A 108,039-nucleotide genomic window follows, 5' to 3' on the forward strand; every position below is an offset into this window, starting at 1 on the left:
GTCGAGCTTCGATTCGTACGCTTCTCTCGTGTTCTCAATGTCCGTTTGGGTGATCTGGGGGCCGCTCGCCACAGACCAGGCTTGGTACCCCAACTCTTGAATAAAATAGGGATATCCCTCAGTCATCTCGAAGGCAAGCTCCAAAGCATCAGGCGTGTATGTGACGTCCTCATTTGCAGCCGGTCCAGCCAGCGCCTGCTTGGCATCCTCCTTATTCAAGGAGGATATTTCCGGGAACTTGAACAGGCGTTCAGCATATGATTTTGCGTCGCCTGCGAGTTCAGCTATTTGAGGCAGGCCGGCCCCAACAAAGGTGACAGGCAGCTTGCGCTGAACTGTTTTGTGGATGGCCTGAATTATAGCTTCGAGCTGGGGCCGATTCAGGAACTGGACCTCATCAAAAAGCAGAACCAAGCCAGTTCCGTGGCCCTTGGCAGCTTCGCCTATCGCCGTAAGGACATCGGTAAGATCCAAACCGAGGTCACCATGGTCCGCGGCCCCTTCAGCTGGCTCCACGTCCAGAGCGAACGTAGGAGCTCCGGTTGAGGGATCGATGGTCAGGCTGAAGGACTAGGACCTGGGCGGCCCGTTTGGCTGCATCCCCCCACTTCTTGGTCGGCGCGATCTGGAACAACGCTGTTCGCAGCTGGGAGTAGATCAGCTGCCGAAACCGAGAGTCGTCATGCTTGCTGGCCTCAAACTCGAGTACTTTCCACCTGAAGTCCTCTGCCATCTGCCGGAACTCCCCCAGAAGGACGGTTTTTCCCACCCCTCGCAGGCCGGTGATGATCATGGACTGATCGGTCCGCCCTCGATCGAGGCGGCGCAGGAGAGTATGGAAGTCGTCCTTCAACGCGTCACGGCCGATGACGATCTCTGGGGTAGCTCCAGCGTTCGGGGTGTAGGGATTCGAGATAGGATCCATGACCCTACCTTATAACCTTTAGGGCACTTTATAAGGTCCAGATAAAGCTTTCTAACTTACCTAAGACCGGCACTCATACGTCTGCCGCCCCAAGCCCGGTTGCAAGAGCCACAACCGCGGTTCGGCGCCGCCCCGTCCGGGTTGCCGGCCCGGTGTTCGGCAGCCCGAAACCGCGTGCTAGCTTGGCTGCCATGCCGCGCCGAGCCGGGTTGCCGCCGTCGCCCGCCTCTGCGGGCCATGCCCGGACGCTGCGGCTGCCCTGGCTGCTGGGCCCCGCCCTCGTGGCCGGTGTGGCCTACCTCGACCCCGGAAACGTAGCGAGCAACATGACCGCCGGTGCCCGCTACGGGTACCTGCTGGCCTGGGTGGTGGTGGCAGCCAACGCGATGGCCTGGCTGGTGCAGTACCTGTCCGCGAAACTCGGGCTGGTGACCGGCCGGTCGCTGCCGGAGCTGCTGGGACAGCGGACCGGGCAGCGGGCCGCCCGCCGGCTGTACTGGCTGCAGGCGGAGCTCGTCGCGATGGCCACGGACGTGGCGGAGGTGATCGGCGGCGCCGTCACCCTCTGGCTGCTGTTCGACCTGCCGCTGCTGCTCGGCGGGCTGATCACCGGCGCCGTGTCCATGGCCGTGTTGGCCCTGCAGAAACACGGGCACCGCGGCTTCGAATACGTGATTGTGTCGATGATGGTGATCATTGCCGTGGGCTTCTCGGCCGGCGTGGTGATGTCTCCGCCCGACGCCGGTGCCCTCGCCGGCGGGCTGGTGCCCCGGTTCGACGGCGCCGACTCGGTGCTGCTCGCCGCGTCGATCCTCGGGGCCACGGTGATGCCGCACGCCATCTATGCCCATTCCGCGCTGGCGCGGGACCGGTTTCCGGTGCGCACCGAAGGGCTGAACACCGGCACCCTGCTGCGGGCCACCCGCTGGGACGTGACCGTGGCGCTGACCGTCGCCGGTTCCGTGAACCTGGCGATCCTGCTGCTGGCCGCGGCCTCGCTGCAGGGCACGGCCGGCACCGACTCCCTCGAAGGGGCCTATGCGGCGATCGAGGGGACGCTGGGAGCCGTCGTCGCGACGCTGTTCGCGGTGGGGTTGCTGGCCTCCGGGCTGGCGTCCACGTCGGTGGGCGCCTATGCGGGGGCCGAGATCATGGCCGGGCTGCTGAAAATCCGGGTGCCGCTGCCCGCCCGGCGCCTGGTGACGCTGCTGCCGGCCCTGGCGATCCTTGCGCTGGGCCTGGATCCGACCCGGTCACTGATCCTGAGCCAGGTGGTGCTCAGCTTCGGGATTCCGTTCGCCCTGGTGCCGCTGGTCTGGCTGACCGCCCGCTCCGGCCCGATGGGCGCCTACCGCAACCGCTGGTGGACCACGGCGCTCGGAATCCTGGTGGCGGCGCTGCTGATCGGGCTGAACACCCTGCTGCTGGTGCTCACGTTCACGGGCGCGGGATGAGGCCCGGCAACGGGTGCGGACCTCGTCCCGCGCCTGCGGTCAGCTAGCAGCCGACACCGGCGTCGTCCCCTGACCGGCCGTGCTTCAGGCCGGTGGGCAGCCCCAGCTGCGCGGGTCCGGGCGCGCAGCAGCCGCCCTCCGCCACAGAGGCCGGTGCGGGGTCCGTGGAGCACACCCCGGTCTCCGGCAGGTCCAGATGCACCTCGTCCGCGGCGGCCGAATCCCCGGCCAGCTCCGCGGCGATCGAGCGGACCTGCTCATATCCGGTGGCCAGCAGGAAGGTGGGGGCCCGGCCGTAGGACTTGGCCCCGGCAATGTAGAAATCCCGTTCCAGGTGGGACAGCACCCGGGCCCCGTGCGGCGGCACGGTGCCGCAGCTGTGGAACTCGGGATCGATCATCGGTCCGAGCCGGCTGGGCGCCTCCACCACCGGGTCCAGGTCCAGCCGGATCTCGCTCAGCCAGGAATGGTCCGGCCGGAACCCGGTGGCGGGCACCAGCACGTCCACCTCCAGTTGTTCCTCGCCGCCTGCGGTGCGCCCGGTGACCAGCAGCGTGTCGGCGGCTTTGAAACCGGTCACGGTGAATCCGGTGTGCAGCTCGATGCGCCCGGCTTCCACCAGGGCCTTTAGCCGCTGTCCGAGGGCGCCGCGGGCCGGCAGGCCGTCCTGATCGCCGCCGCCGAAGAGCCTGGCCGTGCCGGTACCGCGCACCGCCCAGCTGATCCGGCCGCCGGCCGTGTCGGCCAGTTCGGCCAGCGCAAGCAGGGTGTTCGCAGCCGAGTGGCCGGAGCCGGTGACCAGCACCCGGCGGCCGGCGAACCGGTCGCGCTCCGCACCCAGGACATCCGGCAGCGGCCCGGACACCAGGCCCATCGCGCGGGCTTCGGCTTCGCCCGGGGCGGGCAGGCCGGAGCCGCCGGCCGGATTCGGCGTGTTCCAGGTGCCGCTGGCGTCGATCACCGCGCCGGCCGGATATTCGGCGTCGATGCCGCGGCCGTCCATCGTGCTGATGAGGAACGGACGCTGCTCACGCTCCGCGGATTGCGTGCGGTCCAGGCCCATCCGGGTCACGGCGGTAACCCGGGTATTCAGCTTCAGGGCCGTCGCGAGCGGTGCCAGCCGGGCCAGCGGCGCCAGGTAGCGGTCCACCAGTTCGGCGCCCGTGGGCGTCATCTCCGGATCCGGCGCCTGCCAGCCCGCGCTCTCGAGCAGCCGGCGGGCGGCGGCGTCGATGTTGTATCGCCAAGGCGAGAACAGCCGGATGTGCCGCCAGGACTGCACCGCCGCGGCGGGTTCCGGGCCTGCCTCAAAGATCAGCGGGCGCAGGCCGCGTTCGATCAGCTGCGCTGCCGCGGCCAGGCCCACCGGCCCGGCTCCGATCACGGCCACGGGCAGTTCCTGCAGCATTGTGGGGGGTGCCGCTACTTCCATCGGTTCTCCATTTGTTCACGTGGGGTGGGTATTTCGGGTCGGTGGTGGCGGCGTCGCTGCCGTGCCACGGCCGGCGGAAAGCTATGCGGGGTCCTCCTCCCGCGCGGGTGTTCCGGCGGGCACCAGCTCCGCCAGCAGTGCCTCCACCCGCCGCCGGATCTCGTCGCGGATGGGACGGACCGCGTCCAGCCCCCGGCCGGCGGGGTCCGCCAGCTGCCAGTCCTCGTAGCGCTTGCCGGGAAACACCGGGCAGGTATCGCCGCAGCCCATGGTGACGACGACGTCGGCCGCCTGCACCGCGGCGGTGGTGAGCACCTTGGGCAGCTCGGCCGAGATGTCGATGCCTTCCTCGGCCATGGCCTGCACGGCGGCCGGGTTGACGGCATCTGCGGGGGCGGACCCGGCGGAACGTACCTCCACCCGTCCCCCGCTCAGGGCCGAGAGGTAGGCGGCGGCCATCTGGGAGCGGCCGGCGTTGTGGATGCAGACGAACAGGACACTGGGCCGGACAGTCACGGGGTCTCCTTTGCAGAGGCGGCGGCTGTGGCCGGATGCGACACGGACGGGCACCGCCGACGACGCTGGGGGAATCTGACGGCGGTGCTGCCACCCCCGGTTCCAGCCATCGATGACGGTCTATGCCCGATCTTTGTTCAACGCATCGACAACTGTCAATGTGTGCCCATAATGGATGCCATGACCGCTATCAGCCCGGCCCCGGCATCCGGACAGCCTGTATCGGCGCCTCCAGCTCCCGAAATACCCCTGGGCCCGCCGCTGGGCGAGGAGGAGGCCGTCCGCCTCGCCCACCTGCTCAAGGCGGTGGCGGATCCGACCCGGCTGCGGCTGCTGTCCCTCATCCTGGGGCACCCCGACGGTGAGGCCTGCGTCTGCGACCTGACGGGCCCGGTGGGGCTCAGCCAGCCCACGGTGTCGCACCACCTCAAGATCCTGGTGGAGTCCGGGCTCCTCACCCGTGAGAAGCGCGGCATCTGGGCCTACTATTCAGTGGCACCCGGGGCCCTTAAAGAGTTCGCCGACACCTTCCAGCAGGGCCGGTAGCCGCAGCGCATTGCCCGCATCCGGACCGCCCGGTAATGCGGACGCCCGGTGGAGCGGCGGCGCGTAGGATGCCTGGGGTGATCACACAGACCTCGTTCACCGCCGTCGCCGTCCTGACCACCCCGCGGCTGCGGCTGGAACCGCTGGGCCCGGCCCACTTCGACGGCGCCTGGGCCGCGCTCCAGGACGACGAGGCCCGGCGTCTCACCGGAACCCACACCGACTTCACACAGGAGCAGATCCGCGCCTGGCTGGCCGGACTGGCAGCTGAGACGGACCGCGCGGACTGGGCCATCATCAGCCGGGAGGACGAGAGCTACCTCGGCGAAGTGGTGCTCAACGACCTGGACCCGGACAACGCATCCGCCGGCCTGCGCATTGCCCTGGCCGGCCCGCACGCGTACGGCCGCGGGTACGGCACCGAAGCGGTCGGGGCCGTGCTCGAGCATGCCTTCACCAACGTGGGGCTGCACCGGGTGGGCCTGGAGGTCTTCGCGTTCAATCCGCGCGCACAGCGATGCTACGAAAAGTGCGGATTTCGGATGGAAGGACGCCGCCGCGAGGTGCTTCACTGGGGCGACGAGTGGGTGGACGCCATCGACATGGGCATCCTGTCCACAGATCCGCGGCCGGCCGGGCCCTGACCCGGCGCGGGCCGCCCGGAGGGAGGAGCGCACATGGAGCAGGCACAGGAGCGGCAGACGATCAGCCAGCCCGCCGGACGGCGGCTGGCCGATCTGCAGGAAGGAACCGACACCGCCACGGCCAAGGCGTTCTTCGACGCGCTGCCGCCGGCCGACGTCGCCGATCTGACGGGATCATGGCGGGGATCGGAGCTGCCTACCGGCCACCGGCTCGACGGCGCCTTGTCCGCCCTGGGCTGGCACGGCAAGCGGTTCGACGGCGCTGAGGCGTGTTTCCCGCTGATCTTCGCCGCCCCGAACGGCGGGACGTTTGCGGTGAATCCGGCCCTGGTGCCGCTGGGCGCCGTGCTGCGGCTGCGCCGGCCCGCCACCCTCCGGTTTCTGCGGCGGCTGATGCCCCTGCTGCGCACCCGACGCCCGGGAGCCCGGCTGCGGATGACCGAGCCGCCGGCAGCCAAGGGCCCCACGGCGACGGCGGAGGCTGAGGCGGAGACTGCGCCAGCGGCCACGGCGGCGCCGACCGCCACCATGATCTACGACGCGTTGCCGATCAACGACCTCTTCAAACGGATCGACGCCCACACCCTGCTGGGCCTGATGGATGCCCGGGGCATGCGCCGGCCCTTCTTCTTCGTCCTCCGGCGCGAGTCGACGCCCTAGCGGAACCCGCTGCCGGCGTCGTTCAGTCCCGGCGCTCAGTGCCGGCGCCGTTCAGTTCCGGTGCAGCGGCGGCGTTATTCAGTGCCCGGCGGTGTACGGCTGCGGCTCCGGCAGTCCCGCCTCGCGACGCACCCGCCGGGAGAAGCCCTCGACGGACTTCAGCGCCTGCACCACCTCGGCCGGGCCGACGTCGAACGGCATGGCCTTCATGGTCTCCCCGGGCACCGTCGCCGCCACGCCGACCAGCTCCAGCTCCTTCGTGTCGTCCACGGACAGGCCGATCTCGGTCAGCGTGGTCGGCAGCCCCACCCTGGTGGTGAACCTGATGAATTCGGCGACCTCCGCCTCCGGAACGCCCTCCAGGACCAGCTGGGTCAGGGACCCGATGTTGACCTTCTGCCCGTGCGCCAGCCCGTGCGTCTGCGGCGCGGCGGTGAGTCCGTTGTGGATGGCATGGGCGGCCGCCAGCCCGCCGGATTCGAAGCCGAGTCCGGAGAGCAGGGTGTTGGCCTCGATCACCTTCTCCACCGCCGCCGTCGTCACCCCGGCCCGCACCGCATCCAATGCCGGCAGCGCGTGGTCCCACAGCGTGTCCCAGCACAGCTTGGCCAGGGCGGTGCCGGCCAGCGTGGGAATCCCGCCCGCCATCGTCGTCGAGTACGACGCCGCCGTCGCCCGGGCCTCCAGCCAGGTGGCGAGCGCGTCCCCCACCCCGTGTGCGAGGAACGACGCCGGAGCGGAGGCAACGATCTGCGAATCCACCAGCACCAGGTCCGGGTTGCGGGGAAAGAACCGGTACTCCTCGAAGGTTCCCTCAGCGGTGTAGATGACCGCGAGCGCCGAGGTCGGCGCGTCGGTGGAGGCCACGGTGGGCACCGAGGCCCACCGGATGCCCGCCTGATGCCCGGCGGACTTCACCGCGTCGATGGTGCTGCCGCCGCCGACGCCCACGATCACGTCCGCCGGGTCTTCGCCCGGAGCACGGATGGCGTCGGTGAGCCGGTCCACCTCGACGGCGGTCGGGATGCCGCCGAAGCCCACGCGGCGCAGCGGCAGCCCGCCGGTGCGGAAGGCGGTTTCGACGGCGCCGCCGACCAGGTTCCAGACGACGTCGTCGGGCCACCACCAGCGGGCGGGAGCCGACGTCACGCAGGTACTCCCCGAGCCGGACAATGGCGCCGGGGCCCTGCACGTAGCGGCCGGGACTGATCAGGGTGCGCAGCGGCAGTTCAAGCATGGAAGCGGGCCTTTCCCGGAGACGGTGGCCTCCACGGTAGGCCCGCGTGCAGCGGCAGGCCAGAGCGGCCGGCCAAAACTCCGATGCCCCGGCCGCCGCGGCGGGTGGCTAGGCTTTGCACACACGACACAGGCAAGGAGCAGGCCCCATGCGCGAGTACACGATCGACCTCATTCCCGGTGACGGCATCGGCCAGGAAGTGGCCCCGGCCGCGGCCCGGGCCATCGACGCCGTGGCGCGGAGTGAAGGATTCACGGTGCAGTGGCGGGAACGCGACTGGGGGTCGGAGCGCTACCTGAAGGACGGGGCGATGCTGCCCGCCGACGGGCTGGAGCAGATGGCGGACGGCGACGGGATCTTCCTCGGCGCCGTCGGGCATCCCGATATCCCCGACCACGTGACCCTGTGGGGGCTGCTGATTCCGATCCGCCGCGAGTTCATGCAGTACATCAACCTGCGGCCCATGCGCCTGCTGCCCGGCATTTCGCCGCGCGTGATCGGCGCCGAGGACCTGGACCTGGTGGTGGTGCGCGAGAACGTGGAGGGCGAGTATTCGGAGATCGGCGGCCGCGCGTACAGCGGCCGCCCCGAGGCCCTGGCCATCCAGCAGGCCGTGTTCACCCGGGAGGGTATCGCCCGCGTCACCCGGTTTGCCTGCGAGCTGGCCGGAACCCGCACCGGCCGGATCGTCTCGGCCACCAAGTCCAACGGCATCATCCACTCCATGCCGTTCTGGGACGAGATCGTGGCCGAGGTCGCGGCGGACTACGCCGGCGTCGAGGTCGAGTCGGTGCTCATCGACGCCCTGGCGGCGCGGGCCGTGCTGAAGCCCGGGTCGCTCGACGTGGTCCTCGCGTCCAACCTGTTCGGGGACATCCTCTCCGACCTGACGGCGGCGGTCGCCGGATCGATCGGCGTCGCGCCGTCGGCCAACCTCAACCCGACCCGCGAGTTCCCCTCCATGTTCGAGCCCGTCCACGGCACCGCTCCGGATATCGCCGGAAAGGGGCTGGCCAACCCGGTGGGCCAGATGTGGTCCGGCGCCATGATGCTGGAGCATCTGGGCGAGGAGAGCGCGGCGCGGAAGCTCACGGACGCCTTCGAGGGCGCCCTGCGCGACGGCATCCGCACCGGCGACCTGGGCGGGACGGCGTCGACGGCGGACTTCACCGACGCGGTGATCGATCGGCTCTGAGCCGCCGGGCCCCGAGTTGGCGGCGGGCTCCGGCCCGGCCCTGCCGGTGCTTACGGGACCCGGTGCCCGGCCGTCTGGATCAGGCCGTACCACTCGGCACGGGTGAGCGGCAGGTCGGAGCCGGCCGCGGCGTCGGCGACCCGCTGCGGGGTGGTGGTGCCGAGCACCACCTGCATCCCGGCCGGGTGCCGGGTGATCCACGCTGTCGCGATCGCAATGGGCTCGACGTCGTACTTGCCCGCCAGCCGGTCCAGCTCGGCGTTCAGTTCCGGATACTTCTCCGAGCCGAAGATCACCTCGCCCCGGAAGGTGGTCTGGAACGGGGACCAGGCCTGCACGGTGATGCGGTTGATCCGGCAGTAGTCCAGGATGCCGCCGCCGTCGTGGGTCACCGCGTCCTGCTCGCCGGCCATGTTGGCGGCCAGCCCCTGCGCGATGATCGGCGAGTGGGTGATGGACAGCTGCAGCTGGTTCGCGACGAGGGGCTGGCTGACGGCGGTCTTCAGCAGGTCGATCTGCCGCGGGGTGTGGTTGGAGACGCCGAAGGCACGCACCTTGCCGGCGCTGTGCAGCTCGTCGAAGGCGCGGGCCACCTCCTCCGGTTCGACCAGGGCATCGGGGCGGTGGATGAGCAGGACGTCGAGGTAGTCGGTGCCCAGCGCGCGCAGCGAGCCGTCCACCGAGGCGACGATGTGCTCATAGGAGGAGTCGTAGTGCCACTCCCCCGGCACGATCCCGGCCTTGGTCTGCAGGATGATCTGTTCCCGTTCGGAGGGGCTCAGGTTCAGGGCGGAGGCGAACCGCTGCTCGCACCGGTGGGCTTCGCCGCCGTAGATGTCCGCGTGGTCGAAGAAATCGATGCCGGCGTCGCGGGCCGCAGTGTAGAGCGCCCGGATCTCCTCATCGGACTTGTCGGCGATGCGCATCATTCCTGCCGCGACGGCGGGCACCTGGGTGCTGGTCGGGCCGAAAGGCACAGTCTTCATGGGGGATCTCCTCGCTGTGGGCCGATCGCACCAGTATGCCCGACGCCGGGACCCGCGGCCCGGCTGTCGGTGCGGTACCGCCGAACCATGAACACCAGCCACGCCGTCGCGGCGGCGGGCAGCACCGGGATGGCGGCCCAATCGACCGAATCGGCGGCTACGAGGATCGGGACCAGACACCAGAGCCCGCCGCTGAGGACCGACATGCCGATGAGGGACGCGCGGGTCACCGCATACCGGGGCAGCTGGATGCCCTCGGCCTGCAGCTGCCGCGTTTCCCGCACGGCAGCGCTGATCAGTGCGGTGAACAGCGCGGCCAAGCCGGCGAAGATCAGCAGCGTGCGCCACGGCTGCGGCAGTCCGCTCGCTTCCACGAGGCCCGATACCAGCGGCAGCAGGAGAAAGGTCCCCAGCCCCCAGCCGACGAGCCGCCTGCGCCTGGGCGGCATCCCCTGCAACGACTCGGCCGGCCGTTTCTGCCACTCGTAGCGGACGTCCTTGCCCGCGCCGTCGCCATTCCTGTCCCCCACTGCCACGCGGGACAGCCTAACCGGGCCCGACGGCGGCGCAAGCGCAGCCGGGCTCCCGGCCCGCCGGCGTCGGCACCCGGCACAGGCCGGTCTCCGCTGCGGGCAGATCTGCCGCAGGCAGCGAACGCTTCCCTCCGGTCCGCAGCCCGGCGCAGGGTGGGGCCATGAGCGAATCACCGAAAATCCCACTCTTCACCGAAGCCGTCCGGCAGGAGTTCTTTGAGCGGCGCGTGCTGGTCCTGGACGGGCCGCTCGACGACGACAACGGCACCCTGCTCGCCACCCAGCTGATCTCCCTGGCCGCCGAAGACCCGGTCACCGACATTGCCCTGTGGATCCACTCCCCCGGCGGATCCGTCCCGGCCATGCTCGCCATCCGCGACATCATCCGCACCATTCCCAACGACGTGTCCACCCTGGTCCTCGGCATCGCCTACAGCGCCGGGCAGTTCCTGCTCTCCGCCGGCACCCGCGGCAAACGCCTGGCCCTGCCGCACGCCCGGGTGCTGATGCATCAGGGGTCGGCGGGAATCGGCGGCACCGCCGTCGACATCGAACTGCAGGCGGACGACCTGCGGCACACCCGCGACACCGTGCTGCGGCTGATCGCCGAGGACACCGGCCAGCCGGTGGAGCGGGTCTTCGAGGACTCGCTGCACGACCACTGGTACACCGCCGAAGAGGCCCGCGCCTACGGGTTCGTGGACCGGATCGTCAGCTCCTTCGACGAGTTCCGGCCGCGCGGCCGCACCCCCGCCGGCTTCGGCCTGACCGGGGCCGGCGCCCCCTCCGGTGCCGGGTCCGGGGCCGGTGCATCCACCATGGCAGGAGCCGACGCCGGCTCGGAAAGGCGGATCCGATGAGCACCTACACCGTTCCCAACGTCATCGCGCAGCACCCGCGCGGCGAGCGGATCATGGACATCTACTCGCATCTGCTCACCGAGCGGATCGTCTACCTGGGCACCGCGATCGACGCCGGCGTCGCCAACACCCTGATCGCGCAGCTGCTGTATCTGCACGCGGACAAGCCCGACGCCGACATCGAGCTGTACATCAACTGCGAGGGCGGAGATCCCAGCGCGATGCTGGCCATCTACGACACCATGCGCTTCATCCGCCCCCAGGTGGCGACCACCTGCGTGGGCCAGGCCGTCGCCGTCGGGGCCGTGCTGCTGGCCGCCGGGGCGCCAGGCAAGCGGGCCGCCCTGCCGCATGCTCGGGTCATCCTGCACCAGCCCGCCGTGCAGGGCCGCGGCGCCATTCCGGACCTGATCCTGCAGGCTGACGAGCTGGTCCGGGTGCGCTCCGACATGGAGGAGGTCCTGGCCCGGCACACCGGGCAGAGCGTGCAGACGCTCCGGGCCGACACCGACCGGGACCGGCTCTTCACGGCCACGGCGGCCCGCGACTACGGGCTGCTCGACCACGTCATCGAGCAGGGCTGAGCGCCCGACGGCGGGCGGCGCGTCCGGCCGTCGGGCTCGGTGCTCCGCTTGGGCGCCGCGACGGCGGGCGGCGCGTCCGGGCGTCGGGCTCATTCGTCCGTTTGGGCGCCGCGCCCCTCCGGTTCGACGTTGCCCCCTCCAGTTCGGCGCCGTTCCCTCCGGTTCCGCGCCATTCCCTCCACTTCGACCGGCTCCTCCGGTTAGAAGCGGAGGACCTGGCCAAAGCGGAGGGAAGTGGAGCAAACCGGAGGAAAACCCGGGTCTCGGCCGGCGCACCCGAAAGGAAGCCCGCTCCCGGAACGGCTCAGGCCGCGAGGGCGAAGGCCCCGCGGACCGCCGCCCGCTGCGGCACGCCGCCCCGGCTGAGGAGCAGGACCTCCGCCGCGGCGGCGGTGAGGTCCAGGAGCGTAATGCCCAGGGCACCGGCGACGGCGGCGATCATCTCGCTGGACGGCTCCTTGCGCCCGCGCTCGATCTCCGAAAGGTACTGCGGTGAAATGCCGGCGCGCTCCGCGACTTCGCCAAGCGTCCGGCCGCGCTCATGCCGCAGCCGGCGCAGCAGCTCTCCCAGCACCTCCCGCCACAGCGGTTCGCGGGAGCCGGGAGCGGAACGGGGAAACACCTCGATGTCGGCCATGCTCGACTGTAAAACGCCCGGCGGCGCCGCCGGGAGAGGCGGCGGAGCAGTTCTGCTCTGGGCAGAGGGACGGCGGGCGGGGCCATGGCGCCGGCGGCCGGCGGACACGTAGCCTTTTCACAGTGCGCTCCGGCGCCCGGCACGTTGCCCTCGTTTTCCTGCCCGCAGCCCGGACGGTGCCGGTTCCGCCCGGTGTTCCACGAGGAGCCCGCATGGACCCCAACGCCGCCTCACCGCATCCGCAGGGTTCCACGCCCGCGGCCCGGGCCTCCGCGGCCGGGGCCTCCGGAGCGGCGCTGCGCAGGTCCTTCAGCCTCAGTTCGCTCACCCTGTTCGGGCTGGCGTATCTGGCGCCGCTGGTGGTGCTGGGCACCTTCGGCGTGATCGCCGTCCGCAGCGGGGGCGCGGCGGCCGGGTCCTATCTGCTCGCCCTGGTGGCGATGCTCTTCACCGCCCTCAGCTACGGCCGGATGGCGGCCGCCTTTCCGCAGGCCGGCGCGTCGTACAACTTCGTGCGCCGCAACATCGATCCGCGGCTGGGGTTCCTGGTCGGCTGGGCCTCCATCCTGGACTACTTCTTCCTGCCGATGGTCATCTGGCTGATCGGCGCCTCCTTCCTGTCGGCCGGTTCTCCGGCGGTTCCGTTCTGGATCTGGATCGCCGGGTTCATCCTGCTGACGACGGCGCTGAACGTCGTCGGGGTTGCCGTCGCGAAAGGCGCCAACATCCTGCTGATGGCCTTCCAGCTGCTGGTGATCGTGCTGTTCATCGGGTTCGCGGTGGCGGCGGTGACCGTCGAAGACGGGCTGCGCGGACTGTTCTCCCTCGATCCGTTCTTCAATCCCGGCACCGACTTCGAAAACATTTCCGCCGGCGCCGCCGTCGCGGCCTATTCCTTCCTGGGCTTTGACGCGGTGGCGGCCATGGCGGACGACACCCGCAATCCGGCGCGGGTGCTGCCCCGCGCCATCGTGCTGGTGGCTCTGGTCGGCGGGGTGATCTTCATCGTCCTCAGCTATGTCACCGAGCTGGCGCATCCGGGCACCGACTTCACGGACGAGGGCTCCGCGGCCTTCGAGATTGCCGAGCAGATCGGCGGTGCGCTGTTCAGCGCGGTCTTCCTGGCCGGGCTGGTGGTGACGCAGTTCGCGTCCGGGCTCGCCGCGCAGTCCAGCGCCTCCCGGCTGCTCTATGCGATGGGCCGCAGCGACTCGCTGCCGCGGCGGATCTTCGGCTACGTCAGCCCCCGGTTCCGCACGCCCGTCCTGAACGTGCTGCTGTGCGGGCTGGTGGGCTGCGTGGCGTTTTTCCTGGATGAAAGCACCTCCACCTCCTTCATCAACTTCGGGGCGTTCATCGCCTTCACCCTGGTCAATGCCTGCTGCGTTTTTTACTGGGCGCATCAGCGCCGCGCAGGCGTGCACCTGAACCCGCTGGCCTACATCGCCGCCCCAGCGGTCGGGGCCCTGGTCTCCATCTACCTCTGGCTGAACCTGGACCTGCCGGCCAAAACCTCGGCAGCATCTGGCTGACGCTGGGCATCATCTACCTGACCTGGCTCACCCGCGGGTTCCGGCGCGACCCGCCGGGCATGCAGGTGGACTGATGCGGCGGAGGGCGCGACCGGGCGGTGACCCCGTCGACACGGCTTCGCCAGGGCCACGACGGCGGGCGGGCGCCCCGGCCGCGTCGCCGCCGCGCCGGGGCTAGGGCCGGACGGCGGCGTAGAGAAGCATGTCCCGGCGTCGGCCGCCGATCTCCTGGTAGCTGCGCAGCAGCCCTTCGCGCGAGTAGCCGGCCCGCTCGGCGGTCCGGACGGAACCGGTATTCCACGGCTCGATGTACAGCGCGATCCGGTGCAGCTCCGGCAGGGTCCAGGCAAACGCGGTCAGCGCGGACAGCGCATCGGCGGCCAAGCCGCGGCCGCGGGCGGAGGGGACCAGCGAATAGCCCGCCGTCGCCCGGCCCTGCTCCAGTTCCCGCAACCACAGCCCGCACTGCCCCACCGCCCGGCCCGTTCCGGTCTCGGCGACGGTGAACGAGAACCCGGCCCCCTCGGCGTGCCGGCCCTGCTGCCGGCGGACCCACTCGCGCGCCTGCTCTTCGGTTGCCCGGTGTGGCAATGTCCCGATCAGCGGCACGTAGGGGTCGGCGGACAGTTCGCGGGCCATCGCGGCGTCGTCCTCGGTTGCCGCGCGCAGCACCACGCCACCGTGGGCGGGCGGGATCTGCGGCCAGGGCGGGAGCGTCAGGGTCATGCGCACCAGTATGGTGCAGCCGTTCAACCCCACGGGCGCCCGCCCGGGTGCCGGACGGAGCGGCAGTTCAGCACCGGCGGCTCGGCCGGTGCGCGCGGCGGCGCCGGTAGTGTGGCCAGCGGCAACGCCGACAGTGGGGGGGAAGAGTGTCCGGGCGGAAAACGGAAACCAGGCGGAGAAACCAGTCCCGGCGCAATGCGAAGACCAGGCGCAAGGCCAAAGCCGGGCGCACGGCGAGGGCCGGGAGCACCCGCGGACCCGAGAAGGCCGCCGGGCCGAAGACACGCTGGGTCTTTCCGCCGTTCATGGCGGGCCTCGTCACCGTGCTCGTCGGCGTCGCGCTGGGCTGGGGGATGGTCCACCTGGTGGAAGCGGACAAGAACCTCCTCGAGCATGGAACCGAAACGACAGGCACCGTAATACGCGTCTTCGAAGAGCGGCAGGGCCGGTCGCTCGCCACGGTGGCGGTGGTGCGATTCACCCGTGCGGACGGCAGCACCGCGACGTTCGAGGATACGGTCTACGAGGGCGGAACCACCTCGTCCGGGGCGCCGGCCCCCAAGGGCGTGAGCGGCGAAGTGGTACGCGTTTTCCACGTTCCATCTGAACCATGGCAGGGCTACGTGGTGGACGGCTGGCAGAAGACCTACCGGTGGGGCCCGTGGCTGGTGGCCCTCCTCCTCATATCGGGGGGCTGGGTCATGTGGAAGACGAGCGTGGACTGGTTTCGAGCCCGCCGTCAGGGCCGCGAAGGCTGACGCCGCCTGCTGCCTGCCGGGAGCGCGGCAGTGCCGCACCGGCGCCAGTGCCTGCACCGCGCAGCGTCCCGGGCAAAGCAAAAACCCCCGGTTTCCCGGGGGTTTTCCTTTGTGTGGAGCTTAGGGGAATCGAACCCCTGACCTTTTCATTGCGAACGAAACGCTCTACCAACTGAGCTAAAGCCCCGCACCGGAACCGAAGCTCCGCTGCCGGCCCCGGAGGGCCGACTCCCATTGTAAGCACTCATGCCACCGGCACCAAAACGCCCGACGGCGGGCCGCAGGCACCTGTTGCTCCCCGGGCTAGGACCAGGAGTCACCGTCATCGGCGCCGGCCAGCAGCGCCCCGCGCAGATACGCCGCCTGCCCCACATGCTTGGCGACGTCGTCGAGGATGCTCACCAGCCGAACGCCCAGCGTCACCGGCGGATCCCAGGCCTCATCCACTACCTGGTCCAGCTGCGCGGCATCCAGCCCGGAGACAAAGGCGGCGGTGCGGGCGTGCACGTCCCGGTAGTACCCGGTGAGCTCCTCCCCGGACCGTACCCGGACCATCCCCACCTGTTCGGATGTGTGCCCGTACCCGGTGTCCTCCACATGCAGCGGCAGCCCGAGCCGCTCGAACCAGCCGTCCTCGGTCCATGCCTGCGGCCGACCGGCGACGTCGGCGATCTGCGCGTCCTCCACCCGGGCCAGGTGCCACAGCAGCCAGGCGACGGAGTTGCCCGCGGCGTACGGGCGGTGGTTCAGCTGCGACGCGTCCAGGCCTTTCACCGCTCCGCGCACCGAGTCCGGCATCCGTCCGAAGGCATCCAGCAGCAGGTCGCTCGCATCCATGTGCACACTCCAGGGCAGGTCGGGGGCAGTCGGTGCCTGCCATCCTGCCAGCTGGCCGACCGGTACGGAAGGTGCCCGACGGCGTCGCGCCGGCACCGCGGGCGGGAGCAGAAAAAGCAGGGGATGCCGGTTACATGCAGCCCGGACGGTCCTACACTGGCCCGATGGAATGGACCGATGAGCGTCCGCCCTGGCTGCCGCCGATCCCGCCGCCGAACCGCGGCAGGTTGCGCATTGTGCTGGGCATGCTGCTGCTCTTCGCGGGACTGATCACCCTGTTCGGCATCGCCATTGTGGGCGGTACCGCGCCGCTGCTGCTCTGGTGGCCGCCGGTGGCGGGCGGGCTGTTCCTCATGATGTCCGGGCTGCTCAGCCGGCGCCGCATCACCTGACGACCGCAGCGGCCCCCGCTTCCCCCACCACCTTGGAGGGATCCAACCCAAGGTGGAGGAGGATGAGCCTGCCTGCGCGCAGACCCTTGTCCGCCGGTGACCCTGTTGCTACGCTCCTGGGCATGCTGATTTTCGAGTAGCGCCGCTCTGTGCGCACGCAGACCATCAACAAAATCGCCGGCTGAGGCACTGCCTCGCGGTCGTTCCGTCTGCAGCTCGAAACCCAGGTCCCGCCCACCCGCGCATCGTGCGCGGCACCGCGCGGCCCCCGGAACGGCCCGGCCGTCCTCACGGCTCGGAACCGAGGGAGCATCCCATGACCCGCCCCAAGAAGAAACCCGTCTCCAAGACCAGTCCCATGCCTGGCGATCAGGCGCCCGCCGCTGCCCCGGACCTGCAGGTCCACCTCAGCGACGACGCCGCGTCCCGGCTCGCGGACGGCAGCCAGCGCACCGGCGCCGGCGCCTCGTCGTCGGCCCTGCCCGGCTGGCAGAGCCTGGGCGGCAGCCGCAAGCCGCAGCACTCCAGCGGCAGGCAGGGCCCGCGGGAGCGCAAGGTCCGCTGGTAAACCGTTCGGCCGCCGTCGCGCTTCCATGCGGCGGCGGCCGGACGCCCGCTCAGCTACGCTTGGCGAACCGGAATGCAAGGGTGCTGATCATAGTTAGGCGTGCCGAACTTGTTTTACAGGGGCGCCTAATATTAGTGTCCTGCTATGTTCCTCAAAGCTCCTGCCACACGTTTCCGCACCGCCGCCGCTGCGGCCCTGGCGTTGCTCGCCCTGACCGCGTGCGGCGGTTCCGCCGACGCCCGCCCGGACGAGGATGGCAAGCCCACGGTGCTGACCACGTTCACCGTCCTGGCCGATATGGCGCAGAACGTCGCCGGGGACCACCTCACCGTCGCCTCCATCACCAAGGCCGGCGCCGAAATCCACGGCTACGAACCCACGCCGGGTGACCTCCGCACCGCCACCGAGGCGGACCTGATCCTGGACAACGGCATGAACCTGGAAGCCTGGTTCGGCCAGTTCGTGGAGGACGTCGACGTGCCGCACGTGGTGGTCAGTGAAGGCGTGGACACCCTGGACATCAGCGAAGACGCCTACGCGGGCAAGCCCAATCCGCATGCCTGGATGTCGCCGGTCAACGGACAGATCTACGTGGACAACATGGTTGCCGCGTTCAGCGACCTGGATCCGGACAACGCCGAGGCCTACGCGGCCAACGGCGAGGCCTACAAGGCCGAGCTGCAGGAGGTGCAGGATCAGCTCACCGGCGAGCTGGCCACCCTGCCGGAGAGCCAGCGGGCCCTGGTCACCTGCGAAGGGGCCTTCTCCTACCTGGCGCGCGACGCCGGACTCACCGAGCGCTACATTTGGCCGGTGAACTCCGAGCAGCAGGCCACGCCGCAGCAGATCAAGGACACCATCGAATTCGTCCGCGACAACGAGGTGCCTGCGGTGTTCTGCGAGTCCACCGTCTCCGACGAGCCCATGCAGCGCGTGGTGGAGGCCACCGACGCGGAGTTCGGCGGTGTGCTCTACGTGGACTCGCTCTCCGAGGACGGCGGCCCCGTGCCCACGTATCTCGACCTGCTGCGCCATGACGCCGAGACCATCCTCGCGGGCCTGACCGGGGACCGGCCGTGACCGGTGCCACCGCGCCCGCGGTCGCCGTGGACGCCGTCACCGTCCGCTACGGGGAGGTGACCGCGCTCGACGGCGCCTCGCTCACCCTGGATCCGGGCTGTGTGTGCGGGCTGGTCGGCATGAACGGCTCCGGCAAGTCCACGCTGTTCAAGACCATCATGGGCCTGGTGAAGCCCGACGCCGGCTCGGTGCGCATCCACGGCGGCTCCCCCGCCGCCGCCCGCCGCCGCGGGTCCGTGGCGTACGTGCCCCAGGCCGAGGAGGTGGACTGGTCCTTTCCGGTCTCGGTGCGCGACGTCGTGATGATGGGCCGGTACGGGCACATGGGCTTCACCCGCCGTCCCAAGCAGGCCGACCACGACGCCGTGGACCGGGCGCTGGAGCGCGTGGAGCTCACCGAGTACGCGGACCGGCAGATCGGCCGGCTCTCCGGCGGGCAGAAGAAGCGGGCCTTCGTGGCCCGCGGCATCGCCCAGGAAGCCTCCGTGCTGCTGCTGGACGAGCCGTTCGCCGGCGTCGACAAGCGCTCCGAAGCGACCATCACCGCGCAGCTGCGCGCCCTGGCCGACGACGGACGCTCCATCCTGATTTCCACCCATGATCTGCAGGCCCTGCCCGAGCTGGCCGACCAGGCCGTGCTGCTGATGCGTCGGGTGCTGGTGCACGGGCACCCCTCCGAGGTGCTGCGTCCGGAGCACCTGGCCCGCGCGTTCGGCCTCGATGTGCTGGGCGGCACCCGGTCCGGGGCCGCCGACGCTCCGTCCGGGGCCGTCGACCAGCCGTCCGCATCCGCCTCACCGGCACCGCCCGCCCCCGCGGCCGCGGGCACCGTCGCGAAGGGAACCTCCGATGTTTGAGCTGCTGCTGGATCCGCTGAACTACGACTTCATGATCCGCGCCATCTCCGTGGCCGTGATCGCCGCCGCCGTGTGCGGGGTGCTCTCCTGCTGGCTGGTACTGATCGGCTGGTCGCTGATGGGCGACGCCGTCTCCCACGCGGTGCTGCCCGGCGTCGTGCTCGCCTACATCGTCGGCGCCCCGTTCGCCGTCGGCGCGGTGGTCTTCGGCTTCCTGGCCGTCGCCCTGATCGGGCTGGTCAACGGGACCAGCCGGGTTAAGGAGGACGCCGCGATGGGCATTGTCTTCACCACCCTGTTTGCGCTGGGCCTGGTGCTGATCTCGGTCACGCCCAGCCAGACGGACCTGAACCACATCATCTTCGGCAACATCCTGGGCGTCAGCGCCGCGGACCTGACCCAGATCGGGCTGCTCGGCGGTGTCGCGCTCCTGGCGCTGCTGCTCAAGCGCCGCGATTTCACCCTGTACGCCTTCGACCGCACGCATGCGCACGCCGTCGGGCTCAGCCCCAAGGTCCTGGGCGCGGCGCTGCTCGGGCTGCTGGCGCTGACCGCCGTCGTCGCGCTGCAGGCGGTGGGCGTGATCCTGGTGGTCGCGATGCTGATCATCCCCGGCGCCACCGCGTATCTGCTCACCGACCGGTTCGGCCGGATGCTGCTGATCGCCCCCGCCGTGTCGGTGGCCTGCTCGGTGACCGGGCTGTACCTGAGCTGGTACCTGGACACCTCCCCCGGCGGAATGATGGTGCTCTGCCAGGGCGTGGTGTTCACCCTGGTGTACCTGTTCGCGCCGCGGCAGGGCATCATCGGCAGGCGGCTGGCGGCCCGACGCCGGCGGGTACCGACGGCGGATGCGGCCCCGCACGCGACGGCGAACGTGACGACGGCGGCCTGACCTGCGGTTTCAGCGTCAGGGCCGGTGCGGCCGGGCGTTGCGGGGAACAGCCGCAACACCGTACGGACTACTCGCGAAAGACTTACAATGATCGGCATGCCTGCCGCCGACACCGCCACCGGTTCCCTGTCCCAGACCCTGTCCCGGGGGCTGCGGGCCCTGGAGCTGCTGGCGGAGTCGGAGTCCCCGCTGACCATTGCCGAGCTCTCCGCCGGGCTGGGCGTGCACCGCTCGATCGCCTACCGGATCCTGCGCACGCTGGAGGCGCATTCGCTGGTGCGGCGCGACGACGCCGGGCGGGTCTCCCCCGCGCCGGGGCTTGCGGCGCTGGCCCGTGGGGTCTCCCGGGACCTGCAGTCCGCGGCGCTGCCGGAGCTCACCGCCCTGGCCAATGAGCTGACCATGACGGCCTTCGTCGCCGTGCTGGACCGCACCGACTGCGTGACCCTGGTCAGCGTCGAGCCGCGGCACGGGCGCACCGCCGTCATCCAGCGCCCGGGCAGCCGGCACTCCGTCACCTACGGCGCTCCCGGCATCGCCGTCCAGGCCTCCCTCGGCGCGGAGGGGTGGGCGCGGATGGGCACCGGCGTTCCGTTCCGGGACGCGGCCCGGCTGGTCGCCCGCGACGGATACGCCACCAGCCATGACGAAGTGATCGACGGCGTCTCCTCGGTGGCCGCGCCGATCCGCGCGGCGGGGCAGCTACCGGCCGCGGTGTCCGTGGTGTACTTCGGCGGCGGCAAAGACGAGCACGCCATCGGCGAACGCCTGGCCGCCAGCGCCCGCATCATCGAAGCCGAACTGCTCTAGGATCCGCACCCCGGGCGGCTCCCGCCGGGCACCGCCCGGACCGGTCCCGGGCCACTTAGGCTAGCTTTCGCTTGCTGGAAACCGCGCGCAAACCGGCTTACAACAGCTGTATGAGCGTGATCCGATTCATCCGCCGTTATCCTCTGGTGGCCGCCGTCGTGGCCGTCGGGCTGACCGTGCTGGGCCTGCTCGGCGCCGGTCTGGAGCCGGCCGCCGCGTGGACCGCGTCGCTGTTCGTGCTCGGCGTCGTCCTCTGGACCGCCGTCGGAATGGTCCGCGACATCCGCGCCGGCCACTACGGGCTGGACATTCTCGCCGTGGTGGCGATGGTGGCCACCGTCGCGGTGGGCGAGTACCTGGCGGCGCTGATCATTGTGCTGATGCTCTCCGGCGGCGAGGCGCTGGAGGACTACGCCGCCGGCCGGGCCCGCCGCGAACTCGATTCCCTGCTGGCCCGCGCCCCGCAGCGCGCGCACCGGCTGCCCGGCGGAGACCCGGAGATGACCCCCGAGGAGGTGCCGGCCACCGCCGTCGCCCCCGGGGACGTGCTGCTGCTGCGCCCGGCCGAGGTGGTGCCGGTGGACGGCGAGCTGCTCTCCGACGAGGCTGACTTCGACGAATCCTCGCTTACCGGGGAATCCCTGCCGGTGACCCGGCGGGCGGGCGAACCGGTGATGAGCGGCTCGGTGAACGGCACCCGGGCGGTGCTGCTGCGGGCCACGGCGACGACGGCGGACAGCCAGTACCAGCGCATCGTGGCGCTGGTGGCGGAGGCCGCCGAGTCGAAGGCGCCGGTGGTGCGCCTGGCGGACCGGTATGCGGTGCCCTTCACCGCGGTGTCGCTGCTGATCGCCGGCCTGGCGTGGGCGCTGAGCGGGGATCCGGTGCGGTTCGCCGAGGTGCTGGTGCTGGCCACCCCGTGCCCGCTGCTGATCGCCGCGCCGGTGGCGTTCCTGGGCGGCATGAGCCGCTCGGCGCGGGCCGGCATCATCGTCAAGGGCGGGGCCGTGCTGGAGCAGCTGGCCAAGGCGCGCAGCGCCGCGTTCGACAAGACCGGCACCCTGACGCACGGGCATCCGGAGCTCGTGGAGGTCCGGCCGCAGCCGGGCTTTACCGGGGATGAGGTGCTGGGCCTGGCCGCGTCGGCCGAGCAGTACTCCTCACACGTGCTCGCGGCCGCCGTGCAGCAGGCCGCCAGGGCCCAGGGGCTTGAGCTGCAGCCGTCCGCGGACGCGCAGGAGGTGGCGACCAACGGCGTCGAGGCCGTGCTGGAGGGCCGCGCGGTGCGGGTCGGCAAGGAACGGTTCGTCGCCGAAACCGCGCCGGACACCGTCCGCGCCCGGCTCGAACCGGGGCAGATGGTGGTCTACGTGGGGGTGGACGGGCGGTTCGCCGGCACCCTGATCATGAGCGACTCGGTGCGGGAGAACGCGGCCGCCACCCTGCAGCGGCTGGCCGGGCTGGGCATCCGCCGCACCGTGATGCTCACGGGTGACGGGCAGGCCACCGCCGACGCCGTGGCCGGGCCGCTGGGCATCAACGAGGTCCGCGCGCAGCTGCTGCCCGAGGACAAGGTCCGCGCGGTCGCCGCGATGGAACCTCGTCCGGTGATCATGGTGGGCGACGGCGTCAACGACGCGCCCGTGCTGGCGGCGGCCGACGTCGGCATCGCCATGGGCGCGCGCGGCTCCACCGCGGCAAGCGAGTCGGCCGACGTCGTGCTGGTGGCCGACGACATCAGCAGGGTGGCCGGTGCGGTGGAGATCGGCCGACGGACCATGCGGGTGGCGCTGAGCAGCATCTGGCTGGGCATTGCGCTGAGCCTGGGCCTGATGCTGATCGCCGCGTTCGGGTACATTCCGGCCGTGGCCGGGGCGCTGACCCAGGAGCTGGTGGACCTGGCCGCGATCCTCAACGCGCTGCGGGCGCTGAGCGGCGGACGGAAGGCACGGGCGCGCTCCCGGGCGGCCGGTTCGGTCCCGAGCGACCGCGCGGCGGCGCAGCCGAAACCGGTGCCGCGGGCGGGCTGACGCTGCAGGGCAGTGCAGCCGCAGTACCGCGGCTGCACGTTCCGCGGCCAGCGAACCGCAGCTCCGCAGCGGAACTGCGGTTCCTCACGGAAAGCTGCTGAAGACATCCGGCAGGCTTCCTACCTCGGCTGACGTCTCGCCTCTCGAAGGGCTCCCGCGGTCTGCGCATTGTTGGCCGCCGTTGCCGAGTGCGGGGAACCGAGTTCGGACCGCAGGACGCCGTCTTCCAGCAGATGGTTGAGCGCATGGGCCGTAGCATGCGGCTCCGTGCACCAAATGTCGGTGACTTTCACCGCGTCGGTGGTGACGGACACGAGCGGGTTCCAGCCGGCGCGGCCGCCCTTCGGCTTCGGCTCCGCATCGGAGCGCGGGCGGGCCAGGTTCGCGATCAGCAGATGCTTCCGGCGCTGCCTCCACTGCCCCTTCTCCACCCGGAACCCGCGAATGGTTTCCCACGGCAGGAAGTACCGCGCATACTGGTCCGTTTTGCCGAGGACGTCCAGGCCTGAAGAGGTGGCCGTAATGATGGCTGACAGGCGGGTGTTTTCCTTCCGCAGCTGCGGCAGATGCCAGAACGGGAAGCCGAGGAGAAAAAGCCCCACGGCCAGCGCAAACCACGCCGGCACCTGCTGGTTGAAGCGGCCACCGACCGGCTCTCCGGCGTTCCACGCGTTGACGCTGATCCAGACGGTCAGACCGCCCAGCGCCCAGATGAAGAGCCAGAGGGCGCCCCATCCGAGCCCCGGCCGGAAGGGCGGGGGCGGCTGCGCCGGATCCCGGTCCAACAGCTCGATCTTCTCCCCTGCGGAGCGCCAGTATCCGGGCCCGGTCTTCTTCCCCATCGCCCCAGCATAAAGGTGCCCGCGTGCCTGAAGCCGGTCCGCTTAGGCCGCGGGGCGGCGTTGGAGGTCCAGGCAACAGGGCAGCGCAAGACCTGGATGGACAGCCACAGGCTATCCATCCAGGTCTTGGCCGGAACGGGGGCGGCATCCGTCGGTCATACGCCGACAACGTATGTCAGGGTGGCCCAGACCGAGCCCGTCAACAATGCCGTCCACAGGACGATCGACACGGCCTGCCAGAGCAGGATCCACCTTTTCGAGGTACCGCCGGCAACGAGGATCACGGAGGTGAACTGTCCCGGGATCGCCAGCGGTCCCAGGATGCTGGCTCCCGGCACGCCGAACCGGATCAGCCACCTCTTGAACCGCTGTTGGCCCTTCGACTCAGGCTTGGCGGAGACGGCATCGAGGGTCACCACGGATCCGCCCGCACCGCCGCCTCCCACAGCTGCTGCATTGGCAGCCGCCTCCCGCGTTCGATGGTTCACCACGGCACCGCGTGCGCCTGAACTCAGGAGGACGACGACAAGCACGGAGAGGAAGTTGCCGATTGCGGCTGCCACCCCCGCGACGACCGGATGGATCCCGCCGACGATACCGATCACCGCAGCCCCCTCACCGTCAATGAAAGGAACGGCGCCGGCCAGCATCACGACAAACGGCTGAATGAACTCGGGGACCTGGTTCACCAGCTCCTGGAAATTTCGGACTAGCTCCTCAATGGGGTTCATGGCTGTGGTTCCTTTCTTGATTCACGTCGAGTTCCTCGACGTGTCGTCAGTAGAAACTGTGTTCCCGGAACAAGGTCAACCCCCTTGCCGGGACGGTACAGCGGGAGCAGTTGCGGCCTCTCAACCGCAGAGGCCCCCCGAATGTGGGCCGCGCCCAGCCCTGCCTCCGACCGGGTCAGGCGTGCAGCAGCAGGAGCGGCTGCACAGCGCCGCCGGGGACGCCGTCGGCCTGCAGCTGCTCCCGGGCGAGGACGCCCGCACGCGAGATCACATCGAGCTGCGCAGGGTTGTACAACTCGGCCAGCGCCTCGACGAACGTCACCTGCGTGACGCGTGCCCCCTTCGTGAGGTGCCGGGCGGGGTCCATCAGCCACGGGTAATCGGCCAGGTTGCGGACGAGGATCGGCGCGAGGCGGGCCGCCAGCCGTTCCCGGGTGGCCGCGTCCGCGGACGCCGGAAGCGTGTCGATCGCTCTTCCGAGCTCGCCGGCGTCGCCATTCAGTTCTACCATCCGCCGAACATCGGCCATCGCGTCCCGGTCATAGAGCTGACTCGAAACGTGGAGCATCGCCCGGTCCGCCTCCGAGAGCCGTGCGGCGACCGAGACAAACCCGGGGGGAGCATCGGGAGGAGCCTCGGCACGCAGAATCGCCGCAATATCGGCGCGGGCCTGCTGCAGCCGCTCGATGCCCGAGGCCAGCTTGGCGTCCAGCTCCTGCAGCATGGTCCAGGTGCTGTTGTCCCGCCCCGCCCCGCCGACATCGGGAATCTGCGCCAACGGGACGCCGAGGTCGACCAGCCGCAGGATCCGCAGCAGGCGCACCAGCTCCCGAACACCGTACTGTTTGTAGCCGTTGTATCTCCGCTCCGGCTCGTCCAGCAGGCCGATCCGGTGATAGTGCCGGATCGTGTTTACCGTCGTCCCGGCCAGGTCGGCGAGCTCCCGCGTACTCCAGGCCATGGCCTCAGCCTCCTGCCGGACGTTTCCGGGTGTGCGCCGCGTCCAGGCTCAGCATCATCGAGGCAAGCGCGGCGGCAAGGCTGATAGAGCCCTCCTGTTGTATCTCCCCCTCGCCCGGCCGGGCCGCTTCGCGCTGACCGGGTCTGCCGGGGGCGGACGGTTGCCTCGTGCCGCCGGTCGGCGACAGAGCGGTGACGGTTCCCATGTTGTCTCCCTCGTTTGAGCCGGCTGTCGGCGTGTGCAATGCCTAACGGAGCCCTGTGCAGGTCTTCAGTGTCGTTCCGCTGCCGGGTGCCTCGCGTCGGTGGAAGGTACTGAGTCTCCGGGGGGAGCACTACGTAGGAGCCTCATAGGATCCGCCCGGCGGTAGGGGCCGGTCCTCGGATCCGCCTTTTTCCCGCATCGGTGATACTGGCGTGAGAACACACTTTCGGGTGTGCACGACCTGTCTGACGCCGAGCGGGGGACGAACGTGGCCAAGTTGCTGGGACGGCTCCGGGAACGGCACGAAGTGGAGCAGCTGCTGGTCGAGGCCGGCGCCGGGCGCAGCGCGGTGCTCGTGGTGCATGGCGATGCGGGAATGGGCAAGACTGCCCTGTTGGAGCATCTGCGCGATGTGGCGGCCGCTTCCGGATTCCGGGTGGAGGCCTCGACGGGTGTCGAGGCGGAGGCACAGTTCGCGTTCGCGGGGCTGCACCAGTTCTGTGCCCCGTTCCTGGCGCATCTCGACGCGCTGCCGGAGCCCCAGCAGACGGCCCTCGGAGTGGCCCTGGGCAGGCAAAGCGGCCCGACGCCGGATAAGTTCCTCATCGGGCTCGCCACGCTGAACCTTGTTGCCGAGGCCGCTGAGCGCGGGCCGTTGCTCTGCCTGGTCGATGACGTGCAGTGGTTGGACCAGACTTCCGCCGAAGTGCTGGCCTTCGTGGCCCGCCGTGTGGAGGCCGAGCGGCTGGCGATGGCGTTCGGCGAGCGCGACGTTCCCGGCCGGCCGAGTGTCTTCTCCGGCCTGCCGCGGCTGGCCTTGCCGGAGCTCGATCCCGCGACGGCGCGCGCCCTGTTGGACAGCGCGGTACGGGCCCCGCTGGCTGACGAGGTACGTGAGCGGATCATCGCGGAAGCGAGCGGAAACCCGCTGGCGCTCCTGGAGCTGCCCGGAAGTGTTCCGGCGGCCCGCCTGGGCGGTGGGTACCAGCTGCCCGCCCTGTCCGATGTTCCGGGCCGTGTGGAGCGCGGCTTCCAGCGCCGGCTGGGGGACCTGCCCGAGGCAACGCGGCTGCTGCTGCTCGCCGCCGCGGCTGAACCGACCGGAGACCCCGGCCTGCTGTTCCGGACGACCAGCGAGCTGGGCCTGACGCCGGAAACCGCCGCACCCGCGGAAGCCGCCGGACTGATTGAGATCGGTTCCCGGGTCCGGTTTCGCCATCCCCTGGTACGCTCGGCGGTCTATCGGGCGGCCGACCCGGCAGGGCGCCGCCGTGTGCACGGCGCATTGGCGGTGGCCACCGACGGCGCCCTCGACCCCGACCGACGCGCCTGGCACTGCGCCCAGGCCGTGCTGGGGGTCGACGAAGAGGTCGCCTCGGAGCTGGAACGTTCAGCCGGCAGGGCGCGCGCCCGCGGCGGCGAGGCTGCGGCCGGGGCGTTCCTGCGGCGGTCGGCCGAGCTTACGCCGACCGCGGACGGCCGCATTCGACGCGCCTTGGAAGCGGCACAGGCCCTGGCCAACGCCGGAGCACCCGACGCGGCGTTGGACCTGCTCAGCATCGCGGACCGATCGCCGGACCCGCAGCAACGTGCCCGGGCCCAGCTGCTTCGCGCCCAGATCATGTTCAATCTGACCCGCGGAGCCGAAGTGCCGGAAATGCTGCTGGATGCCGCAGCCACACTGGCCCCCTTCGATCCGCCCCTCGCCAGGGAGACCTATCTGCATGCCCTGGATGCGGCGATCATCAGCGGCAGCCCCGCCGTGTTCCGCATCGCCAGGACCGCACTTGCCGCTCCACCGTGTGAGCCTGCACGGCCGCTGGATAAGCTGCTGGACGCACTCGCCGTGACACTGGTTCACGGATTCCCGCAGGGTGCGCCGAGCCTGCGGCTCGCCCTTGGGATGTTCAGGGACACCGCAGGCCCGGACGCGCCGCATCCGACGGAGGAACGCGGACAGCCATGGCTGTGGCTGGCAGGCCGCATAGCGGTCGGCACCCTCGATGATGAGTGCGCCCATCAGCTTGCCGCATGCAGCGTCGCTGAAGCGCGCAGCACCGGGGCACTGGCCCAGCTCTCCCACGCGCTGAATCTCCAGGCGAACATCCTGGTCATCAGCGGCCAGCTCGCCCGCGCGGAGGAACTGGCCACCGAGGCACAGTCGATCACGGAATCAACCGGCGGAGTTCAGCTGCTTCATACCCGTGCCATCCTGGCCGCGTGGCGCGGCGATCTCACAGCCTTGTCGACGCTGAACACCTCCGCCTTTGGGCAGCCCGCGGGTGCCGAGTCCGACGAAGCGGCGCACTATGCGGGCGCCGTGCTCCACAACGGACTTGGCGACTACTCGACGGCACAGGAGGCCGCCGAAAAGGCAGCCGGGGCCTTCGAACTCTCCTTTAGCACGATGGCCCTGCCCGAATTGGTTGAGGCGTCCGTCCGCGCAGGCGACACGGCAGGCGCCGCTCGGGCCCTCGAACGGTTCACGCTGCGTGCCCGGGCCTGCGGCACGGCGTGGGCCCTCGGGCTCGAGGCGCGTTCCCGGGCCCTGGTGCTGTCCGGTCCAGCCGCCGAGGAGGCGTACCTTGAGGCGATCGCGCGCCTGAGCGAGTCGAGGATGGCCGGCGAGGCGTCGCGCGCCCACCTGGTTTACGGCGAATGGCTGCGCCGGGAAGGCCGCCGCCAGGAGGCCCGCACCCAGCTGCGGACCGCTCACCACCTCTTCTCGGACATGGGTGCCCACGCCTTCGCCGCGCGGGCAGCACGCGAGCTGCACGCCACCGGCGAGCATCCGCGGACGCGTACGGCCCACCGCACCGCGGCGCTCACCTCCCAGGAACTGCACATTGCCCGGCTGGTTGCCGCCGGCGCGACCTCGCGGGAAGTCGGCACCCGGCTGTTCCTGAGCCCGCGGACGATTGAATCCCACCTGCGCAACATCTTCCGGAAACTCGAGATCACGTCCCGCCGGCAGCTCAAGGAGCTGCACCTCGCCTCCTGAGCGGGGCGGGGCCGCCGTCACCGTCGGCCATCACGCCACAGGGTCAAAGGTCGAAGCGGTCGACGACGGTGACCCGGCCGCCGTCGCCGGGATTGGGGTCGGGGAGGATCGACTCCGGGTCAACAAGGTAGACATCGTGCCCGTCCAGGGTCAGCCGGCGGATGGCTTCGAGAAGCATGCGCCGTGCCACGCCGTCGATCGAATACACCCGCGACAGGTCCAGCGCCACCCTGGCCTCGACGGGCGGGGTCTCCGCGAACTCGCGCACGATCTTCTCGGCTCCGGCGAAGCGGATCCCGCCCTGCAGCTTCAGGACCCGGGCTGCGGCCGGTCCATGCCCGTAGACACGGTTGGAGCGCACCACCGCGCGTGCCGCGGGCGGAACCTCCATCACATGCAGCCCCATATCGGTGGTGAACCGCTCGAACAGTGACACGCCGCGGACGCTGTTGCCGTGCCGGTCCAGGCGGGGGGAGAAAGTGGCAATGCCCAGCTGGCCGGGAAGGGCGCCGATCAACCCTCCCGCCACGCCGCTCTTGGCCGGGATGCCGACCTGGGTGGCCCAGTCGCCGGCGGCGTCGTACATGCCGCAGGTGGCCATCACGCTCAGCACCTGCCGCACCACCGCGCCGTCCACCACCTGCTCGTTGGTGTGGGGGTTCACGCCGCGGTTGGCCAGCGTGGCCGCCATCAGAGCCAGGTCCACCGCCGTAACCAGCACGGAGCACTGGCGGACGTACCCCTCGACGACGGCCCGCGGGTCCTCCGTGAGGATGCCGTGGCTGCGCAGCATATGGGCGATAGCCAGGTTCCGGTGCGCGCTCTCCATCTCGGACTCGCACACCGCCTCATCCACCTTCAGCGGACGGCCCGCGAACGCCGACAGCCCCCGGACCACGTGCTCGACCCGTTCGGCGGCCGACAGGTGCCCGGCGCCGACGAGCGAGTGCGTGGTGATCGCGCCGGCGTTGATCATTGGATTGCGGGGGCGCCCATCCGCTTCGAGGGAGATTTCGTTGAACGCCTCGCCGGAGGGCTCGACGCCGACCTTGGCGAGGACGGCATCGAAGCCCCGGTCGGAGAGCGCCATGGCGTAGGCGAACGGCTTCGAGATGGATTGGATCGTGAATTCGGCGTCGACGTCGCCGGCGCCATGGACCTCGCCATCGACCGTGGCGAAGACTGCAGCCAGGCGGTCAGGGTCCGCACCGGCGAGCTCCGGAATGTACGCCGCCCGTTCCCCTGAGGCATCCGGTTCGACCTCCCGGAGCGCGTCGACCAGGTAGTCAGGAACTATGGGCCGCATCCACTCTCCCCGCTCTGCCTAAATCGTCGGGCCGTCCTTTCGGCCCATGTCCGGATTATTCCATGTGCGGCGGAAGGTGATCCGGCGGGGGCGTCCGAGCCGGCGCCTCGGCCCGGACCACGGCAAAGCCGGCCGCCGACAGGACACCGGCCGCGCCGCTATGGCTTGCCCGCGTTCGGTGGGGCACGCTGGTGAGGCGGGGGCGTCGCGGACACGGGGATCAGCGGATCGGAGCCGGAGGTGAGACGTGGACAGAGCTGAAAGCCCAGCCGGATGATTCCGCCGATCGCCGCCACCTTTGCCGTCCTGGCCCTGGCCGTCGCGGGCTTCATGATCAGCCGGGTGCCGATCATCGTCGTTGCGCTCTTCGTTCCGGTGGCGCTGTGGGCCACCGGCGTGCTTCCGCTCACCGAGGCCCTGGCGGGTTTCAGCGACCCGATCGTGCTGTTCATCGCGTCCCTGTTCGTGCTGAGCGAGGCGCTGGACGCCACGGGGATCACCGCATGGATCGGTCAGCAGCTGGAACGGCGCTCGTCCCTCAGCCGCACCGGACTGCTGGTCACGATCATGGCCGTCGCGGCCGCGCTGTCGGCGGTGATCAGCATCAACGGCGCCGTTGCTGCGCTGCTGCCGGTCGTCGTCGTCGCCACGGCCCGGGCCGGGATTGTCCCCTCGCACATGCTCATCCCGCTGGCTTTCGCCGCCAGCGCCGGGTCGCTGCTGACGCTGACCGGGACCCCGGTGAACATCATCGTCTCCGAGCTCGCAGCCAGCTCGGGCGGGCGTGAGTTCGGGTACTTCGAATTCGCGCTGGTGGGGCTGCCGCTCGTCGTCGTGACCACGCTGCTCGTCGTGCTGCTGGGGCGGCGGCTGCTGCCGAAACGGGCTCCCGAGCGGCTGGCCGAGGTCGGGGCCGACCCGCGCGAACGGGTGCGGTCCTGGCGCGAAAGCTACACGGCCGACCTTGACACGGAACGGCTGTTCACCGGGCGGATCGGTGTCGTCGAAGTCCTCGTCGCGCCGCGCTCGACGCTGATCGGGCGCATGGTCAGCCCGGGCATGACCACCCGGGAAGAGGACCTGGTCATCATCGCGCTGCACCGCGGCGGCACCACCGCTCCCGGCCCCGACACCCCGGCGCCGCCCGGGGCCCTGACCCTGCGGGCCGGAGACTCCGTGCTGGTCCAGGGGCCCTGGGACGCGCTGCACCGCTACGCACAGTCCCCCGACGTCATCGCCGTCGAGCCCCCGCACGCCCTCCAGCGCGGGGTGCCGCTGGGACGCGGATGGCGCCGCTGCCTCGCGGTGCTGGCCGGCACGATCGTGCTGCTGGCCACCGGGCTCCTCCCGCCGGTGATCGTGGGGCTCCTCGCCGCGGCGGCCCTGGTGGTCCTGGGCGTGGTGACCGCGCCCCAGGGGTTTGCCGCGATTTCGTGGAACACGGTGGTCCTGATCGCGGCGCTGATTCCGCTCTCCTCCGCCTTTGTCTCCTCGGGCGCCGCGGACGCGATCGCCGCGCTGGTCCTGGACTCCACCGGCAGCGGTTCCCCGTACCTCGCCCTGCTGGTGATCTGCGTGCTCGCCCTGGTCCTCGGCCAGTTCATCTCCAACGTGGCCACCGTGCTGGTGATGGGGCCCGTCGCGGTGACGTTCGCCCAGACGCTGGAGGTCAGTGTCCAGCCGTTCATGATGGCGCTCTGCGTCGTCGGCGCCGCTGCCTTCCTGACGCCCATCGCCACGCCGGCGAACCTCATGGTGATGCAGCCCGGCGGCTACCGCTTCGGTGACTACTGGCGGCTCGGCCTGCCGGTCGCCGTCGTGTTCCTCGCCGCCGCGGTGCTGTACGTGCCGCTCATCTGGCCGTTCTGAGCCCGGGACGGCGCGGGTGCCGCACCCGGGCCGCGCCGCCCCGCTGCCGATCCCGCCCCCTATCCGTCCAGCGGATGCCGCCGTTCCACCGCCGGCATCCGCCCGGCGATCAGCGCCAGGACCGCGAGCGCCGTCGGCAGCACGCCCGCCCCGATGAAGATCGCCTCCGCCGGCACCACCAGTGACAGGGGACCGGCCGCGGCGACGGACACCGGCATGAACGCGATGGAGACGAAGAAATCCAGGCTGGCCACCCGGCCGATCATCTCCACGGGCACCAGGCGCTGCAGCAGGGTGCCCCAGACGACGACGCCGGCGCCGGTGGCCGTGCCGACCAGGAACAGGGCGGCGAGCATCAGGGGCAGGCCGGCGCCCAGCCCGACGACGACCAGCGGCAGCGTGCCGCCGCCCCAGCACAGGATCATGAAGGTGAGGTAGCGCCGCGGCAGTTTCACGCTGGACACCGCCAGGGACCCCAGGGCTCCGCCCACGCCGTAGGCGGCGAGCAGGAGGCCGAAGGTGGCTTCGGCGTCGGCGAAGCGTTCCCGGGTGAGCAGGGGCAGCAGCACCTCGATCGGACCCTGGATGATCAGCGCCAGCGACGAGCCGAAGATCAGGGTCCACAGCAGCCACCGGGTGCCGGCCACGTATCGGACACCGGCGCGGAGGTCGGCCCAGAGGCTACGGGCTCCTGGGGAGTCGCTCCCGCCGGGGGCGTCCGCTTCGGTGACCGGCCCGGCGTCGGGCGCCCCGGCGTCGGACATTCCGGCGCCGGCCGCACCGCCGTTGCCCGCACCGCCGTCGTCCCGGCTGAGGAAGAGCAGCAGGACAAAGGCCAGGGCGAAGGAAGCGGCGACGACGACCGCGCCGGCGGCCGGGAGGAACGCCCCCACGATGAGTCCGCCGAGTGCCGGTCCGAGCCCCTGGCCCATGGTCGGGCGCAGCGCTCCTTCGAGCCCGTTGGCGGCCAGCAGCTGCTCCGGCGGCAGGATCCGGGGCAGGTAGGCGCTGTATGCGGGGAAGAAGAACGCGCTGCCGGCGCCCAGGGCGAAGGACGCGGCGGCGAGCTGCCAGAGCTGGATGCCACCGGTGAGCGCAAGCACGGCGACGGCGGTCATCACCGCAGCCGTGGATGCCTGCACCGTGATCAGGATCCGGCGCTGGGAATACCGATCCGCAATGACGCCGCCGGCGATCGCGAAGGCGAGCAGGCCCAGGCTCAGCCCGGTCGCGACCGCGGAGAGGGCCAGCGGGCTGTCGTCCAGGGCCAGAACCTGGAAGACCATGACGATGGTCCACATGCCGGTGCCGAACACCTCCACGCCGACGGCGGCGAACAGCAGCCGGTAGTCGCGGCTGGCCAGCGGGCGCAGGGCGCGAAGCCGGGTCGATTCGGTGGCGCTCATGCCCGGACCCCGCTTTCGGCGGCTGCGGTCAGGCAGCTGTTCAGGTGCGGGTGCGGCTGTGGCTGCGGATGGCCGGCGTCGGCTTCAGGTGCCGGCGCGGCGGCTGGGATGGGGGCGCAAGGGCGCGCGGGACAAGGCTGGGTGAGGGCAGGCATGTGCTGTCTTTCCTTCAGGGAGGTGCACCGAGGCCGGGGGCCGGTGCGGGGTGACGGCGACCCGTTGGGTCCGGACGGGCGGCAGCGGCGCTCGGAGCAAGCTCAACGAGCGCTGGCCGGCTCAGCCGTCACAGGAAGAAGTACACAGGCACGAATTCACTCTAGGACACGGGCTCGGCTGGCGGCCAGCCTTCCACGTCAGGGCGCAGGATGGGCAGATGGAACTGCATACGGCCCGGCTCGGGCAGCCGGCGGGCCCGGAGCACCGCCTGCCGACAGGAACCGACCCATGAGCAGTCCTGACCCGCTGCCCCCGCGCCGCGTCCTGCGGGTGTTCCCCGACTGGGGTCACCCGTGGCCGCTGTGGGAGAACTGCACGGAGAAGTACGCCATGGAGCCGGCCGACTATGGGCTCTCGACGGAGCTGACCGAGATGATGCAGCGCTGGTACCGCTTCTGGGAGGAGCACTTCGACCCCTTTGGCGGCTGGGATGCACCGGAAAACGAGCAGATCTCCCAACACCGCGGCGATGAGATGGTGGCCCGGCTGAGATCCGAGACGGCGTCCTTCGCGGAGGTGCGGGACGAGCGGGAGCTCTGACCCGTTTCCGCAGCGGGTGGGCTACGGACCTTGAGCCGGCGCTCCTCAGCCGTCCACGCTGTGCAGGAAACCGAGCAGCGCGCCCGCCAGCGCGTCGGGTGCCTCCAGCGCCACATGGTGTCCGACGCCGTCGAGCAGCACCGAAGTGACCTCGCCGTCCGCCACGTTTCCCAGCGTCGCGGCGGTGAAGGTTCCGCCGGATCCGCCGACGGCGAGCACCGGGACCCGGAGCTTCGCCTCGGCCGCCAGGGCGCGCAGCTCCTCGCCTTCGCTGAGGATGGACCGGTAGATCCCGGCCGCACCCTGCCAGCCGCCGGGCCGGGCATAGCCGCGGGCGAACTCCGCGACGTCGGCCGCGCTGACCGCCCCGGGTACGGCGGTCATGGCAGGGAACGCCCAGCTGCCCAGCAGGTCCTGTTCCCGGCCGGTGAACAGCAGCTCCGGAATGCCCGGCGCGGCCAGCGCGCCCAGGTGCCAGGACCCGCCGCGGGTCACGTCGGCGAAGGCTTCGAGCCCGAAGCCGGGCAGCCCCATTTCGATGCCGGTGAAGCTGGCAAGGTCCTCCGGGTGGGCGGCGGCCAGCCGGAACAGCGCCCCGCCGGCGATGTCCTGGCCGACCAGGTGCACCGGTCCGGCGTCGAGCCGGCGGATCAGCTGGTGCAGGTCCTCCGCGGCGACGGCGCTGCTGAAGTCCTCCTCCGCCGGTGCCGAGTCACCGAAGCCGCGCAGATCGACTGCGTATACGCGGTGCGTGGGAGCGAGCAGCGGGATGAGCCTGGAGAAGGCCCACCAGGATTCCGGAAAGCCGTGCACCAGCAGGATCGGCGTGCCGCCGTCGCCCGCGGAGACGTAGTGCAGGTCCGTGCCGTTAACGGACGCGGTGCGGTGTTCGACGGCGTCGAGCGTGAGGGTCGATGGGTTCAGGGTCATGGTCGGCTCCTTGGTCCGGGTGGACGCCCCGGGATTGACAACCTTGTTGTCAGAATGCGCCTCGACAACCGGGTTGTCAATGGGCCTGGGAAGCGGCTTAGGATCGGCGCATGGAACAGTCCCCCGGCACACAGCTGGCCCGCCTGCTTCTCGCCGGCTTCGAGGCCATGGTCAGCGAGGCCATGGCCGAACTGGCCCGCCGCGGGCACCCCGGCGTCACCGCGCCGCTGGAGTTCGCCATGCAGGCCGTCGACGAGGGCGCCGATTCGGCCGCCGAGCTGGGCCGCCGTCTCGGCATCTCCCGGCAGGGCGCGGCCAAGGACATCGCCGCGCTGAGCCAGCTCGGCTACCTGGACTCCACCCCGGATCCGGCGGACGCCCGCCGCAAACGGCTGCGCGTGACGGCGCGCGGATACGAGATGACCGCGATCGGCCGGGACGCGTTCGACGCCGCCCGCCGGCGCTGGGCGGAGAGCCTGGAACCCGGCCGGGCGGAACTGGTGGAGGACGCCCTGCGGCGGCTGGCATCCGGCGGCACCGGAGTGTAGGCAGGCATGCCGGCCGGCGGGCCCCCTGCGACCCACCCCCTGGGCGCAGTTCCGACCGCCCCTCTGTCAGCCCGGCTGCGCAGCGGCCTCCAGTAGATTGGGGGCCATGACTGCTCCGGGGGCCGTACTGCAGATGACCGACTTGTCCGTGGGCTACGGCGGCGCCGCCGTCTGCGGGCCGATCACCGCCACCGCCGGGGCCGGTGAGGTTCTGGGCGTGGTGGGCTTCAACGGAGCCGGCAAGTCCACCGCCGCCCGCACCATTGCCGGCAAGCAGGCGCCGCTGGCCGGCGACGTCCTGGTGCACGGCCTGCCGGTGGACGAGGACGGCGTTCCGTTCCGCCGCCAGGTCGCCGCGCTCTTCGACGAGGACGCCTTCTTTCCCTCGCTGTCGATCCGCGAGCACCTGCAGCTGATCGCCCGCGGCCACTCCGTCCCGGAGCCGGACGCCGCCGTCGACGCCGAACTGGACTTCTTCGCCCTGCAGGACCGGGCCGACGCCGTGCCGGCCGCCGCGTCCTCCGGCCAGCGGCGCCGGCTGCTGCTCGCCTCGGCCCTGATCCGTCCCAGCTCGCTGCTGATCCTGGACGAACCCGAACAGCGCCTGGACCCGGTGATGCGCGGGCGGCTGGGCACCCGGATCCGCAGCTATGCCGACGGCGGCGGAACCGTCCTGCTGGTCACGCACGATCCGGCGCTGCTGACCGCCACCGCGGAACGCTGCCTGCTTATCAGCGACGAGGTGCAGGAGATTCCCGCCGCCCGCGCCGCCGCCGAAATCACCGGACGGTAACCGATGGCTCCCAGCGGCACGGCCCTGCAGACGGACCCAGGCGCGTTCAACCCGCTCCAATACACCCGCGCGGCCTCCCGGACCCGCACCCGCGGGCGCGCCCGCCTGCGTGACGCCGCCCTGGATGCGTACACCGCGCTGCTGACCGCCGGCACGATCGGCGCATACGCCGCCGGCCTGGTCCTGGCCCTGCGGGAACAGGTGGCCCGGGCCGTGGACACGGGAGCGGCCGCGCGCACACTCGTGGACGCGCCATGGCTGAGCGTGCCCGCGGGCACCGCGCCCACGGTGCTGCTCTTCGCCGCCCTGCTGGCGGTGCAGCCCCTGGCGCGCCGGCTCGGCCCGGCAGCCGTCACCGCCGCGGAGGGATACTGGTGGCTGAGCCTGCCCCTGAGCCGGCGGCCGCTGCTGACCGGCCGGCTGGTCCGCCGCCTGGCCCTGAGCTTCGCCGCGGCGTCAGTGCTGTACCTGCCGTTCGGATTCATTACCGATCTGGGCGCGACGGCGGGCGGGCAGCTCCGCGGAGCCGTGACCTTCGGCCTGGCGGCTACGGGCGCAGTCCTGCTCGCAGCCCTGCGCCAGACGGGCCTGCAGCCGGCCGGGGCAGCCGGCCCCCCGGGCCGGCTCGCGGCGACGGCGTCGCTGGTGCTGCTTGCCGGGTTGAGCATCCTGCCTCGGCTGTCCGCGGATGGGCAGCTCTGGCCGCCCGTCGCGGCGGCAGCGGTCGTCGTTGCACTCGGAGCGCTGCTGTGGCCGCGGCTGGGCCGGATCCCCGGCCGGGAGCTGATCCGCGGCGGCGCGGTGTCCGGGCATGCCGGCGGAGCGCTGTTCCTCATGGACGCCAATGAGCTGGGGCGGGCGCTGGCCGGCGGAGGCCCCGCCGGCGTGTCTGCCCGGGGGCGCCGCTGGTACGCGAAGCGGCCCCGGACCCCGTTCGGTGCGCTGCTGCGCGCCGACCTGGTGGCGTTCCTGCGCACCGCCGGCCTGTGGACCCGCCCGGTGCTGCTGCTGATGCTGGGCCTGGCGCTGCTGGTCACCGGCGGCCTGCAGTCGATGCCGCTGCAGCTGGCCCTGATTGCGGTGACGGCCTGCGCCGTCGTTCCGGCCTTTGGCGCTTTGGCGCGGCAGACCGCCATCACCCCCGGCCTGGACAGGCTGCTGCCGCTCTCCCCCGCCGCGGTGCGGCTGAGCCGGCTGGCGGCGCCCGCGGCCGCGCTGGCGCTGTGGGCCGCGGTGTTCTGCGCCGCGTTGGTGCTGCTGGGAGCCGGCAGCCCGGCATTGATCGGCCTGGGCGCGCTGGCCGGCATCGGGCTGGGGGCCTCGGCGGTGCGCGGGGCGTACCGGCCGCAGCCGGACTGGTCGGCTCCTCCGGTCGAGACCGCGTTCGGGCCGGTGCCGACGGCGCAGACCGGGGCGATGTTCCAGGGCCCGGACACCACGCTGGCCGCGCTGGTGCCGCTGCTGCTGGGCCTGTTCCTGGGATTCGTCCCCGTCGTGCTGCTGCTGGTCCAGGCGGCGGTTTCCGCTGCCTGCGTGCTCATGGCGATGTACGCCAAGAAATAATCGGCATCCCGGGGTCCGGCCACCCCACCGGGACCTCCCCTCCCCTACGACTGGGCGGCGATGACCAGGGCGCGGATGCCGCCGTCGGCCACGGTGAAGCTGTAGCGCAGCGTGACGGTGCCGCCCGGGAAGTTGCCGACCAGACGCACCTGAACGTCGATCTGCCCGTCCTGGATCTGCTGGCCGACGCGGGTGGAGGTGTACTCGAACGCACTGGACGAGTTCCGGATCCACCTGCTGATGTCTTCACGTCCGGTGTAGGTGGCGTTGTCGTCGACCACCACGGCATCCTCGGCGAAGAGAGCTGCGGCGTCGGCGCGCCGGGACGGGTCCTGCCGGGCGGCGTCGTGGGCGTCCATGTAGTCGGTGATGACGGCAGGCAGCGCGGCGGGATCGTAGGCGGTGAAGGTCTGGCTCATGGATGCATCCTCGCGGTCGAATACGGTTGGTTCTAAGATAGAAGTAACTAGCTGGTGCTAAGTTAGCAGCAACCGGCCATGATGGAAATGGCCATGACGCTGGGAGGCTCCTATGCCGGCACGGGTGCGCCTGGAGGACCGTGAGTGTCCGTTGTCGACGGCGATGGCGTACGTGGGCGAGTGGTGGACCATCCTGATCCTGCATGACTGCTTTGACGGCTACACCCGGTTCGACCAGTTCCAGGCGAACATCGGACTGTCCTCCAGCATGCTCACCGCACGGCTGAAGACCCTCGTGGAGCAGGGCATCCTGGAAAAGCGGCCCTATCAGGACAAGCCGGTGCGCTACGAGTACCTGCTGACGGACTTCGGCCGGTCGCTGCGCCCGGTGCTGGTGGCCATGGCCGCCTGGCGCAACGCGCAGCTTCCGCCCGAGCAGCGGACCATGGTGCTGGTGGATGCGGAAACCGGGCGGGAGGTGGAGCCGGCGGTCATCGATCCGGTCACCGGCCTGCGGGTGGAGGATCCGCGGTTCGTGTTCACTTCCGGGCCAGCTGCGGGCCCGGAGATGCGAACCCGATACGACGCCGGCGAGCGGCGGGACCCTGAGGACCCGCCGCCCTCTGATCACAAGGCGACGATCGCCTAGGCCGGATACGCAGCCTTCCGACCCTCGGCGCGCTCCGGGCGCGGCCGAGTCACGGGAGCCAGGAATGCGGCCAGGAGAACGACGACCATCGGGGCCAGCAAGGCGTTGCGGAGCCCGACGGCGTCGCCCAGCAGTCCCAGCGCGGGAGGACCGACCAGGAAGGCCAGGTAGCCGATGGTGGACACCAGCGAGACCCGGGCCGCGGCGTTCGGGCCGGAGTCCCCGGCGGCCGAGAGCGCCAGCGGAAAGCCGAGCGAGGCACCGAGTCCCCAGAACACGACGGCCAGGCCGGCGACCAGCTGGTTGTCCACCACGGACACGAGCAGCAGACCGACAGCTGCGCACACCGCACTGACGGCCAGCACGGGGCTGCGGCCGAAGGCCTGGACGACCCGGCCGCCGCAGAACCGCCCGAGCACCATTGACGCGGCGAAGACGGCGTAGATGACCGACCCGAGTGCCTCGTCGAAGCCGTGCCCGTCCACCATGATGAGCGGCAGCCAATCGTTCGCGGTTCCCTCCGCCAGCGCCAGCGCCAGCACGAGGGCGCCGATGAGCAGCAGGCGGGAGTCCTTCCAGAGCGACCGCCCCGCGGAGGCGCCCTCGGCGGGGCGGGCTGCCCCGCCGTCCTGTTCAGCCCGGTCCGCGCCACGCTCCGCCTGACCGGTCCGGGGCGGCAGTTCGCGGATGCTCCCCGCGAAGGCCAGCAGGGCCACGGCGCCGATGATGAGCAGGTGCACGACCACGGAGAAGTCCAGGGCGGTGAACGCGATCCCGGCGACGGCGCCCACCAGGGTGCCGAGGCTGAAGAAGCCGTGGAACAGCGGCAGGAAGGGCCGCCCGACGATCCGCTCGACCTCGGCGCCTTCCACGTTCAGCGCCACCTCGCTGGACCCCATGCCCAGCCCGAAGAAACCGAGCCCGACCGCCACCAGAGCCGGGGAGCCGGCCAGGGCGCCCAGGCCGATCAGCGGCATGCTCACCACCACGCCGGCCATGCCGGCGGCAATGACCCGCCGGGCGCCGAGACGCAGCACCAGCGGACCGCTGGCGAGGATACCGATCATCGACCCCGCCGACAGACCGAACAGCACCAGGCCCATCTCCGCGGTCGAAGCACCGATCAGGTCCCGGATGGCAGGGGTGCGGGTCACCCAGGAAGCAATTCCCAGCCCGGGGATGAAAAACAGAGCGTAGAGCGCAAGCCTGCGCCGACGGATGCTGGACATGACAACCCTTCAAAAGCGTACAAACGTACAAGTAAAGAATATGTACGATAGTACAGGATCGACGGTGTGGGCATGATCGGAGAGGCAGGGCGGGCGGATGGCGGCACAACAGCGGGCGGTCGAGCGCAGGGAGCAGATCATTGAGGCCACCCTCAAGACGCTGATCGAGCGCGGCGTCCATGCGACGACGCATCGGAACATCGCCGAAGCGGCCGGTGTGCCGCTCGGGTCCCTGACCTATTACTTCGACGGGCTCTCCGACCTGTTCGTGCAGGCCTTCGAGCTGCTCTACACACGGATGGCGGCCGCGCACCGTGACGCCCTGCGGGAAGCAAGCACCACCGAGGAGGCTGTCGATGCCTTCACCGAGATGATCTGCGGAAGCCGCCGCCCTTCGAACGAGATGCTGCGGGGGCTGGTGGAGCTGTACTCCTACGCCTCCCACGAACCGAAAGTGCTGGAGATCTGCCGGCGCTGGACCCAGACCACCCACGATGCGCTGCGGGCGCACTTCCCGGAGCACTCCATCCGGGCCCTGGACGCGCTGATGGAGGGGTGGCATCTCCACCAGATGGCGGCCGAGGAACCCGCACCCCGGGAACAGGTCCGCAGCGCGGTTAGGGCCCTGGCCGGGCAGTAGGGCGGCGACGCCGGCAGAACCCGCTCAGCCAACGCCAAATCCAGCCGCCGGTACGTATCGTGGACAGTGCCGCAGTCTGCCGCAGCACGCGGGCACGGCTGACGGACAAGGCGGACGCAGGAAACCCGGAAGGCGGCGCAGCATGGAGGATCCGGACCGGGCCCGCGACACCGGCCGCCGCCCCTGGCCGGGGACCATCGAGGTGCGCGGCGCGCGGGTGCACAACCTTCGCAATGTGGACGTGTCCGTGCCGCTCGGGCAGTTGGTCGCCGTCGCCGGAGTGTCCGGGTCGGGCAAGTCATCCCTGGCCCTCGGAGTGCTCTATGCGGAGGGCTCGCGCCGGTATCTGGAGGCCCTCTCCACCTACACCCGGCGCCGCCTGACTCAGGCGGCCCGCCCGCAGGTGGACAGCGTGCAGCACGTTCCGGCCGCCCTGGCCCTGCGGCAGCGGCCCCCGGTGCCGGGGGTGCGCAGCACCTTCGGCACCTCCACCGAACTGCTGAACAGCCTGCGGCTGATGTTCTCCCGCCTGGCCAGCCATCAGTGTCCGAACGGGCACCGCCTGGAGCCGACGATCGACGTCGCGCTGGGGCTGGACCTGACCTGCCCCGTCTGCGGTGCGGTGTTCCCGCCGCCCGGCGCCGAGTCGTTTGCCTTCAACAGTGAAGGTGCCTGCCCCACCTGTACCGGCACCGGTACGATCCGCGACGTGGAGGAATCCGCCCTCGTTCCCGATGACTCGCTGACCATTGACGACGGCGCGGTCGCACCCTGGTCGTTGTTCGGACTGGCCGGCAACGCCCAGGCGGCCGGGGAAATGGGCGTGCGCACGGATGTTCCGTTCCGGGACCTGACCGCCACGGAGCGGGAGATCGTCTTCCACGGCCCGCCGGAGAAACGGCGCATCCTGTATCCGGCGAAGAACGGCAAGCTGTTCGAGCTGAACATGACCTACCGCAACGCCCGCGACGCCGTCGAGGAGGCGCTGCACAAAGCCTCCACCGAGAAGGGGCTGCGCCGGATCGACCGGTTCCTGAGTGTCCAGGTCTGCCCCGACTGCCACGGCACCCGCCTGAGCGAACGCGCCCGCGCCTCGCTGCTGGACGGCCTCAGCCTCGCCCAGGCCACGGCGCTGAGCCTGGCCGACGTCACCGCCTGGGCGCGGACCATCCCGGCCGCCATGCCGCCGACGCTGACGGCGATGGCGGAAAGCATCGTGTCCCAGATGCTCGACGCCGCGGAGCAGCTGATCCGGCTCGGCCTCGGCTACCTCACCCTCGACCGGGCCTCCTCCACCCTGTCCACCGGCGAGCGCCAGCGCGTGCAGCTCTCCCGGGCGGTACGCAACCGCACCACCGGGGTGCTCTACGTGCTCGACGAGCCGTCCATCGGCATGCACCCGTCGAACATTGACGGGCTCCTGTCCGTCGTCGGCGCCCTGCTCGAGGACGACAACTCCGTGGTCATCGTCGACCACGACGTCCAGCTGCTCCGCGCCGCGGACTGGCTGATCGAAATCGGCCCGGGGTCGGGCGTGCAGGGCGGCGACATTGTCGTCTCCGCTCCGCTCGCGGAGGCGCTGCAGGCACCCGGTTCGCGGATCGCCGGGTTCATCTCCGGTGCCGAGAAAGTACTGGTCCGCACCCCGCCGGAGCCTGACAGAGTGTTCGACGACGGCCGCATCCGGCTCGTCACCCGCCCGCTGCACACCGTCCAGGCCCTGGACGTGGAGATTCCGCGGGGCCAGCTCGTCGTCGTCACCGGAGTCTCGGGCTCGGGCAAGACCACGATGGTCCTGGAGAGCCTGGTGCCGGCGCTGGCCGCGGCCATCGGCGGGACGCCGCTGCCCGGGCACGTCAGCGGGCTGAACGCCGACGGCGTGCACCGGGTCAGCGTGGTCGATGCCTCCCCCGTCGGGGCGAACGTGCGCTCAACCGTGGCCACCTACAGCGGAGCCTTCGACGATCTGCGCCGGGCCTACGCCGCCACCCCGGAGGCCCGGCGGCGCGGGCTGAAGGCCGGGGACTTCTCCTACAACACCGGCTCGCTGCGCTGCCCCACCTGCGACGGGACCGGGCAGATCTCGCTGGACGTGCAGTTCCTGCCCGATGTCGACATCGTCTGCCCGGACTGCAACGGCAGCCGGTATGCGCCCGCGGCGGACGAAATCCGCCGGCTGCCCAAGCCCGGGAGCGGCAAGCGGGGGAAGCGCACGACGGCGGGCGCCGAGGCCGCCGTCGACCGCGCCGGTGAGAACGGTGGCACCGGCACCGGCGCGGACGTCACTGAATCCGAGGGGCAGGGTGCGGGTTTCACCCTGCCGGAGCTGCTGGCCCTCACGGTGGAGGATGCGGCCGAGGCCACCGCGGACCTGAAGAAGGTCTCCTCCCGGCTGCGGATGCTGGCCCAGCTGGGCCTGGGTTACCTCACCCTGGGCGAGGCGACCACGGCGCTTTCCGGCGGCGAGGCGCAGCGGCTGAAGCTGGCCTCGGATCTGGACCGCGACCAGCGCGGCACCGTGTTCGTCCTGGATGAGCCCTCGATCGGCCTGCATCCCCTGGACGTGCAGGTCCTGCTGAACGTGCTGCAGGGGCTGATTGACCGCGGCGGCACCGTGATCGCCATCGACCACGACCTGGACCTGATCACCAACGCGGACTACCTGATCGATTTCGGCCCCGGAGGCGGCGCGGACGGCGGGCGGATCGTGGCCGCCGGCACTCCCGCCGAGGTCGCGCACAACCCGGAGAGCGTTACGGGCCGCTACCTCCGGCCGCTGATCGATACGGTCTCCCCGTCAGGCTGAGGGCCCGCCGGGCGCGCCGGCGTCGGCCGCTCGGCGCGCTGCAGGTTGCGCAGCAGTTCCCTGCGGCTCTGCCCGTCGACCGAGTGCATCCACATCAGGGTGCCGGGAGCGCTGCGCCAGGATTCGCGCAGCGGGCTGTTGTCCACCGTGTCGAAGCCGAGCTCGTCGTAGAACCGGGTGACCAGTTCGACGGCGTCCGGAAAGTCGCTCGACACGGCCAGCGCCCTGCGGTCCGACGCTCCGGCGGGCCGGGCGAGCCGGAACAGGCCGGGAAGCGCGTCGCTGGGCACTCGGATCGGAGACCGCGCGTGATGCTGGATGTGGGTGAAGGCCTTCGCCACCTTGGAGGCGGGCAGCTGCTCCTGCCGCAGTTCGTGCACGGTCTTCAGGCCGGATTCCACCTCGGGATAGCTGCCGTCGCGCCAGGGCATGTAGTTGTTGGTGTCGAGCACGATCTTCCCGGCAAGCTCCTCGGCCGGCAGCCGGTCATTGGGCCGGTACGGAAACGCGAGGACGGCGAAGTCGGCTGCTGCGGCGGCCTCCGCGGCCCAGGCGGCCCGCACCTGGGGGCCCAGGCCGCCGTCGTGTGCGGCGAGCGTCTTCGGGCTCCGCGAGTTCGCGATGAGGACGTCGTAGCCGGCTGCGGCGGCGGCGCGGGCGATCGTGCTGCCGGCCTGCCCGGAGCCCAGAATGCCGATGGTGGTCATGAGCGGTCTCTCCCTGTTCAGCGTGTGCGGATTTGCGGGCAAGCGCGGGTCCGGGATCGGCGCCGTGGCGGGCCCCTGCCTTGCCGCTGTTCAAACGCTATGGTCGCGGGCCAAGTCCAGCCAGACTCCTGCCGAGCCCGGGTACCGGCAGGGCCCCTCACGCGCCGTCGGCTCCCCTAGAACCGCCGCTCGGCGACGTTCACCCGGGTCGCGGCGTCGAGTGCCGCCCTGATGTCCGCCGCCGGAGTGGGCCCCGGATCGGATTCGGCCACCTTTTCGTCCGGCACATTCGGGTCCTCGAAGTAGATCCGCCCGTACACGGGCGTCTCGGGTTCGAACCGCCAGCTTTCAGCGAGCGGGCCGGCGTCGACAGTGTCGAAGCCGAGCCGGCCGACGATCTCCGCCGCCTCGGTCTTGGCCTGGGCGTCGTCGCCGGCGATGGGCAGCGCGGTGCGGTCCGCGGCGCCGTCGGGCCGGGCGAGGGCGGGGATGTGCGCGGCGATGATGTTGTTGAAGACCTTCACGTAGCGCGGGCTGCCCAGCTGGCGCTGCACCAGTTCGCTGGAGGTGACGGTGCTGTCCACCAGCTCGTCGATCCGGCCGTCGCGGAACGGGTAGTAGTTGCTGGTGTCCAGCACGAGCTTGTCGGCCAGCAGGCCCTCCGGCAGGTCCGGAACCGCCTTCAGCGGGATGGAGAGCACGACGGCGTCGCCGCGCTCCGCTGCCTCCTGCACCGTGCCGGCCTGGGCCAGCGGGCCGAGCTCGGCCACCAGACCCTGCAGGGTTTCCGGGCCGCGGGAGTTGGCGATGACCACGTTCATATCCGCGGCGACCGCCAGCCGGGCGACCGCCGAGCCGATGTTTCCACTTCCGATGATTCCCAGGGTTGGCATGCTGCGTCCTCTCGGTCGGTGCTTCGATGACTGCCGACGGCGGGTCTTGCGGCCGCCTGTCTCGGTCCCAACCGAGCGGCCCCGCGAGGAATTCCCCGAGCCGGACGGCGGCCTCCCAGCGGGAAGTAGCATGGCGCTGGGGGTGAGGGCACGATGCGCATGTGGTGGCGGAAGCGGAAACCACGGCCGGAACGGCCGCTGCTGGTAGCTGTGCTGACGATCCTGGCGGGTGTCGCGATCGGCGGCTGGGCGGTTTACGGCGCGCACACGGACGGGCGGCTGATCAGTCGAGGGGACGCCGTCGACGGCGCCGTGCTCACCGTCCGCGAAGAGTCCGTCGGACGGCCGCGGGACGGGATCCGGGAGACGATCGCCGAGGTGTCGTTCGACGTGCCCGGCCGTTACGGGCCTTCCCCGCAGCAGCTGGAGCAGCTGGTGCGGGCCGGCTGGCCGGTTCCACGCGATAACGCTCCCGTGGCCGAACCGGGCCAGACCGTGACCGTTTACTACGATCCCCACGACCCCTCGCAGGCCGTGGTGGACGGCTGGGAACGCCGGTATGCCAGCTGGTGGCTTGCCCTGGCGCTGCTCTGTGGCCTCAGCGGAGTGCTGGGCGTCCGCAAGGCGCGGCAGGACGCCGCCGTCCGCCGTCGGGCCCGCCGCATTCAGGCGTCCTGGTAGCGGACGGGGTGCCTCGGGCCCATGCGCACCGCGGTCCGTCATGGCTAGTCTCACCCCATGACCGGATTCCCTGAACTGCTGCATCCTGTTCTGGACACCACGGACGTCCGCGGGCTGGCCGAGTTTTATCGCCGGCTCCTGGGGCTGCAGTACCGGCCCGGTGACGAGCCGGAGGCGGCGGACCCCGACGTCGATTGGCTGGTCCTGATCGACGCGCAGGGCGGGCGCAGGCTGGCCTTCCAGCTGGTGGAACGGCTGGAACGGACCACCTGGCCCTCCCCCAAGGTGCCGATGCAGCTGCACCTCGACTTCACCGTCCCGGACCGGGCCGCGCTGGAGCACCATCACGCGCGGGCGCTGGAGCTGGGCGCGGAGCTCCGCCTGGACCGGTCGGACGATCCGGACGAGCCGCTGTACGTCTACGCCGACCCGGCCGGCCATCCGTTCTGCATCTTCGTGGGCTGACCTACTGCGCGGGCCCGCATGCCGGGCTGTGGGCCTGACGCGCGACGGCGGCCGCCGGGCCCGCGCCGTCGGCTAGGCTGGCCCGATCCTGCACCGCTATGAGATTTCCCCGGAGGTCGGAGAAGTACATGACGCCAGCGATTCGAACTGCTGCACCGCTGCTGGGCATCGGGCTCGTCGCATTTGTCCTTGCCCGGATGGCAGACCTGACGACGACGGAGACCGAGGGCATCTTCCTGCCGGCGGCCGTCCTCTGCGCGGTGATCGCCGGCCTGGTCGCCGCGGTCCGCCGGTGGCGGTTCCTGCCCTGGCCGGCGTGGACGGCGACGGGCGCCGCAGCTGCCGCGTACCTGCTGAACAACCGGTCCTGGCTGATCGCGGGGTTCTTTGCCTTCACCGTGTTGCTCGTGTGGCACGAGCAGCAGCGGGAACGTCCGCGCCGGGATGCTGCGGCTCGAGGTTAGCGGGTTTCGTGAGTCGTGGCCGGGATTACCGGCATCGCTGCCCGCTTCACAACAATCAGCAAGGTGGCGATGGGGCCCAGCAGCAGTGACACCAGGAACCAGATCCAGCGGGAGCGGTTCTTCTGTTCAGCGAGACCGGCGTTGATCAGCGCGACCGTGAACCAAAATGTGCCCGTTGTTACATACTCATCCATCGCCCCACCCAACCACAGCCAGCGCGAAACCCACGATCACGGCGTCAGCACCACACGCTCATCGTCCTTGATCCCGGCGCCCCGGACGTCTCCCGCCATGCACTAGGCTCTGACCTGATCCGACGGACCTCCGTCGGACGTGCCTGGCCATTGGGGGATGCTGTGGTGCATTTGCAGGATGTTGTCGAAACGCGCCCGGCGGCCGGCAGGCGACCCGGGCCGTGGGCCGCACGGTGGGCCGCTGCGGCATGCGCGGCCCTGCTCGCGCTGGGAGCGGCAGGCTGCACTTCCGCCGATCCGCCCGCTCCCGCGCCGACGGCTGCCGCCGCGGAGCCGACGGCATCGGCACCCGTCCCGTCCCCCACCGCGACCGCCGCGCCCGCGCTGGCCGGAGCGACCGTCGTCGACTCCTTCGGCAACGCGGACTACTACATCGCCGTCGACGGGGACACGCTGGCGGCGGTGGCGGCGGCCTTCGGCTTCTCCGAAACCAAACTCGCCGAGTTCAACGCCCTGACACCGGGCGCCCCGCTGAATCCGGACACCCGGCTCCGGCTGCTGCCGGACGGCCCGGTGATCGGCGCGTCCGGCCCCGCCGTCGTCAACGCCGACGGCATCCCGACGAGCTACACGGTCCAGCTGGATGACACCCTCACGGGGGTCACCTACCGCTTCAACGTCAGCCAGGATCAGCTGGCGGAGGCCAACAAGGTCCACTTCGTGCACGAGCAGGGCAACGTGCACTTCCTCGTCGAGGGGCGGACCATCCAGCTGCAGAAGAATCCGGTGGACAGCCGCGCCGGCGGCGGGACGGCCGTGATGAATTCCTGGAACCGGGGCGTCTTCTACACCACGGTCGACGGCGACTCCATCGACAGCGTCGGCTACCAGTTCCGGGTCGGCACCGCCGAGCTGCTGCAGTACAACCCCACCCTTGCCGAGGGCCGGCCGATCCCGGCGGGCACCCGGCTGCGCCTGATTCCAGGCGAGACGCCGATTGACGGCGCCCGGGGCACCTTCACCGCCGACGACGACGGCGTGGCCCTCACCTACACCACCGCCCCCGGGGACACGGAGGCCGGGATCGCGGAACGTTTCGGCGTCACCACCCTCGCCGAGGCGAACCGGCCCTCCAGCGGCCCCCGCGGAGTCTGGTACCGGTACGCGGGCGAGCAGACCGACGCGGTGGCACCGGGCCAGACCATCAGCGTGGCGCTGGATCAGCCGATCAACAATCCCGGCACCTGGTAGCAGCAGGGCCCAAGCGGCCGCCCGCCGTGCGATGGGTTCCGTGGCGCGTGAAGCCGCCGGCCCGGAGGTGGGCGTAGGCTGCTGCGATGCAGCAGGAACCGGCCGCCATCGACTACCGCCGCACCTCCCGGCGGCTGCCCTGGGACCGGCTGCCCGCAGCGGTTCAGGAGAACATCGCCGCGCACCTGGGGGGCCGGGTGGCGGCGGTGCAGCCGGCCGGCGGCGGGTTCACGCCCGGTTTCGCGGCCGTGCTGAGCGACGACGCCGGCGAACGCGTGTTCGCGAAGGCCGCTCCGGCGTCGGAGGCATCCGTCTACCGCTCCTACCGGCGCGAGGCCGAAGTGACGGCTCTGATGCCGGCGGGGATGCCGGTGCCGGCGCTGCGGACGGCCGGGCGTGTGCCCGTCGACGGCGTGGAGTGGCAGGTGCTGGTCTACGACGCGGTGCCGGGGCGGATGCCCGGGCTGCCGTGGACGGACGCCGACGTGGCCGCCGTCGAAACCGCCTGCGTCGCGTCGGCCGCGCTGCTGATGGACTTTCCCCACAGCGCACGGGGATCCGCGCTGGGTGAGGACATGGCCCTGATCCCGTCGCAGTTCCAGCCGGTGCTCGACGGCGGCGCCCCGCCCTGGTTCCTTCCCGGCCTGGGCCGGGATGAGGCGCACGAACTGCAGCGGGCGCTGGAGCTGAGCGCCGAGGCGCTGGCCGGCGACGGCGTGATCCACGGCGACCTGCGCGGCGACAACATCCTCATCGACTCCGGGAACGCGCTGTTCTGCGACTGGAACTTCCTGGGCACCGGGGCGGCCTGGATCGACTGGGTCGGCCTGCTGCCGTACACCCGTCCGGACGGAATCGACGCCGACGCCTGGCTGCACCGCTCCGCGCTCACCCGGGACGTGCCGGCGGCCCACATCGACGCCTGGCTCGCCGCGCTGCTGAACTTCATGACCTATTGGGGCGGCCAGCCGGAGGACGAGGCCAGCCCGCAGCTGCGCAGCCACGGCCGGTACACGGCCCGGCTCCTCTACGACTGGCTCGCCGACCGTCGGGCCGCGGGGACGGACGGGAGAGGCCGGCCGGCCTGACGGAGGCGAAGGCCTGCGCGTCCCCCTGGCTTTATCCTTAGGGGGCATCGCGTGCCCCCACAAGGACCTGCCATGCTGCCAACCCGGCGGATCAGGACGCCAAACGCCCGGCGGCCCGCCCCGGCCGCCACCACACAGCACCTGCCAGCCCAGCCGGGCCGGCCTAAAGGAGACTCAGCCATGCCGTCCGCCGCCCGCCCCGGCCCGCGCCCGCCCCTGCCCGCGGAGCAAGCCGCGTCGGCACCGGGCTCCGGGGACGGCGCCCTCTCCCCCGCCCACCCGGACGGAGCCGGCCAGTGATCGACACCGCCACCACCCTGCTGGTCCTCGACCTGCTCGGCATCTTCTTCTTCGCCGTCTCCGGGTGCCTGCTGGCCGCCCGCCGCAACTTCGACATCGTGGGCTCGCTGCTGCTCGGCTCCCTCGTCGGCCTGGGCGGCGGGGTGATGCGGGACCTGATCATCGACCAGGGCGTGCCGCTGGCCTTCACCAAACCGATCTATCTGCTGCCGCCGGTGCTCGCCGCCCTGCTGGTCTTCCTGCACGCCCTGGGCGTGCAGCGCTACCGGCGCACGCTGCTGGTGTTCGATGCCGCCGGGCTGTCCCTGTTCTGCGTCACCGGCACCCTGACGGCGCACGCCGCCGGCCTCAACCCGGTCTCCGCCGCGCTGCTGGGGCTGACGACGGCGGTCGGCGGCGGGCTGCTGCGCGACGTCGTGGCCAACGAGGTTCCCCAGGTGTTCAACCCGCGCGGCGTCTACGCCATCCCCGCGCTGCTGGGCGCGGGACTGGTCTCGCTGTTCCTGTCCCTGGACATCTTCAACCCGGTCCTGGGATGCGCGGTGGCGCTGCTGGTCTTTGCGCTGCGGGTCCTGTCGCTGCGCTACGGCTGGCGGATTCCACTGGCCGGGCGCACGGTGTCCAAGGCGGAGGACCTCTAGAAAGGTCCACCGGCCCTGTCCCCGCGCATCCACCGAATGGTGGAGGCGTGAATCAACCGGTATCCAGCCGCCATGGTCGATGCGGCGGGATGCGGCGCGCCCGTAACTTCGCAGTATGACCGCTTTGGAAGTACGACACCTGCACAAACGCTACGGGCGGCACGTCGCCGTCGACGACGTGTCCTTCAGCGTCGATGAAGGCGAGATCTTCGGGATCATCGGGCCCAACGGCGCCGGCAAGACGACAACCGTGGAGATGATCGCGGGCCTGCGGCGGCCCGATTCAGGCTCGGTCTCGGTTCTGGGTTTCGACCCGGTCAAGGACCGCACGGAGGTGTGTGAGCGGCTCGGCGTGCAGCTGCAGGAGAGCAGCTTCCCGGACGCCATCAAGGTCGCCGAAGCCCTTGAGCTCTACAGCTCCTTCTACCGACAGCCCGCCGATTGGCGCGAGCTGATGGACCTCCTTGGCCTCACCGAGAAGCGCAACGCGAAATACGGGGCCCTCTCCGGCGGGCAGAAACAGCGGCTGTCCATCGCGCTCGCCCTGGTCGGCAATCCGAAGATCGCGATTCTCGATGAGCTGACCACCGGACTGGATCCGCAGGCGAGGCGCGCCACCTGGAGCCTCATTGAGCGGGTCCGCGACATGGGCGTCACGATCCTCCTCGTCACGCACTTCATGGATGAAGCGGAGCGTCTGTGCGACCGGATCGCCGTCATCGACCGCGGCCGGGTGGCCGCGCTGGATACGGCGGCCGGGCTCATCGCGCAGTCCAACGGGGGCGTGCAGGTCCGGTTCCGCGTGAACCAACCGCTGGACAGAACGGTCCTGACGGACCTGGCCGACGTCGTCGAGGTCGAGGAGACGGAGGGCTCCTGGCTGGTCCGGGGCAGAGGCCAGCTTCTGAGCAGCATCGCCGGGGCGCTGGCCCAGGCGCACGTCACGGCAGAGTACCTCCGCGTTGACCAAGGCAACCTCGACGACGCGTTCGTGGCCTTCACGGGACGCCCCCCGGAGTCCGCGGGCGCTTCCGAGAGGAGGATCGGCTGATGGCTGCGCTTCTGAAGATCGTCAAGGTCGAGACGAAACTCTTCCTTCGGGACTCCGCCAGCGTCGTCTTCGGTGTGCTGTTCCCGGCGGGTCTCCTGCTCGGACTGGGGGCCATCCCGGCGCTCCGGGAGGTGACGCCGGAAACCGGCGGGCTCCGCGCCATCGACGTCTGGGCACCAACCGCACTGGTGTTCGGGATGGTGATGATCGCCGTTCAACACGTCCCGGCGGTGGTCGCGACCTACCGTGAACGAGGCATCCTCCGCAGGCTGTCGACCACTCCCGTCCATCCGCGGACCGTCCTGCTCGCACAGATGATCGTCGCGTTCGCCGCCGTCGTCGCCTCCGCGGCGCTCATGATCTTCCTTGCCTGGGCGGTGCTGGATATCGCGCCGCCCGCGCGGCCGCTGGAGTTCGGCGTCGCCTTCGTCGTCGGCTACGCGGCTCTGCTCGGGCTCGGCTTGATCTCCGCAGCCCTGGTCCGTACGAGCAGTGCCGCCAACCAGGTCGGCACCCTCCTCTTCGTCGTGCTGATGTTCATCGGCGGGGCGTTCCTGCCCCGGGTGGTCATGCCCGATATGCTTCGCGAAATCGGCGAGTTCACTCCGCCAGGTCTGCAGGCGCTCACCGCGGCGTGGTCCGCCGAAGCCGGAGACGTCACGGCCACCGCCGGTGGACAACCCTTCTGGCTGCAGATTGCCGTCATGGCGGCCATCGCGCTCGGCGCCGGCGCGGTAGCCGCCAAGTTCTTCCGCTGGGAGTAGATGCCGATGACGTGGGACGCCGGGGCCAGCGACTACCCGAGCCTTGAACCGCGGGAATCCACTGTCGCGGACGAAGCGGAGCTCGCGCACCGCTCCCGCTTGGCGTGGAAAGAGGAGCAGCTGCGGGTCTGGGACCTCCTGCAGCTGATCACGCCGTGGCTGCTGCTGACGATTACGGCGTTGATCTATTTCCTGTGGGTCCTGCCGACCTCCGGCGAACGGTTCCAGCCCGAGGGCGCCACCGTCCTCGGGCTGGTCACGGTCTCGGCGCTGTGGATCTTCTTCGGTCACACACGACCCCTCATGAGCAGGACGCTCCGGCCCGTGCCGGCGGCTGTCTTCTTCGTCGGGCTGTTGGCGCTGTGCGTGCTGCTCATGATGTGTTCGCACATCTTCCTGCTCTTCACCATCGCAGGCTTTTTCCACGCCTATCTGCTGAAGCCATGGCCGGTGGGGGTGCTGGGAGTCCTGGTCACCTCCATGGTCCTCAACGGCTCGGCGATGGGCATCTCCGCCGACCCACCGCCGGAAATGCTCGCGGAGTACATCCTGGTCGTCGCTGTGCAGACCGCGGCGATCGGCGTGGGGATCCTGCTGACGACGCGCAGCGAACCGGAGGAGCGGAAGCGGGAGGAGCTCGTCGGGCGGCTCGAGGCGGCGCTGCACGAGAACGCCGGGCTGCATGCTCAGCTGGTCGCCCAGGCGCGTGAATCCGGCGTGCAGGAGGAGCGGCAGCGCCTGGCCCGGGAGATCCACGATACGTTGGCCCAGGGCCTCGCCGGGATCATCACGCAGCTCCAGGCCGCGGACCGCTCCGCGAGGGTGCAGGGCGGGACGGAAGAGCACGTTGCCCGCGCACTTCAACTCGCCCGCGACAGCCTGACAGAGGCCAGACGGTCCGTGCAGGCGCTCGCTCCCCAGATCCTGGAGCGGGCGCATCTGCCCGATGCGCTGCGCACCTTGGCCCAACGATGGTCGGAGGAGCAGGGGATCCGCGCGAAGGTGGAGGTTACCGGCGTGCCGGAGCCGCTGAGCCCGGCGATCGAGGTGTCGCTCTTCCGGGTGGCGCAGGAGGCCCTGACCAACGTGGCCAAGCATGCCGACGCGTCGCGTGTCGGCGTCACGCTGTCGTACACGGGTGCGGAGGTGCTGCTGGACGTGCGGGATGATGGACGCGGGTTCGCGGAAGCGGTCGGCGCGGGCTTCGGCCTGACCAGCATGCGCCAGCGCATCAGAGGGGTCGGCGGTCATGTGGAGGTGCAGAGCGCTCCGGGCGACGGGACATCCATCAGTGCGCGCGTCCCGGCGATTGCCCCCGCGGGCAGGAGAGCTAAGGGGGAGATCCACCAATGATCCGCCTGGTAATTGTTGACGACCATCCCATCGTGAGGGGCGGGCTGCGCGACACTTTCGCGCACGCCGAGGACATCGTCGTCGTCGGTGAGGCCGGGGACGGGGCGGACGGCGTCGAGCGGGCGAAGGCGCTTGCAGCAGACGTCGTGCTCATGGACGTCCGCATGCCGGGGATGGACGGCGTCGCCGCGACCGCGGCGCTGCGGGAGGTGGCCCCCAATGTCCGGACGCTGATCCTGACCACCTTCGACAGCGAAAGCGACGTGCTGCCGGCAATCGAGGCCGGCGCCATCGGATATCTCCTGAAGGATGCCCTGCCCGAAGAGCTGATGCGGGCCGTCCGGGCAGCCGCCCGCGGAGAGTCGGTGCTCGCGCCGTCAGTTACCCAGCACCTCATGGGGCAGGTGCGGAGGCCCGGGGCGGGCACGCTGACGGATCGGGAGAAGGAGGTGCTGCAGTTGGTGGCGAACGGCAGCTCGAACCGGGAAGCCGCAGCAGCGTTGTTCATCGGGGAAGCGAGCATCAAGACCCATCTGCAGCACATCTACGACAAACTCGGTGTCCGCGATCGGGCTTCGGCGGTAGCCGAGGGCTACCGCCGCCGCCTGCTCACCTGAAGCCCCGCAGCTGGCAGCCGCAGGGCTACAGGCGGTTCAGGCAGTGCGGGCCGCCGCCGACGCAATGACCTCGGCGAGGTCACCCGGACGGCTCCACATCGGCCAGTGCCCGGTGGGGAGGTCGACGACGTCGGCGTGCGCCAGGTGCGCGACCTCGGCGAACATGGGGTGACCGCTACCGGCCAGCTCCAGGACCTGCGCGCCCGGAATCGAGCAGCACACCAGGGTGGTGGGAACCGCGCGGCGGGCCTCGTTCGTCAGGTCTGCGGGCTGGCGGAGCACGGGGCCGGGCACGGGGACCGCCCGGGCCATGAACCGCTCGCGGACCTCTGGGCTCAGGCCGTCCAGGCTCGCCTGCCGGCCAAGGACCTCCAGCGGCGGCAGCGGAAGCTCCTCCGTTTCCTCCGGCAGATCCGGCGCGAAGACGCTGCCCGGTGCCACCGGCCCGGAGTCGACCCACACCACCCGCTGCACGAGCTCGGGGTGCCGGTCCAGGACCAGGCTGACGGGGAAGTTCGCGCCGCTGTGCGTGACCAGGACCGCGGGCGACTCCGCGGAGATCCCGGACCGGGCGAACCCGTTCAGCACCGCGTTGGCCTGGTCGTCGAGCGTCTTGGCGGCCCGCTCCGGATCGTCGCCGTCGAGGCCGGGCAGCGTCAGCGCGACGGCACGCGAGGGGCCGGAGTTCAGGTGGTCGAGGACCTCGTCCCAGGCCCAGGCGCCCAGCCAGTGGCCGGCAATGAGAACGATGGTGGGGCTGCTCGTAGTAGCTGTCATATCTCTACTCTCGGGGGTGCCGCGGCCAGCTGTATGTCACTATTTGTGTCATGAATTTGCGGCGGGCCGAAGAGTGAAACGGACGGAACGGCTCCATGCCCTGTCCGAGATGCTGCGCCGCAGCGGAACACGGGGGTGCTCCGCCGAGCGGCTGGCCAGCGAGTTCGGCGTCTCGGTGCGCACGGTCAAGCGGGACCTCACGGCTCTGGAGAACAGCGGAGCCCCGGTCTGGTCGCGCCCGGGGCCGGGCGGCGGCTACGGGTTGGCCGCCCGCGCGTCGCTGCCGCCGGTCAGCCTGTCCCCGGCGCAGGCGGTGGCGCTCATGGCGGCCGTGTCCGCCGCCTCTGATGCCCCGTATGCCGATCTGGCGTCCGCCGGGATGCAGAAGATCCTGGACGTCCTCGATCCGCGCACCCGCGCCCGGGCGGACGAGCTGGCCGGCCGCGTCTGGGTCAATGCGGCACCCTCCTCGCCGCGCACCGTTCGGTCGGCGTTGGAGGAGGCGATGGCGGAGCAGCGGGTCGTCCGCATCCGCTACACCGCGGCGGACGGGGCGTCGTCCACGCGCGACGTCGAACCGGTGCTGTTCGCCTCCACCAACGGCCGGTGGTACCTGGTGGGCTGGTGCCGGCTGCGGGACGCGATGCGCTGGTTCACCGTGGCGCGCATCGAGCGGGCCAGCGTCACCAAGGCGGCCTGCAGCGGCCACACCGTCGAGGAGGTCGGTGAGCCGCCGGTGAACGCCCGGCCGGTGCACGGCCGGGGCGCGTGAGCCGCTCAGGTCGCTCCCACTCGGCCAGCGGAGCCCGACGCCGGCTCAGCGGCTAAGGCTCGATGGTCACGGTCTCGGTGCCGCAGGTCAGCAGGAGCGTGCCCCGGCCGGCCTCGAGTGCACAGTCGCGGTCTTTGACCCGGGGAAAGCCGCTTAGCTCGTCGGCCCCTCGGCTCCACACGTAGTGGAACGGTCCGTGCTCGGTGTAGATGCCCACCCGGTCGCCGTCGAAACCGTCCTGGGTGACCACCACGGAGCGTCCGTCGTCGGCTTCGAACCTGATCTGGTCGCCGGCGAGGCCCAATGCCAGCACGACTACATACCCGATCACTGCCGGCATCAAAGCTGCCAGGAGGCCCACGGCGACACTGACCCACCCCACGGTCTCCCGGACCCAGGTTTTCCTGATGCGCCCGATCAGCCCCTTCGCCAGCAGCACCATTCCCAGGGCGCCGCCGGCCAGGCTGAGCAGCAGAATCCCGCTGCAGATGAGGTCGCGGGACAGGCCGAAGAAGTGGAACACCACACCCCGGCCGGACGCGTCGGTGTGCGTGGCGGTCAGCACCGTGTAGGCAGCCCAGCAGGCCAGCGCGGACGCGGCCACCAGAGCGAGGCCTGTTGCCTCCCCGCGTTTGATGCCCGCTTTCCGCCGCGGCTCCGTCCTCTCCATGAGGTAGAGGCTAGCGGTCGGGCGCCCGCACCGGGTTGGTGACGCCACGGCACGGGGCGCGGGAGGAACCTTTACACCCACCGTCGCCGGGGTGATCATGGCCGCATGGGCCCCGAAACCGAGACGGTCGCCGGGGCTGCGGAACACGATGGCGGTACCTCACGGTGAAGCGCATCTTCGCTGGCCCCTCCGGCAGCTCCACCGTCCCCGTTCGGGGCCCGCACGCCCGGTGCCGCCCGGGAGCACAGAAAAGGCAGCCCCATGAGACTTCTTTCCTTTCTGCCGCGGATGATCTCCACAGTTCTTGCCGCCGCCCTTCTGGTCCTGGCCGCTGCGACGGGCGCGTTCGCCTCGTCGTCCGCCGCACCGCCCCGGGTGGGGCCCGCCGGGCCCGCCGCACCCGCCATGGTGGACGGCGATGACGACGGAGGCGACGACGGCGACGACGGCACGGGCCCGCAGTTCTACAGCGGGGTGACGGTCGACGTGTCGGACAATGTGTCCGGGGACGTGTACGCGTCCGGCCAGACCATCACCATCGACGGAGACGTCACGGGTGACATCATCGCCGCCGGCCAGACCATCACCATCAACGGCAACATCGACGGCAACGTCCGCCTGGCCGGGCAGGACATCACCATCAACGGGGCGGTCACGCGCAGCGGCACGATCTTCGGCTCGGACATCGAGGTGAGCGGGAGCGGTTCCTTCGGCGAGGACCTGGTGGGCGCCGGACAGGACATCGACATCGCCGGGGCCGTCGGGCGCGACGTCGAGGTCGGCGTCGGCTCCCTCACCATCGACGGCACGGTGGGCGGCAACCTCTCGTACAGCTCGAACGAGGAGGCGGACATCGCCGACGGCGCGGTCGCCGGCACGGTGGACCGCAGCGTTCCGCAGACCGCCCCGGAGCCCACGGCGGGTGAGCGGTTTGTGGGCTGGCTGCTGGGGCTGCTGTATGCGCTGGTGGCGCTGAGCATCATCACGGTGCTCAGCGCATGGCTCTTCCCGCGGCTGCTGCACCGGGTGACGGACCAGCTGATCCCCCGCCCTTGGAAGGCGCTGCTCGTCGGGTTCGTGGCCGCCGTCGCCGTTCCCGTGGGGGTGCTGCTGGCCCTGATCACGGTCATCGGGATACCCCTGGCGCTGTCCTGGCTGCTGGTCTGGACCGTGCTCACCCTGGCCACGTTCGTGTTCGGCGCCTACTACGTCGGCCGGCTCGTGTTCCGGGGCCGCCAGCACCCGGTAGTCAAGGCGCTCGTGGGCGGGGTGATCCTGATCGTCGCGTTGCACATCCCGTGGCTCAACATCGTGGTGTGGCTGGCGATGGTGTTCTTCGGCCTGGGCGCCCAGCTGCTGGCGATCTACGAGCGGCGGCCGTGGCGGCGGGTGCCTGCGGCCGGTGCGCCGAATCCAGCACCTGCGCCCGGTTCGGCAACCCGCCCGGCAGCTGGCTCGACCTCCGGCGCCTCGGCGGCTGACACCGGCCCGCTGCCGCCGTCCGGCCCGCCACCGGGGCCGACGGCGCCCGCGCGGCCTCCCGCGGACCCGCAGTAGCTGCGGAGCGGCACTCCGGGCCGAGCTGGTGCGAAGACCGGTCATCTATCGGTGGGTTGATGCTGGAAGCCGGTCATCTGTCGGTGGGATAACGCTGGAATAGGGCCGCCTGAGCGGCGTTAACCCGCCGATAGTGGAGACGCCCGGCGGGCGCGTGTCAGCAGCCTAGCCGTGTCAGCTGTGTGAGCCGAGTTTGGCTTCCAGCCGCAGCCGCCGCCGGTTCAGCCTGGCCAGGGACGGCAGGCCGACCAGCAGCATCCTCGTCTGCCGGCCGAAGCCGGGCAGCCCCTGCGCTTGAAGAGCCGTTTCCACAGAGGTGCGGTCGGCATCGGGCATCTCCTTGATCAGTGCCCGTGCCCGGGTGAACTCGTCCGAGTTCAGCGGATGCTCGGCGAGCCGTCGGTGCACCGTGTCCAGCTGACGGCGGACGGCGGCGGGGTCTGCGGTCTTCTTTGCCATCGGCCCACCGTAGCAACCGGCCTGAGGCACCCGGCAGGGAGACCGACGTCGGCGGTTCCGCGGCCTCGTGGACAACTTCATATGAGTTCTCCAGCTAAAGGTATGGTGGGGACTCCAAGTCAGGCACGGTCATTGTTGCGTCCTGCTTCCATCGCCCATCGCCCATCGCCCATCGCCCATCGCCCATCGCCCATCGCCCATCGAGGAGGCACCCACGCTGCTCGAGGTCAAGCAAATGGCTTGCGTAGCCATCTCGTCGATTGCTCTGGCCGCGAGCGTGAGCGCATGTGAGCAGGCACCATACAACTATCCGGTTAGCCGCACGTTTAGCCCCCCGGTCCGCCCTCCGGTCGAATCCCTGGGGGACGCCGAGCGGTTCGTGAACGAGATGCTTCAGAAGGATCCGGGGCCTGGTTCCCCCTTAACGGTGCATAATGCCCGGGAATCCACCTGCCTCGATCCGCCCATCAAGGACGACGGCACGAATGAGGTGACCAGTGTCATCGTCAACGGAAGCTGGATTTTCCCTGACGCTGCATCATCCGAGCAAGCCATGGACATCATGGACAGCTACGCCAAATCCCAGGGGTGGAACCCGGCTCCAGCGGACGATGCCTACCGGATATTAGAGCAGGCCATCGCCTATGAGATGGGCGATCTGAGATTCTACGCCTCCAATTCGCGCCAACTGGGAAACGGTGCCAGCTACGAGACGGCAGAACCCTCTGATTGGTACTACGAGGTGGAGTTCAGAGTGAGGACCGACTGCTTCGAACACCCAGAGGATCACGTCATGGTGCGGTCCAAGTACGACCCACTGTATGGCACCAGCGCCACACACTATGACGCTGATGCGGAGCGGGAAGACCCGGCAGACTGGACCCGGTAACAGCTGTCAACGATGACGCATGCCGGGGACGCGGGACGCCGGCATCAGGCCGATCTATTTGGCGGGCGGTGCGCGTTCCACACGCGGACTCATCGGCGCAAGGAATCAGGTCCAGTGGGAAGAGACTGCCGCTGGGAGTCGCGGGACCCCTTTCCCTTCCAACGCTCCCGACACTAGGATAAGTCGTAGGAAACGTAGGACCCCGCCGCGAAAGAGAGTCAGATGACGCTCCATCCCCTGCCCGCCCGGCACCAGTCCTCGCGCCGTCCTGACGGTCGTCAGCACGCACTGGAGGAGGCCCTCCAGCTGCTGGAAGCGGACGACGCCGGCGTCGACCTTCTGGTCGAAGTACTCGCACGCCGCTCCCACGTCTCGGCGCCGGCCTTGGCCGCCGTCGTCAATGCACAGCGCAGCCTCGATGCCCTCCGCCCGGCGCTGGCCGCCCTGCCTGCCGCAGCGACGCCGGAGCTGGTCCAGGGCGCCATGGCTACGGAGAACGCCTGGCGCACGATGGAGCAGGAGTTCGGACTGCTCACCGCTCAGGACGCTTCCCGGGCGCTCGGGTCACGCGCCAAGGGCCGCAGCACGCTCGCCCACGATCGCCGGGAGAACGGGCAGCTGGTCGGTGTCCGCCGGGGCAACGCCGTCCTCTACCCCGGATTCCAGTTCGACCGGAACGGGGAGGTCCGCAAGGTCATTCCCGCACTGGTTCGGCTGGCCCGGGAAGCCCGCCGCAGCGATGAGGACCTGGCACAGTGGATCTGCCTGCCGTCCGGCCACCTGGACGGGGACCGCCCCGTGGATCGGCTGCAGGATGCCGATGCCGTGTTGGCCGCTGCACGGGGACACTTCGGAGTCGAGTGGTGAGTCCCGGCCCTGCCGGACCGCTCACCGCAGACACCCACATCCTCGACGCAGGAGCGCACCTGTACCGGTTGTTCACCAACAGCCCCGACCGGCATGCCCGCTCCTTCAACCCCGGCGTCGGCGCGCCGACCCGCTTTGCCTTCTTCGGTAACCCGCCCGTCCCGGTGCTCTATGCCGGCGAATCGGAGATCGCTGCGATTTCCGAGACCCTGCTGCATGACATCCCGGCGGCCGGCGGGGCGCTGCTGCCCGGCGATTATCAGAACAAGGTCATGGGCCGGCTGACAGCGCAGCGCCCGCTGCGCCTGGCGTCCTTCATGGGAACAGGATTCCGCACCATGGGGGCCTCCGCTGACGATGTCACCCGGACGCCTGCCAGCCGCTACGGGCAGACCGTCCGGTGGGCGGAGGCCGCGCACACGGCCGGTTTTGAGGGCATTGCCTGGATGAGCCGTCAGTGCGACACGGAAAAGGCGTACGTGTTCTTCGGCGACCGCGTACTCGAGGATGATTTCGAGGTGGATCCCGCCTACGGGCGGGCGTTCGCACTGCCGCACGACGCCGACTGGCTGACAAGGCTTTGCACGCCGCTGCGAATTGAGGTCCGCCGGTAGTCAACGACGGCAGGCCTCCCGCATCCCGCGGAAGGCCTGCCGTCGTCGCACTCGGTTAGGAGGCAGCCGGCTCGAGCACCGGGTAGTCGGTGTAGCCGGCGGCGCCGTCGGTGTAGACGGTGGCCTGGTCGACCTCGTTCAGCGGCAGGTTCTCCTGCCAGCGGCGGGCCAGGTCCGGGTTGGCGATGACCGGGCGGCCGACGACGACGGCGTCGGCCAGGTCCTCCTCCAGCAGCATGATCGCGTCGTCGCGGCTGGTGACGGTGCCGAAGCCGGTGTTCAGCAGCACCGGGCCGCCGAAGCGGTGGCGCAGGTCCTGGATCATCTCGTCCGCCGGGTCCTTGTGCAGGATGGACAGGTAGGCCGGCTTCAGGTCGGCGATGCCGTCCACCAGGGCGGTGTAGGTGGCGGTGACGTCGGCGCGGTCGGTTTCCAGCACGCCCTGGATGTTGTGCTCCGGGGAGATGCGGATGGCGGTGTGTTCGGCGCCGATCGCCTCGGCCACGGCACGGAAGGTCTCGATGACCATCCGGGCCCGGTTCTCCGGGGAGCCGCCGTAGTTGTCGGTGCGGGTGTTGGAGACCGGGGAGAGGAACTCCTGCAGCAGGTAGCCGTTGGCGCCGTGCAGCTCCACGCCGTCGAACCCGGCCTTCATCGCGTTCCGCGCGGCGGAGACGAAGTCCTGCACGACGCCGGGCAGTTCGGTTTCGGTGAGGGCGTGCGGCACCGGATAGGGCTGCTTGCCGTCGTAGGTGTGCGCCATGCCGTCGACGGCGATGGCGCTGGGGGCCTGCGGCTGGCGTCCGCCGTTGATGTTCTCGTGCGCGACGCGCCCGGAGTGCATCAGCTGGGCGACGATCCGGCCGCCGGCCTCGTGCACGGCATCGGTGACGCGCTTCCAGCCGGCCACGTGCTCCTCGGTGACCAGGCCGGGCATCAGCGGGTTGCCCTGGCCGGGGAAGGAGGGGTAGATGCCGTCCGTGACGATCAGGCCCAGGGAGGCGCGCTGGCGGTAGTGCTCGACCATGATGTCGGTGGGCACGCCGGAGCGGTCGGCGCGGACGCGGGACATCGGGGCCATGACGAGCCGGTTGGGCAGTTCCATGGTGCCGACGGACAGGGGGGTAAACAGTTTCACGAAGCCGGTTCCTTCTTGTTGCGTACGGCAGGGACACGCGCCCCCGCGCTGACGGTTCTTCAGCGGGCAACTGCGAAGGCGGCCCGGGATATTCCGCGGCGCGGGGCACGTCACACAGCGGCGCACTGCCTCCGGTGCTCTGCCAATGACACGACCTGACTGGGTGCCACGCCATAGCGCTGCCGAAAAGCGCGGGTAAAGGTGCCGGCATCCAGGAACCCCGAGGACAGGCACGCCGTCTGCACAAGGTGGCCCTGCTCCAGCATGGTTTTGGCATGCTCCAGCCGGACGCGGCGGATTTCGGCCGCCGGGGAGGTTCCGGCGTCGGCGAACAGTGCCTGCACCGAGCGGATCGACAGGTGCGCCGCGGCCGCCACGTCGGCCGTGCTGAATTCCGGATCGGCGAACCTGGAAGCGATGGTCTGGAACAGGGCGTCGCGCAGCTCGGCACGCGCCTGGGAAGCGGGCCTGCGAGACGCCGGATTTTGCAGGCGCGGCTCGCCCGGGCGCACTTCAGTGCCGTGAGCCGAGTGGAAGCTGAGCAGCGTCGCGCTGCCGCCGTTGATGCTGCGGGTCGACCAGCGCACCTGGCGTGCGTCCCCGGCCCGGGTGACGAACCATTCCCAGGCAGGGGCCCGGCCCCGGGACCCGACAATGGGGCACTCATGCTCCGGATAGGCGGAGCCGTCGGGGCGGTGGCGGTGCAGCAGGTCGTGGCTGGGACCGCCGACGACGTCGTCCTCGCCCCGGTAGCCGAGGAAGCGGATTGCTTCCTTGTTGGCCAGGGCGACGCGTCCCTGCGAGTCGATCACCCACAACGGCATCGGAGCCTCCAGGACCACCTGCGCATGCAGGTCCAGCTGCCGCCCCGCTCCGTTTCCGCCCGTGTCCCACTGCATGTTCTTGACGTTAGGGACGCACGACGGCGGTGACGTTGCCCCGTTGTTTCACGCATGTAAAAGAGCGGTTCACCTGCGCGTTTTGCGCGGTGGTCTGCGCAAAAAGCCTGCCTCCGGCCCCGCCGCCGCTTTTACGTTGAGTTCCGAGACATCCGCCCGGATGCGATCCAACGAGGAGGCAAAAATGACGAACTGGAACACCACCCGCGACCAGGCGACGATCAAGGTGCGCACCGCCGTCGCCCGTTCTGATTCATCCTGGGCGGACCTCGCCGAGCAGCTGGACCGGCCGCTGCTGTGGACGATCGCCGCCCTCCTCGGGTCCCATCCGGTGCCGCGGGAGCTGGCGGAAAAGGCCGGTGACCTGCTCGATCTGGACGAGGAGACCGTTCTCGCCCTGCAGGAGCAGCCCTACCGGATCGCCGGGGATTCGCTCAAGGATGATCCGACCATCTACCGCTTCTATGAACTGCTGGCGGTCTACGGACCTGCCCTGAAGGAAGCCATTCACGAGGAGTTCGGCGACGGCATCATGAGCGCCATCAACTGCAACGTCGAACTGACGCGTCGCCAGGATCCCGAGGGCGACCGGGTGCGCGTCATCATCGACGGCAAATTCCTGAAGTACCAGTGGTGAGGGGCGCGCGATGAGTTATGTGATTCCCAAGGACTTTGCGGTCCGGATGATTGACGCCGGGCAGGCGAAGGTCGCCCTGTCCACCCGGGACACCCTGATCCGCAGCTACATGGCCGGGGCCATCCTGGCCCTCGCCGCGGCGTTCGCCGTCACCGTGAGCACCCAGACCGGGTCGCCGCTGCTCGGCGCGGTCCTGTTCCCCATCGGGTTCTGCATGCTGTACCTGCTGGGCTTTGATCTGCTGACCGGGGTGTTCACCCTGGTGCCGCTGGCCTGGCTGGACCGGCGCCCGGGCGTGACGTGGAAGTCGATGCTCCGCAACTGGGGGCTGGTGTTTCTCGGCAACTTCGCCGGCGCGCTGACCACGGCCGTGATGATGGCCATCGTCTGGACCTACGGCTTCTCGGCCGAGGTCAGCGAGGTGGGCCAGGCCATCGGCCACCTCGGCGAGGGCCGCACGGTGGGCTATGCGGAGCACGGGGCAGCCGGCATGCTGACGCTGTTTGTGCGCGGGGTGCTGTGCAACTGGATGGTGTCCACCGGCGTCGTCGGCGCCATGATGTCAGACAGCCTGGCCGGCAAGGTGATCGCGATGTGGATGCCGATCATGCTGTTCTTCTACATGGGCTTCGAGCACTCCGTGGTGAACATGTTCCTGTTCCCGATCGGCCTGATGCTTGGCGGCGAGTTCACACTGATGGATTACCTGATCTGGAACGAGATCCCCACGGTGCTGGGCAACCTGGTGGGCGGCCTGACGTTCGTGGGCCTGATGATCTACCGCACGCATGCCCGGACCGCGCCGGGCCGCCAGTTCGCGGCGACGGTGAAGGTCTAATCCGAACGGAGAACGACGACGGCGGGCCGGCGTCCGGGGGCGGAGCTTCCGGACGCCGGCCCGTTCTTCTCTTCAGCCGACGGCTCTGTGGAGGTGTCACACCAGGCGAGAGCCGGCCGGATCCGCCCGCTCACTGGCTGCGAGGTACTCCTGCGGCAGGACGGTTCCGCTCCGGAACCCGCGGACGGTCAGGTAGATCCCCAGCGACGCCTCCCAGAGAATCTCCGGCAGCGTGAACAGGGCCGAGGGCGCCGAGGTCTGCCCGTAGGCGCCGAACAGCACGGCCAGCCCGGAGACCGACATCAGCGGCCCGCCGATCAGGCCGAACAGGGCCATCGGCCGCGGCACCAGGTGCGAGCGGTACATCAGGAACCCCAGCAGCAGGCCGTTGCCAATGCCGACGACGAATCCAGGCCCGAGCAGGAAGGTCCAGCCGTGCACGGCCACCAGGGCCTGGGCCGCCACCGGCAGGTAGGCGGCGCCGTCGCCGCCGGCGTCCTGGCGCAGGCTGACCACGGCCAGCACGCTGAGGATCCCGACGGCGATCAACGCGCATTCCATGATCCGCGCCGCCACGTAGCCCAGCGCGGCCGTCTCGCTCCAGCGTCGCAAGACGGGAAAGAGGACGACGGCGGTGCCGATGTTGCTGATGATCAGCACCAGCTCGCACACGGCGCCCCAGAGGATTCGGGCGTCCGTCCCGGGGCCGGTGACGTAGCCGGGGTCGGTGAGCAGCGGCGCGTAGAGCAGGGCGCCGGTGATGGCGGAGACGAAGGTGATCAGGAACAGGATTCCTGCGGTGCGGGCGGTGCTCTGGGAGGGGTTTGTACAGCGGGGACGCGCTGGACGTGAGCGGCTCGCTAGCTACAGTTGAATCCGCTCAGGTCCGTAACGGTACTATTCGTCATCGCCCAGCATGGACATGCGGTATTCGCATTCCGCCATCTGTTCCTCGATGGCTCCAGCCTCCGCTTCAATGAGATCGAGTCGTTTTCGAAGGACCGCCCTCTTATAGCTGTCATTCTGGAAGCGCAGAGCGTTGCCCAGAGAGGCTCTTCGATCTCCTAGCAAGGTCAGCTTTTCCTCCAACGCACTGTATTCTTCGCGTAAAGCCGCTCCGATACGTATCGCCTGTTCATGGCGTAGGTCACCCCTAAATCTCTTCGGACCGGATCCTAGTTGGTGCGTGATTCTACGATGTTTGGAAGGTCCGGCTGGCCGAAGGTCATCTGATTGAGACACAGAGAATTGTTCAGCCTTTTCGCTGAAACCAGTATCTCTCAGCAGGCTCCGCACAGATTCTTCTAACTGGGAAGATTGAGTCTCGGTGACCGCAGCTGTCATATCTTCCTCCGCTGCCCTAACCAGTCTACTTTGGTCAGCTGTGCCAGGCCCATCGGACATCAACCGGTTATAGAACTGGCCACTGTTCAGAATAAGTACGTCTTGACCCGTTTCGGATCTGAATTCCTGGATGAGCTCGGGACGAGGGGCAATCGACCTCTTCTTGTCATCCTTAAGCCACCAGTCGGGCTTGTCATCGTCAGTTACAAAGATGAAATCCGTCTTCTTTTCACTCGCCTCATCAAGAAGCTGGCGCCATAAAACATAATCACCGTACTTTCGGGGTCCAGCTTTAGTTTTGGTATCTTCATAGCCTGGAGGGATTTCCTTCTCGAACCTGTGGGCAGCATCCTCATACGCCTTCTCCAGGGTTTCAGGCAAGGGTTTGGAGCCAACACGCCCGGCGAACAGGTCAGCAATACGCTGAAGAAGGCCATCATGAGTATGGTGGTGAGTTTGTTGGGCGATTTCCTGTGACTCTGCCTCTAGCTGTTCCTTGAGTGCCTTCAAGTTTGTTTCGACTGCCTCCTGTTGGGAGGAGGACTGCAACCTAGACTTCTTCGCTGTTTTTCGCAGGTCATTCAAGAAGTTATCAATGTTTTTGATCCTCTCTTGGTGTGCAACCGTTTGCTTGGAACGTTCAACGTGGACGTTGCGATGGAACTCGAGACCTATTTGGTATGGGATCCACATCTGATTCCTGCGGGACTCTAGCGCAGTTAGGTAAAGATCGGAGGTGGACGGCAGCACTTTGTAGAGGGAAAGTAGGACATTCGCATCCAGGGCAATCCTGCCGCCCGCCCAAATCTTATTCGCTTCATCAAACGTCGCCTGATAATAGCCGCGGAAAAGGTCTCTCACTCTTACCCATTCTTCTGTGAACCGTTATGGTCAGTTATTCGTCCCGATCATGCCTACTCGCAGCACATTGCGAGCGAAGGCCCGTCGTGCCTCAAGTCATGCCGGACGCGGCGATGACAGGCAGACGAAGGCAGACAGTACCGCGAGGAATCTTGCCGCGGCTGTGCAGCTTACCTCACCCAGGGCTTGCTCCCGGTCTCGACCGCACGGGCTAATCGATGGGTGGGCTAATATAGGTGCGGCTCGCCAAGGGCCTATTCCGAGCCGGAATAGGCGTGCGGTCCTGGCCGAGGACCTCCTCTACGCCCACAACAGGACCCCTCGAAGTACCGCACAGGTTTTTACGCGGAAGACCTCTCATCTATCGATGTAGTTGAATGCCAATCGCAATCTTTTCAGTACCATGATCAGCGTCATCCCAAGGTGGGAGAAGGCGAAAACAAGCGGAGGTGTCCATAGCCAGGTCAATTCTGCATCCGATTCGCCTCCGGCGGTAGCAGCTACTATGAGAACTGTTGACAGCGCAACTGACAGAAGGACCGCATACGTAACATTCATCCGAAGACTGGTCACCACTTCTTTCACATCGTGCGCGGAGTCGAAGGCGCCCTCGTCCTTTCGCAAAGCCACGGTAGTATCGAACATCAACACCAAAAGTGCAAACAACAGCGCCGTCAAAATCGCCATGCCAGAAATGAGATTCGAAACACCACTTAGGTTTATTCGAACCACAAGAAACGGCATGCATAGAGCTAGTGGCCAGCCGTACTGCGAAGTGACTGCTCGTCGGATGCGCCGCCGTGACTCCTCCACTCCGACGGCGGTACTGAAGGTCTCCAAGTGGTCCTTCACGATCTGAAAGAGCAACGTCCTCTTGAACCGCACCCAAGGAGTAGCCATTTCAGGAGGGCTCTGCCGCTATCTTAGATTCTTCGCCAACACTGTCCAACCACCCCTCGGTCAGTTTCACCTGAAGATTGGAGAACATACGCGCTGCGTGTGCATCCCAAACCTTTAGAAGGTCACCCTTTGCCAACCTTACAGATGTCTCGTAGACAAACTGGGGCATCGAGTCCCCTTCTACAACGAAGTTACGTTCCGGTTTCTCCACCCCAAGTGCCACATCGAACCTAGAGGTTTCCAAGCCCTGCCGGTTGACCGGTGACTTTTCTTCCAGTTCCTTGCGTAAATCACTGCTCAGTCCCTCTAATTTGTCGAGAGCTTCCAGCTGCCCCTTCAGCCTCTTGTATTCCGCCTCATCTTGAACAGTGAATGATGCTCGATTGGCCTTCTTATATCTCGGCCGGCCGTCAGATCCTGATTCTTCGTCAAGGACACGGCGCCTAGCCTCTAGGTCGGCAATCTCGGGCAGCAGTTTGAGCGTCTCACTCTTCCTATGCACCCGCCTTAGAATTACCTCTTTAATCTGATTACTCGCGCGCTGGAGTGCCGTTCCCGTGGTAACTATCCGCACGACTGTGTCTTCAACGGTTGACGCATCAGTGGTTCCATCAGGAGAAGACAGAACTTCAGATATGCGGAGGACCTGCTGATCGGCAAGGTCCCTTTCCCAATCACCCGCTTCGGCAAACGCCTCGAGGCGCAGCATCGCCCGAAGCTCCAGGGCGGCCTCAACTAGAACTTGGTCGTAAAGCAGCGCCTTCAGATGCCTTCCCCCGACACGTTCGACGAACAACAGCCCGAAGTAGCTTCCCTTTGGAATGTAGAGTTTTGCATGGAGGCCACTGAGGAGCGCGGTCGATTCACCCGTCTCTACCGATTCTTCCGTCTCGGTATTATAGGTTTCACCATTCCCGCCCTCGGGACCCTTATTGATCCTCAACGCTACAGCGCGCTCTTCCTTGTTTACTTCTTTGACGCGAAACCCTTCCGCGGACTCAGGTAGAGGGTGATAACCCTTGCCAAGCCGGCCTACTACGTCACCTACTTCTCGAAGCAGGTCTCCTCGGCTCAGCCCGCAGGAATCGAGCCGATAGAGAGCACGAGCCCGGTTCGGAATGGACGCCCTTACCAGAAATACCAAGTACCCGAAGGTAGCCATTTCCCCCCCCATAGAGATATGTGCCTTAAAGGCAATACAGCATCATACGCTGTTGACAAGCGCCTCGTCAGATGCCTACACCGCTCTGCCCGTTCGCGTACGCCACCATGCCTTGACGTGACCCCGCCCACACGGCACACTGGATCATATACGATTTCGTACTTGATTCAGGAGGGACCGTCAGCGCAATGGAGCAAGTCACCCAGCAGATGCTCGACTCGGCCGGCAAGGTCATCGCCGTCCACATCAACTACCCCTCCCGCGCCGCCCAGCGCGGCCGCACCCCCGAGCAGCCCAGCTACTTCCTCAAGCCCGGCTCCTCGCTCGCCCTGACCGGCGGCACCGTGGAGCGCCCGGCCGGCTGCGAACTGCTCGGCTACGAAGGCGAAATCGCCCTGGTCATCGGCAAGACCGCCCGCCGCGTCACCATCGAAGACGCCTGGAGCCACGTCTCCGCCATCACCGCCAGCAACGACCTCGGCGTCTACGACCTGCGCTGGGCCGACAAGGGCTCCAACCTGCGCTCCAAGGGCGGCGACGGCTTCACCCCCGTCGGCCCCGGCCTGATCGACGCCGCCGCCGTGGACCCCGCCGCCCTGCGCATCCGCACCTGGATCAACGGCGACCTGGTCCAGGACGACACCACCGCAGACCTGCTCTTCCCCTTCGCCCGCCTCGTCGCGGACCTCTCCCAGCTGCTCACCCTGCAGCCCGGAGACCTGATCCTCACCGGCACCCCCGCCGGCGCCTCCGTCGCCGTGCCCGGCGACGTCCTCGAAGTCGAGGTGGACGCCCCCGCCGTCGGCCTGTCCACCGGCCGGCTCTCCACCACCGTCACCGAAGGCACGACGCCGCTGGCCACCTTCGGCGCGCAGCCCAAGATCGACGACAAGCAGCGCGAGGAGGCCTGGGGCTCCCTCGAAGCCGCCGGCCTGCCCGCCAAGGAGGAACCGGCGTCGGCCCTCACCCCCGAGCTGAAGGCCAAGCTGGAATCCGTGGCCACCGCCACCCTGTCCTCACAGATGCGCCGCCGCGGCCTGAACAACGTCTCCATCGACGGGCTCACCGGCACCAAGACCGGCCGCAAGGTCGTCGGCACCGCCCGCACCCTGCGCTACGTGCCCAACCGTGAAGACCTCTTCAAGTCCCACGGCGGCGGCTACAACGCGCAGAAGCGCGCCATCGACTCCGTCCGCGAAGGCGAAGTGCTGATCATGGAGGCCCGCGGTGAAAAGGGCACGGGGACCCTGGGCGACATCCTCGCCCTGCGCGCCAAGCACAACGGCGCCGCAGCGATCATCACCGACGGCGGCGTCCGCGACTACTCCACCGTGGCCGGCATCGACCTGCCCGTCTACTGCGCCAACCCGCACCCGGCCGTGCTCGGCCGCCGGCACGTGCCCTGGGACACCGACATCACCGTCGCCTGCGGCGGCGCCACCGTCCAGCCCGGCGACATCATCGTGGCCGACGACGACGGCATCCTCGTCATCCCGCCGGCCATCGCCGCGGAGCTGGTCGAGGACTGCATCGAGCAGGAGCGCCAGGAGGAGTTCATCGCCGAGCAGGTCAAGGCCGGACACTCCGTGGACGGGCTGTACCCGATGAACCAGCAGTGGCTCGAGAAGTACCAGGCCTGGCTGGACGGGCAGTGACTCCCCCGACGACGGCCAGCAAGTCCGAGCAGGCCTACCAGACGGTGCAGGCCCGGATCTCCTCCGGAGAATACGGGCCCGGCTACCGGCTGGTGCTGAGCCGGATCGCCGATGACCTGGGCTGCTCCGTGGTCCCGGTCCGCGAGGCGATCCGCCGGCTCGAGGCCGAAGGCCTGGTCCGCTTCGAACGCAACGTGGGCGCCACCGTCACCGGCATCGACCCCACCGAGTACCTGTACACCATGCAGACGCTCGCGCTGGTCGAAGGCTACGCCACCGCGCTCTCGGCCCCGTTCGTCACCGCGGCGGACCTCGCCGCGGCGCAGGCGGTGAACGAGGAGATGCGGGCCTGCCTGCAGGACTTCGACCCGGTGCGCTTCACCGAGCTGAACAAGGCGTTCCACTCGGCGCTGTTCACCAACTGCCCGAACCCGCACATCCTCGACCTGGTCCACCGCGGCTGGAACCGGCTGGGCGCCCTGCGCTCCTCCACCTTCAGCTACGTGCCGGGCCGGGCGCACGAGTCGGTCGCCGAGCACGAGAACCTGCTCCGGCTGATCGAGGACGGCGCCGCACCGGACGACGTCGAGCGCGCCGCCCGCGCGCACCGCGCCGGCACCCTCGAGGCGTACCTGAAGCACAACCGGCTCGACCCGCAGGCCGGCCGCTAGGCCGGCGCCAGCACAGACACACCCGCAAGAACACAGACCCCACCGGAAGCATCAAAGGAGAGACTCCCATGGCTGAGCACTACGTGCCGGACAACCTGCCCAACCACATCCAGCACTTCATCAACGGCAAGTTCGTGGACTCCGCGAACGGCGCCACCTTCGACGTGCTGGATCCGGTCACCAACAAGACCTACGCCACCTGCGCCGCCGGCCAGAAGGAAGACATCGACGCCGCCGTCGCCGCCGCCCGCGAGGCGTTCGTGAACGGCCCGTGGCCCACCATGAAGCCGCGCGAGCGCGCCCGCATCCTCAACAAGATCGCCGACGCCGTCGAAGCCCAGGAAGAGCGCCTGGCCGAGATGGAAACCTTCGACACCGGCCTGCCGATCACCCAGGCCAAGGGCCAGGCCCGCCGCGCCGCCGAGAACTTCCGCTTCTTCGCGGACCTGATCGTCGCCCAGTTCGACGACGCCATGAAGGTTCCCGGCGCGCAGATCAACTACGTCAACCGCAAGCCGATCGGCGTCGCCGGCCTGATCACCCCGTGGAACACCCCGTTCATGCTCGAGTCCTGGAAGCTCGCCCCCGCGCTGGCCACCGGCAACACCGTGGTGCTCAAGCCCGCCGAGTTCACCCCGCTGTCGGCCTCCCTGTGGGCGGACATCTTCACCGAGGCCGGCGTCCCGGCCGGTGTGTTCAACCTGGTCAACGGCCTGGGCGAGGAAGCCGGCGACGCGCTGGTCAAGCACCCGGACGTGCCGCTGATCTCCTTCACCGGCGAATCCAGCACCGGCAAGCTGATCTTCCGCAACGCCGCGGAGCACCTCAAGGGCCTGTCCATGGAACTCGGCGGCAAGAGCCCCTGCGTGGTCTTCGCGGACGCGGACCTGGATGCGGCGATCGACTCCGCCCTGTTCGGCGTCTTCTCCCTCAACGGCGAGCGCTGCACCGCCGGCTCCCGCATCCTGGTCGAGCGGCCGATCTATGACGAGTTCTGCGAGCGGTACGCCGCCCGCGCGAAGACCATCGTCGTCGGCGACCCCCACGATCCGAAGACCCAGGTGGGCGCCCTGGTGCACCCCGAGCACTTCGAGAAGGTCGCCTCCTACGTGGAGATCGGCAAGTCCGAGGGCCGGCTGCTGGCCGGCGGCGGCCGCCCCGAGGGCCTGGAGGAGGGCAACTACATCGCCCCCACCGTGTTCGCCGACGTCGCCCCGGACGCCCGGATCTTCCAGGAGGAGATCTTCGGCCCGGTCGTTGCGATCACCCCGTTCGATTCGGACGAGGAGGCGCTGGAGCTGGCGAACAACACCAAGTACGGCCTGGCCGCCTACATCTGGACCCAGAACCTGAAGCGCGCGCACACCTTCGCGCAGTCTGTGGAGGCCGGCATGGTGTGGCTGAACAGCCACAACGTCCGTGACCTGCGCACCCCGTTCGGCGGCGTGAAGGCCTCCGGCCTGGGCCACGAGGGCGGCTACCGGTCCATCGACTTCTACACCGACCAGCAGGCCGTGCACATCACCCTCGGCGAGGTGCATACCCCCAAGTTCGGCAGCGACGACGCCGCCAAGATCGACTACTGACCCGCTCGCTTTAGCTTCAAAGGAGAACCATCATGAGCACCCCCGTTCCCGTTCCCTCCATCCAGCCGCCGGACATCGTCCGCTGCGCCTACATGGACCTGGTCGTCACCGACCTGGAGCGCTCCCGCAAGTTCTACGTGGACCTGCTCGGCCTGCACGTCACCTACGAAGATGACGAGGCCATCTACCTGCGCTCCTTCGAGGAGTTCATCCACCACAACCTGGTGCTGCGCAAGGGCCCGATCGCCGCCGTCGCCGCCTTCGCCTACCGGGTGTGCACCCCGGAGGACGTGGACGTCGCCGAGCGGTACTACCAGGAGATGGGCTGCCGCACCGAGCGGCGCAAGGACGGCTTCGCGCGCGGCATCGGCGACTCGGTCCGCGTGGAGGATCCGCTGGGCTTCCCCTACGAGTTCTTCTACGAGGTGGAGCACGTCGAGCGCCTGACCCAGCGCTACGACCTCTACTCGGCCGGCGAGCTGGTGCGCCTGGACCACTTCAACCAGGTCACCCCCGACGTCCCGCGCGGCCGCGCCTACCTGGAGAACCTGGGCTTCCGCGTCTCCGAAGACATCAAGGACTCCGAGGGCACCACCTACGCCGCCTGGATGCACCGCAAGCACACCGTGCACGACACCGCCCTCACCGGCGGCGACGGCCCGCGCATGCACCACGTGGCCTTTGCGACCCACGAGAAGCACAACATCATCCAGATCTGCGACAAGATGGGCGCGCTGCGCATCTCCGACCGGATCGAGCGCGGCCCCGGCCGGCACGGCGTCTCCAACGCCTTCTACCTGTACATCCTGGATCCGGACAACCACCGCGTGGAGATCTACACCCAGGACTACTACACCGGCGATCCGGACAACCCCACGGTCACCTGGGACGTGCACGACAACCAGCGCCGCGACTGGTGGGGCAACCCGGTGGTCCCGTCCTGGTACACCGAGGCCTCCCTGGTCCTGGACCTGGACGGCAACCCGCAGCCGCTGACCCAGCGCACCGATTCCTCCGAAATGGAGGTCACCATCGGCGCCGACGGGTTCTCCTACACCCGCGCTGACGAGGACGGGTCCGAGAAGGGCTTCAAGGTCGGCTCGCAGGTCTAGCTTCGGCTGAACCGCGGACGACGGCGGGAGGGACGGCAGGTGCCGTCCCTCCCGTTTTCGTTGGGGCGGACGGCGCCTCTGTCCCCGCCGGACCTCTCCCCACACCAGGGGCGGTTCATTAGACCCGCCCGTCAGCCCCTTCTCGGCTAGGCTCAGGCCTGTACCAATCCGTATCCGGGGGAAGAAGCGCGTTGAATATGGCCGGTCTTGGAATTGTCTTCCTGCTGCTGCAGGTCCTGATTGTCGCTTTCTTCCTGTACTGGGTGATCCGGTTGGGCGTAAAGCACGGGGTGCGGTCCTACTACGAAGAGGCAGCGCGGGCCGCAAAGCCCGCAGATAAGACCGGACCTTCGTAAGGGCAAAGGTGCTGTAGGTTACGACGGTGGAAAATGACACCCTGCAGCTGCGGACCGCCACCCTGACCGATGACGCTGAACTCGCCCGGATGAACGCCTCCGCCTGGACTCCGGAAATTGAGGTCGTTCCGGCCGAAGGGCCCGATAAGCCCTTCTTCGCCGACCACCGCCGTGTGGAAGATGTCATTGTGGCGGCGGACGGGGACACCCTGGCCGGGTTCGCGCACCTCGCCCGCCACGTCCGGGTCACCAAGAACGACCATGTCCTGCACCTGAACTGCCTGGTGGTCGCACCGGGGCAGCGCGGGCGGGGCATCAGCCACCGGCTCATGGAGGCAGCCATTGAAGAGGCCCGACGGCGGGGCGTGCGGAAGCTGGGCCTGCGGGTCCTGTCCACCAACACCGTGGCCCTCGAGCTGTACCGACAGCACGGCTTCGTCGAGGAAGGACGGCTCCGCGAGGAGTTCCGCCAGCCCGACGGCGGTTGGGCCGACGACGTGTGGATGGCCCTGTTCCTCTAGCCACCCCGGTAGGGCCCCGTCGTCGGCCCCCGCCTTATTCAGCGTGCCGGTACATGACCATGCCCGCGTGATAGAGCACGTCGTTCCGGAACTCCCCGTCAGCGGAAAACCCGGTGTCGTCGCGGTAGTAGATCATCGAGCCCTCGATCCAGTAGGCGCCCCGGTAGGCCGCCTCACGGTTGCCCCGGGCCTCGACGTACCGGCCCTCGGGCAGCAGGCGCTGCCGGATGGCCCCGTCCGCCGTGACCCACAGGCCGGCAAAAGGGTGCTCGGCTCCGGTGCCCGCGCTCATCGGGCGCCCGCCCGGCGGACGATGTCGTCACGGGAGGCCGTGACTTCGCGGCGCAGCGCCTGCAGGTCCTCCCCCACCAGCGCACCGGCCCATTTCCGCGGCCGACCGGCCACCAGGACGGTGTCGATGTTCCGGGCGTCCGCACCGAGGACCAGGGTACCGACCGCATCGTTCAGCGGCATGTTGTTGATGTCGTCGGCACGGACGATCAGCAGGTCCGCCTGCTTGCCCGGCGTCAGGGATCCAGTCACGTCCCCGAGTCCGTTGGACTTCGCGCCCTGCAGGGTGGCGAAGTCGAGGACGTCCCGGGTGCTGATCCGGCTGCGCGGCGGCGCGGCAGAGCCGTAGACGGAGTTGACGGCGCGCATCCGCTGAATCGCGTGCAGGGTACGCATCTGCGTGAACATGTCGTTGGCCAGGGCCACTTCGACGTCGATGCTCAGCCCCGGCCGGATCCCGGCTGCCAGCGCCTCGTCGACGGCGGGAACCGCCGTTTCAAGCCCGATCTGCGCATCCGACGCGGGCGCCAGCGAAACCGTCACCCCGGCGTCGCCCATCGCGGCCCAGGCCTCCGGGGTGAGCCCGGTGGCGTGGATCAGGGTGAGCGTGGGGTCCAGGATGCCCTGCCGCGCCCACTGCAGGATCGCCGCCGACGACGCCGCCCCGAAGACGGCGTCGATGCTGGTCCAGGCGCCCAGGTCGCGGGCGACGGCGGCCAGCCCGGGACCGTACGCAATGTGGTCTCCGGCGATCTCATCGGTGGACAGGGCGGCGAGCCGCAGCGTCACCAGCCCGTCGCCGGTGCCGTGGAACCGGCTCATCAGCCGCTCCAGGTCCGCCGGCCACTGCCGGTCCCAGTCCCCGAAGTGCGGAGCCATGGACGCGTGGACACCGCGGATCCCGGTGTCCAGCAGCGCGTGGATGGCCGCGTCCGAGTGCGCGCCGGTGCGGGAGTTGTGGGAGAAGTCGAGCAGCGTCGTGATACCGGCGTCGAGGGCGGTGAGCGCCGCCAGCCGGGTGCCGACGTACATGTCATGCGGAGTGTAGGCGGGAGCGACGCCGGCCAGCGTGGACATGACGTACTCGCCCAGATCGGTGACGTCGGGAATACTGCGGCGCAGCTGCGCCTGCCAGGCGTGCCGGTGGGTGTCCACGAAACCGGGACTGACAATCGCCCCGCGGGTGTCGACCGCCAGCGCCGCGGCCGCATCGGCGGCATGGTTGGGGTCGGAGCGCAGGTCGGCCCCGATCGCGGTGATGCGTGAGCCGGTGAGCAGGACGTCACCGGCAGCGAGGTCCGGCACGTCCGGGTCCATGGTGACCACGGCGCCGCCGGTCAGCAGGATCGGCCGGTTCTCGGTCCGGGCCCGGGAAAAGTCGTTCAGGGAAGCAGTGTTCATGGTGTTCTTTCGGTGTGAAGGGAGCCGGGACTGCGTCAGGCACGGTGGAACGTGTAGCCGGCGTGCAGCAGCGTGTCACCGGAGAATTCTCCGAAGGCCCAGAATCCGAGGTCGTCGCGGTAGTCGATGCGGTTGCCGCTGATCCAGTACGCGCCCTGGTAGGCGTGTTCCCGCCCGCCGCGGGTTTCGTCGTAGCGGCCGTCGGCGGTCAAGTGCTGGTGCACGAAGTCGTTCTCATCGATCCAGGTCCCCAGCCGGTTCTCCGGGATCTCGACGCCGGGGCCCTCAGCGGGCGCGGCGGGTCCGCAACCATCGCCGCCGGCCCGGGCAGCGGCCTCGACGGGGCGGCCGTTCCAGCGGCACACCACGCCGTCGATGACGACCGTGACGGCGGCGTGGGGGTCGGCACGAAAGGCCTGGATGGGATCCGATGCCGCAGTCCCGGGAAGGATCGCGAAGCTGGCCGGGTTGCCCGGCGCGATCGCGGTCGGCGGCCGGTGTCCCGCCGGGCGCAGACCGGCGGCCTGGGCCAGATCCAGCACCAGGGGGACGATCGCAAAGCCGGCACAGTCGATGACGACCGCCCCGTCGTCGTCGGCGGCGGTGAGCAGGCCCGGGCCGATGCCGACTATGCGGTCGCCGCCGAGCAGGAGGTCTCCAGGCGCGAAATCGCCGATCAGGGGGTCGGCGGTGATGATGCGGGCGTTGCCGAACAGCAGCGGATGCCGGCCGGACGCCGCGTGGATGGCGTGCAGCAGCTCGGGGGTGAAGGGAGTGGACATGTGTTTTCCTAACCGTGAAAGCGTTCGCAGTTCCAACGGGTTCGAGTCTTCCGCCGGGCGGCGGCCGCAACCAGACCGCTCTGGACCAGGGTGCGGCACGGCCTGTTTCACGCCGTGGCAAGGACATAGTGTTCTGGCATGAGTTCCAGTGATTTGGGGGTTTTCCTCAAGGCCCGCCGCGGCCACGTCCAGCCGGCCGACGTCGGCATCCGCGCCCAGCGCGGGCGCAGGGTTGCGGGGCTGCGGCGGGAGGAGGTGGCCATGCTCGCCGGCGTCAGCGTGGACTACTACGCCCGGCTGGAGCAGGGCCGGGAGAAAAACCCGTCCCCCTCCGTTCTGAACGCCCTCGCCGGGGCGCTGAACCTGGACGCGGATCTGCGCGAGCATGTGTTCCGGCTGGCCGGTCTGGCCCCGACCCCGTGGCAGCCTGCGGACGACGCCGTGGATGCGTCGCTGCTGGACCTGCTCGCCGCGTGGCCGCACACCCCGGCGCTGATCATCAACCGGCAGCTCGACATCCTGGCCCGCAACGACCTGGCCGCCGCCCTCTACTCGGGATTTGCCCGGGCGGACAACCTCGTCCGGATGACGTTTATCGACCCGTTCGGGCGGAACTTCTTCACCGACTGGGACCGGGCAAGCGAAACCTGCGTGGCGAACCTGCGGCTCGCGCTCGGTGATGCCGGCGCACAGGAGGCCGTGCAGGCCCTGGTGGCGGAGGCCCACGCCGCCAGCGCCGAGTTCCGGGCCCTGTGGAGCCGCCACGATGTGCGCGGCAAAACCGGGGAGGCCAAAGCGTTCCGGCACCCGGCAGTCGGGGATCTGCTCCTGGACTACAATGCCTTCGATGTCCGCAGCGCGCCCGGCCAGCAGCTGGTGGTCTACCAGGCTCCGGCCGGAAGCCCGAGTGCGGAGAAGCTGCAGCTGCTCGGTTCGCTGGCCGCGTCGACCCCGGCCACTGGCTGACAGAGGCCGCCTTCACGAGCTGGCTGCCTGCGGGCAAGCCCCGGCCGGGGTTCCCAAAGTCACCCACTTTCCGTATATTGCTTCGCATGCGAAATAACAGCACGACGTCGGCCCTCAGCGAGCGGGTCAGGATTCCGGTACCCGCCGGCGGCGCCGTCGTCGGCACCCTCCGGCTGCCCGAGGCCGGTGAGCCGACAGCCGCCGTGGCCATCCACCCGGCGACCGCCGTCGCGGAACGGCTCTACACCGGGTTCGCCGGCTACCTCGCCGAGCACGGGTTCGCGGTCCTGACCTACGATTACCGCGGCACCGGCGCCTCCGGCAGCACCCGCGCCCACCGGCGGCTGCGGATGCGGGACTGGATGAAACAGGACGTCCCCGCCGTCGCCGGATGGCTCGCCCAGCGGTTCCCGGACCTGCCGCAGCTCGCCGTCGGGCACAGCATCGGCGGCCACGCCCTGGCCCTGGCGAACGGGTCGGCGGACCTGCGCGGCTTCGTGGCCGTCGCGTCCCATGCGGGCGTTACCCGGGCCATTCCGCAGCGGCGGGAACAGCTGCGCGTCGGGCTGATCCTGCGGGTGATCGGCCCCGCCACCGCACGGCTGCTCGGGGCCGTGCCCGGACGCCGGCTCGGCCTGGGCGAAGACATGCCGGCCGCCGCGATGCTGGAGTGGAGCCGCTGGTCCCGCCGCCCCGGCTACTTCTTCGACGACCCGAGCATGGACGCCGACGCCCGCGCCGCAACCGTCACCACCGACGTGCTGGCCATCGGATTCAGCGACGACCTTTGGGCCACTCCCGGGCAGATCGATGCGATCTACGGCCGCCTGCCCAACGCCCGCGTGGAGCAGCGCACCTACACGCCCGAGCAGGGCGGCGTGCCGGCCATCGGGCACATGGGCTTCTTCCGCCGCGGGCTGCGCGAGAGCCTGTGGCCCGACGTGCTGGACTGGCTCAGCGCCCGGGCGCAGGCACCGCAACAGTGAGCGACGGCGGGCCGGCGCGTGGGCCGGATGGGGGCGGTCCGGCGCCGCGGCCCGACGGCGGGGGCAGGCGTCCGCCGCGGCTGGTGTTCCTGACCCTGTCCGCCGGAAGCCGCCTACGCCGCTGGATTGCCGCCCGCGGCGAAGGGCGGGGCCTGTCCGCTGCGGCCTGCGGCGTGCTGCTCTACGTCGCGGCGAACCCAGGCGCTTGCACCGGGCAGGTCGCCGCCGCCGTCGACGCCTCCCCCGCCGGGCTGAGCGGCCTGCTGGCGCGGATGGAGAAGGCCGGGCTGCTCACCCGCACTCCGGACCCCGCCGATCGCCGGACCATCCGGCTGGACCTGACCGACGGCGGCCGCGAGGCTCTCGCCGCCGTGCGGTCCTCGCTGCAGGAGCTGAACGGGCACATCACCGCCGGGTTCACCGCGGAGGAGCTGGGCGTCGTCGCGCGCTGGCTCACTCACGTCGGCCGGGTGCTCGATTAGCTGGCCTGCGTGCACCCGGGCCTTCAGGCCCGGCGTCGCTTCCGCCTACCGGGAGCGTCAGCTGGGCGGGGAGTCCACGCCGAGGGGCTGGTCCCGGCTGGCCAGGTACTCGGCGTTGCCGCGAAGCGCTGGCTTGTACCGGTTCAGGTCCTCCGAGTCGACGAGGTCCGCGAGGAGCGACAGGACCACGGCCAAGGCACTGCTCGTCCTGCCCGCGGCATGCAGTGTCAGCGCTTCGAAGGCCCCGAGGGAGGCCGAGGTGGGAAACTCCTCCCGGGCACGTGCGAACACACCCAGCGACTCGTCCAGCCGCCCGGTGTTGCGGAGCGTGCTGCCGTATTGCAGCAGGCACCGCCGCCGTTCGTCTCCCGATAGTCCGGCATCCAGCGCACGTTCATAGAAGTCGAGCGCCAGGGTCTCGTTTCCGGCGGTGTCATAGGCTCCGCCGACCTCGTACAAGACGCGTGGGTTTTCGGGATGCCTCTCGTACAGCGGCAGCAGCGCCCGGATGGTGGCTTCCATGTTGGACCGGTCCCGCGCCGCGAAGATGCGGTCCAGCTCGCCGTACAGCTCTGTCGTCATGCCGCCCATAATGGCAGCTCATCTACGTGGGCCGTCCTTCTACGCCTCCGGGTTGGGGCGGGCAAACGCTATTACGGCCCGCTCGACGGCCCGCATCTGCTGGAGGATCCCGATGTGGTCCTTCAAGGCGGACCGGGTGCTGCACCTGAACTATGGGGTCCGCCGCTGATCGGCCGGCGAAACGCCGAGCCAACTCCACTGTGACGTAGGTTAAACCCATAAACACGGACGCGCACGGCGCGCCCACGGCCGGCACCGCAGGGGGAATGAGGCATGACCACGGGACTCGACCCGCACGACATGGGCGTTTGGACCGCTCCGGACCAATCGGTGTCCATCACCGAGGAAGAGCTGCTCAAGGCACTGGAGCTGTTCCACGGGCTGGACTGGGCCGAGTGCCCGCTGGGGCCGGCCGCGGAACGTGACCCCGACGTCCGCACCTCAACGATGATGGCGCTGCTGCTCACCGCCATGGGACAGTCCGTTCGGCGGGTCCAGGAGATGAGCCAAAATCCGTGGATGGTCACCGCCGCCAACTCGGCCCTGAAGGTCTACGCCAGGTGGAAGGAGTACCAATAGGCCCCTGCGACCAGTGAAGTCGGACAGGTAGGCGGGCAAGGCCAGCTTGAAAGCGTCTGGTTCATTACCACCGCGTTGTCCGGGCTGAGCTCAGGATTCCTGTCCGGCCGGGAGCAGCGACGCCAGAACCGCCTGAAACGCCGGGCTGGGACGAATCGACACCTTGTCCTCCGCCATATGTGTGAGCTGCTCGTAGCCGGTTCCGTTCCACCAGTAGACGTGCGGGCTCACCGGTCCGGGGGCATTCAAGTGTCCATTGGCCGCGAAGCGGGCCATGCCCTGCATCGCACCGATGCCGGCGGCGTCTTCGACGACGTGCCAGGCAAGCTGATGTCGGTTGGGTACGGTCATAAGCCAGCCGAGGTCTTCGCGGACGGCTTTGCCCGTGAGCTGCGTGGCCAGTCCGGGAAGGAGCATGGCCCGGCTCGCTGTGTAGAAGGAACTGCCGGACAGGCCCGTGAACGAACTGCCTCCCGGCCCCTCGATCGTTTCCAGCTGCTCCACCTCCAGGCCTCGGAGGTTCGCAATTCCCTGATTCCTGAGCGCCTCCCATCCGCCGAATTTCCTGGCGTGAGAGGTCCGGATGAACGTCCACCTCGTACCCCATCTCCGCGAGAACCTGCCGGGTCAGGGCCCGGAAGTCGTTGGCGGCGGAGGCTGGGAGGAACGTCAGATACGGATCCGGCGTTTCCGCTGGAGGACGTTCTTGCCAAAGATACCCACGAGGGCTCGCTCTCGTTGAGACAGTCTGTTGCCTCCGATCCTGCCCCACTCCCCCGCGCAAACCCGGGCAGGACAGGGCCCGAGGTGCGCCCATCCCGGTCCTGTTGCCCCGCACAAAATGTAAGGGGAACTCTTCGACGCGCCGGAACCACCGCGTGCCTCCCCGCCGCAGGACCGGGAAGCGCCCTAGAACTGGATGCCGCGGGACAGCCCGCCGTCCACCAGCACGTTGGCCCCGGTCATCCGGGCCGCGCGCGGACTGGACACGAAGACGACGACGTCGGCCACCTCCTGCGGCGTGCCCATCCGGCCGGTGGGGTTCAGGTCCATCGACTCCCGGAACAGCTCCGGGTTCCCGGCTTCCATGTTCTGCCACACCCCGCCGTCGTGATACGTGTTGCCGGGTGAGACGGTGTTGGCGCGGATCCCCTGGTCGGCGAGCTGGAACGCCAGCCCCGCCATGTAGGCAATAAGCGCGGACTTCACCGTGCCGTACGGCCCGGATGCGAAGTCCACCTCCCGGCCGGACACGCTGGAGATGGCCACCAGCGACGGTGACTCGCTGAGCTGCGCGTACGGCAGGGCCGCCTTCATCAGCGCCACGGTGCCCAGCAGGTCCACCCGCAGGCAGGCGTCCCAGGCCGCCGGATAGTCGGCGATCTCCAGGGCGCTGACGTTGCTGACCACCGCGTCCACGCCGCCGAATCCCTCCCCCACCGCCGCCACCCAGCGGGCGACGGCATCGGCGTCGCCCATGTCCACCACCCTGCCCTCCACCCGCACCCCGGAGCCGGCCAACGCGGCCTCCGTCGCGGCGATCTCGCCGGCGTCGCGGGCGCAGAAGGCCACGTTGGCGCCCTCCGCGGCGAAGGCCTCCACTATGGCCCGGCCGATTCCGCGGGTGCCGCCGGTAACCAAGGCCGTCTTGCCGGATAGCTGCAGGTCCATTTCGTTCCTCCATATAGGTGCGGTGCAGGGTAGGTGCGGGACCGTTGCCGGAACCGGTGCCGGTAACGGGTCCGGTGCCGCGTCGGGTTCGGCGCCGCGTCGCAGGCGGCGGGGCCGGGAGGGCGTACGGGGCGCAAACCTCAGAACAGCTCGGCGGCGCGGCGGCGCAGCTCCGCGTGCAGGCCGTCGTACGCCGTGGCGGCTGGGAACAGGTCCTTGCGTGCCTTGACCACCACCGAGTAGTTGGCGTCCACCACGTTGGCGATCGGCGCCTGCGCGGTCTGGCTCAGCAGCTGATACGCGTCCATCTGGTGCAGCCCGAACAGCTCTTGGAACCAGCGCACCATCTCCACCTGTCCGATCCGCCAGGAGTCCTCCATCGGCCGAGACGAGCCGACCGCCATCCAGTGCGCGTCGGTTTCCAGCCGGGGCCAGCCCGGCGCGCCGCCCTTGATCAGCTCGACGAGGATGGTGGAGTTCATGGCGCCTTCGACGGCGGTGCCGCAGGCCTCGCCCTCGCCCTGCCGGTAGTGCCCGTCGCCGATGGAGAACAGGGCGCCGGGCTGGTTCACGCCCAGATACACGGTGGTGCCGGCCTTCACCTCTGGCGCGTCCATGTTGCCGCCGAACCGTTCCGGCACCAGCGCGGAACGCACCTCCCCGCCGGGCGGGGCGACGCCCACGGTGCCGAGCATCGGCTCCAGCGGCAGGGCGACGTCGAACTCCCCGAAGCGGGCGGAGAACCCGACCGTGTTCCGGGCGGAGTCCACATGATAGATCCAGGTGGTGTCCGGCAGCGGGTCCTGCAGGAACGCCGTGCGGTCGGTGCTGGTCAGCCCGCCGAAGAACGGGATGGCGGCCGAGACGCCGTAGCTGCGCGCCGGGGTCAGGTCCGCGATGTGCAGGGCCAGGGTGTCCCCCGGCTCGGCCCCCTCCACATGGAACGGACCGGTCTGCGGGTTCACGAAACTCAGGTCCACCTTCTCGCTGGACAGGTCCTCCACCGAGGTCAGCGCGTTGTTGAACGCGTCCTCGCTCCACAGCTTCAGGGCGGTTCCCGGCTTCACCGTCATCACCGGGGCCATTCCCCCGAAGTTGTAAACGAGCTGGTCACGGGTGGGGTGATAGTCGATGATCTCCATGGCCGGATGCTATAGACCCTCCCGGTGCCCGGCAACGGGCAGGGCCCGGTCCGCGCCTCACCCGGACCGCTGCCCCTGCGGGAGGCCCGCGGACCGTGCCGGGGCTACCGCCGGGCCGCCGCGGGTGGTCTGCTGGAAGGATCCGCAGCCGCCCCGGCGAAAGGAAATCCCATGCGCGGAGTTGTCATTCATGCCCCCGGCGATATCCGGGTGGAGGACCGCCAGGACCCGCGGATCCTCGAACCGACCGACGCGGTCATCCGGCTGGCCGCCACCTGCATCTGCGGCTCGGACCTCTGGCCCTACCGCGGCATCGAGGACGTGCAGTCGGCGGCGCCGATGGGCCACGAGTACGTCGGCACCGTCGAGGAGGTCGGCGAGGACGTCCGCACGCTCAAACCCGGCGACTTCGTGGTCGGCTCCTTCTGGGCCTCGGACAACACCTGCGAAATCTGCCGCGCCGGCTACCAGAGCCGCTGCGTGCAGGCCGTGCCCATGGGCGGCATCGGCACGCAATCCCAGTACGCCCGGATCCCGCTCGCCGACGGCACCCTGGTTCCCACGCCCGGCCAGCCCGACGCCGACCTGCTCCCCTCGCTGATGGCCGCCTCCGATGTGCTCGGCACCGGCTGGTTCGGCGCCGTCGCGGCGCAGGCCGGGCCCGGCAAAACGGTGGCGGTGGTGGGCGACGGCGCCGTCGGGCTGCTCGCCGTGCTCGCCGCCCGGCAGCTGGGCGCGGAGCGGATCATCGCCATGAGCCGGCATCCGCAGCGGCAGGAGCTGGCCCGCCGCTTCGGCGCCACGGACATTGTCGAGGAACGCGGCGACGCCGGCGTGGCCGTTATCAAGGACATGACCCACGGGCTCGGCGCGCACTCGGTGGTGGAGGCCGTGGGCACCCAGGAGGCGATGATGCAGGCGATGCGCTCCACCCGTCCCGGCGGGCATATGGGCTTCGTCGGCGTCTCGCACGACGTCGCACTGCCGGGCCTGGAACTGTTCTTCGCCGAGATCAACATGCTGGGCGGGCCCGCCCCGGTGCGCCGGTTCCTGCCGGAGCTCATCGACCTGATCTGGAACCGCACCATCGACCCCGGCCAGGTCTTCGACCTCACCCTGCCGTTGGAGGACGCCGCCGAAGGCTACCGCGCCATGGATGAACGGCGGGCCGTCAAGGTGCTGCTGACCCCGTAGCCGCGCCGCCGGCGTCGGGCCCGGCTGCCGGCCTGCCCGACGCCGGTCCCCCTGCGGCGCGGTTCGCGCAGGCTCACGCGCCGGCCGCTCGCGGCCGCCCGGCAGGCAAATGCGCCGCAAACCGCGGATAATGGGCTCAGCCCGCCGCGGCAGCGCCTTCGCCCGAAGGCGTGCCCTGCCGCACGGGCGGAAGGAGAACCCGGTGGCCCTGATCGACAACGCGGTCTACGTGGACGGGCGGCGGCACTGCAGCCCCGCATCCCTGGACGAGACGTTCCAGGCCGTCCGGGAGACCGGCGGCATGGCCTGGATCGGGCTCTACCGGCCGGACGCCGTCGAGCTGCTGGCGGTCGCCGAGGAGTTCGGGCTGCATCTGCTCAGCGTGGAGGACGCCCTGGCCGGCCATCAGCGCTCCAAGCTGGAACGCTACGGCGACACGCTCTTCATGGTGTTGCGCCCGGCCCGCTACCTCGATGAGGAGGAGCAGGTGGAGTTCGGCGAGCTGCACATCTTCATCGGCCCGAACTACGTGGTGACCATCCGCCACGCCGAATCCCCGGACCTGCGGCGGGTCCGCAAGCGGCTGGAACAGGAGCAGCAGCTGCTGGCCCTGGGGCCGCTGGCCGTCATGTACGCGCTCCTGGACCAGGTGGTGGACGAATACGAGCCGGTCGCCGCGGGCCTGGAAAACGACGTCGACGAAATCGAGGACGAGCTGTTCGGCGGCGACTCCGAGGTCTCCCGCCGCATCTACGAACTCTCCCGCGAAGTCATCCAGTTCCAGCGTGCCATCACCCCGCTGGAGGACATGCTGGAGGCCATCCGCCGCGACCCCGAGGCCGGAACGGCCCTGCCGGAGGTGCTGCGCGACAACCTGCGTGACGTGCTGGACCACGTGCTGCGCCTGACCGATCGGGTGAACGCCTACCGGGCCATCTTGGACAACGCCCTGAACCTGTCCTCCACCCTGGCGTCCAACCGGCTGGCGGAAACCTCCATCGCCCAGAACGAGCAGGTGAAGCGGATTTCCTCCTGGGCTGCCATACTGTTCGCTCCGACACTGGTGGGCACGGTGTACGGCATGAACTTCGAGTACATGCCCGAACTGGACTGGCCGGCCGGCTATCCGCTGGCCCTGGCGCTCATGGTCCTGATGGGCATCGGCCTGTATGTCACGTTCAAGCGCAACAACTGGCTCTGATCAAAGGAGTACATGGTGAGAAGGACCCTGGCTCTGGCCGCGGCAATGCTGCTGCTGCCCCTGGCCGCCTGCGGTGACTCGGCGGGACAGTCCGCCGGCCCCTCCGCTCCGGCATCCGCCGACGGCGCGACGTCGGCCCCGCCGTCGGCCGGTCCCGGCGCCGGCGCCGAGCCCAATGAACCCGGCGGCCCCGTGCTGGGCGGCTGGGGAAACCTTGATGACTCCTCCGCCCCCTCCCTGGAGTTCGGCCCGGATGGCACCTATGCCGGCACCGACGGTTGCAACGGCATGGCCGGGAACTGGCGGGAGGACGGCGGCCGCGTCGTCCTCGATCCGGGGCCGATGACGCTGAAGGGCTGCCCCGACCTGGACACCTGGCTCTCCGGCGCGGCCTCGGTGGAGCCCGCCGGCGACGTGCTGGCCGTGTTCAACGCCGAAGGGCTGCGGATCGGCGAGCTGACCCGCTGATCCGCAGCCCTTCGGGGCGCGCTGTCCGGTGGAGCCTAGGCGTCCACGCGCTCCCGGACGACGGCGGGGGCGCGGCGCTTGTCGAAGACCGTGGCGCCGACCTCCTGCTCGGCCTGGTTGTGGATGCTCAGGTCGATGCCGGGCCGGTCCCGCAGCAGGGCCACCGCCACCAGCGAGAGCAGCGCGAAGATCAGCAGATAGGTGGAGACCGACGCCGAGGTGCCGGTGGCCTGCACCAGGGCCGTGGCGATGGTGGGGGCGAACGCTCCGCCGAGGATGGCGCCCAGCGCGTAGGAGATGGAGACGCCGGAGAAGCGGACCGAGGCCGGGAACACCTCGCTGTAGAGCGCTGCCTGCGGGCCGTAGGTCAGGCCCAGGCCCACGCTGAGCAGCGCCAGGCCGAGGAACAGAGCCTGGATGTTGCCGGTGTCGATCAGCCAGAACAGCGGGAACACAGTCAGCGCCACGCAGATGAATCCGATGATGTAGGTGCGGCGGCGGCCCAGGATGTCGGCGAGGAAGCCGGAGACCAGGGTGAACACGAACCACAGGAACGCGGCGGCGGTCACGGCCACCAGCACCTCGGTGCGGTCCATCACCAGGGCGCCCTCCGGGTCGGTGGCGTAGCTGAGCACGAACCCGCCGGTGATCATGTAGCCGGCGGCGTTGTTGCCGGCGAAGACCACCGCGGCGATCAGCACCAGGAGCCAGTGCCGGCGGAACAGCTCCACGATCGGCACCTTGGTCTGCTGCTTCTTCTCGGCGATCTCCTGGAACACCGGGGACTCGTCCACGCTGCGGCGCACGACCATGCCCACGATGATCAGTACGAAGCTGACCAGGAACGGCACCCGCCAGCCCCATTCGATGAACGCGTCGCCGGGCGAGATCACCCCGGACATCAGGGCCAGCATGCCGGAGGCGAGCAGCATGCCCAGCGGCACGCCGAGCTGCGGGAACGCACCGAACAGCCCGCGGCGGTTCGCCGGAGCGTGCTCCACGGCCATCAGGGCGGCGCCGCCCCATTCGCCGCCGGCGGAGATGCCCTGGATGATGCGCAGCACCAGCAGCAGGATCGGTGCCAGGACGCCGGCGGTCTCATAGGTGGGCAGCACGCCGATCAGGGTGGTGGCCCCGCCCATCAGGACCAGGGTGATCACCAGCATCGCCTTGCGGCCGATCTTGTCGCCGTAGTGCCCGGCCAGGAAGGCGCCGAGCGGGCGGAACAGGAAGCTCAGGCCCACGGAGGCGAACGCGATCAGCAGGCCGATCTGTGATCCGGCCGGCTCGAAGAACAGCCGGGCGAAGACCAGCCCGGCGGCGTTGGCGTAGATGAAGAAGTCGTACCACTCGATGGTGGTGCCCACGATGGTGGCAAAGGCCACCCTCCGCTGATCGTTGCGTGCTTTCGTCGGTGTCGGTGCTGCGGTGGTTGGTGCGCTCATAACTGTTCTTTCTGTGGGGGCAGAGAACGGGCTGTGCCTCCGGCGGGGGCGGGGCCCGCGGCCCGAAAGGGAAAGAGCGGCCGACGGCGGGGCGCCGTCGGCCGCTCTTTCCGTGGGGGGGGTGCCGGATGGTTTCTAGCGGGCCAGCGGGGCCTTGTGGACGTCTTCGACGTGCAGGTCGGCGCCCTTGGTTTCCTTGACCATGGTCACGGCGACGAAGGAGATGACGCAGAGGACCATGATGTAGATGCCGATGGAGCCGGACCAGCCGGTGGCTTCCAGCAGCATTTCGGCGATCATCGGGGCGAACGCGCCGCCGAGGATGGCGCCGATGGCGTAGCCGATGGAGACGCCGGAGTAGCGGACCCGGGCCGGGAACATCTCGGCGTACAGCGCGGACTGCGGGCCGTAGGACAGGCCCAGGCCGATGGTCAGCACGAAGATCGAGAGCCCGAACAGGAACACGTTGGCGGTGTCGATCAGCAGGAACATCGGGATCGACCAGAGGAAGACCCAGGCGTAGCCGATCTGGAAGGTGCGGATCCGGCCGATCCGGTCCGACAGGATGCCGCCGTACATGGTGAAGATCAGCCAGCCGAAGGAGCCGACCGCGGTGGCCAGCAGCACGGACGGACGGTCCATGCCCAGGGTCTTGCCGGCGTAGGAGGCGAAGAACGCGATGACCAGGTACCCGGCGGCGTTGTTGGCGATGAAGATCAGTGCGGCGAGGATGACCTCACGGGAGTTGTGCTTGAACAGCTGTCCCAGCGGGGCGGAGGATTCCTTCTTGCGCTGCTGGATCTCCTGGAAGACCGGGCTCTCATCCACGGTGCGGCGGATGAAGTAGCCGACAAAGATCAGCACCACGGAGAGCAGGAACGGGATGCGCCAGCCCCACTCCATGAACGCTTCGTTGCTCATCGAGCTGGAGATGATGAACATGACGAACGTCGCGAGGATCATGCCGACCGGCACGCCGATCTGCGGGTAGGCGCCGAAGAAGCCGCGCTTGTTCACCGGCGCATGCTCCACGGACAGCAGGGCGGCGCCGCCCCATTCACCGCCGGCGGAGAAGCCCTGCAGGATGCGCAGCACGAGGAGCAGGATCGGGGCCGCGACGCCGATGGAGGCGTAGGTGGGCAGCACGCCGATCAGGGCGGTCGCTGCGCCCATCATGACCAGGGTGAAGACCAGCATCTTCTTGCGGCCCAGCTTGTCGCCCAGGTGGCCGGCGACGACGGCGCCCAGCGGGCGGAACAGGAAGCTGATGCCGATGGAGGCCCAGGAGACGATCTGCGCCAGGGCGCTGCCCTCGCCCAGCGGGGCGAAGTACAGGGATGCCAGGACCAGGCCGGCGGCCTGGGCGTAAATGAAGAAGTCGTACCACTCGATGGTGGTACCGACCAGGGTGCCGGCAAGGACTTTGCGCTCTTCCTTGCTCATCCGCTGCGATGACGCCGCAGACGCAGATGCTGTGGTCATGGGAACTCCGATGTTCTTGGCCTGAACTGCCAGCTGGGATTGGAATGAATTACTGAAAGAACGGTCGGTAAAACGTGCTACACGATACCGGGCCGTGTGACCCGCGACACTTGCTCGGGGGAATATGACGCCCCCGCCCGTGAAAATGACGAGGCGGCGGGTACGCCGCAGCTGAAGCCGAGGGGTGGCACCGGTTTCACCTCGCATTGCATTGCCGTCGGACACCGCACGCCCCCGCGGCCGGCCCCAGGCAGTTGCCTCCGGCCGGACCGCCGCTGCGGTGTTCGATAGTTGAACTGCTGTCTCTTTTTGCGAACAGAGCAAAACTATAGACAGATGTGATCAAGCGCACAAGTTGGCCGCGTCACACTTTGTGGGCAGCAGGCGGCAGCCGCGAGGCGGGATCGGCCGCGCTGGAGATCAGCCGGCGGACGTCGCACCGGCGGAAATCAGGCAGCGGAAATCAGGCAGCGGAGATCAGCCGGCGGACTGGAGGATGACGCCGCTGCGCGGGATCGAGGGCAGCTGGGTCAGCGGCACGGTGAGGTCCTGCGCCGGGACCCGGTAACCGCCCTCGGCGAGCAGGCGGGTGGCCTCCTCGACCAGGGCCAGGGTGATCGCTTCGCCGGGACAGCGGTGGCCGGACTCGACCTGGCCGCCGCCCTGCGGAACCAGTCGGTAGGGGTTGTCGTCCCAGCCGCGGAACCGCTCCGGCCGGAAGGCCTGCGGATCGGGCCAGATCCGCGCGTCGTGGTTGGTGCCGTACAGATCCAGCATGGCCCAGGTGCCGGGCTTGAAGGTGTGCCCGCCCCAGCTGAAGGTGGTGGTCGCCACCCCGGCCACGGCCGGGAAGAAGGGGTAGCAGCGGCGTACTTCCTGCGCGAACGGTTCCAGGTCCTGCAGCCGCTCCTCGTCGCCGGAGGCGAACGCGGCGGCCCACTGGGGGTGCTCCACGAGGGCGGTGGCGGCGAAGGCGATGAACCGGGCCACGGCCACGATCGGGCGGATGACGTTGAGCAGTTCCACGGCGGCCACGTCCTCGGGCAGCGGCGCGCCGTCGCCGCCCGTCTGGGCGGCGACCAGGGCGGCCGGACTGTCGGCGGGCGCGCGGCGGCGGCCGGCGCGCAGGTCGGCGATGATGCCGCGGGCCCACTTTTCCGTGCGCCGGCGGCGCAGCTGCGCCCACCAGTTCTTCGGCCCGAACGATCCGGCCTGGTTCACCATGAGCGCGAACTCCGGAGCCCGGGCGTCCACTTCGCTGTCGGCGAGGGGCACGCCCGCCCACTCCGCGGCCGCAGCGGTGAGGATCCACTGCGCTTCGCGGTGCAGCACCACCGGGTCCGCGCCCCAGGTGCCGGCGCGCCGCTTCCAGGTCCGGACGAAGATCTCCCGCAGCCGGGTGACCGCCTCCGGGCCCATCATGGCCAGGAACATGGCCTTCCGGTGCCGGTGCGCGCCGCCGTCGAGGGTCTGCACGCTGCCCTTGTCCTGCAGCAGGTGCACCACGGTGGGCGGCAGTGCGCCCCTGCGGGTGAAGCGGCCGCCGTCGTAGAAGACCTGGGCGGCCTCCGCCCCGCGCATGCACACCACCGGCCGGCCCGCGATGCGGGTCCGGAAGATGTCGGTGCCCAGCCGGTCGCAGCGTGCGGAGATGAAGGTGTACCCCTCACGCAGGAACGCGGCTGAGCTGTCGGGCGTGCGCAGTTTCGGGACGGACATCGGGCTCCTTCGGTTGGGGGTCAGGGGTCTGGGCCGGAGCTGCTGCCGCGGCAGCGTCGGCCAGGCGGCGGCGGAGCGTGCGGACGGAGTGTCCGGCGCGGCGCAGCCGCCGTCCGGCGTACGGGACTCCTCCGCGCAGCCGCCAGTACAGGGCAGCCCAGATGCACACGGCGCGCTCCGCGGCCCAGACCGGCGCCCAGAGCGCCGCCGTCGGAGGATACACGGCGGTGCCGCCGGCCCGGCGTCGGCCCGCTTCGGCGACGGCGACCGCCGCGGCGGCCACGGCAGCGAGCCGCCGGGGCCGGCGCAGGCCAGCGAGGATCAGCGGGAGCAGCGACAGCTCAGCAATCAGCCGGGCCGGCTGGGCGAAGCTGTCATAGGCCTGGCGGACCCGCTGGCCGCGGAAGTGCCGCGAACTGCACGGCAGGCGGGGAACAAACAGGTCATCGGCGCGCAGCTCGGTGCCGCCGGCGGCCCGGACGGTGCGCAGCAGTTCGAGGTTCTCGAACAGCACGTTGCCGTCGTACCCGCCGGTGCGCTCCAGCACCGCCCGGCGCACCGCCACCGTGCCGGGGTAGTCCGAGCCAAGGGCCCGGTTGATCAGGCTGCGGGCGGTGTCCCAGCGGACGTGCCAGGACGGGGTGCCGATGAAGTGGTTCTGCGGGCGTACGACGTCGGCCCGGCCCAGCCCGGCCACCACCCGTTCCAGCGCCGCCCGGGTGTACCGCACGTCGTCGTCCGCGATGACCACGCAGGGTGCGCTGGCCTGCCGCAGGCCGGTGAGCACTCCGGCCACCTTGCCGTTGAGCACGCCCAGCGGATCCGGCCGCAGGTGCCGCACGGCGGGCGGAAAGGCGCGGGCGTGCGCGGCGAACTGCTCCGGATCCGACCCGTCGACGACGGTCACCGGCAGCCAGCCGCTGAGCCAGGCCAGGTAGTCGGCCAGCTCGGCCAACCCGGCGTCGTCGGCCCACTTCAGGGGCAGGATGTACTCGGCGTCGGCGAGGTCGGGGGCCGGCTTCACGGGTGCTGGTATTCCTTTCCGGTGCATCTGGCCCCCTGCTGAAGGGGCCCGGTCGGGTGGTTGGCGCCGGCGGGCCGGGCGGCGCCCAGCGCCGCCCGCCTCCGGCTGGTGTCATTCTTTCTTCATCTTGTCCTGCACGACGCCGGCGGCCTTTTCCATGGTGTTGGGCAGGTCGGTAGTGCCGTAGTAGCGGGCGTCCGGGCGGGTGACATCCGGCATGGGCGCCGTGGTGGTGGGCCCGTCGTGGTAGCTGAATTCGCCGTGCCCGTCGGGGGTGGGGCCGGAGGCCCAGCGGCCTTCCGCCGCGGCCGGGCCGTTGGAGAAGTTCAGGTACTGGTAGGACACCTCGCGGGCCTCGTTCTTCAGCGGGAAGTTGCTCGGCACCGGCAGGGCCTCCATGCCTTCGGCCTGCAGCTCCATGGCGGCGGCGGTCCACTGGTTCTGGTGCATGGTGTCCCGGGCGAGCAGGAACGAGAGCAGGTCCCGCACGCCGTGGTCATCGGTCATGTGGTAGAGCCGGGCGACCTGCACACGGCCCTGCATTTCGGCGTTCGCGTTGGAGGTGAAGTCCGCCAGCAGGTTGCCGCTGGCGGTGATGTAGCTGCCCTGCCAGGGGTTGCCGTTGGAATCCACGGCACGCGCGCCGGCGCCGGCGACGATGGCCTGCTGCACATCCTGCCCGCCGATCACGGCGGCGACGGCGGGATCATCCTGGGTCGAGCCGCGGGAAACACCCAGGGGGTCCTTCTCGAGCAGCTGGGCGATCATGACGGCCAGCATTTCGACGTGGCCCATCTCCTCGGCGGCGATGCCGTAGAGCAGGTCCCGGTATTTGCCGGGAAGGTGCGAGTTCCATGCCTGGAAGCCGTACTGCATGGCCACCGTGATTTCACCGTACTGCCCGCCGAGCACCTCCTGCAGCTTGCGGGCGAAGACGGCGTCGGGCTGATCGGGGACGGTCTTGAACTGGAGTTCCTGCTTGTGGAAAAACATGCAATTTCCTCCTGGCCTTGGGTGACCCGGCCCCGTGCACGTCCCCACAGGGGAAGTTGGCCGGATCGGGGTGTCCTCAACCTAGCCATGCGCCCCGCCCGGGGGAAGGGTCATCAGCAAGCTTATGACTTCTTTCTGTCGGTTGCCTTGCATGACACCGACCGGCGTGTATCAGGCGCCTGCTGGTGCGGCGGGGTCGGTGACCGTCACGCCGACGCACCGCCATTCACCGGTCCTCCGCTCCGGCTAGGCTGTCGCCATGTCTGAGCACCTGCCTGCCCCCGATGCCGGGGCTGCCTCCGGATCCGGCGACGCCGTCCGTCCTTCCGCTCCAACCGGCGACAACGCCGGCGCGGCCCGTTCCGGTTCCTCATCGGGGGGACGCCCGCAGGCAGCACCGGGCCGCGGCACCGGAGCGGCCGACGTCGGGCCCGCCCAGGTCAGCGACGACCTGACGGTGCGCCGGCACGTGCTGCCCTCCGGCCTGGCCTACACCACCACCACGGGGCGGATCGTGTTCCGCCGCGAGGAGACCAAGGACGGTCTGGCGGACGGCTTCCGGCCCAAGGCGGAGATCTTCCTGGCCGCCTACACCGCGGACCGCGACCCCGCCGAGGGAGTGTCCTCCCCCAACCCGCGCCCGGTGGTGTTTGCGTTCAACGGCGGGCCCGGTTCGTCATCGGTCTGGCTGCATCTGGGCCTGCTCGGCCCGCGGCTGGTGGACTCCGGCGACGTCGGCGCCCTGACTCCCGCCCCCTACGGGCTGACGGACAATCCGGAAACCCTGCTCGAGCATGCCGACCTGGTGATGATCGATCCGGTGAACACCGGATTCTCCCGTGTGGTGGACGGCAGCCAGGCCGATGAGTTCCACGCCTTCGAGCAGGACCGGGACCTGGTGGCCGAGGTGATCCGGCTCTGGACCACGCGCAACAACCGCTGGCTGAGCCCGAAGTACCTGGTCGGCGAGTCCTACGGGACGCTGCGTGCGGTCGCCGTCGCCGGCCGGCTGTTCGAGGCGTACGGGATGGCGGTCAACGGGCTGGGGCTGATTTCCACGGTGCTGAACATGGCCACCCTGGATTTCGCGCCGGGCCGGGACACTCCGTACGCACTGCACCTGCCCACCTACGCGGCGATTGCGCACTATCACGGCCGGCATCCCGGCCGGGAGCTGGCCGACGTCGTGCGCGAGGCCGAGGAGTACGCGGCCCGCGACTACGGCTACGCGCTGACCCAGGGCGCGCGGATGTCCGCGGAGGAGTTCGACGGCGTGGTGGCGCGGCTGGCGGAGCTCACCACCCTGGATCCGGGATTCATCCGGCGGACCAACCTGCGCTGGGACTATTCGCAGTTCTCCGCCGAGCTGCTGCGGGAGAAGCACCTGTCGGTGGGCCGGATCGACGGACGGTTCACGGCGCCGGCGGAGGATCCGCAGGCCTCGATCAACTGGGACGATCCCAGCCTCGCCGCCATTAACGGCCCCTACGCGGCGGCCATCAACCACTACCTGCGCGCCGAGCTCGGTTACGAGAACGACCTGCCCTACGAGGTGCTCAGCGGGCGGGTGCAGCCGTGGAGCTACCGCCAGTTCGAGGGCGTGCCGGTGGATGTCACCAAGACGCTCGAGCGGCTGATGGCACACAACCCGACCTTGCGCGTGCACGTCGATTACGGGTATTACGACGGCGCGACGCCGCACTTCGCCGCCGAGTACGTCTGGGCGCACATGCGGCTGACCGACGAGGCGCGGGCGAGGTTCACCCATCACTATTACGAGGCCGGGCACATGATGTACGTGCAGCCGGAGGCCCGGCGGGCGCAGCTGGCGGCGCTGGCGGAGTTCGTGGCGCCGCGGTAGCCGGGGCGGGCGGCGGCGTCGGGCGGGCGGCGCCAGCGCGGTAGTGGGCGGGCGCTGGGCGGGCGGCGTCGCGATCCGGCTCCCGCTGCCGGTTTGTGCATTTGCTGCCATTGCGCGCCGGCAGCGGCCGCCCAAACCGGCAGCGGATCCGGCGGGCCGTGGTGGGTCCGGGGCCGGGCGGCCGGGACCTTGCCGGGGCCGCTCGGCAGGTTAGTGCGCCGCGCCGGTCTCGACGAGCAGCACGCCGCCGACGATCAGCGCCACCCCGACCCCCATCACCCAGGTGAAGGGTTCCTTGAAGATGACCCGGCTGAGCACGGCTGTCAGTGCCACGCCCGCGGCCGCCCACAGTCCGTAGGCGATGCCCAGGGGCATCCCCAGCGCGAGGACGACGGCGAGCAGGCTGAACGCCGCCAGATAGCCGGCCACCACGGCGATGTACCAGCGCCGGGAGCCGGATGTCGCGGCGCGGAGGGACAGCGTTGCGCCGACCTCGGCAAGGATCGCGACGGCGAGCAGGATCCACTGCATCAGTGCGCTCCTTCCGCCTGGCCGGAGCCGGGCGCCCGGTGAGCGTCGTCGCCGCCGTCGCGCCTGCTCCCGGAGCCGTCGCCGCTTCCGGTGCTGTCGACGTCGTGCCGGTTGCCGCTGGCGGCCGGTTCCGCGCGGCCGGCTGCCGCCTGCGAGCCGAGTTCGACGCACAGCACGCCGGCCATGATCAGCACGATGCCCGCGCCCATCACCCAGGTCATCGGTTCACCGAAGATGACAGTCGACAGCACCGCCGTGAGGGCGACGCCACTGGCCGCCCAGAAGCCGTAGGCGGCCCCGAGCGGCATGCCCTCGCGCAGGGCGCCGGCGAGCATGATGAAAGCCGTGAGATAACCCGCGGCGGTCACCGCGTACAGGCCCGGCATCTCCAGTGCCGCCTTGAGGGTCAGCGATCCGGTCACTTCGGCCGCGACGGCGGCGCAGAGCATCATCCAGCCCTTGATGGGGCACCTCCTTGGGTCGTGCGGTGCCGGCATTTGCGGTGCCGGCGTCTTCGATTCCGGCACCAGGTCAGCGCGCGCCGAAAGCTCAGCGGGTGGCGAAGTGCACCCAGACGCCGATGATCCACGCAGTGCCGGCGGCCAACGCGAGCGCGAGCTCCGCCAGCATGCCGAGGCCGGTGGCTTTCAGGGCGGCCCAGCTCGACGACGCCGCCGCGCCCAGGTTCCGCTGGCGCACGAATTCGCTGGCCAGCAGCCCGCCGGCGAAGCCGACCACCAGGCCGACCACAGGGATGACGAACATGCCGACGACGCCGGCCACGAGCCCGACCAGCACCGAGCGGTTGGGGATCTGCCGCTGTTTCAGCTTCCGGCCGGTGAGCACCGCGCTGGCGGACATCCCGGCGAGTGCGAACAGCGCCCCGAAGGCGAACGACCACCAGCCGGCTCCGCTGCTCACTCCGATCGCCCAGCCGAGGAAAGCCAGCAGGATCAGGATGCTGCCCGGCAGCACCGGCACCACGATACCGGCCACGCCGACGGCGATCAGCACTCCGGCGGCAAGGGTCACTATCAGGTCGGCGTCCATCTCCCCAGTCTCGCATTACCGGCAGCGCACCTTTCCCGCGGCAGCGTCCGGGCAGGGCCGAATCCCGGGCCGCTCCGTGGCAGACATCCCGTTTCACCGCCGTCAATAGTAAGGTTGCTGACTACCAGACAGTCACCGCACACTGCCAAGGAGGACACCATGAGCTCGGATGCCACAGGAGGCCGGAACGGCGGCGGGGACCGGCGGGGCCGCAACCCGGACCCGGACGCGACGCAGGCGCTGCCCCCGGAAGGAGCGGGCGCCCATGTCGCCGAACCGCCCGCGGACACGGGGCGGCCAACGGGACGGCGGGCCGCTGACAACGACGTGCCCGCCGGGGCTGCGGACGGCGGCTACACCGACATCGACTACGGCGCATTCCAGGAAGAGGACGCCCACGACGGCGCCACCCGGCGGCTTCCCGATCAAGCGCAGGAGCGCCGCGGCGCCGACTCCCCCACCGAACGCATGTCCGACCGGGACCGGACCCGGGCCATGCCCCAGGCCGGCGGGGACACCCGCTCGTCATCCATCAGTGCGGAACGGGATCCGCGCGACGGCGGCTACCGGGACGACGCCGGTTCCGCGGCCGACGGCGGGGCCCGCGGCTCCGGCGGGGGTCGTGCCGGAGCCGTGCTCGGCGGAGCCGCAGGGGCGGGCGCCGGGGCTTCGGCTGGACGTCGCGGCCGCGATGACGGTGACGGTCGACGGGACGCCGGGGACGCCGCCGTCGGCGCTCCCAACCGGGAGTCGCTCCTGCAGCGGGAGAAGGAGGCCTTCGGCGGGATGAAGTTTGGTGCGGCGTTCTTTGGCTGGCTCAGCGCCACCGGGATGCTCGTGCTGCTCTCGGCACTCGCCGCGGCGATTGCGGCCGCCGTCGGGCTGTCCAACAATGCCGACCTGGGGCAGGCCCTGAACCAGGTGGGGACCGACCAGTCCGCCGGCATTGCCGGTGTCATCATCGCGCTGGCGGTGCTGCTGATCGCCTACTTTGCCGGCGGTTACGTTGCCGGACGGATGGCCCGCTTCAACGGCCTGAAGCAGGGGCTGGCAGTGTGGATCTGGGGGCTGATCATTTCCGCCGTCGTCATCGTTCTGGGGCTGATCTTCGGCAACGACATCAGCGCGCTGACCCAGGCGAACGCCCTCGCGCCGCTGCCGGAGTCCTTTGACGAGATCAATCCGATGACCTGGCTGGCCGTCGGCCTGTCCCTGGCGGTGGCGCTGGTCGGCGCACTGCTGGGCGGCCTGGCCGGCATGCGGTACCACCGCCGGATCGACAAGGCGGACTTCGGCCCGGTGGACGACGGCCGGCGCTGACCCGGCGGGAGCTGCTTCGGGGCTGCTCGCGTCGACCAACCGGGGCAGGGCCGGGATCCAACAGTCCCTGCCCTGCCCCGGTCCCGCTCCGGCCCGCAGCCCCCTCCAGTTCGACGCGGTCCCCTCCACCTTGTGCCTTTTCCTCCAGTTCCAGACGGAGGAAACGGACAAAGTGGAGGGGCAGGATCCGAACCGGAGGGATCCAGGCCATCCATGGGCCCACACACGCCGAAGGGCCGGCATTCCGTTTCCGGAATGCCGGCCCTTCATGCTTTCCACGGCATAGACCTGGTGGGGTGTGCCGGCCAGCCGCACGCAGTACGGACTTGGGGTATCCGCAGCCGGTGCCGCCCGCCGTCGCCCGCTACGGGCTGGGGGTGCCGCCGTTGACGTTCAGCGTTTCGCCGATCACGTAGCTGGATTCGGGCGATGCCAGGAACACGTACGCCGGGGCGAGCTCGGTCGGCTGACCGGCGCGGCCCAGCGGGACGCTCTGGCCGAACTCCGGCAGGTCTTCCTTGTTCTGGCCGTCGCTCGGCTGCAGCGGAGTCCAGAACGGGCCGGGCGCGACGGCGTTCACCCGGATGCCCTTGGGTGCCAGCTGCTGGCCCAGGCCCTTGGTGAAGTTGTTGATCGCCGCCTTGGTGCTGGCGTAGTCCAGCAGGTTGGCCGAGGGCATGTAGGCCTGGATCGAGGTGGTGTTGATGATGCTCGAGCCGGGCTTCAGGTGCTTGAGCGCAGCCTTGGTGATCCGGAAGAACGAGTAGATGTTCGTCTTGAACGTGTGGTCCAGCTGCTCGTCGGACAGGTCCTCAAGGTTGTCGACGGCGACCTGCTTGCCGGCGTTGTTGACCAGGATGTCGAGCCCGCCCAGACCGGCGACGGCGTCCTCGACCAGCTGGGCGCAGTGCTCGGCGTCCTTGATGTCGCCAGGCAGCTTCACCACCTTGCGGCCGGACTTTTCGATCACCTCGGCGATGTGCTGGGCGTCCGGCTCCTCCTCGGGGAGGTAGGAGATCGCGACGTCGGCGCCTTCACGGGCAAACGCAATGGCCACGGCCGCACCGATGCCGGAGTCGCCGCCGGTGATCAGCGCCTTGCGTCCTTCGAGCCGGCCGGTGCCGCGGTAGGTGTCCTCGCCGTGGTCGACATGAGGGGTCATGTCCTTGTCCAGACCGGGTTCGGACTGGTCCTGCTCCGGCGGAGCGATCTTCGGGTACCGGGTCACCGGATCCTGGAACGTGTACTGATCAGTCGAGTTGCCGTTGGTCATTCATGCCACCTTTCGGTAGATGTCCTCTCGGGCCACTTACTACTGTAAGTATGCTTAGTACCCTACGCCTTGGCGGGTGGGCGGCTCAAGTCCGGCCCGGGGCGGCGGTGGCGGGCCGGGTGGCACGGCGCCGGCGACGACAGGCGGCGGGTTGCGCCGGGCGGCACGACGACGGGCGGCGGGCTGCGCCGGGCGGCACGACGACGGGCGGCGGGCTGCGCCGGGCGACGACGGGCGGCATGCTGGGCCGGGTGGCACGCAGGCAGGGCTGCACCGGGCGGCACGGCGCCGGCGACGACGGGCGGCGGGCTGCGCCGGTTGGCCGGCGGCGCCGGGTGGCCGGCGGGTCCAGGCGGCCGGCGGGTCCAGGCGGCCGGCGGGTGGGCGGCTCAAGTCCGGCCCGCGGCGAGCAGGGCGGGCCCGGTGGCACGTCGGCGGCCGCCGACCACCCGGCATCTCCGAGCAGGCGCGCAGCCCGGTCATGTGCGGGCGGACCGGTCCCGGGTCGCAAACAGCGCAATGGCAGCCAGCAGCGCCGCGCAGGTCATCACGATGCCCAGCGGCACGGCACTGCTTTCGCCGGCGAGTCCGGTCAGCGGTGAGACCAGGGCGCCCATGAGGAACTGGCCGCCGCCGAGCACGGCCGAGCCGCTGCCGCTGGTGTGACGCACCTCGGCGAGCGCCAGGGCTGTCGTATTGCCCATGATGAAGCCGATGCTCGCGACGGCGCAGAAGATGGCCACGGCCAGCAGCAGCGGAGGTGCGGGCGAGAGCGCCAGGGCCAGCACGGCGGCCGACGCTGCCAGCAGCACGGGGACGGCCACTGTGACGGTCCGCCGCGGCGGAACCCTCCTTGCGAGACGGGAGGAGACGTAGCCGGTGGTCACCAGGCCAAGGGCGTTCAGCCCGAAGGCGAAGCCGTACTGCGCCGCGGTGAAGCCGATCAGGTTCTGGTAGATGAACGACGAGGCGGAGATGTAGCCCATGAGCACGCCGAAGGTCGAACCGAACAGCAGGGCATAGCCGAGGAAACGGCGGCTGTGCAGCACCTGCCGCAGGCCGGCAAACGGGGACCCGCTGCTGCGCTGCCCGTGCGGTCGGGTCTCGCCCAGGACGAAGACCACGCAGACGAACATCAGCAGGGCCAGTCCGGCCAGCACCCAAAGCACGCCGCGCCACCCAAGGGTTGTGGCGAGCAGGCCGCCCACAGTGGGCGCGATCACCGGGGCGACGCCGCCGATGGTCATGAGCAGGCTGAAGGTCCGTGCCGCCTGGGGCCCGTGCGTCAGGTCCGAGACGACAGCCCGCGCGATCACCACTCCGGCGGAGGAGCACAGTCCCTGCACCAGCCGGGCTCCGATCAGCACCGCCAGGTTGGGAGCCAGGGCAGCAGCCACCGAAGCTGCCACAAAACCGGCCGAACCGATCAGCAACGGCCGATACCGGCCGTACTTGTCGGAGGCCGGTCCGAAGAACAGCTGTCCGGCCGCCATGCCGAGCAGGAACGCAGTCAGGGTCAACTGCACCCCCGTGGCGCCTGCGGAAAAGTCGCGGCCGATCTCCGGAAACGAGGGAAGGTAGAGGTCGGTGGCGAAGGGTCCGGTGGCGGAAAGCAGCGTCAGCGCCAGGAAGAGTCCGGGCGTCAGCGCCGTAACCGCGCGCCGGCCGAAGGGCAGTGCAGGCATGGACCTGATCCTATGCTCGCGGCCTCCTCAGTTTCGGATCATGACGGCGGGCCCACCCGCCCGCGCTCGAACACCCACGCCGCGCGGGTCGCGCATCCGCGCTTCTGCACCTCCGCGCTTCCGCACCTCCGCGCTTCCGCATCTCCGCATCTCCGCATAGCAACGCACCCACCGTGCACTCACCCGTGCACCCACGAACCCGAACCCGAACTGGTGTAGCCGCGCACCCGTCCCCCAACGCTTTAGGACTTCGGAGACCCCGGCAGTGCCGTCGTCTCTGGTCGAAGCGGAAGTGACAGCGCAGACTTTTGGGACGACATCGGGCACCTGTGGCCGCCAGCGCGTGACCGTACCGGAGGAGACACGTGAAGACAGCACAGCCAGACAGCACCGGGCCGCGCGGCGTTCCCGTTTCCGCCGGACAGCATGCCTCCGCGGCTTCGGGGCAGCCGGGGCCGGAGCTGACGGAGCAGCCGCCCGAGGCAGGGCAGCTGCCGGAAATCGTGGTGGGGGTCGACGGCTCCAAGCTGTCGATCGTCGCGCTGCGCACAGCCCGGCGGCTGGCCGGAAAACTGGGATGCACCGTCCATGCCCTGACGGTGGTGGAGTATCCCGTGGCGATGGCCGTGCCGGTGGCGTCGTCGGAGCTTTCTCCCGGCGCCGAGGCTGTCGGGCTGCTGGAGGAATGCGTCGAACAGGTCTACGGCGAGCCGGAGCCGCAGGGCGTGCGCAAGACCGTGGTCGGCGGGCAGGCCGCGAGAGTGCTGGTGGAGGCGTCCGACCAGGCCGAAATGCTGGTGGTGGGCAACAAGGGGCGCAGCGGAATCAGTGACCTGCTGCTCGGATCGGTCAGCACCGCGGCGGCGTCCCACGCCCGCTGTCCGGTACTGATCGTGCACGGTCGACGCCGGGTCAGGCACTAAACCGGGCAGCCCCTCCACCACCCGCCAGGAACGGGCCGAGGGGCCGTGAAGCGGTCAGGAGGACGCCAGCCGGCCGCCACCCGACCGACCGGCGAACCGGCCACCCGCCGCCGCCAGTCAACCGGCCGCCCGCCGTCGCCGCACCGTCTCCGCCAGGCCGGACCAGCCGCCGTCGTCGCCCGGCCAGCCGTCGTCGCCCGGCCGGACCCGAGCGTCGCCCCGCCCCGCCGCGCTAGCTGCGCGCGCGGCGGAGCAGGAAGGCGCTGAGCACCGCGGCGAACAGCATCACCGCGACGCCGATGGCCGAGGTGACCACGACACCGGAGTCGAACGCAGCCTTGGCCGTCTCGAGCAGAGGTCCGGCGACGTCGGCCGGCAGGGCCCGGGCGGTTTCGACGGCGCCGCCCAGGGTTTCGCCGGCGGCAGCCTGCTGCTCGGGGCTGAGCGTGTCGGGCAGCATCACTCCGGAGCGGTAGGAGGCCGTGAGGATGGTGCCGAGGATGGCGGTGCCGAGCACGCTGCCCACCTCATAGGCCGTCTCGCTGATGGCCGACGCCGCTCCGGCCTTGGCTGCCGGAACGCTGGCGAGCACCAGGTCGTTGGAGATCGTTTCCGCCGCGCCGACGCCGACGCCCAGCAGCATGAACGCCACCGCCAGGCCGAGCAGCGACTCCTGTCCGGTGAGCATCACCAGCGTGTACGCGGCGGCGTTGAACAGCAGGCCGCCGACGACGGCATAGACCGGCCGGACGTGCCGCACCAGCCGCACCACCGCGAGGCCGGCGACGATGGTCACCAGCAGGCCGGGCAGCATGAAGACGCCGGCTTCCTGCGGGCTCATGCCGAGCACCAGCTGGAGGTGCTGGGAGAGGAAGTAGATGAAGCCGACCATGGCGAACAGGCTCAGCAGATTGGCCGTGATGGAGCCGGTGAACACCGGGTTGCGGAACAGCCGCACGTCCAGCATCGGGTAACGCCGGGCCAGCTGGCGGCGGGCGAAGAGGAATCCGAAGACGATGCCGACGCCGATCGGCAGCAGCGACTCGACCCCCAGTCCGTAGCCGGAGAAGTTCTTGATGCCGAGCACCACGGGGAACATGGCGGCCATGATCAGCCCGATGCTGACCAGGTCCACCGGCCCCGGCTCCGGGTCGCGGCTTTCGGGCAGCAGGATCATGCCGAAGGCCAGCAGCGGCACAAGCAGAGGGATGGCCAGCAGCAGTACGGAGCCCCACCAGAAGTGTTCGAGCAGCACGCCGCCGACAATCGGACCCAGGGCAGCGCCGGCGGAGAAGCCGGCGGCCCAGATGGCGATGGCGATGCGACGCTGGGAGGGATCGACGAACATGTTGCGGATCAGCGACAGGGTGGCCGGCATGAGCATGGCGCCAAAGAAGCCGAGCAGGGCTCGGGCGCCCACCAGCACTTCCGCGGTGGGCGAGAACGCGGCCGCCACGGACACCAGGCCGAACCCGGCGCTGCCGAGCATCAGGATCCGGCGTCGCCCGATCCGGTCGCCCAGCGAACCCATGGGGATCAGCAGACCGGCAAGGATCAGCGGATAGATGTCAATGATCCACAGCAGCTGGGTGCCCGTGGGCGTCAGGGCCTGGGAGATGGCGGGCACCGCAAAGCTGAGCACCGTGTTGTCCACCGAAACCAACAGCACCGCCAGCATGAGCACCGCCAGGCCAAGCCATTCACGCTTGCCGGCGGACTGCTGCTGCAGCCGGGGAGCTTCCTGCACCGCGAGCACGAGTCCTCCATTCCTCACGTCTGTGATGTCTTCCGGACACGCCTGTTGACGTGCCATTAAGGGGAAAGTCAGCAACGGTTTTCGGGCGCTCTCGTGGGGCCAAACCGTTACTGTACCGTCTAGACTGTACAGCATCGATGGCGTACCTTAAATTCCATGACGTCGCCCACACCTGCCCGGGAGCGGATTCTCGCTGCCTACGAGGACCTGCTGATCAATGAAGGCCCCCGGGGAGCGACCCTCGACGCCGTCACCGCACTGGCGGAAGTCTCCAAGGGCGGACTGCTGTACCACTTCAAGAACAAGGAAGCGCTGGCTGCTGGGCTGATTGCCAAGCTGCGCGAGCTTGCCGACCTGGACCTGCAGAAAATGGCGGCCGACGCCGACGGGCCCTCCCGCTATCTGGTGCGCGAGTCGGTCTATGTGGGCAGCGAGCTGGACCGGGCACTGATCGGAGTGGTGCGCCTGGCGCAGGCCAACGATCCGGCGGCATCCGACCTGCTGCGCAGCATCCACCGCAGCTGGTACGACCTCGTGCACCAGGAGGTCGGCGATCCCGTCATTGCCCGGGCCATCGTGCTCCTTGGCGACGGGCTCTACTACAACGAGGGCCTGCCGGGCGGGTGGCCGCAGGACAAGGATCGATCCTCGGAGGCATCCGTGCAGCAGCTGCTGCAGGTCGTGGACCTGCTGAAAGCCCAGGCTGCTGCCGCCGCCAAGGGGTAAACGCAACCGGGGTTAACGCCAACGGGAGATAACGCCACCGGGTAAACGCGACAGCGTGTACCCCCTCCCCCAGCGGCCGGGATGCCGCCCGCACCCGCGTCGCAGCAGCAGTCGCTGAGTGATTTCTGCCACAGTAGAGCGCATGGATATCAGCACAGCAGACCTGTATGACGAGAAGGGTGAGGCCCTGGCCTCGGTGTCGCTCCAGTTCCAGGACCTCGGTGGGCGAACCCGCTTTTCCGGCCCGATCCGCACCATCCGCTGCCTCGAGGACAACGGGCTCGTGAAGTCCACCCTAAACTCCCCCGGCGATGGGGCTGTTCTGGTGGTCGACGGCGACGGGTCGATGAATACCGCCCTGATGGGCGACATGATCGGCGAGGCTGCAGTCGCGAACGGTTGGGCCGGCGTCGTGATTCACGGTCCCATCAGGGACCGCGCCGCGCTGGCGAAGCTGCCCATGGGGGTCAAGGCGCTGGGTTCCAACCCGCGCAAGAGCGCCAAGGAGTCCGTGGGCGAGATCGACGTCCAGGTGGAGTTCGGCGGCGTCGTCTTCCGGCCCGGGGCGATGCTGTGGGCTGACGAGGACGGCATTCTGGTCGAGCGCTGATTGAGCGCGTAGCTGTCCGCTTCCTGCTTTCTCCGCTCTGCGCTCTGCATACTGGTCGCTGCTCGGTGCCCACCGCTCTGAGAGGGTGGAGGGTGGAACCATCGCTCGACCCCGAAGGGACCCTTATGGCCAATGTGCTGCTGTTTCATCATGCTCTGGGCCTCACGCCCGGAGTGGACGCGTTCGCCGACGTGCTGCGGGATGCCGGCCACATGGTGACCGTTCCGGATCTTTATGACGGCCGGACCTTCTCCACCCTTGAGGCGGGCGTCGATTACGCCCAGGACATCGGTTTCGATGTGCTCGAATCGCTGGGGGTGCGGATGGCGGAGCGGCTGCCTCCGGAGCTGGTCTACATCGGCTTTTCGCTCGGCGTGATGCCGGCGCAGCGCCTGGCACAGACTCGAGCCAGGGCCAGGGGCGCCGTCCTGGTGAGTTCCTGCCTGCCGCCGGGTGCCTACGCCGATACATGGCCTGCAACCGTGCCGCTGCAGGTCCACGCCATGGCCGAGGACCCCGTCTTCGTCGAGGAGGGCGATCTCGACGCCGCCCGGAACCTGGTGGAGACGGCGGCCGAGGGAGAACTGGTGCTGTACCCGGGGAGCGGGCATTTCTTTGCCGACATCAGTTCACCCGATTACGACGCCGACGCCGCACACGCCCTGACCGCACGGGTGCTGGACCTGCTTGCGCGGGCGGACGCGTCGAACTGATCCGTTTGCGGTCGTCGCGCGGAGGCCGGCCCGGATCGCCTAGAACGGTGGCGGGATGTCCTCAGCCCCGGAGGCGCTGGGCAGAGCAGCGGGCTCTTGCCCTGAGCCCGCTGTGGGAGGCGGTTTCAGCTTGAGCTGAGGTTCGCTGCCGTAACGGCGGGCCAGAGGAGACAGCCACTCCACGTCGCCGGGCTGATTCTGCTCGGCCTTCCAGAAACCCTGGCTTTTCATCCGGTGATGCTTCGGGCAGAGATACTCGAGGTTGCCGTGTTCGGTGGCTCCGCCGTGGGCCCACGGCACCGTATGGTCAATCTCCATGCCGGCCCGAACGGCGTTGACGCTGCAGCCCGGAAAGCGGCAGGTTCCATCACGGGCCTGCAGCCACCGGGCCAGCCCGGCCGGAACCTTACGGCGCCGCCCCACCGCCAGAATCTCCCCCGTCGCGGAGTCCTGCACCAAACCCGTCCAGTACCTGACCGTCCGGATGAGTCGCCTGGCGGCATCAGCGCTGATCGGTCCGTAGCCGTTGAGTTCAGCGGGCCGGTCGTCAGCGCCCAGAAGAGTCTCAGAACTGATGATGACCATCAGTTCGGTACGCATTCCCGGCAGGTCTTCCGGGCCGTCAGTCCAATCGGCTTTGTCGGCCCACTCGCCCGAGTCAGCTGCCCCGCCCGCACCCGCACCGCCGCCGCCAGCCCCGGCGTATGTACCGTCACCCACCCCTGCAGCGACGCCCGCGCCCCCGGCCGCACCCGCACCGCCGGCCGCACCCTCCCCGGCAGCGCCGCCGGAAGGGTCCACAGCAGGCCGGCGGCCCAGCACGGACGCAGCAAACAGGTCTGCACGCAGCTGGTCCTGGGTTCGATGATCGCCCGCCCTTCGCCGCGCCCGTGCGGCCGTGGTCAAGGTGTTGAACATGGCCTGGGCCTTCTCGGCAGCCAGAAGCGCAGTCAGCGATGCCATCCCGTCAGCGGCGGGCTCCAACCACACACGCCGCTTGGACAAGGCGTCACTGTGGCGTTCCGGAACGGTCTCCGGATATCGGCGCTCCCGCATCACCCGCACCTTGCGGGCCAGCTGGGCCGCCGTCCGGTCCTTGACGGCATCCAGCACCTCGGCTTCGAAGCCCTTGGCGTCGTCGGCGGGCACGAAACGGATCTCATCGAGGACCACCCGCGCGTGGGAAAACGTGATCTGGCCGGCCGACAACCGCGGCAACGTCGAGGGCAGCTGACGAACCAGCAGGCCGGACTCAGCCACCACCCGCTGCGCCGTCACGTGCGGCACCTGCAGCACCGAACCGACTTCCGCCGCCGTCAGGTCGAAGGCGCTGCGCGGACGGTCCTTCTCCGGAAGCCGCTCGACCTCGGCAGCACGCGCCATCAGCTCCTCCACGCGGGCCACCACCAACGCCTGCTGCGCCTGCACCCAGGCGTTCAGCACGTTCAGGCGTTCCAAGGTCGCCACGGCTTCAGCGGAATCCAGGCTCCCCGGTCCGTGCAGGGACAGCTCTCCCGACAGGCCGTCCGGCATGTCTGCGCCTTCACCACCCCCACTGCGGGCAGTCCCTCCAGCCACCCGAATGCTCCCGCTCTTTTCTCGCTCGGCGTCCTCCGGCCAGGCCTGGAAGACGGCAGAAACGGTGTCGGGCTTCGGGGCGTTGGAAGCGGCCCGCTCGGGACCGGAACCGAGCCCGGCGCCGGCCGCGGCCGAAGCGTCTGCGGACACGGCCGAGGCATCAAAAAGGACTGCCTGTTCCTTGTCCTGCCGGCCGCTTCCCCGCTTGGTCATACGCCAAGTCTTTCAGTGGCCTCTGACACTTTTGGGCCGAGAAAGGGGCCTGGGGATCAGCGCAATTACGGGACTTTTCGCGCCGTTTACTTGTGTTCCTGCCATCTGCCAGTTGCCTGGATCGGACGCGGCCGCAACACTTCAAGGCACGACGGCTCGACTCCCGGCAGAGAAACACGTGGCACTGAGGCCAGCGCAGGAGGGCCCAGCCCAGCCCAGCCCAGCCCAGCCCAGACCAGACCAGACCAGCCAGGAGCGATACGCCTCGCCGCCCGCGGCTCTACTGGCCGGCGCTGCAGCTGCAGGGCCGCCACCCCAACAGAAGACGGCCAAATTCGCGCCACAGAGGCCAGGCGAGGCTGCTGCAGCCAGCCCCCACGGCTCCGCTCATCTCCGGAGCGCCGTCCACTCCCCCCGAAAACAGCAGAGCCGCAGCCCGCCCAAGGGCGGCACTGCGGCTCAGCAGGAAACTCTGCAGGAAACTCTGCGGGAACACCCGAGAGCGCTCAAAAAGCCCAGCTAAAGCTCAGCAGGAGACCCCAGCGAACCCGAAACCCCTACGCGTTCCAGAGACCGTACGAGTCGGCCAGCGAGGAGATCTTCTGCGCGCGCGCCAGGCGCGGCAGGTAGGACCCGTCGCCGACGACGGCCCCGGCAGCGTGCGCTTCCAGCAGCTCGTGAGCCCACGCGATCTCCGATGCGCTCGGCGACAGCCCGACGTTGATGGTGTCCGCAGCCTCGGGCATCAGGCACAGCTTGCCGGTCATGCCCATCGACTGGGTGACCTTGCAGGCCTCCAGCAGCGGCTCGCCCAGCGCGCCCGGCGTCGGGCCGTCAATCGGCCCCGGCAGCTGGCCCACGCGGGAGGCGACCACCAGCTTGGAGCGGGCGTATGCCAGCGCCATCGGATCGTCGGAGGCGCCGGTGTCGCGGCGGAAGTCGCCGACGCCGAACGCGAGCCGGAAGGTGCCCGGAGCGGACGCAATCGCCGTGGCGTTTTCGATGCCCAGCGCCGACTCGACCAGCGCCAGCACCGGAGTGCCGGCCTGCAGCCGCATGGCGGTGTGGGTGACCTGCTCCGGCTTCTCGGTCATGGCCAGCATGACGCCGCGCAGCCCGGGCGCCTTCGACAGCGCGGCCAGGTCGTCAGCCCAGTAATCGGTCTCAATGCCGTTGACCCGCACCCACGCGGTCATGCCGGTGGACAGCGCCTCCACCACGCGTTCCCGCGCTTCGGCCTTGCCGTCCGCAGGAACCGCATCCTCCATGTCAAAGACCACCGAGTCCGCTT

General features: G+C 69.7%; 111 protein-coding genes and 1 tRNA gene (2 of these 112 only partly in view). 61 read left to right on the forward strand and 51 right to left on the reverse strand.

The window, feature by feature from the left end; genetic code table 11:
• Both AC5RV6_RS04455 and AC5RV6_RS04460 read right to left on the reverse strand, forming a co-directional pair.
• Positions 1–474: the 5' portion of a DUF8462 domain-containing protein gene (locus AC5RV6_RS04455; protein ID WP_494006067.1), read on the reverse strand. The gene continues 303 nt to the left of window position 1, outside the view; 474 of the gene's 777 nt are visible here — the first part of the coding sequence; its start codon is at positions 472–474; its stop codon lies off the left edge, out of view.
• Positions 475–502: 28 nt separating this feature from the next.
• Positions 503–925, reverse strand: coding sequence for an ATP-binding protein (locus AC5RV6_RS04460; protein WP_494006068.1), 423 nt, complete (start codon positions 923–925; stop codon positions 503–505).
• A gap of 191 nt (positions 926–1,116) precedes the next feature.
• On the opposite strand from AC5RV6_RS04460, the gene AC5RV6_RS04465 reads away from it, so the two are divergent.
• The gene (locus tag AC5RV6_RS04465; RefSeq protein WP_494006069.1) at positions 1,117–2,379 is read left to right on the forward strand and encodes an Nramp family divalent metal transporter; all 1,263 of its coding nucleotides are present in this window, start codon (positions 1,117–1,119) and stop codon (positions 2,377–2,379) included.
• A 43-nt stretch (positions 2,380–2,422) separates the two neighbouring features.
• On the opposite strand, the gene AC5RV6_RS04470 is transcribed toward AC5RV6_RS04465, so the two are convergent.
• Together AC5RV6_RS04470 and AC5RV6_RS04475 are read right to left on the reverse strand one after the other, a co-directional pair.
• A complete protein-coding gene (locus tag AC5RV6_RS04470; RefSeq protein ID WP_494006070.1) occupies positions 2,423–3,811 on the reverse strand; it encodes an FAD-dependent oxidoreductase in 1,389 nt (462 codons plus the stop codon).
• Between the two features lie 81 nt (positions 3,812–3,892).
• Positions 3,893–4,327 (reverse strand): arsenate reductase ArsC, encoded by a 435-nt coding sequence (locus AC5RV6_RS04475; protein WP_494006071.1) that lies wholly within the window; start codon positions 4,325–4,327, stop codon positions 3,893–3,895.
• 180 nt (positions 4,328–4,507) lie between these two features.
• Here AC5RV6_RS04475 and AC5RV6_RS04480 point away from each other — a divergent pair, with 180 nt between their 5' ends.
• The 3 genes from AC5RV6_RS04480 (at position 4,508) to AC5RV6_RS04490 (ending at position 6,177) form a co-directional block, all read left to right on the forward strand.
• Positions 4,508–4,873 carry an ArsR/SmtB family transcription factor gene (locus tag AC5RV6_RS04480; protein ID WP_494006072.1) on the forward strand — a complete coding sequence of 122 codons (366 nt, stop codon included), beginning with the start codon at positions 4,508–4,510 and terminating at the stop codon, positions 4,871–4,873.
• 68 nt (positions 4,874–4,941) lie between these two features.
• The gene (locus AC5RV6_RS04485) at positions 4,942–5,517 is read left to right on the forward strand and encodes a GNAT family N-acetyltransferase (RefSeq protein WP_494006073.1); all 576 of its coding nucleotides are present in this window, start codon (positions 4,942–4,944) and stop codon (positions 5,515–5,517) included.
• A 33-nt stretch (positions 5,518–5,550) separates the two neighbouring features.
• Entirely contained in the window at positions 5,551–6,177 is a 627-nt protein-coding gene (locus AC5RV6_RS04490) for a GXWXG domain-containing protein (RefSeq protein ID WP_494006074.1), read from the forward strand.
• Between the two features lie 78 nt (positions 6,178–6,255).
• On the opposite strand, the gene AC5RV6_RS04495 is transcribed toward AC5RV6_RS04490, so the two are convergent.
• A complete protein-coding gene (locus tag AC5RV6_RS04495) occupies positions 6,256–7,326 on the reverse strand; it encodes a glycerol dehydrogenase (RefSeq protein WP_494006075.1) in 1,071 nt (356 codons plus the stop codon).
• 236 nt (positions 7,327–7,562) lie between these two features.
• Here AC5RV6_RS04495 and AC5RV6_RS04500 point away from each other — a divergent pair, with 236 nt between their 5' ends.
• A complete protein-coding gene (locus AC5RV6_RS04500) occupies positions 7,563–8,609 on the forward strand; it encodes a tartrate dehydrogenase (protein ID WP_494006076.1) in 1,047 nt (348 codons plus the stop codon).
• Positions 8,610–8,659: 50 nt separating this feature from the next.
• Here AC5RV6_RS04500 and AC5RV6_RS04505 read toward each other — a convergent pair whose 3' ends face one another.
• Positions 8,660–9,595, reverse strand: coding sequence for an aldo/keto reductase (locus AC5RV6_RS04505; protein ID WP_494006077.1), 936 nt, complete (start codon positions 9,593–9,595; stop codon positions 8,660–8,662).
• Positions 9,592–10,131, reverse strand: coding sequence for a hypothetical protein (locus AC5RV6_RS04510; protein ID WP_494006078.1), 540 nt, complete (start codon positions 10,129–10,131; stop codon positions 9,592–9,594). The genes AC5RV6_RS04505 and AC5RV6_RS04510 overlap by 4 nt, the downstream gene beginning before the upstream one ends.
• Before the next feature lie 158 nt (positions 10,132–10,289).
• Between AC5RV6_RS04510 and AC5RV6_RS04515 the strand changes: the two genes are divergently transcribed.
• Together AC5RV6_RS04515 and AC5RV6_RS04520 are read left to right on the forward strand one after the other, a co-directional pair.
• Positions 10,290–10,988: a ClpP family protease gene (locus AC5RV6_RS04515; protein ID WP_494006079.1), complete on the forward strand. Its 699-nt coding sequence runs from the start codon at positions 10,290–10,292 to the stop codon at positions 10,986–10,988.
• Positions 10,985–11,572: a ClpP family protease gene (locus AC5RV6_RS04520; RefSeq protein ID WP_494006080.1), complete on the forward strand. Its 588-nt coding sequence runs from the start codon at positions 10,985–10,987 to the stop codon at positions 11,570–11,572. Before AC5RV6_RS04515 ends, AC5RV6_RS04520 begins: the two co-directional genes overlap by 4 nt.
• Positions 11,573–11,876: 304 nt before the next feature.
• On the opposite strand, the gene AC5RV6_RS04525 is transcribed toward AC5RV6_RS04520, so the two are convergent.
• On the reverse strand, positions 11,877–12,209 hold the full coding sequence (locus AC5RV6_RS04525; RefSeq protein ID WP_494006081.1) for a helix-turn-helix domain-containing protein: 333 nt from the start codon (positions 12,207–12,209) through the stop codon (positions 11,877–11,879).
• 212 nt (positions 12,210–12,421) lie between these two features.
• Here AC5RV6_RS04525 and AC5RV6_RS04530 point away from each other — a divergent pair, with 212 nt between their 5' ends.
• Positions 12,422–13,741, forward strand: coding sequence for an APC family permease (locus tag AC5RV6_RS04530; RefSeq protein ID WP_494006082.1), 1,320 nt, complete (start codon positions 12,422–12,424; stop codon positions 13,739–13,741).
• Between the two features lie 174 nt (positions 13,742–13,915).
• Here AC5RV6_RS04530 and AC5RV6_RS04535 read toward each other — a convergent pair whose 3' ends face one another.
• Positions 13,916–14,467, reverse strand: coding sequence for a GNAT family N-acetyltransferase (locus AC5RV6_RS04535; protein WP_494006083.1), 552 nt, complete (start codon positions 14,465–14,467; stop codon positions 13,916–13,918).
• A gap of 305 nt (positions 14,468–14,772) precedes the next feature.
• Here AC5RV6_RS04535 and AC5RV6_RS04540 point away from each other — a divergent pair, with 305 nt between their 5' ends.
• Positions 14,773–15,225: a DUF3592 domain-containing protein gene (locus tag AC5RV6_RS04540; RefSeq protein ID WP_494006084.1), complete on the forward strand. Its 453-nt coding sequence runs from the start codon at positions 14,773–14,775 to the stop codon at positions 15,223–15,225.
• Between the two features lie 114 nt (positions 15,226–15,339).
• Here AC5RV6_RS04540 and AC5RV6_RS04545 read toward each other — a convergent pair.
• Positions 15,340–15,412: transfer RNA gene (locus AC5RV6_RS04545), tRNA-Ala, on the reverse strand.
• Positions 15,413–15,528: 116 nt separating this feature from the next.
• Positions 15,529–16,062 carry a mycothiol transferase gene (locus AC5RV6_RS04550; protein WP_494006085.1) on the reverse strand — a complete coding sequence of 178 codons (534 nt, stop codon included), beginning with the start codon at positions 16,060–16,062 and terminating at the stop codon, positions 15,529–15,531.
• Between the two features lie 164 nt (positions 16,063–16,226).
• Between AC5RV6_RS04550 and AC5RV6_RS04555 the strand changes: the two genes are divergently transcribed.
• The 7 genes from AC5RV6_RS04555 (at position 16,227) to AC5RV6_RS04585 (ending at position 22,694) form a co-directional block, all read left to right on the forward strand.
• Positions 16,227–16,454: a hypothetical protein gene (locus tag AC5RV6_RS04555; protein WP_494006086.1), complete on the forward strand. Its 228-nt coding sequence runs from the start codon at positions 16,227–16,229 to the stop codon at positions 16,452–16,454.
• A gap of 316 nt (positions 16,455–16,770) precedes the next feature.
• Positions 16,771–17,022 carry a hypothetical protein gene (locus AC5RV6_RS04560; RefSeq protein ID WP_494006087.1) on the forward strand — a complete coding sequence of 84 codons (252 nt, stop codon included), beginning with the start codon at positions 16,771–16,773 and terminating at the stop codon, positions 17,020–17,022.
• A gap of 144 nt (positions 17,023–17,166) precedes the next feature.
• Entirely contained in the window at positions 17,167–18,102 is a 936-nt protein-coding gene (locus AC5RV6_RS04565) for a metal ABC transporter substrate-binding protein (RefSeq protein ID WP_494006088.1), read from the forward strand.
• Entirely contained in the window at positions 18,099–18,959 is an 861-nt protein-coding gene (locus tag AC5RV6_RS04570; protein ID WP_494006089.1) for a metal ABC transporter ATP-binding protein, read from the forward strand. The genes AC5RV6_RS04565 and AC5RV6_RS04570 overlap by 4 nt, the downstream gene beginning before the upstream one ends.
• Positions 18,952–19,854, forward strand: coding sequence for a metal ABC transporter permease (locus AC5RV6_RS04575; RefSeq protein ID WP_494006090.1), 903 nt, complete (start codon positions 18,952–18,954; stop codon positions 19,852–19,854). The genes AC5RV6_RS04570 and AC5RV6_RS04575 overlap by 8 nt, the downstream gene beginning before the upstream one ends.
• Positions 19,855–19,950: 96 nt before the next feature.
• Positions 19,951–20,664, forward strand: coding sequence for an IclR family transcriptional regulator (locus AC5RV6_RS04580; RefSeq protein ID WP_494006091.1), 714 nt, complete (start codon positions 19,951–19,953; stop codon positions 20,662–20,664).
• A gap of 110 nt (positions 20,665–20,774) precedes the next feature.
• Positions 20,775–22,694: a heavy metal translocating P-type ATPase gene (locus AC5RV6_RS04585; RefSeq protein WP_494006092.1), complete on the forward strand. Its 1,920-nt coding sequence runs from the start codon at positions 20,775–20,777 to the stop codon at positions 22,692–22,694.
• A gap of 119 nt (positions 22,695–22,813) precedes the next feature.
• On the opposite strand, the gene AC5RV6_RS04590 is transcribed toward AC5RV6_RS04585, so the two are convergent.
• From AC5RV6_RS04590 to AC5RV6_RS04600, 3 genes are all read right to left on the reverse strand, one after another.
• The gene (locus AC5RV6_RS04590; protein ID WP_494006093.1) at positions 22,814–23,536 is read right to left on the reverse strand and encodes a hypothetical protein; all 723 of its coding nucleotides are present in this window, start codon (positions 23,534–23,536) and stop codon (positions 22,814–22,816) included.
• Between the two features lie 155 nt (positions 23,537–23,691).
• Positions 23,692–24,267, reverse strand: a complete 576-nt coding sequence (locus tag AC5RV6_RS04595; RefSeq protein ID WP_494006094.1) for a small multidrug efflux protein — start codon at positions 24,265–24,267, stop codon at positions 23,692–23,694.
• Between the two features lie 175 nt (positions 24,268–24,442).
• The gene (locus AC5RV6_RS04600) at positions 24,443–25,228 is read right to left on the reverse strand and encodes a MerR family transcriptional regulator (RefSeq protein ID WP_494006095.1); all 786 of its coding nucleotides are present in this window, start codon (positions 25,226–25,228) and stop codon (positions 24,443–24,445) included.
• 436 nt (positions 25,229–25,664) lie between these two features.
• Between AC5RV6_RS04600 and AC5RV6_RS04605 the strand changes: the two genes are divergently transcribed.
• Positions 25,665–28,433: an AAA family ATPase gene (locus tag AC5RV6_RS04605; protein WP_494006096.1), complete on the forward strand. Its 2,769-nt coding sequence runs from the start codon at positions 25,665–25,667 to the stop codon at positions 28,431–28,433.
• Between the two features lie 43 nt (positions 28,434–28,476).
• Here AC5RV6_RS04605 and AC5RV6_RS04610 read toward each other — a convergent pair whose 3' ends face one another.
• On the reverse strand, positions 28,477–29,739 hold the full coding sequence (locus tag AC5RV6_RS04610; RefSeq protein ID WP_494006097.1) for a glutaminase: 1,263 nt from the start codon (positions 29,737–29,739) through the stop codon (positions 28,477–28,479).
• 273 nt (positions 29,740–30,012) lie between these two features.
• On the opposite strand from AC5RV6_RS04610, the gene AC5RV6_RS04615 reads away from it, so the two are divergent.
• The gene (locus tag AC5RV6_RS04615; RefSeq protein ID WP_494006098.1) at positions 30,013–31,608 is read left to right on the forward strand and encodes an SLC13 family permease; all 1,596 of its coding nucleotides are present in this window, start codon (positions 30,013–30,015) and stop codon (positions 31,606–31,608) included.
• Positions 31,609–31,667: 59 nt separating this feature from the next.
• Here the strand turns inward: AC5RV6_RS04615 and AC5RV6_RS04620 are convergent, their stop codons facing one another.
• Complete coding sequence (locus AC5RV6_RS04620) at positions 31,668–33,014, reverse strand: MFS transporter (RefSeq protein WP_494006099.1); 1,347 nt, start codon at positions 33,012–33,014, stop codon at positions 31,668–31,670.
• Positions 33,015–33,458: 444 nt separating this feature from the next.
• On the opposite strand from AC5RV6_RS04620, the gene AC5RV6_RS04625 reads away from it, so the two are divergent.
• Complete coding sequence (locus tag AC5RV6_RS04625; protein WP_494006100.1) at positions 33,459–33,770, forward strand: immunity protein CdiI family protein; 312 nt, start codon at positions 33,459–33,461, stop codon at positions 33,768–33,770.
• 45 nt (positions 33,771–33,815) lie between these two features.
• Here AC5RV6_RS04625 and AC5RV6_RS04630 read toward each other — a convergent pair whose 3' ends face one another.
• Complete coding sequence (locus AC5RV6_RS04630) at positions 33,816–34,700, reverse strand: alpha/beta fold hydrolase (RefSeq protein WP_494006101.1); 885 nt, start codon at positions 34,698–34,700, stop codon at positions 33,816–33,818.
• Positions 34,701–34,810: 110 nt separating this feature from the next.
• Between AC5RV6_RS04630 and AC5RV6_RS04635 the strand changes: the two genes are divergently transcribed.
• From AC5RV6_RS04635 to AC5RV6_RS04645, 3 genes are all read left to right on the forward strand, one after another.
• Positions 34,811–35,248, forward strand: a complete 438-nt coding sequence (locus AC5RV6_RS04635; protein ID WP_494006102.1) for a MarR family winged helix-turn-helix transcriptional regulator — start codon at positions 34,811–34,813, stop codon at positions 35,246–35,248.
• 106 nt (positions 35,249–35,354) lie between these two features.
• The gene (locus AC5RV6_RS04640; protein ID WP_494006103.1) at positions 35,355–36,041 is read left to right on the forward strand and encodes an ABC transporter ATP-binding protein; all 687 of its coding nucleotides are present in this window, start codon (positions 35,355–35,357) and stop codon (positions 36,039–36,041) included.
• Positions 36,042–36,044: 3 nt separating this feature from the next.
• Positions 36,045–37,604 carry a DUF6297 family protein gene (locus AC5RV6_RS04645; RefSeq protein ID WP_494006104.1) on the forward strand — a complete coding sequence of 520 codons (1,560 nt, stop codon included), beginning with the start codon at positions 36,045–36,047 and terminating at the stop codon, positions 37,602–37,604.
• A 44-nt stretch (positions 37,605–37,648) separates the two neighbouring features.
• On the opposite strand, the gene AC5RV6_RS04650 is transcribed toward AC5RV6_RS04645, so the two are convergent.
• The gene (locus AC5RV6_RS04650) at positions 37,649–38,023 is read right to left on the reverse strand and encodes a nuclear transport factor 2 family protein (protein ID WP_494006105.1); all 375 of its coding nucleotides are present in this window, start codon (positions 38,021–38,023) and stop codon (positions 37,649–37,651) included.
• 112 nt (positions 38,024–38,135) lie between these two features.
• Here AC5RV6_RS04650 and AC5RV6_RS04655 point away from each other — a divergent pair, with 112 nt between their 5' ends.
• Entirely contained in the window at positions 38,136–38,672 is a 537-nt protein-coding gene (locus AC5RV6_RS04655) for a winged helix-turn-helix transcriptional regulator (RefSeq protein ID WP_494006106.1), read from the forward strand.
• Here the strand turns inward: AC5RV6_RS04655 and AC5RV6_RS04660 are convergent.
• On the reverse strand, positions 38,669–39,901 hold the full coding sequence (locus tag AC5RV6_RS04660) for an MFS transporter (protein ID WP_494006107.1): 1,233 nt from the start codon (positions 39,899–39,901) through the stop codon (positions 38,669–38,671). The genes AC5RV6_RS04655 and AC5RV6_RS04660 overlap by 4 nt on opposite strands.
• Positions 39,902–39,998: 97 nt before the next feature.
• Between AC5RV6_RS04660 and AC5RV6_RS04665 the strand changes: the two genes are divergently transcribed.
• Together AC5RV6_RS04665 and AC5RV6_RS04670 are read left to right on the forward strand one after the other, a co-directional pair.
• Positions 39,999–40,541, forward strand: a complete 543-nt coding sequence (locus AC5RV6_RS04665) for a TetR/AcrR family transcriptional regulator (protein ID WP_494006108.1) — start codon at positions 39,999–40,001, stop codon at positions 40,539–40,541.
• A gap of 142 nt (positions 40,542–40,683) precedes the next feature.
• Complete coding sequence (locus AC5RV6_RS04670) at positions 40,684–43,347, forward strand: excinuclease ABC subunit UvrA (RefSeq protein WP_494006109.1); 2,664 nt, start codon at positions 40,684–40,686, stop codon at positions 43,345–43,347.
• Here AC5RV6_RS04670 and AC5RV6_RS04675 read toward each other — a convergent pair.
• Positions 43,305–44,054 carry an NADPH-dependent F420 reductase gene (locus AC5RV6_RS04675; protein ID WP_494006110.1) on the reverse strand — a complete coding sequence of 250 codons (750 nt, stop codon included), beginning with the start codon at positions 44,052–44,054 and terminating at the stop codon, positions 43,305–43,307. The genes AC5RV6_RS04670 and AC5RV6_RS04675 overlap by 43 nt on opposite strands.
• A gap of 176 nt (positions 44,055–44,230) precedes the next feature.
• A complete protein-coding gene (locus AC5RV6_RS04680) occupies positions 44,231–45,079 on the reverse strand; it encodes an NADPH-dependent F420 reductase (protein ID WP_494006111.1) in 849 nt (282 codons plus the stop codon).
• 78 nt (positions 45,080–45,157) lie between these two features.
• Between AC5RV6_RS04680 and AC5RV6_RS04685 the strand changes: the two genes are divergently transcribed.
• From AC5RV6_RS04685 to AC5RV6_RS04695, 3 genes are all read left to right on the forward strand, one after another.
• Entirely contained in the window at positions 45,158–45,628 is a 471-nt protein-coding gene (locus tag AC5RV6_RS04685; protein WP_494006112.1) for a DUF3592 domain-containing protein, read from the forward strand.
• A gap of 57 nt (positions 45,629–45,685) precedes the next feature.
• Positions 45,686–46,093: a VOC family protein gene (locus AC5RV6_RS04690; protein WP_494006113.1), complete on the forward strand. Its 408-nt coding sequence runs from the start codon at positions 45,686–45,688 to the stop codon at positions 46,091–46,093.
• A 128-nt stretch (positions 46,094–46,221) separates the two neighbouring features.
• A complete protein-coding gene (locus AC5RV6_RS04695) occupies positions 46,222–46,557 on the forward strand; it encodes a hypothetical protein (protein ID WP_494006114.1) in 336 nt (111 codons plus the stop codon).
• Here the strand turns inward: AC5RV6_RS04695 and AC5RV6_RS04700 are convergent.
• Positions 46,554–46,751 carry a hypothetical protein gene (locus AC5RV6_RS04700; protein ID WP_494006115.1) on the reverse strand — a complete coding sequence of 66 codons (198 nt, stop codon included), beginning with the start codon at positions 46,749–46,751 and terminating at the stop codon, positions 46,554–46,556. The genes AC5RV6_RS04695 and AC5RV6_RS04700 overlap by 4 nt on opposite strands.
• 162 nt (positions 46,752–46,913) lie before the next feature.
• Here AC5RV6_RS04700 and AC5RV6_RS04705 point away from each other — a divergent pair, with 162 nt between their 5' ends.
• From AC5RV6_RS04705 to AC5RV6_RS04735, 7 genes are all read left to right on the forward strand, one after another.
• Positions 46,914–48,002, forward strand: a complete 1,089-nt coding sequence (locus tag AC5RV6_RS04705; RefSeq protein ID WP_494006116.1) for a LysM peptidoglycan-binding domain-containing protein — start codon at positions 46,914–46,916, stop codon at positions 48,000–48,002.
• 86 nt (positions 48,003–48,088) lie between these two features.
• The gene (locus AC5RV6_RS04710; RefSeq protein ID WP_494006117.1) at positions 48,089–49,090 is read left to right on the forward strand and encodes a phosphotransferase family protein; all 1,002 of its coding nucleotides are present in this window, start codon (positions 48,089–48,091) and stop codon (positions 49,088–49,090) included.
• 296 nt (positions 49,091–49,386) lie between these two features.
• Positions 49,387–50,031 (forward strand): trimeric intracellular cation channel family protein, encoded by a 645-nt coding sequence (locus AC5RV6_RS04715; protein WP_494006118.1) that lies wholly within the window; start codon positions 49,387–49,389, stop codon positions 50,029–50,031.
• A gap of 115 nt (positions 50,032–50,146) precedes the next feature.
• Positions 50,147–51,082 (forward strand): ABC transporter ATP-binding protein, encoded by a 936-nt coding sequence (locus AC5RV6_RS04720; RefSeq protein ID WP_494006119.1) that lies wholly within the window; start codon positions 50,147–50,149, stop codon positions 51,080–51,082.
• Positions 51,082–51,846: an ABC transporter permease gene (locus AC5RV6_RS04725; RefSeq protein ID WP_494006120.1), complete on the forward strand. Its 765-nt coding sequence runs from the start codon at positions 51,082–51,084 to the stop codon at positions 51,844–51,846. The genes AC5RV6_RS04720 and AC5RV6_RS04725 overlap by 1 nt, the downstream gene beginning before the upstream one ends.
• Before the next feature lie 6 nt (positions 51,847–51,852).
• Positions 51,853–53,199 (forward strand): sensor histidine kinase, encoded by a 1,347-nt coding sequence (locus AC5RV6_RS04730; protein WP_494006121.1) that lies wholly within the window; start codon positions 51,853–51,855, stop codon positions 53,197–53,199.
• Positions 53,196–53,816 (forward strand): response regulator, encoded by a 621-nt coding sequence (locus AC5RV6_RS04735; protein ID WP_494006122.1) that lies wholly within the window; start codon positions 53,196–53,198, stop codon positions 53,814–53,816. Before AC5RV6_RS04730 ends, AC5RV6_RS04735 begins: the two co-directional genes overlap by 4 nt.
• A 36-nt stretch (positions 53,817–53,852) precedes the next feature.
• Here the strand turns inward: AC5RV6_RS04735 and AC5RV6_RS04740 are convergent, their stop codons facing one another.
• Positions 53,853–54,593, reverse strand: a complete 741-nt coding sequence (locus AC5RV6_RS04740) for an alpha/beta fold hydrolase (RefSeq protein ID WP_494006123.1) — start codon at positions 54,591–54,593, stop codon at positions 53,853–53,855.
• Positions 54,594–54,666: 73 nt separating this feature from the next.
• Here AC5RV6_RS04740 and AC5RV6_RS04745 point away from each other — a divergent pair, with 73 nt between their 5' ends.
• Complete coding sequence (locus AC5RV6_RS04745; RefSeq protein ID WP_494006124.1) at positions 54,667–55,365, forward strand: helix-turn-helix transcriptional regulator; 699 nt, start codon at positions 54,667–54,669, stop codon at positions 55,363–55,365.
• A 52-nt stretch (positions 55,366–55,417) separates the two neighbouring features.
• On the opposite strand, the gene AC5RV6_RS04750 is transcribed toward AC5RV6_RS04745, so the two are convergent.
• A complete protein-coding gene (locus AC5RV6_RS04750) occupies positions 55,418–56,035 on the reverse strand; it encodes a hypothetical protein (protein WP_494006125.1) in 618 nt (205 codons plus the stop codon).
• A 261-nt stretch (positions 56,036–56,296) separates the two neighbouring features.
• On the opposite strand from AC5RV6_RS04750, the gene AC5RV6_RS04755 reads away from it, so the two are divergent.
• Entirely contained in the window at positions 56,297–57,592 is a 1,296-nt protein-coding gene (locus tag AC5RV6_RS04755) for a DUF8173 domain-containing protein (protein ID WP_494006126.1), read from the forward strand.
• Between the two features lie 174 nt (positions 57,593–57,766).
• Here AC5RV6_RS04755 and AC5RV6_RS04760 read toward each other — a convergent pair whose 3' ends face one another.
• Complete coding sequence (locus AC5RV6_RS04760) at positions 57,767–58,051, reverse strand: hypothetical protein (protein WP_494006127.1); 285 nt, start codon at positions 58,049–58,051, stop codon at positions 57,767–57,769.
• 379 nt (positions 58,052–58,430) lie between these two features.
• Here AC5RV6_RS04760 and AC5RV6_RS04765 point away from each other — a divergent pair, with 379 nt between their 5' ends.
• The 3 genes from AC5RV6_RS04765 (at position 58,431) to AC5RV6_RS04775 (ending at position 60,421) form a co-directional block, all read left to right on the forward strand.
• Positions 58,431–58,940: a hypothetical protein gene (locus tag AC5RV6_RS04765; protein ID WP_494006128.1), complete on the forward strand. Its 510-nt coding sequence runs from the start codon at positions 58,431–58,433 to the stop codon at positions 58,938–58,940.
• Between the two features lie 222 nt (positions 58,941–59,162).
• On the forward strand, positions 59,163–59,807 hold the full coding sequence (locus AC5RV6_RS04770; protein WP_494006129.1) for a hypothetical protein: 645 nt from the start codon (positions 59,163–59,165) through the stop codon (positions 59,805–59,807).
• A complete protein-coding gene (locus tag AC5RV6_RS04775) occupies positions 59,804–60,421 on the forward strand; it encodes an RES family NAD+ phosphorylase (RefSeq protein WP_494006130.1) in 618 nt (205 codons plus the stop codon). The genes AC5RV6_RS04770 and AC5RV6_RS04775 overlap by 4 nt, the downstream gene beginning before the upstream one ends.
• 55 nt (positions 60,422–60,476) lie before the next feature.
• Here the strand turns inward: AC5RV6_RS04775 and AC5RV6_RS04780 are convergent, their stop codons facing one another.
• Both AC5RV6_RS04780 and AC5RV6_RS04785 read right to left on the reverse strand, forming a co-directional pair.
• Positions 60,477–61,559: an alkene reductase gene (locus AC5RV6_RS04780; protein ID WP_494006131.1), complete on the reverse strand. Its 1,083-nt coding sequence runs from the start codon at positions 61,557–61,559 to the stop codon at positions 60,477–60,479.
• Between the two features lie 110 nt (positions 61,560–61,669).
• A complete protein-coding gene (locus tag AC5RV6_RS04785) occupies positions 61,670–62,458 on the reverse strand; it encodes a helix-turn-helix domain-containing protein (protein ID WP_494006132.1) in 789 nt (262 codons plus the stop codon).
• Between the two features lie 184 nt (positions 62,459–62,642).
• Here AC5RV6_RS04785 and cynS point away from each other — a divergent pair, with 184 nt between their 5' ends.
• Together cynS and AC5RV6_RS04795 are read left to right on the forward strand one after the other, a co-directional pair.
• A complete protein-coding gene (gene cynS, locus AC5RV6_RS04790; protein ID WP_494006133.1) occupies positions 62,643–63,095 on the forward strand; it encodes a cyanase in 453 nt (150 codons plus the stop codon).
• Positions 63,096–63,105: 10 nt separating this feature from the next.
• On the forward strand, positions 63,106–63,933 hold the full coding sequence (locus AC5RV6_RS04795) for a formate/nitrite transporter family protein (protein WP_494006134.1): 828 nt from the start codon (positions 63,106–63,108) through the stop codon (positions 63,931–63,933).
• A gap of 96 nt (positions 63,934–64,029) precedes the next feature.
• On the opposite strand, the gene AC5RV6_RS04800 is transcribed toward AC5RV6_RS04795, so the two are convergent.
• The 4 genes from AC5RV6_RS04800 to AC5RV6_RS04815 form a co-directional block, all read right to left on the reverse strand.
• Entirely contained in the window at positions 64,030–64,725 is a 696-nt protein-coding gene (locus tag AC5RV6_RS04800) for a DUF4386 domain-containing protein (RefSeq protein WP_494006625.1), read from the reverse strand.
• A 105-nt stretch (positions 64,726–64,830) separates the two neighbouring features.
• Positions 64,831–66,138, reverse strand: coding sequence for a PIN domain-containing protein (locus AC5RV6_RS04805; protein ID WP_494006135.1), 1,308 nt, complete (start codon positions 66,136–66,138; stop codon positions 64,831–64,833).
• A gap of 357 nt (positions 66,139–66,495) precedes the next feature.
• Positions 66,496–66,825, reverse strand: a complete 330-nt coding sequence (locus AC5RV6_RS04810; protein WP_494006136.1) for a hypothetical protein — start codon at positions 66,823–66,825, stop codon at positions 66,496–66,498.
• A 214-nt stretch (positions 66,826–67,039) separates the two neighbouring features.
• The gene (locus AC5RV6_RS04815) at positions 67,040–68,200 is read right to left on the reverse strand and encodes a hypothetical protein (RefSeq protein ID WP_494006137.1); all 1,161 of its coding nucleotides are present in this window, start codon (positions 68,198–68,200) and stop codon (positions 67,040–67,042) included.
• Between the two features lie 188 nt (positions 68,201–68,388).
• Here AC5RV6_RS04815 and AC5RV6_RS04820 point away from each other — a divergent pair, with 188 nt between their 5' ends.
• From AC5RV6_RS04820 to AC5RV6_RS04845, 6 genes are all read left to right on the forward strand, one after another.
• Positions 68,389–69,855 carry a fumarylacetoacetate hydrolase family protein gene (locus AC5RV6_RS04820; protein WP_494006138.1) on the forward strand — a complete coding sequence of 489 codons (1,467 nt, stop codon included), beginning with the start codon at positions 68,389–68,391 and terminating at the stop codon, positions 69,853–69,855.
• The gene (locus tag AC5RV6_RS04825) at positions 69,852–70,526 is read left to right on the forward strand and encodes a GntR family transcriptional regulator (protein WP_494006139.1); all 675 of its coding nucleotides are present in this window, start codon (positions 69,852–69,854) and stop codon (positions 70,524–70,526) included. The genes AC5RV6_RS04820 and AC5RV6_RS04825 overlap by 4 nt, the downstream gene beginning before the upstream one ends.
• A 68-nt stretch (positions 70,527–70,594) precedes the next feature.
• Positions 70,595–72,112, forward strand: coding sequence for a 5-carboxymethyl-2-hydroxymuconate semialdehyde dehydrogenase (gene hpaE, locus AC5RV6_RS04830; protein WP_494006140.1), 1,518 nt, complete (start codon positions 70,595–70,597; stop codon positions 72,110–72,112).
• 32 nt (positions 72,113–72,144) lie between these two features.
• Entirely contained in the window at positions 72,145–73,224 is a 1,080-nt protein-coding gene (gene hpaD, locus AC5RV6_RS04835; protein WP_494006141.1) for a 3,4-dihydroxyphenylacetate 2,3-dioxygenase, read from the forward strand.
• A 197-nt stretch (positions 73,225–73,421) separates the two neighbouring features.
• On the forward strand, positions 73,422–73,580 hold the full coding sequence (locus AC5RV6_RS04840; protein ID WP_494006142.1) for a hypothetical protein: 159 nt from the start codon (positions 73,422–73,424) through the stop codon (positions 73,578–73,580).
• Between the two features lie 26 nt (positions 73,581–73,606).
• On the forward strand, positions 73,607–74,101 hold the full coding sequence (locus tag AC5RV6_RS04845) for a GNAT family N-acetyltransferase (protein ID WP_494006143.1): 495 nt from the start codon (positions 73,607–73,609) through the stop codon (positions 74,099–74,101).
• Positions 74,102–74,135: 34 nt separating this feature from the next.
• Here AC5RV6_RS04845 and AC5RV6_RS04850 read toward each other — a convergent pair whose 3' ends face one another.
• Genes AC5RV6_RS04850 through AC5RV6_RS04860 form a run of 3 tightly spaced genes read right to left on the reverse strand, consistent with a single transcriptional unit; the run spans position 74,136 to position 76,575 of the window.
• Complete coding sequence (locus AC5RV6_RS04850; RefSeq protein WP_494006144.1) at positions 74,136–74,393, reverse strand: Atu4866 domain-containing protein; 258 nt, start codon at positions 74,391–74,393, stop codon at positions 74,136–74,138.
• The gene (locus tag AC5RV6_RS04855) at positions 74,390–75,793 is read right to left on the reverse strand and encodes an amidohydrolase family protein (RefSeq protein WP_494006145.1); all 1,404 of its coding nucleotides are present in this window, start codon (positions 75,791–75,793) and stop codon (positions 74,390–74,392) included. Before AC5RV6_RS04855 ends, AC5RV6_RS04850 begins: the two co-directional genes overlap by 4 nt.
• A gap of 35 nt (positions 75,794–75,828) precedes the next feature.
• A complete protein-coding gene (locus tag AC5RV6_RS04860; protein WP_494006146.1) occupies positions 75,829–76,575 on the reverse strand; it encodes an Atu4866 domain-containing protein in 747 nt (248 codons plus the stop codon).
• Between the two features lie 138 nt (positions 76,576–76,713).
• On the opposite strand from AC5RV6_RS04860, the gene AC5RV6_RS04865 reads away from it, so the two are divergent.
• From AC5RV6_RS04865 to AC5RV6_RS04875, 3 genes are all read left to right on the forward strand, one after another.
• Entirely contained in the window at positions 76,714–77,541 is an 828-nt protein-coding gene (locus tag AC5RV6_RS04865; protein WP_494006147.1) for a helix-turn-helix domain-containing protein, read from the forward strand.
• Between the two features lie 86 nt (positions 77,542–77,627).
• The gene (locus AC5RV6_RS04870; RefSeq protein ID WP_494006148.1) at positions 77,628–78,527 is read left to right on the forward strand and encodes an alpha/beta hydrolase family protein; all 900 of its coding nucleotides are present in this window, start codon (positions 77,628–77,630) and stop codon (positions 78,525–78,527) included.
• Between the two features lie 83 nt (positions 78,528–78,610).
• Positions 78,611–79,009, forward strand: a complete 399-nt coding sequence (locus AC5RV6_RS04875) for a MarR family winged helix-turn-helix transcriptional regulator (protein ID WP_494006149.1) — start codon at positions 78,611–78,613, stop codon at positions 79,007–79,009.
• A gap of 57 nt (positions 79,010–79,066) precedes the next feature.
• Here the strand turns inward: AC5RV6_RS04875 and AC5RV6_RS04880 are convergent, their stop codons facing one another.
• The gene (locus AC5RV6_RS04880) at positions 79,067–79,591 is read right to left on the reverse strand and encodes a tetratricopeptide repeat protein (protein WP_494006150.1); all 525 of its coding nucleotides are present in this window, start codon (positions 79,589–79,591) and stop codon (positions 79,067–79,069) included.
• A gap of 273 nt (positions 79,592–79,864) precedes the next feature.
• On the opposite strand from AC5RV6_RS04880, the gene AC5RV6_RS04885 reads away from it, so the two are divergent.
• Complete coding sequence (locus AC5RV6_RS04885; RefSeq protein WP_494006151.1) at positions 79,865–80,170, forward strand: hypothetical protein; 306 nt, start codon at positions 79,865–79,867, stop codon at positions 80,168–80,170.
• 90 nt (positions 80,171–80,260) lie between these two features.
• On the opposite strand, the gene AC5RV6_RS04890 is transcribed toward AC5RV6_RS04885, so the two are convergent.
• The 3 genes from AC5RV6_RS04890 to AC5RV6_RS04900 all read right to left on the reverse strand — a co-directional run bounded on the left by AC5RV6_RS04890 (position 80,261) and on the right by AC5RV6_RS04900 (position 82,983).
• Positions 80,261–80,674: a hypothetical protein gene (locus tag AC5RV6_RS04890; RefSeq protein WP_494006152.1), complete on the reverse strand. Its 414-nt coding sequence runs from the start codon at positions 80,672–80,674 to the stop codon at positions 80,261–80,263.
• 405 nt (positions 80,675–81,079) lie between these two features.
• Positions 81,080–81,841 carry an SDR family NAD(P)-dependent oxidoreductase gene (locus tag AC5RV6_RS04895; protein WP_494006153.1) on the reverse strand — a complete coding sequence of 254 codons (762 nt, stop codon included), beginning with the start codon at positions 81,839–81,841 and terminating at the stop codon, positions 81,080–81,082.
• Between the two features lie 140 nt (positions 81,842–81,981).
• Entirely contained in the window at positions 81,982–82,983 is a 1,002-nt protein-coding gene (locus AC5RV6_RS04900) for an acetamidase/formamidase family protein (protein WP_494006154.1), read from the reverse strand.
• A gap of 171 nt (positions 82,984–83,154) precedes the next feature.
• On the opposite strand from AC5RV6_RS04900, the gene AC5RV6_RS04905 reads away from it, so the two are divergent.
• The 3 genes from AC5RV6_RS04905 to AC5RV6_RS04915 all read left to right on the forward strand — a co-directional run bounded on the left by AC5RV6_RS04905 (position 83,155) and on the right by AC5RV6_RS04915 (position 85,846).
• A complete protein-coding gene (locus tag AC5RV6_RS04905; RefSeq protein ID WP_494006155.1) occupies positions 83,155–84,177 on the forward strand; it encodes a zinc-dependent alcohol dehydrogenase family protein in 1,023 nt (340 codons plus the stop codon).
• Positions 84,178–84,379: 202 nt separating this feature from the next.
• Positions 84,380–85,378, forward strand: a complete 999-nt coding sequence (gene corA, locus AC5RV6_RS04910; RefSeq protein WP_494006156.1) for a magnesium/cobalt transporter CorA — start codon at positions 84,380–84,382, stop codon at positions 85,376–85,378.
• Positions 85,379–85,390: 12 nt separating this feature from the next.
• Positions 85,391–85,846: an META domain-containing protein gene (locus AC5RV6_RS04915; RefSeq protein WP_494006157.1), complete on the forward strand. Its 456-nt coding sequence runs from the start codon at positions 85,391–85,393 to the stop codon at positions 85,844–85,846.
• A gap of 35 nt (positions 85,847–85,881) precedes the next feature.
• Here AC5RV6_RS04915 and AC5RV6_RS04920 read toward each other — a convergent pair whose 3' ends face one another.
• The 5 genes from AC5RV6_RS04920 to AC5RV6_RS04940 form a co-directional block, all read right to left on the reverse strand.
• Positions 85,882–87,291, reverse strand: coding sequence for an MFS transporter (locus AC5RV6_RS04920; protein ID WP_494006158.1), 1,410 nt, complete (start codon positions 87,289–87,291; stop codon positions 85,882–85,884).
• Positions 87,292–87,426: 135 nt separating this feature from the next.
• Positions 87,427–88,773: an MFS transporter gene (locus tag AC5RV6_RS04925; protein WP_494006159.1), complete on the reverse strand. Its 1,347-nt coding sequence runs from the start codon at positions 88,771–88,773 to the stop codon at positions 87,427–87,429.
• 477 nt (positions 88,774–89,250) lie between these two features.
• A complete protein-coding gene (locus tag AC5RV6_RS04930; protein ID WP_494006160.1) occupies positions 89,251–90,492 on the reverse strand; it encodes a cytochrome P450 in 1,242 nt (413 codons plus the stop codon).
• Positions 90,440–91,516, reverse strand: coding sequence for a glycosyltransferase family 2 protein (locus AC5RV6_RS04935; RefSeq protein WP_494006161.1), 1,077 nt, complete (start codon positions 91,514–91,516; stop codon positions 90,440–90,442). Before AC5RV6_RS04935 ends, AC5RV6_RS04930 begins: the two co-directional genes overlap by 53 nt.
• A 111-nt stretch (positions 91,517–91,627) precedes the next feature.
• Positions 91,628–92,509, reverse strand: coding sequence for a manganese catalase (locus AC5RV6_RS04940; protein WP_494006162.1), 882 nt, complete (start codon positions 92,507–92,509; stop codon positions 91,628–91,630).
• A gap of 259 nt (positions 92,510–92,768) precedes the next feature.
• On the opposite strand from AC5RV6_RS04940, the gene AC5RV6_RS04945 reads away from it, so the two are divergent.
• Positions 92,769–94,370 carry a S10 family peptidase gene (locus tag AC5RV6_RS04945; RefSeq protein ID WP_494006163.1) on the forward strand — a complete coding sequence of 534 codons (1,602 nt, stop codon included), beginning with the start codon at positions 92,769–92,771 and terminating at the stop codon, positions 94,368–94,370.
• Between the two features lie 210 nt (positions 94,371–94,580).
• Here the strand turns inward: AC5RV6_RS04945 and AC5RV6_RS04950 are convergent, their stop codons facing one another.
• From AC5RV6_RS04950 to AC5RV6_RS04960, 3 genes are all read right to left on the reverse strand, one after another.
• Complete coding sequence (locus AC5RV6_RS04950; protein WP_494006164.1) at positions 94,581–94,901, reverse strand: DMT family transporter; 321 nt, start codon at positions 94,899–94,901, stop codon at positions 94,581–94,583.
• A complete protein-coding gene (locus AC5RV6_RS04955; protein WP_494006165.1) occupies positions 94,901–95,353 on the reverse strand; it encodes a DMT family transporter in 453 nt (150 codons plus the stop codon). The genes AC5RV6_RS04950 and AC5RV6_RS04955 overlap by 1 nt, the downstream gene beginning before the upstream one ends.
• 97 nt (positions 95,354–95,450) lie before the next feature.
• The gene (locus tag AC5RV6_RS04960; RefSeq protein WP_494006166.1) at positions 95,451–95,951 is read right to left on the reverse strand and encodes a DUF456 domain-containing protein; all 501 of its coding nucleotides are present in this window, start codon (positions 95,949–95,951) and stop codon (positions 95,451–95,453) included.
• Positions 95,952–96,110: 159 nt separating this feature from the next.
• Between AC5RV6_RS04960 and AC5RV6_RS04965 the strand changes: the two genes are divergently transcribed.
• Positions 96,111–97,271, forward strand: a complete 1,161-nt coding sequence (locus AC5RV6_RS04965) for a TIGR04086 family membrane protein (RefSeq protein WP_494006167.1) — start codon at positions 96,111–96,113, stop codon at positions 97,269–97,271.
• A gap of 364 nt (positions 97,272–97,635) precedes the next feature.
• Here AC5RV6_RS04965 and AC5RV6_RS04970 read toward each other — a convergent pair whose 3' ends face one another.
• Entirely contained in the window at positions 97,636–98,544 is a 909-nt protein-coding gene (locus AC5RV6_RS04970; protein WP_494006168.1) for an SDR family oxidoreductase, read from the reverse strand.
• Positions 98,545–99,023: 479 nt separating this feature from the next.
• A complete protein-coding gene (locus AC5RV6_RS04975) occupies positions 99,024–100,229 on the reverse strand; it encodes a multidrug effflux MFS transporter (RefSeq protein WP_494006169.1) in 1,206 nt (401 codons plus the stop codon).
• 365 nt (positions 100,230–100,594) lie between these two features.
• On the opposite strand from AC5RV6_RS04975, the gene AC5RV6_RS04980 reads away from it, so the two are divergent.
• On the forward strand, positions 100,595–101,152 hold the full coding sequence (locus AC5RV6_RS04980; RefSeq protein WP_494006170.1) for a universal stress protein: 558 nt from the start codon (positions 100,595–100,597) through the stop codon (positions 101,150–101,152).
• 232 nt (positions 101,153–101,384) lie between these two features.
• Here the strand turns inward: AC5RV6_RS04980 and AC5RV6_RS04985 are convergent, their stop codons facing one another.
• Positions 101,385–102,908: an MFS transporter gene (locus AC5RV6_RS04985; protein ID WP_494006171.1), complete on the reverse strand. Its 1,524-nt coding sequence runs from the start codon at positions 102,906–102,908 to the stop codon at positions 101,385–101,387.
• Positions 102,909–103,064: 156 nt separating this feature from the next.
• On the opposite strand from AC5RV6_RS04985, the gene AC5RV6_RS04990 reads away from it, so the two are divergent.
• The 3 genes from AC5RV6_RS04990 (at position 103,065) to AC5RV6_RS05000 (ending at position 104,957) form a co-directional block, all read left to right on the forward strand.
• Complete coding sequence (locus AC5RV6_RS04990; protein WP_494006172.1) at positions 103,065–103,634, forward strand: TetR/AcrR family transcriptional regulator; 570 nt, start codon at positions 103,065–103,067, stop codon at positions 103,632–103,634.
• A gap of 142 nt (positions 103,635–103,776) precedes the next feature.
• Positions 103,777–104,244 carry a ribonuclease E activity regulator RraA gene (gene rraA / locus AC5RV6_RS04995; RefSeq protein WP_494006173.1) on the forward strand — a complete coding sequence of 156 codons (468 nt, stop codon included), beginning with the start codon at positions 103,777–103,779 and terminating at the stop codon, positions 104,242–104,244.
• Between the two features lie 125 nt (positions 104,245–104,369).
• Complete coding sequence (locus tag AC5RV6_RS05000) at positions 104,370–104,957, forward strand: dienelactone hydrolase family protein (RefSeq protein ID WP_494006174.1); 588 nt, start codon at positions 104,370–104,372, stop codon at positions 104,955–104,957.
• A 39-nt stretch (positions 104,958–104,996) separates the two neighbouring features.
• Here AC5RV6_RS05000 and AC5RV6_RS05005 read toward each other — a convergent pair whose 3' ends face one another.
• Positions 104,997–106,748 carry an HNH endonuclease signature motif containing protein gene (locus AC5RV6_RS05005; RefSeq protein ID WP_494006175.1) on the reverse strand — a complete coding sequence of 584 codons (1,752 nt, stop codon included), beginning with the start codon at positions 106,746–106,748 and terminating at the stop codon, positions 104,997–104,999.
• A 557-nt stretch (positions 106,749–107,305) separates the two neighbouring features.
• On the reverse strand, positions 107,306–108,039 hold the 3' portion of the coding sequence (locus AC5RV6_RS05010; protein WP_494006176.1) for an HpcH/HpaI aldolase/citrate lyase family protein. The gene runs 112 nt beyond the window's last position; 734 of the gene's 846 nt are visible here — the last part of the coding sequence; its start codon lies off the right edge, out of view — the gene reads right to left on this strand; its stop codon occupies positions 107,306–107,308.

The sequence above is a fragment of the Arthrobacter saudimassiliensis genome (genome assembly GCF_059090665.1).

What these genes read in the sequence shown, in the direction of transcription:
- AC5RV6_RS04460 (WP_494006068.1), bottom strand. Translation starts at nt 925, where the DNA reads ATGGATCCTATCTCGAATCCCTACACCCCGAACGCTGGAGCTACCCCA.
- AC5RV6_RS04465 (WP_494006069.1), top strand. Translation starts at nt 1,117, where the DNA reads ATGCCGCGCCGAGCCGGGTTGCCGCCGTCGCCCGCCTCTGCGGGCCAT.
- AC5RV6_RS04470 (WP_494006070.1), bottom strand. Translation starts at nt 3,811, where the DNA reads ATGGAAGTAGCGGCACCCCCCACAATGCTGCAGGAACTGCCCGTGGCC.
- AC5RV6_RS04480 (WP_494006072.1), top strand. Translation starts at nt 4,508, where the DNA reads ATGACCGCTATCAGCCCGGCCCCGGCATCCGGACAGCCTGTATCGGCG.
- AC5RV6_RS04485 (WP_494006073.1), top strand. Translation starts at nt 4,942, where the DNA reads ATGCCTGGGGTGATCACACAGACCTCGTTCACCGCCGTCGCCGTCCTG.
- AC5RV6_RS04490 (WP_494006074.1), top strand. Translation starts at nt 5,551, where the DNA reads ATGGAGCAGGCACAGGAGCGGCAGACGATCAGCCAGCCCGCCGGACGG.
- AC5RV6_RS04500 (WP_494006076.1), top strand. Translation starts at nt 7,563, where the DNA reads ATGCGCGAGTACACGATCGACCTCATTCCCGGTGACGGCATCGGCCAG.
- AC5RV6_RS04505 (WP_494006077.1), bottom strand. Translation starts at nt 9,595, where the DNA reads ATGAAGACTGTGCCTTTCGGCCCGACCAGCACCCAGGTGCCCGCCGTC.
- AC5RV6_RS04515 (WP_494006079.1), top strand. Translation starts at nt 10,290, where the DNA reads ATGAGCGAATCACCGAAAATCCCACTCTTCACCGAAGCCGTCCGGCAG.
- AC5RV6_RS04520 (WP_494006080.1), top strand. Translation starts at nt 10,985, where the DNA reads ATGAGCACCTACACCGTTCCCAACGTCATCGCGCAGCACCCGCGCGGC.
- AC5RV6_RS04525 (WP_494006081.1), bottom strand. Translation starts at nt 12,209, where the DNA reads ATGGCCGACATCGAGGTGTTTCCCCGTTCCGCTCCCGGCTCCCGCGAA.
- AC5RV6_RS04530 (WP_494006082.1), top strand. Translation starts at nt 12,422, where the DNA reads ATGGACCCCAACGCCGCCTCACCGCATCCGCAGGGTTCCACGCCCGCG.
- AC5RV6_RS04535 (WP_494006083.1), bottom strand. Translation starts at nt 14,467, where the DNA reads ATGACCCTGACGCTCCCGCCCTGGCCGCAGATCCCGCCCGCCCACGGT.
- AC5RV6_RS04540 (WP_494006084.1), top strand. Translation starts at nt 14,773, where the DNA reads ATGGCGGGCCTCGTCACCGTGCTCGTCGGCGTCGCGCTGGGCTGGGGG.
- AC5RV6_RS04550 (WP_494006085.1), bottom strand. Translation starts at nt 16,062, where the DNA reads ATGGATGCGAGCGACCTGCTGCTGGATGCCTTCGGACGGATGCCGGAC.
- AC5RV6_RS04555 (WP_494006086.1), top strand. Translation starts at nt 16,227, where the DNA reads ATGGAATGGACCGATGAGCGTCCGCCCTGGCTGCCGCCGATCCCGCCG.
- AC5RV6_RS04560 (WP_494006087.1), top strand. Translation starts at nt 16,771, where the DNA reads ATGACCCGCCCCAAGAAGAAACCCGTCTCCAAGACCAGTCCCATGCCT.
- AC5RV6_RS04565 (WP_494006088.1), top strand. Translation starts at nt 17,167, where the DNA reads ATGTTCCTCAAAGCTCCTGCCACACGTTTCCGCACCGCCGCCGCTGCG.
- AC5RV6_RS04575 (WP_494006090.1), top strand. Translation starts at nt 18,952, where the DNA reads ATGTTTGAGCTGCTGCTGGATCCGCTGAACTACGACTTCATGATCCGC.
- AC5RV6_RS04580 (WP_494006091.1), top strand. Translation starts at nt 19,951, where the DNA reads ATGCCTGCCGCCGACACCGCCACCGGTTCCCTGTCCCAGACCCTGTCC.
- AC5RV6_RS04585 (WP_494006092.1), top strand. Translation starts at nt 20,775, where the DNA reads ATGAGCGTGATCCGATTCATCCGCCGTTATCCTCTGGTGGCCGCCGTC.
- AC5RV6_RS04590 (WP_494006093.1), bottom strand. Translation starts at nt 23,536, where the DNA reads ATGGGGAAGAAGACCGGGCCCGGATACTGGCGCTCCGCAGGGGAGAAG.
- AC5RV6_RS04595 (WP_494006094.1), bottom strand. Translation starts at nt 24,267, where the DNA reads ATGAACCCCATTGAGGAGCTAGTCCGAAATTTCCAGGAGCTGGTGAAC.
- AC5RV6_RS04600 (WP_494006095.1), bottom strand. Translation starts at nt 25,228, where the DNA reads ATGGCCTGGAGTACGCGGGAGCTCGCCGACCTGGCCGGGACGACGGTA.
- AC5RV6_RS04610 (WP_494006097.1), bottom strand. Translation starts at nt 29,739, where the DNA reads ATGCGGCCCATAGTTCCTGACTACCTGGTCGACGCGCTCCGGGAGGTC.
- AC5RV6_RS04615 (WP_494006098.1), top strand. Translation starts at nt 30,013, where the DNA reads ATGATTCCGCCGATCGCCGCCACCTTTGCCGTCCTGGCCCTGGCCGTC.
- AC5RV6_RS04620 (WP_494006099.1), bottom strand. Translation starts at nt 33,014, where the DNA reads ATGAGCGCCACCGAATCGACCCGGCTTCGCGCCCTGCGCCCGCTGGCC.
- AC5RV6_RS04625 (WP_494006100.1), top strand. Translation starts at nt 33,459, where the DNA reads ATGAGCAGTCCTGACCCGCTGCCCCCGCGCCGCGTCCTGCGGGTGTTC.
- AC5RV6_RS04630 (WP_494006101.1), bottom strand. Translation starts at nt 34,700, where the DNA reads ATGACCCTGAACCCATCGACCCTCACGCTCGACGCCGTCGAACACCGC.
- AC5RV6_RS04635 (WP_494006102.1), top strand. Translation starts at nt 34,811, where the DNA reads ATGGAACAGTCCCCCGGCACACAGCTGGCCCGCCTGCTTCTCGCCGGC.
- AC5RV6_RS04640 (WP_494006103.1), top strand. Translation starts at nt 35,355, where the DNA reads ATGACTGCTCCGGGGGCCGTACTGCAGATGACCGACTTGTCCGTGGGC.
- AC5RV6_RS04645 (WP_494006104.1), top strand. Translation starts at nt 36,045, where the DNA reads ATGGCTCCCAGCGGCACGGCCCTGCAGACGGACCCAGGCGCGTTCAAC.
- AC5RV6_RS04650 (WP_494006105.1), bottom strand. Translation starts at nt 38,023, where the DNA reads ATGAGCCAGACCTTCACCGCCTACGATCCCGCCGCGCTGCCTGCCGTC.
- AC5RV6_RS04655 (WP_494006106.1), top strand. Translation starts at nt 38,136, where the DNA reads ATGCCGGCACGGGTGCGCCTGGAGGACCGTGAGTGTCCGTTGTCGACG.
- AC5RV6_RS04660 (WP_494006107.1), bottom strand. Translation starts at nt 39,901, where the DNA reads ATGTCCAGCATCCGTCGGCGCAGGCTTGCGCTCTACGCTCTGTTTTTC.
- AC5RV6_RS04665 (WP_494006108.1), top strand. Translation starts at nt 39,999, where the DNA reads ATGGCGGCACAACAGCGGGCGGTCGAGCGCAGGGAGCAGATCATTGAG.
- AC5RV6_RS04670 (WP_494006109.1), top strand. Translation starts at nt 40,684, where the DNA reads ATGGAGGATCCGGACCGGGCCCGCGACACCGGCCGCCGCCCCTGGCCG.
- AC5RV6_RS04675 (WP_494006110.1), bottom strand. Translation starts at nt 44,054, where the DNA reads ATGACCACCATCGGCATTCTGGGCTCCGGGCAGGCCGGCAGCACGATC.
- AC5RV6_RS04680 (WP_494006111.1), bottom strand. Translation starts at nt 45,079, where the DNA reads ATGCTACTTCCCGCTGGGAGGCCGCCGTCCGGCTCGGGGAATTCCTCG.
- AC5RV6_RS04690 (WP_494006113.1), top strand. Translation starts at nt 45,686, where the DNA reads ATGACCGGATTCCCTGAACTGCTGCATCCTGTTCTGGACACCACGGAC.
- AC5RV6_RS04695 (WP_494006114.1), top strand. Translation starts at nt 46,222, where the DNA reads ATGACGCCAGCGATTCGAACTGCTGCACCGCTGCTGGGCATCGGGCTC.
- AC5RV6_RS04700 (WP_494006115.1), bottom strand. Translation starts at nt 46,751, where the DNA reads ATGGATGAGTATGTAACAACGGGCACATTTTGGTTCACGGTCGCGCTG.
- AC5RV6_RS04710 (WP_494006117.1), top strand. Translation starts at nt 48,089, where the DNA reads ATGCAGCAGGAACCGGCCGCCATCGACTACCGCCGCACCTCCCGGCGG.
- AC5RV6_RS04720 (WP_494006119.1), top strand. Translation starts at nt 50,147, where the DNA reads ATGACCGCTTTGGAAGTACGACACCTGCACAAACGCTACGGGCGGCAC.
- AC5RV6_RS04725 (WP_494006120.1), top strand. Translation starts at nt 51,082, where the DNA reads ATGGCTGCGCTTCTGAAGATCGTCAAGGTCGAGACGAAACTCTTCCTT.
- AC5RV6_RS04730 (WP_494006121.1), top strand. Translation starts at nt 51,853, where the DNA reads ATGACGTGGGACGCCGGGGCCAGCGACTACCCGAGCCTTGAACCGCGG.
- AC5RV6_RS04735 (WP_494006122.1), top strand. Translation starts at nt 53,196, where the DNA reads ATGATCCGCCTGGTAATTGTTGACGACCATCCCATCGTGAGGGGCGGG.
- AC5RV6_RS04740 (WP_494006123.1), bottom strand. Translation starts at nt 54,593, where the DNA reads ATGACAGCTACTACGAGCAGCCCCACCATCGTTCTCATTGCCGGCCAC.
- AC5RV6_RS04750 (WP_494006125.1), bottom strand. Translation starts at nt 56,035, where the DNA reads ATGGAGAGGACGGAGCCGCGGCGGAAAGCGGGCATCAAACGCGGGGAG.
- AC5RV6_RS04755 (WP_494006126.1), top strand. Translation starts at nt 56,297, where the DNA reads ATGAGACTTCTTTCCTTTCTGCCGCGGATGATCTCCACAGTTCTTGCC.
- AC5RV6_RS04760 (WP_494006127.1), bottom strand. Translation starts at nt 58,051, where the DNA reads ATGGCAAAGAAGACCGCAGACCCCGCCGCCGTCCGCCGTCAGCTGGAC.
- AC5RV6_RS04770 (WP_494006129.1), top strand. Translation starts at nt 59,163, where the DNA reads ATGACGCTCCATCCCCTGCCCGCCCGGCACCAGTCCTCGCGCCGTCCT.
- AC5RV6_RS04785 (WP_494006132.1), bottom strand. Translation starts at nt 62,458, where the DNA reads ATGCAGTGGGACACGGGCGGAAACGGAGCGGGGCGGCAGCTGGACCTG.
- cynS (WP_494006133.1), top strand. Translation starts at nt 62,643, where the DNA reads ATGACGAACTGGAACACCACCCGCGACCAGGCGACGATCAAGGTGCGC.
- AC5RV6_RS04795 (WP_494006134.1), top strand. Translation starts at nt 63,106, where the DNA reads ATGAGTTATGTGATTCCCAAGGACTTTGCGGTCCGGATGATTGACGCC.
- AC5RV6_RS04810 (WP_494006136.1), bottom strand. Translation starts at nt 66,825, where the DNA reads ATGGCGATTTTGACGGCGCTGTTGTTTGCACTTTTGGTGTTGATGTTC.
- AC5RV6_RS04815 (WP_494006137.1), bottom strand. Translation starts at nt 68,200, where the DNA reads ATGGCTACCTTCGGGTACTTGGTATTTCTGGTAAGGGCGTCCATTCCG.
- AC5RV6_RS04820 (WP_494006138.1), top strand. Translation starts at nt 68,389, where the DNA reads ATGGAGCAAGTCACCCAGCAGATGCTCGACTCGGCCGGCAAGGTCATC.
- hpaE (WP_494006140.1), top strand. Translation starts at nt 70,595, where the DNA reads ATGGCTGAGCACTACGTGCCGGACAACCTGCCCAACCACATCCAGCAC.
- hpaD (WP_494006141.1), top strand. Translation starts at nt 72,145, where the DNA reads ATGAGCACCCCCGTTCCCGTTCCCTCCATCCAGCCGCCGGACATCGTC.
- AC5RV6_RS04840 (WP_494006142.1), top strand. Translation starts at nt 73,422, where the DNA reads ATGGCCGGTCTTGGAATTGTCTTCCTGCTGCTGCAGGTCCTGATTGTC.
- AC5RV6_RS04850 (WP_494006144.1), bottom strand. Translation starts at nt 74,393, where the DNA reads ATGAGCGCGGGCACCGGAGCCGAGCACCCTTTTGCCGGCCTGTGGGTC.
- AC5RV6_RS04855 (WP_494006145.1), bottom strand. Translation starts at nt 75,793, where the DNA reads ATGAACACTGCTTCCCTGAACGACTTTTCCCGGGCCCGGACCGAGAAC.
- AC5RV6_RS04860 (WP_494006146.1), bottom strand. Translation starts at nt 76,575, where the DNA reads ATGTCCACTCCCTTCACCCCCGAGCTGCTGCACGCCATCCACGCGGCG.
- AC5RV6_RS04865 (WP_494006147.1), top strand. Translation starts at nt 76,714, where the DNA reads ATGAGTTCCAGTGATTTGGGGGTTTTCCTCAAGGCCCGCCGCGGCCAC.
- AC5RV6_RS04870 (WP_494006148.1), top strand. Translation starts at nt 77,628, where the DNA reads ATGCGAAATAACAGCACGACGTCGGCCCTCAGCGAGCGGGTCAGGATT.
- AC5RV6_RS04880 (WP_494006150.1), bottom strand. Translation starts at nt 79,591, where the DNA reads ATGACGACAGAGCTGTACGGCGAGCTGGACCGCATCTTCGCGGCGCGG.
- AC5RV6_RS04885 (WP_494006151.1), top strand. Translation starts at nt 79,865, where the DNA reads ATGACCACGGGACTCGACCCGCACGACATGGGCGTTTGGACCGCTCCG.
- AC5RV6_RS04895 (WP_494006153.1), bottom strand. Translation starts at nt 81,841, where the DNA reads ATGGACCTGCAGCTATCCGGCAAGACGGCCTTGGTTACCGGCGGCACC.
- AC5RV6_RS04900 (WP_494006154.1), bottom strand. Translation starts at nt 82,983, where the DNA reads ATGGAGATCATCGACTATCACCCCACCCGTGACCAGCTCGTTTACAAC.
- AC5RV6_RS04905 (WP_494006155.1), top strand. Translation starts at nt 83,155, where the DNA reads ATGCGCGGAGTTGTCATTCATGCCCCCGGCGATATCCGGGTGGAGGAC.
- AC5RV6_RS04915 (WP_494006157.1), top strand. Translation starts at nt 85,391, where the DNA reads ATGGTGAGAAGGACCCTGGCTCTGGCCGCGGCAATGCTGCTGCTGCCC.
- AC5RV6_RS04920 (WP_494006158.1), bottom strand. Translation starts at nt 87,291, where the DNA reads ATGAGCGCACCAACCACCGCAGCACCGACACCGACGAAAGCACGCAAC.
- AC5RV6_RS04925 (WP_494006159.1), bottom strand. Translation starts at nt 88,773, where the DNA reads ATGACCACAGCATCTGCGTCTGCGGCGTCATCGCAGCGGATGAGCAAG.
- AC5RV6_RS04930 (WP_494006160.1), bottom strand. Translation starts at nt 90,492, where the DNA reads ATGTCCGTCCCGAAACTGCGCACGCCCGACAGCTCAGCCGCGTTCCTG.
- AC5RV6_RS04940 (WP_494006162.1), bottom strand. Translation starts at nt 92,509, where the DNA reads ATGTTTTTCCACAAGCAGGAACTCCAGTTCAAGACCGTCCCCGATCAG.
- AC5RV6_RS04945 (WP_494006163.1), top strand. Translation starts at nt 92,769, where the DNA reads ATGTCTGAGCACCTGCCTGCCCCCGATGCCGGGGCTGCCTCCGGATCC.
- AC5RV6_RS04950 (WP_494006164.1), bottom strand. Translation starts at nt 94,901, where the DNA reads ATGCAGTGGATCCTGCTCGCCGTCGCGATCCTTGCCGAGGTCGGCGCA.
- AC5RV6_RS04955 (WP_494006165.1), bottom strand. Translation starts at nt 95,353, where the DNA reads ATGATGCTCTGCGCCGCCGTCGCGGCCGAAGTGACCGGATCGCTGACC.
- AC5RV6_RS04960 (WP_494006166.1), bottom strand. Translation starts at nt 95,951, where the DNA reads ATGGACGCCGACCTGATAGTGACCCTTGCCGCCGGAGTGCTGATCGCC.
- AC5RV6_RS04965 (WP_494006167.1), top strand. Translation starts at nt 96,111, where the DNA reads ATGAGCTCGGATGCCACAGGAGGCCGGAACGGCGGCGGGGACCGGCGG.
- AC5RV6_RS04970 (WP_494006168.1), bottom strand. Translation starts at nt 98,544, where the DNA reads ATGACCAACGGCAACTCGACTGATCAGTACACGTTCCAGGATCCGGTG.
- AC5RV6_RS04975 (WP_494006169.1), bottom strand. Translation starts at nt 100,229, where the DNA reads ATGCCTGCACTGCCCTTCGGCCGGCGCGCGGTTACGGCGCTGACGCCC.
- AC5RV6_RS04990 (WP_494006172.1), top strand. Translation starts at nt 103,065, where the DNA reads ATGACGTCGCCCACACCTGCCCGGGAGCGGATTCTCGCTGCCTACGAG.
- rraA (WP_494006173.1), top strand. Translation starts at nt 103,777, where the DNA reads ATGGATATCAGCACAGCAGACCTGTATGACGAGAAGGGTGAGGCCCTG.
- AC5RV6_RS05000 (WP_494006174.1), top strand. Translation starts at nt 104,370, where the DNA reads ATGGCCAATGTGCTGCTGTTTCATCATGCTCTGGGCCTCACGCCCGGA.
- AC5RV6_RS05005 (WP_494006175.1), bottom strand. Translation starts at nt 106,748, where the DNA reads ATGACCAAGCGGGGAAGCGGCCGGCAGGACAAGGAACAGGCAGTCCTT.